We start from the raw sequence: 115,343 nt of genomic DNA on the forward strand, positions 1-115,343 counted from the left end.
TTTAAAGGCAGTATGGATGCCCGTGAGGTGGAGTCACTGCGCGAAGAGATCAGTGCGGTACTGGCTGTGGCTGGCAAAAAAGATGAAGTTTTGCTGCGACTGGAAAGTCCTGGTGGCGTGGTTCATGGATATGGACTGGCCGCTTCTCAATTGGTTCGTTTGCGGCAGAAAGGGATACGTCTGACAATTGCCGTGGATAAAGTCGCTGCAAGTGGTGGATATATGATGGCTTGTGTGGCTGATCGCATTATTGCTGCACCGTTTGCTATTATCGGTTCTATTGGCGTTGTGGCTCAATTACCCAATATTCATAGGCTATTGAAGAAAAATGATATTGATGTTGAATTGCATACTGCGGGTGAATATAAACGTACCCTGACTGTTCTGGGAGAAAATACTGAACAGGGACGCAAGAAATTTCAGGAAGATTTGAACGAAACGCATAAATTATTCAAATCATTTATCCATCAATATCGTCCCTCTTTGGATGTGGAAAACGTAGCCACTGGTGAGTATTGGTACGGTACACAAGCAAAAGAGAATGGGTTGATTGATGATGTGGGTGTCAGTGATGATTTTCTGATTGAAAAGATTGAACATTGTGACGTAATCGGCGTCAATTATTATCGCCGCAAACGTGCCATAGACCGTTTTATGGGGAGTGCGATGGAGAACGTTGACAAATTGTTTATGCGTTGGTGGCAAAGGGGAGAAAAGCCTTTATTGTAACATTGTAACGGAAAATCAGTTACCCAAAACTATCGCAGATATTATGCGGGTAAATAAAAGAGATTTATATATCCTTTATTTCCCGCATGATTATTAACCAACCGGGGATGATACTCCGTCCTCTTTGTTCCGCGCGCTCTGCTTACATACCTTGTATAAAATCTTCGTGTGTCTTAATGATTTAATTTACTTTTTTCAATAACTGTTCTTGCTTAATAGGCATGGTTTTAGTTTTCATTTATTGTGCTCCTTCAAAAAATAAGTTGTTGCGCATCGTTTTTTATCAGGTAGAGTGTGGGCTTTTCGTCATGCAGATGGAAGATTTTGTTTACAACTGTTAAAACATACAATTGCATGGTTTGTGTAGGTATATAAAATACCCTAAATATTTCAAAGGGTTTTGCGCTTAAGCAAAAGTACAAGATAAAAATTAGTTGATATCTTGCAGATCTATCGCAATATAAAAAGAGGTTTTATTTTATATATCGCAACATAACGCCGTGATTTTCGCCATCTGAAAAGAAGATAATTAGGTAAAGGTAACTATGGCTAAAGCTCTTGTTATAGTGGAGTCCCCGGCAAAAGCCAAAACAATCAATAAATATCTGGGGAATGACTACGTTGTAAAATCCAGTGTAGGTCATATTCGTGATTTGCCGACGAGTGGAACAGTGAGTCAAAAGAGCTCAAGCTCATCTACCGATAAGAATAAAAAGAAAGCAAAAAAAGATGAGAAAACGGCGCTGATAATCCGTATGGGCGTCGATCCTTATCATGGTTGGGAAGCGAACTATCAAATTTTGCCAGGTAAAGAAAAAGTTGTTTCAGAGCTGAAAACGCTGGCTGAAAAAGCTGATCATATCTATCTTGCAACAGACCTTGACCGCGAAGGGGAGGCTATTGCATGGCACTTGCGAGAAGTGATTGGTGGAGATGAATCCCGTTTCAGCCGGGTTGTATTCAATGAAATTACCAAAAATGCAATCACACAGGCTTTTGATAATCCCGGTGAATTGAATCTTGACCGTGTGAATGCCCAGCAAGCGCGCCGTTTCATGGATCGCGTTGTAGGTTACATGGTTTCACCGCTACTGTGGAAAAAAGTTGCCAGAGGGTTATCCGCTGGGCGGGTGCAATCTGTCGCAGTTCGTCTTGTGGTTGAGCGGGAACGTGAAATTAAGGCATTTGTGCCGGAAGAATATTGGCAACTGCACGCGGATTTAATGGCTAAGGGTAATATCTCTCTCCATATGGAAGTTACCCATGAGAAGGGAAAACCATTTAAACCCGTAAATGCGCAACAAACGCAATCAGCAGTATCTTTGCTTGAAAAAGCGAGATACAAAGTGATTGAGCGTGAAGATCGTCCAACATCGAGTAAGCCAGGTGCACCATTCATTACCTCAACCTTGCAACAGGCGGCAAGTACACGGCTTGGGTTTGGGGTTAAAAAAACTATGATGATGGCGCAACGCTTATATGAAGCTGGGTATATCACTTATATGCGTACCGATTCAACTAACTTGAGTCAGGATGCGTTGGAAATGGTTCGTGGTTATATCAGTAACCATTTTGGTGATAAATACTTGCCGAAAAGTGTCAATGTTTACAGCAGCAAGGAAAACTCTCAGGAAGCCCATGAAGCAATTCGACCTTCTGATGTTAATGTCATGGCAGAAGAATTGAAAGATATGGAAACTGATGCACAAAAATTGTATCAGCTGATCTGGCGTCAATTCATTGCTTGTCAGATGACGCCTGCGAAATATGATTCCACGACACTGACCGTTCAAGCTGGTGATTTTGAGTTACGTGCCAAAGGCCGTACCTTGCGTTTTGATGGTTGGACAAAAGTAATGCCGATTTTGCGCAAAGGAGATGAAGATAATACTTTGCCGATCGTGGAAGTGGGCACAGAGCTTGATTTGCAACAGTTGATACCAAGCCAGCACTTTACAAAACCACCCGCGCGTTTCAGTGAAGCGTCCTTGGTCAAGGAGTTGGAAAAACGCGGGATTGGTCGTCCATCGACTTATGCATCAATTATTTCAACCATTCAAGAGCGTGGTTATGTTTGCGTTGAAAATCGGCGGTTCTATGCAGAAAAAATGGGTGAAATTGTCAATGACCGTTTGGAAGAAAATTTCAACGAATTGATGAACTACGATTTTACGGCAAGAATGGAAGACCAGCTCGATCATGTAGCCAACAATGAAGCCAATTGGAAAGGCGTTTTGGACGAATTTTTCTCCAATTTCAGTGATCAGCTTGATGTTGCCAGTAAAGAACCAGATGAAGGTGGAATGCGCCCGAACCCGATGGTGATTACCTCGATTGAGTGCCCGACTTGTAGCCGTCCAATGGGAATTCGTACTGCGACAACAGGGGTATTTCTTGGCTGTTCTGGTTACGCGTTGTCACCTAAAGAGCGATGCAAGCAGACGATTAACCTTATCCCGGAAAATGAAATCCTAAATGTCCTGGAAGGGGATGATGCTGAAACCAATGCATTGCGTGCTCGTCGACGCTGTAAAAATTGTGGTACAGCAATGGACAGTTATTTGATTGATAACCAGCGTAAATTGCACGTATGCGGTAATAACCCGGAGTGTGATGGTTATGAAGTTGAGGAAGGTGAATTCCGCATTAAGGGTTATGACGGTCCGATAGTTGAGTGTGATAAGTGCGGTTCAGAAATGCACCTGAAAATGGGGCGTTTTGGTAAGTACATGGGTTGTACAAACGAAGGGTGTAAAAATACCCGTAAAATTTTGCGTAATGGGGAAGTGGCGCCACCGAAAGAAGATCCGGTTCCGTTACCTGAACTGACATGTGAAAAATCGGATGCCTACTTTGTTCTGCGTGATGGTGCAGCAGGGGTATTTTTAGCCGCCAACACCTTTCCTAAATCTCGCGAAACGCGAGCACCATTGGTTGAAGAGCTTGTTCGGTTCAAAGAGCGCTTGCCGGAAAAATTGTGTTATTTAGCGCAAGCGCCTGTAGCTGATCCTGAAGGGAATAAAACAGTTGTTCGTTTTAGCCGTAAAACTAAACAGCAGTACGTTTCTTCAGAGAAAAATGGCAAGGCAACCGGATGGACCGCATTTTTTGTTGAAGGGGCTTGGGTTGTGAAAGAAAAGTAATCGATCTTTAAGATAACTTTGTGCATTATATCTTCATTTATTGGGGTATAATTCATAGAAATATATTTAGAGAGATATTTCTTATTTTGTGGGAAATGTAACTTTTCTTTCTAAAAAGCCAGTTCTATGGACTGGCTTTTTTTGTATTTCAACAAAATTAAAACACAATATATCTGCAACAGGTGCTTGATAATAGTTACTCAACCTAATTATTTGTTATATAAATATATAGCAAGTGTTATAGTGGTTATATTTTCACAAATATATATTCTATATAGTTATAAATGAGTAACTATTAGCAATATAGAAATTGGTTAAACTACAAAACGTTCATACATTTGATTATTAGGGACAGTGCTGATATGAAATTACAGCAATTGCGTTATATTGTAGAGGTGGTTAACCACAATCTAAATGTATCTTCTACAGCAGAAGGGTTGTATACCTCTCAACCGGGGATCAGCAAACAAGTCAGGATGCTCGAAGATGAGCTGGGGATTCAGATATTTGCTCGTAGTGGTAAACATTTGACGCACGTGACTCCGGCTGGTGAAGAAATTGTCCGTATTTCACGTGAGGTTCTGTCAAAAATTGATTCAATTCGTTCTGTTGCCAGTGAACACACCTATCCCGATCGTGGTTCTTTATATATAGCGACCACCCATACACAAGCAAGATATGCTTTACCTCCTGTTATTAAGGGCTTTATTGAACGTTATCCCAATGTATCACTGCATATGCATCAAGGTTCTCCAACGCAAATAGCGGAAGAGGTATGCAAAGGAAATAGTGATTTTGCGATAGCAACAGAAGCGCTGCATCTCTATAGCGATCTGATTATGCTGCCTTGTTATCACTGGAACCGTTCTATTGTGGTGACGAAAGATCACCCTCTTGCGAGTAGACAGAATGTGACGATTGAAGAACTGGCTGCATATCCGATTGTAACCTATACGTTTGGTTTTACTGGGCGCTCTGAGTTGGATGTTGCTTTTGATCGGGTTGGTTTGAAACCTAAAATCGTATTTACAGCAACAGATGCTGATGTGATTAAGACTTATGTGCGGTTAGGGCTAGGAGTTGGTGTGATTGCCAGTATGGCCGTAGAACCCGTTAAGGACGGTGATTTAGTACGTATTGATATGCGTGATCAATTCGGTTACAGCACTACCAAGATCGGCTTTCGACGCAGTAGTTTTCTGCGCAGTTATATGTATGATTTTATTTGGCGTTTCGCGCCACATTTGACGCGTGATGTCGTGGATAAAGCCATTGCATTACGCTCCAATGAAGAAATCGAAGAAATGTTCAAAGATATCGAACTGCCGATAGTGTAAGAAGATATTTAATATCAGAAAAATAGATATAAAGAAGATAGATGTGTCAAGAAGATTAAACCACCTCCAAACAGCAGGCAGGTGGTTGATCTTTTATTTTATGTCCCTTTTGGGATCATGGTCTTAAATTCACCACTGAAAAAATTGTCAGAATTTTCGATTGAAGATTTTTGATTTTTGAGAATGAAATTATCGAAAGCTATTTTAACTCCGTGATTTTCTAATGCTTGGTAATTAAATAAGCAAATACAAGAGGAGTAAGTAAATTTAACATTGATATTCTCACTAGAAGCACAGTTTGACGTCACTTCTGAGTTGGTTCTGTCAAAATCTATTTTATAGAGTTTTATTTTAGGGACATACATGACCCGATCTTCAACGCCAATTGCTTCAATAACACTGGCTAATGTGAGGGTGGAATAATGATCTCCATTCCGTTTTAAGCCCAGCCTTATAGCATCACCTTGTTTTTGCAAAAAATCGGAAAAGCTTTTCAGGCTTGGAGAGTTTGCATTTAAAATAATATCTATGATGAGTTGGAGTAAATTTGTTGCAATAGAAACTCCTTTCATTTCATGCTGATAAGTTTGACTTTCGACATTCATGATACTCATCAATGGCAGTTTTGCCATGATATCTCCCCAAAATTGAATGTCAGTCTTATATTCTTTGCCATGAGTATTGGTATATTTGGCGATATAATCGGCGGCTATTGAAGAAAGGGCGATCTGTATTTTTTTGATTTTATTCATTTTCTGTATGATATTGCCTTTGTCAACAATATTTGCAGTAATAATAAATTGGACCAGGCCGTCTGTATCATTGAGCTGATAATCTGAGAAGGAAAATTTATCTCTAATGCCAGCCGAAAAAAACTGATCGGCTTGTTGTATGTGGCTTACGTAATGTTGGTATTCTTTATTTTTTTCTGTATCCATAATTTTACCTCCAATCTCTAATAAACGTATTGAGTACCCTGAATATACCTTTATTTTTCAAGTTGCAATTTAAATCTATTAGCCAGAAATGCGTAGAAACTTTAGAGTCAATTCAATCAAACTCTTACGGTGTGAATAAAACATATCCACTTTGGCGGTGTCATCATTAAAATTTATCAATAAATGAGAATTTACAGCTAGTTAGCAAAATGTGTGGTAACGGAATAACAAATAGTTGCTTATATGTTATGTTTAATGGTAACTGACCATCAATAATAAGAAAGGAGAGGAGTTATGTCGTTTAAATTGAAAACGGACTGTGCTTCAACGCTCTCGATTGGAAGCAAATCCACTGGCAGTAAAACCTATCACTATTACAGTTTACCTCTGTTATCTGAACAAATTGGCAATATATCCCGCCTGCCAAAGTCACTGAAAGTTCTGCTCGAAAATCTCTTGCGCAATGTTGATGGTGAATCAGTTGTGGAAGATGATTTGCAGGCGCTGGTGGAATGGCAAAAAACCGGTCATGCAGACCGCGAAATTGCTTATCGCCCCGCCCGCGTACTTATGCAGGATTTTACAGGTGTGCCAGCTGTCGTTGATCTTGCTGCAATGCGGGAAGCTGTGTTGAGACTTGGTGGAAATGTAGAGAAGGTTAATCCGCTATCCCCTGTTGATTTGGTTATCGATCACTCGGTGATGGTTGATAAATTTGGCACTGAACAGGCATTTTCAGAAAACGTTCAGATAGAGATGGCACGTAACTATGAACGTTATCTGTTCTTGCGTTGGGGACAGAAAGCTTTTAATCGTTTCCGCGTTGTCCCTCCCGGAACGGGGATTTGCCATCAGGTTAATCTTGAATATCTGGGTAAAGCCGTTTGGTATGAGAATCAGGATGGTAAGGATTTTGCTTATCCTGATACGCTGGTCGGAACGGATTCTCACACAACCATGATTAATGGATTGGGCGTTCTGGGATGGGGCGTAGGGGGAATTGAAGCCGAGGCGGCGATGCTGGGGCAGCCAGTTTCCATGCTGATCCCAGATGTTGTTGGCTTTAAACTGACCGGAAAATTGCAAGAAGGGATCACAGCAACTGACCTTGTACTGACTGTGACACAAATGCTGCGTAAACATGGTGTTGTGGGTAAATTTGTTGAATTTTATGGCGATGGATTATCTGATTTACCGCTGGCAGATCGGGCAACTATTGCCAATATGTCCCCTGAATATGGTGCGACTTGTGGTTTCTTTCCTGTTGATGACATTACATTAGACTATATGCGTTTAACGGGGCGCCATGAAGAAGAAATTGCTTTGGTTGAAGCTTATTGCAAAATTCAGGGCTTATGGCGTAATACGGGGGATGAGCCTATTTTTACCAGCACCCTAGCGTTGGACATGTCGACAGTTGAAGCAAGTTTAGCTGGGCCGAAACGTCCTCAAGATCGGGTTGCATTGGGAAATGTACCACAGGCTTTTCAGTCTGCCACTGAATTGGATATCCATAAAACACAAGAGCACTCATCAGCGGTATCAGTGACTTTAGGTAACCAAACTTTTGCATTACAAGATGGTGCCGTGGTGATTGCTGCCATTACCTCTTGCACAAACACCTCTAACCCCAGCGTATTGATGACGGCGGGATTACTTGCCAAAAAAGCAGTTGAGAAAGGCTTACAGTGTCAACCGTGGGTTAAAACTTCACTGGCACCTGGTTCGAAAGTCGTGACAAGTTATCTGGAATTAGCAGGTTTCATGCCATATCTGGAAAAATTGGGTTTTAACTTGGTGGGATATGGCTGTACTACCTGTATTGGCAATTCCGGGCCATTGCCTGATCCGATTGAAGCTGCAATCAAGCAATCTGATCTAACCGTTGGGGCGGTGCTTTCCGGTAACCGAAATTTTGAAGGGCGCATTCATCCCTTAGTGAAAACGAACTGGTTGGCGTCACCGCCGCTGGTGGTGGCTTATGCGCTTTCTGGCAGTATGAAAAAGGATCTGACGCGAGAACCTATCGGAAAAGATCAACAAGGCAATGATGTTTACTTGAAGGATATCTGGCCTGATAGTACAGAAGTTGCAGAAGCAATTGGAAAAGTCAGAACCGAAATGTTCCATAAAGAATACGATTCGGTGTTTGATGGTGATAAAAGTTGGCGATCCCTGAGTGTCGAAAGTTCAGTGACTTATGCTTGGCAGCCGGATTCCACCTATATACGACATCCTCCTTTCTTCAGTGATATGACGGCTGAACCTAAACCGATTACAGACATACATCAGGCTCACATTTTGGCGATTTTAGGGGATTCAGTTACGACGGATCACATTTCCCCCGCGGGCAACATTAAGGCTGACAGTCCTGCCGGACGTTATTTGCAAGAACATGGTGTTGCACCAAAAGATTTTAATTCGTATGGCTCAAGACGTGGCAATCATGAGGTTATGATGCGAGGAACGTTTGCTAACATTCGTATTCGTAATGAGATGGTATCAGGGGTTGAAGGAGGTTATACCCGGCATATTCCTTCACAATCCCAACTTGCCATTTATGATGCAGCTATGCGTTATCAGGAGGAAAAAATACCATTAGCCGTTATTGCGGGGAAAGAATATGGTTCAGGATCAAGCCGTGACTGGGCTGCAAAAGGGACAAGATTGCTAGGGGTCAGGGTTGTGATTGCAGAATCTTTCGAACGCATTCACCGCTCTAACTTGATTGGTATGGGTGTCTTGCCATTGGAATTTCCTCAAGGCGTTAGCCGCAAGAGCTTAAACCTGACGGGAGAGGAGCGGATTGATATTACAGGATTATCTAACATTCAACCTGGGCAGACAATTGCAGTGAAAGTTACCTATGCCAATGGACAGGAAATTGTGATTGATACCCGTTGCCGCATTGATACGGGAACAGAACTGTCTTACTTCTATCATGATGGTATTTTGCATTATGTGATTCGTAATATGCTGAAATGATAAAAAACTGAAAAATCACATTTAGAAATAAAAACTGCGCCCACACCGACGCAGTTTTTTATATTTTACAGAAAGTAATTAGAGAACTTTTAGCTTGATTTGGACAGCAAATGGCCCATTCGGTTGGCTTTGGTATCCAAATAGTGAGCATTTTGGGAATTACGTCCTACGATCAATGGAACACGTTCGGTGATATTAATACCGGCTTCTATCATGATTTCAACTTTTTTAGGGTTGTTAGTAAGAAGACGAATTGTATTAATATTTAAAATCTTATACATATCTGAACACAGGGTGAAATCTCTTTCATCGGCAGCAAAACCTAATTGATGGTTGGCTTCAACAGTATCAATACCTTGATCCTGTAAAGCATAGGCACGAATTTTATTCAGCAGGCCAATATTACGGCCTTCCTGGCGGTGATAGAGCAAAACACCTCGACCTTCCTGACTAATTTGCGAAAGTGCGGCTTCTAATTGAAAACCACAGTCGCATCTTAGGCTGAATAAAGCATCTCCAGTGAGGCATTCTGAGTGGATGCGCGATAATACAGGATCATCACCAGAAATATCGCCGAAAACAAGAGCGACATGATCGCGGCCTGTTTTGATTTCTTCAAATCCAATCATTAAAAACTCGCCCCATGGTGTAGGTAATTTTGCTTCAGCTACTCGTTTTAGCTGTATTTTTGTATTCATATGTTGATTTAACTCGTTATAAATATTGCGATATCAGAACAATACCGGTTGAGAAATCAGCTAACACTACGCAAAAATTTTCTCTGATTACAACGCATGCACGCCGGCGCATTGTAACAGAAATTATTAATACGCAAGAATATAAAGCGTCGGGTCCTTTAATGATAAATATATTAACATGCTAAACTATAGGCAGATTTTTGCAGATGTATTTATTACAAGAAGAGGGAAATCAGCGTTTATTGCAATAAATTGCTTCCTTTACGTAGACGTGTGTAGACGAGAAATGCTAATTTAACACGCCACTATGTCTGTTATTTGGCATAACCAATCAGCAACGAGAGATAACAGGAAGAAATGTGAAATATTTTCTGATCTTATTACTGGCACTGGTTGTTTTTGTTATCTCAGTGACGCTGGGAGCAAATAATAATCAGATAGTGACGTTTAATTATTTGATTGCTAAGGGTGATTACTCTGTATCCACATTGCTGGCTGCGTTGTTTGCTGTTGGCTTTATCCTAGGTTGGGGAGTTTGTGGTTTTTTTTACCTGCGCGCCTGTGTTTCTTTGCGACATGCGAAACGCAAAATCAAGCGACTGGAAACTCAAGTGGAACAACCCTCTGAATCATCCAAAAAAGTCGTCTCTACCGTAGCATTAAACAAGGAATAATTCTCTATGTTAGAGCTGTTGTTTCTGTTGCTTCCCATTGCTGCCGCTTATGGCTGGTATATGGGGCGCAGAAGTGCTCAACAAGATAAACAACAATCGGCTGACCGCCTTTCGCGTGAATATGTTGATGGTGTTAACTTTTTGCTCTCCAATCAGCAAGATAAGGCGGTAGATTTATTTCTTGATATGCTGAAAGAAGATAGCCCGGCATTTGAGGCTCACCTAACATTGGGAAATCTCTTCCGTTCCCGTGGTGAAGTTGAAAGAGCCATCCGTATTCACCAGTCCCTGATGGAAAGTGCTTCCCTGACATTTGAACAACGTTTGCTTGCGATCCAGCAACTTGGGCAAGATTATATGGCTGCTGGAGTCTATGATCGTGCAGAGAACATGTTCGTTCAGTTAGTTGACGAAACAGACTTCCGTGAAAATGCCTTTAATTCCTTGCTAACCATCTACCAGTCAACCAGTGATTGGAATAAAGCCATTGATATCGCTGAAAAACTCGTAAAATTGGGTAAACACCATTTTCGGGAAGAAATTGCCCATTTTTACTGTGAGTTGGCTCTGCAATGTATGGGCAGTGATGATTTTACTGCTGCGATCGGCTATTTGAATAAAGCGGCTCAAGCAGACAAAAATTGTGCCCGTACTTCTATTATGTTTGGTCGTATTTATATGGCGCAGGGAGAATATCTTAAAGCGACCAATGCGTTGAAACGCATTCTTGAGCAGGATAAACAATTAGTCAGTGAATCTTTGCCAATGCTGCAAGAATGTTACCAACATTTGTCTCAACCGGACGAGTGGCAAGCTTTTGTACAGCGCTGTGTAGAAGAAAATTGTGGTGCGGTCGCTGAACTTCATATGGCCGATATTCTTGAAAAGAAAGAAGGGCGTGAAGTTGCTCAAAATTTTATTAACCGTCAGTTAGAACGCCATCCAACAATGAGATTATTTTACCGTCTGATGGATTACCATATGACGGAAGCGGAAGAAGGGCGAGCGAAAGAAAGCCTGATTCTTTTGCGTAATATGGTCGGTGAGCAAATCCGCACAAAACCGGATTATCGATGCCATAAATGTGGCTTTACTTCCCGTTCGTTATATTGGCATTGTCCATCATGTCGTTCTTGGGACTCTATTAAACCGATCCGAGGGTTGGATGGTCAGTGACACTGTCACTATTATACTGCTACTCCTTAGTAATTAAAGTTTATAAAAATTCAATTTAATTAGTAAATCAAAGGGCCTAAAAATGATCTCCCACACAGTTCAAACTTTAGATAAACAGATTGACTCGCCTGTTATTGTTGCACTGGATTATGACAATCAGGATGCAGCGCTGGCATTTGTCGACAAGATTGATCCACAATCCTGTCGTCTGAAAGTAGGCAAGGAGATGTTTACACTGTATGGCCCGCAATTTGTTCAGGCGCTGCATCAGCGTGGTTTTGATGTGTTTTTGGATCTTAAATTTCACGACATCCCCAATACAACGGCAAGGGCGGTTGCTGCTGCCGCAGAATTAGGTGTGTGGATGGTTAATGTTCATGCAAGTGGTGGTGCGAGAATGATGACAGCAGCTAAAGAAGCGTTGCTGCCTTACGGTAAGGATGCGCCTTTGTTGATTGCGGTGACTGTGCTGACCAGTATGGAACAATCTGATTTATCGGGCACAGGTATTGATATGACTCCAGCGCAACATGCGGAGCGTTTGGCATTTTTGACAAAACAGTGTGGTTTAGATGGCGTAGTTTGTTCAGCCCATGAAGCACAGCAATTGAAATCTGTATGTGGACAAGCCTTCCAACTTGTTACTCCAGGTATTCGCCCTGAAGGTACAGAAGCGGGAGATCAGCGCCGGATTATGACACCTCCTCAGGCGGTTCAGGCTGGGGTGGATTATATGGTGATCGGGCGTCCAATTACCCGCGCAGAAAATCCGGCATTAGCACTCCAACAGATTAATCAATCTCTTGGAGTTGTTCATGGATAATAACTCTCGCCTGGTTTATTCGACAGATGGTGGCCGCATTCAGCAGGAGGAAAAAGTAAAGCCTTCTCGTCCGAAAGGTGATGGTATTGTACGGATCCAGCGCCAGAGTAGTGGCCGTAAAGGGAAAGGGGTTTGTGTGATTACGGGCATAGATACTGATGACCAAACTTTGGCTAAGCTGGCAGCTGAATTGAAGAAAAAATGTGGCTGCGGGGGTTCTGTCAAAGAGGGTGAAATTGAAATTCAGGGCGATAAACGCGACTTGCTGAAGCAATTGCTGGAAGCAAAAGGCATGAAAGTAAAACTGGCTGGAGGCTAAGCTTCTACAAGCTATGCAGCCAATAAACCGCATAGCTTGTTAATTGAACTAATTAATACGTGTCACGATACGGGCAGCCGCTGCTAATACATCAGGGCGGGCACTGGCTTCTTTGTTATTTGGCTGAGTAAAATAGGTAACCAAAACTAACGGTGCACGATTGGATACTGGCCAAATGACCGCGATATCATTTGTTGTACCATAATCGCAGCGACCGGTTTTATCTCCTACAACCCAATCCTTGGGTACTCCCGCACGAATGCTGGTACCGCCAGTTGTATTGCCTTTTATCCACTCAGTTAATTGTTCACGTTGTGTTGTGGCCAGGGCATTGCCCAACACTAAATTATATAAACTTTTTGCCATAGCTTGAGGTGTGGAAGTATCACGTTCATCACCTGGAATTACGGTATTTAATTCAGGTTCATAGCGTTCGAGGCGAAAAGAATTGTCACCGATAGTACGGGCAAAGCGTGTCACTTCATTAGGGCCATTCAATTGGTTAAGAAGCAAATTCATAGCCGTATTATCGCTATATTGCAGTGTTGCTGCGCTCAACTCTCCTAAGGTCATACCCTCTTTGAGATGTTTTTCCGTAATTGGGCTATATTCAACAAGATCTGCTTGTTGATAGCGAACTCGTTGATTTAATAGGTGAGCATTTGTTTCGCTTTTTTGCAGAATAGCGGATACCGCCATCAGCTTACTGGTACTGCATAGAGGAAAACGCTCGTTTGCACGGTAAGAGATGATGGAATAATCAGCCGTGTCTATTAATACCACGCCAAGCTGGCCATTAGCATTTTTTTCCAATATAGAAAGTTGGTGGATGATCTTATTTGTCTTTGGATTTATTGTAGATGGTGTTTCATTCGGGTAATAAATTTGATTGTTATGAGCAGTGGAACTAGCTGGAAAAGTGAATAATACACCAAGTAACGAAGCGAGGGCGGTTGCGAAACCTATTCGGTTTACCGAAGAAAATAGCATGTGGAAGTCCTCATAGGGATGATCTTATTGTTATTACAAAACTGCCGCCATAAATGGCGGCAGAGTTATTTTACAGGAATTACTTGTAAGATGTGTCTAGACAGGACGTGCCACAATATTGCGGGTTTCCATTCTGACCTCTTCAATACGGACATTGATGATGTCATTCAGGCGGTGAACCGTTTCACCCTTAATCAACACTGAGCCTGTTTCTTGACTGCATTGAAGTTCATCACGAACAGCATGCAAAAATGGCCCAGGAACGAAAGCGATAGCACCATTATCTGCCAGTCGCACCCGTAGGCCACCACGGGTGATATCGATAATTTCTGCTGGGAATATTTTATCTGTGCCAGCATGAGGCTGCAAGAAACGAGCATAGAGCCAATCACCAACATCACGCTCGGCCATGCGGTTAGCTCGGCGACGCTCTGTCAATCGCAGGCAAAAATCTTCAGTGGGTTTTTCTATCTCCACTTGTTGGATAATTGCTTTCAACAAACGGTGGTTGATAATATCGCTGTATTTACGGATAGGGGATGTCCAGGTCGCGTAAGCATCAAATCCTAAACCAAAGTGTGGGCCTGGTTCTGTTTTGATTTCTGCAAATGTTTGGAAACGGCGGATGCGACTGTCCAGGAATTGGGTGGGTTGTTTATCCAGTTCACGGCGCAATTCGCAGAACCCTTCCAGATTCAGTAATGCTTCGGCATTAGCTTCAATGCCGTTTTCCTTGAGAACTTCAACAACCTGCTCAATCTGGGTAGGTTCAAAGCCGGTGTGGACGTTATAAATCCCAAAGCCTAACTTATCACGCAGAATTTTAGCTGCACATAAGTTTGCTGCGATCATGGCTTCTTCAACAATACGGTTAGCTGTACGGCGCTGTTCAATTACGATATCAACAACATAGCCGTTTTCATCAAGGATAAATCGATAATCCGGACGTTCCTTGAAAACCAGGGCGTTTTGTAGACGCCAGTTATTGCGACGTTCACACATTTCTTTCAGAAGGGTAATCTGGCTCATGACGGCGTCTGAACTTGGTTTCCAACCTTCCTTGCCTTCTAAGTAGTCTGAAACTTCGTCATAAACCAGTTTAAATTTAGATTCAACCCATGCAGAGAAGAATTGAATATCATCGCCCAACTGACCATTTTCGAGAATAGAAACCTGACAAACCAGGGCAGGGCGGCGCACGTTAGGGCGCAGGGAACAGAGATCATCAGATAGCTCACGAGGGAGCATTGGAATATTGAAACCTGGCAGGTAATTGGTGAAACTGCGCTGGTAGGCAATTTTATCCAGTTCGCTACCCGCTTTGATATAAGCCGTGGGATCGGCAATTGCGATAGAAAGTTTCAGGCTGCCGTCATCATTTTTGGTGATGTGCAGGGCATCATCCATATCTTCGGTTGTTGCACTGTCAATAGTGACAAAATCAAGCACGGTCAGATCGATGCGTTCGATAGAACTATCATCCAACGGGCAATCCGTCATTGCTGGCGCTTCACGTTCCAGTTCGTGGCGAGTTAATGTTACCCACCATGGTGCGTAGTGGTCATCACCTTGCGTAATATAGCCAGTAATTTCGGCATGAAAACCGCGATCACCTTTCAGAGGATGCCGGCGCATTTCAGCTACGGCCCAATCGCCGTTTTCAAAGGTATGGTCAACGTGGTTTGCAGGGCGGCAAGGGATAGTGTCTTTTAATAATGGGTGATCAGGAATAATCCATAGTCGGTTGTCATTTTCTTTCTTATGGACCTTTCCTACAAAACGGGTCAGGAAGGGTTCAATCAGAGACTCCGGTTCGGCAATTTCTTTCTCTTTGTCTGTGTGGATAGCGGCGGTAATCCGATCTCCGTGCATGACTTTTTTCATGTGGGGAGGTGGAATGAAATAACTTTTTTGGCCGTCGACTTCTAAAAATCCAAAACCTTTCTCAGTTCCTTTGACTAAACCTTCTACACGCAGGGTCTGGGCGTGAAGTTGCTGTTTTAGCTGCGCAAGCAGCGGATTATTTTGAAACATAATATCTGGGAAATATAGAGTTATTATCGATAATTTTGGACAACAGTTTTACGCGAATCGAGAGTATGGAGCAAGTAACATCTTATCAAAACAGGAAAAACTGTGGTGTAAGACTAAAAATAGGCCATTTTACCGAAATGGGGAATGCCATTTTTTATTTCTCCGCTGATACGACAGTATTATTAGTCCTAATCCGTATTAGGTAATGTTTTAAACAGAAATACTTAGTTACAACATACTTATCTAAATCTCAACAACACAACCATAAAACTCAAATTACAAATCTCAATAGAGGAAAAAATAATAACGATAATGATATGATTTTCTCAGTCTGCCTCCTGTAAGAATTAAAGGAGACAGACTAATGAAGATTCAGGATTTTTAATTATTCGGTTTTATCCGTATATTCACAAAGATCCTCAATAATACAAGAACCACAGCGCGGCTTACGGGCAATGCAAGTATAGCGACCATGCAGAATCAGCCAATGATGACAATCAACCTTGAATTCTGCTGGCACAACTTTCAATAAGTGCTTCTCGACTTCATCGACATTCTTCCCTGGGGCAAATTGAGTTCGATTGCTGACGCGAAAAATATGCGTATCAACGGCAATAGTTGGCCAACCAAAAGCCGTATTTAACACAACGTTAGCCGTTTTTCGACCGACGCCTGGCAATGCTTCCAGTGCCGCACGATCTTCCGGTACTTCTCCCTGGTGTTTTTCCAACAATATCCGGCAAGTTTTAATCACGTTTTCAGCTTTAGTGTTATATAACCCAATAGTTTTTATATACGCCTTTAAACCATCAACGCCCAAATCAAGGATCGCCTGCGGTGTATTAGCAACGGGATATAGTTTTGCCGTTGCCTTATTCACGCTGACATCTGTAGCCTGTGCAGATAACAATACAGAAATGAGTAACTCAAATGGAGAGTTGAATACCAGCTCAGTAGTTGGGTGTGGATTGTTATCCCGTAAACGGGTAAGTATCTCAATCCGTTTTTGTTGATTCATATCTGGTTGCTCTCTTTAGCCTCTTGTGATATGGCTTCCACAGCCTTTTTCTACGTTATACTGCCGTTCTTTATGTTCTGCCCGATTTTTGATGCGTTCATCGATGATATATTTTCCTGCCAACATCAGACCTAATCCGATAAAAGCACCTGGTGGCAGGATGGCAAGCAAGAAAGGGGAGTCCAGATGGATGATTTCAATACGCAGTGATTTAGCCCAGTTACCCAGCAATAGATCGGCACCATCAAAAATAGTTCCGTTCCCCAAAATCTCTCGCATGGAACCCAATACAAATAAGGCGAAAGTTGCTCCCAGCCCCATTGAAAGGCCATCAATCGTTGAATGGTAGATCGAATTCTTTGATGCGTAGGCTTCAGCACGGCCTATCACAATACAGTTAGTCACAATCAGAGGAATAAAAATACCCAATGATTCGTAGAGTCCGAAAGCAAAAGCATTGATTAACATCTGGACGGTACTGACGACAGACGCGATGATCATCACATAAATTGGGATACGAATTTCATGGGGGACCCAGCGACGTAATGCTGACACGGCCATATTAGTACTCACTAAAACCAGTGTTGTCGCTAATCCTAATCCCAGAGCGTTGGTTGCCGTGGAGGAAACGGCTAATAAAGGACAAAGCCCTAAAAGCTGTACCAATGCGGAGTTATTTTTCCATAGTCCCTGAATAAATAGATTCTTAGTTTCATTCATGTTTATTTCTCTTCGCAAGTTGGCAGGGAAGAAAGTTGTGTCGGCACTGTTTTCAGATAAAGAGTGGTCCGTTTAACAGCATTGACAACAGCACGAGGAGTAATGGTTGCACCGGTAAATTGGTCAAACTCTCCACCGTCTTTTTTGACCGCCCAATTGTGATCATCCTTTGACATAATTTTTTTGCCGGAGAAAGCATAGATCCAATTGGAAATTCTGGTCTCAATTTTGTCTCCCAAGCCGGGTGTTTCATGGTGTTCAGTGACACGGACCCCCAGTACACTACCAGAAAAATCAGCGCCAACCAGTAATTGAATTGCACCTGAATAGCCATCAGGGGCCGTACTTTCTAACGCAGCGGCGACCGGAACGCCTTTTTTACGGGCAAGGTAAAGGCGGTGAGGCTGTTCATTACCTAATGCCTTGTTTGCCACTAGATAACATTCATTTTGCAGATCATTGTCATATAAAGCAGGGGGAACAACTTGATCCAGCAATATCTTATGCTGCAAAGCTGCCTGTTCGGCGATCCGATCCTTTGTTAATGAATAAACAATAGCTGTTAACCCTGTCGTACAAGCCGCGAAAATTGCGAGGGTAATACCGTGACGACGCATAGTTTCTAACATAGTATTCTCCCTTTTCCTATTTATGGCCGTAAGCACGAGGCTGGGTGTAATGGTCAATAAGTGGTACACATATGTTTGCCAGTAATACCGCAAATGCAACAGCATCAGGATAACCACCATAAACACGAATTATCCAAATAAGCCCACCAATAATGGCTCCGTAAATCAAGCGACCTTTTGGTGTTGTTGCTGCGCTAACGGGATCAGTCGCAATAAAAAATGCACCTAACATGGTGGCACCGGAAAAGAGTTGCAATAAAGGCGGTGAATAACGAGTAGGCTCAAAGCACCAACTAATCAATGCACAAATACCCAATGACAAAATAAATGCAGTTGGGATTTGCCAGTTAATGATTTTTCGGTTAAGCATAATCAGGCCGCCAACCAAATAAGCAACGTTAACCCATTGCCAGCCAATGCCTGCTAAAACGCCTTGTAATATAGGCTGTTGCAATACTTCATCAATATTGTGAGTCAACCTGCCAGTTTTGAAACTGTCCAGTGGTGTTGCTTGACTCAATCCATCAATACCTTGTTGCAGTTGTAACAAAGTCGAGCCATCTGGCGTATGTCCTGTGAAAATGACCACCAAGCTATCCCATGGCGTTAAAGTGAATGTCTGTAAAGATTCCGGGGGCATCCAACTGGTCATTTGTACAGGGAATGAGATCAACAGAACGACATAACCAATCATGGCAGGGTTAAACGGATTTTGCCCAAGTCCGCCATACAGATGTTTAGCAATAATGACAGCAAAAAATGTACCGAGCACGATTAGCCACCATGGTGCTAATGGAGGCAGGCTAATACCTAAAAGCAATCCTGTCACTAAAACAGAGTTATCTTTGAGATAAGGAAGTATTAGTTGTTTTTTCAATGCGATAGCAGCAGATTCAGCTAACAATGCGGTAATAACAGCTAACAAAATCTGGAACAATGTTCCAGAGCCAAAGAAATAGGTCTGGACAGCAATACCGGGTATGGCCGCTAAAACTACCCAAAGCATGATCTGACTAGTGCTTTTTTGGTTGTGTGTAAAAGGTGAACTTGCGACTTTTAGTTGGTTGTTGTCAGTTTTTACTGGCCTAAATTTCATCGATAAATTTCACTATTCGGTTGTAATTACTTGTTCTTCCTGAGCGGCTTTTTTAGCTTTGACACGAGCAATAGCCGCAGCAACGGCCGCCTTACGAGGATCGGCTTCTTCCGGTTCTGCGAACCCCGCTTGAGGGAGGATTGATTCCGGTTGGCTTTGCGCGGCTTTCTTAGCCTTAGCACGGGCAATAGCCGCAGCAACGGCCGCCTTACGAGGATCAGTTTCTTCCGGTTCTGCGGACCCCACTTGAGGGAGGATTGATTCCGGTTGGTTTTGCGCGGCTTTCTTAGCCTTAGCACGGGCAATAGCCGCAGCAACGGCCGCCTTGCGTGGATCTTGTTTATCATCCGCGCTATTTTGTTGAGGTGCCTCTGATGACGTTGTCACTTCCCCACTTTGTGCTGCCTTTTTCGCTTTTGCCCTGGCTATTGCAGCGGCGAGGGCGGCTTTACGAGGATCATTGTCTTCAACCGATGTTGATGTATTTTCTTCTATATCTAAGTTTGTAGTAATTTGTTTTTCTGCCTGACGAGCACGCAACTGTTCTTTTCTGGCCTTACGTGCTGCAATTGCGGCCGTATTGTCAGGTAATTGTCCTGCCTGCACAATGATAGATTCGCCAGTATTTCCCTGTTTTTCCTTCGCGCGGGCAAGTGCGGCTTGAACAGCACTTTTATCACTGCTATTTACTTGAACAGCCGCTTTCTTATGGCGTTCTTCACGTGCCAATTTTTCCCGTTCCAGACGTGCCTGTTTGGCTTCAAAACGTGCCTTAGCTTCGGTAGAGCGGCGTGCTTCTGCTTCTATCGCCCATATTTCCGCTTTTTCCTGTCGGTAGTATTGAACCAGGGGGATGTTACTTGGACATACATAAGCACAAGCGCCACACTCAATACAGTCGAATAAATGGTGATTTTTGGCCTTTTCATGTTCTTGTCCTTGACTGAACCAGTACAGTTGTTGCGGCAACAATCCGGCAGGGCATGCTTCAACACATAAGCCGCAGCGAATGCACGCTTCTTCAATGATTTTAGGTTCCATCTCTTGTACCGAAGGTGCAAGAATACAGTTACTGATTTTGACGATGGGGACATTCAAATCAGGCAAAGTGAATCCCATTAATGGTCCACCCATAATGACCATTTGTTCTGATCCTGGGTTAAATCCGGCTTGTTGTAACAGGAAGTGAACGGGGGTGCCGAGGAGAGTCCAAAAATTACCGGGAGAAGTGACAGCGTCCCCTGTTAGCGTAACTACACGTTCGATTAACGGCTCGCCATCAATAATGGCTCGCTTTATCGCCACAACTGTCCCCACGTTTTGCATAAGAACGCCGATGTCAGAAGAACGACCGCCAGAAGGTACTTCTTTTCCGGTCAAGATCTTGGTCAGTTGTTTGGCACCACCAGAAGGATATTTTGTTGGAATGACACGCACAATGATGGATTTATCACCACTAAGTGCTGCGTTTAAGGCATTAATCGCTTCGGGTTTGTTGTCTTCAATGCCGATCAATACCTGCTTTGGATTAAGCAAATGTATTAAGATGCGGATACCCGCAATAATTTCTTTTGCATGTTCTTGCATTAAACGATCATCAGCGGTGATATAAGGTTCACATTCGGCCGCATTGATGATTAGGGTGTTGAGATTGTGTCGTCCGCCTTTAAGTTTTGTTTCAGTAGGAAAGCCAGCGCCACCTAAGCCAGCAATACCGGCTTGTTGAATGCGTTGTAATATTTCATTGGCATTAAGTGCCGTATAATCAGCGGCTGGATTGCGTTCTCCCCATTGATCTTTACCATCAGGACGCAACCGGACACACAATTCTTTTAGCCCTGAAGGATGTGCCGTGACGCAAGGCTCAATTGCAATAATTGTTCCGGATGTGGAAGCATGAACAGGTACTGTTCTGCCCATTCCAAACGTTAAAGCCTGGCCTTTCAGCACATTATCGCCCACTTTAACCAGCAGTTCGCCTTCTGGTCCCAAATGTTGCTGTAAAGGGATGATTAATTCATTCGGCAATGGAGCATGGCGTAATGGGGTACGGCTAGATTGCAGCTTCATTTCTGGTGGATGGATGCCACCATCAAAATCCCAGATTTTATTTTTGTTAAGCAAGTTGAACAGATTAAACATGGGTTTCAACCTCAACAGGAATATTTTTTACTGGAATGGTGTTTAAATCCCATTTCCAATTTGAGGTAGTAGTAGCAACGGGGATCATCGTAATGCAATCTGTTGGGCAAGGTGCGACACATAGGTCACAGCCTGTGCAAAGATCTTCAACAACGGTGTGCATAGCACGGTTTGCACCGATAATGGCATCTACAGGGCAAGCCTGAATGCATTTTGTGCAGCCTATGCAATTTTCTTCATCAATGAAAGCTACTTTTCTGGCTGGATTTTGAACGCTATCGTCGCCATCCAACGGTTGTGGATCAACACCCAGCAATTCAGAGATTTTGATCATCACTTGCTCTCCACCGGGGGCGCATTTATTGATCATCTCGCCATTATTGGCAACCGCTTCCGCATAGGGGCGACAACCGGGGTAACCGCACTGCCCACATTGACTCTGGGGTAATAAGTTGTCGATATTTTCAACAGTCGGGTCTTCTTCTACTTTAAAACGACGAGCAGCAAAACCAAGGATTAAGCCAAAGGCTAATCCGAGTATGCTTAGTACGCCGATAGCAATCCATAATGACATCATTAGAATTTCACCAAACCACTAAATCCCATAAATGCCAGGGACATTAACCCAGCTGTAATAAGCCCTATTGATGAACCACGAAAAGGGACAGGAATATTGGCAACGGCCAGGCGTTCCCGAATGCCAGCAAACAGCACCATGACGAGAGAAAAACCTGCGGCAGCGCTGAAGCCATATACAGCAGATTGTAAAAAATCGTGGGATTGATTGACATTCAGTAATGCAACACCAAGTACAGCACAGTTAGTTGTAATCAGTGGCAAGAAAATTCCTAACAAGCGATAAAGCGTCGGGCTGGTTTTGCGGACGACCAATTCCGTAAACTGAACGACAACCGCAATAACGAGAATGAAGCTCAGAGTTCGCAAATAAACCAAATCAAGCGGGACAAGAATAAATGTGTTTACCAGCCATGCGCAGATAGAAGCGAGGGTAAGAACAAAAGTTGTCGCCAGCCCCATACCGATGGCGGTTTCGAGTTTTTTGGATACCCCCATAAATGGGCATAGACCCAAAAATTTTACTAAAACAAAGTTATTGACCAAGACTGTGCCAATAAATAACAAAAGGTATTCAGTCATTGCTATACCTGAAAATAAGATATTGGAAAAATGGAACACTACTTACATAGTTTGAGTAGAAATTCCCCACCCTGAATGTGGGGAAGCGGGGCAATGATAACAATCAATTGTGGGGCATGTTATCGATCTTGTGTGAAAGTCATTTTCACCCGATGGGAGCGTTTAATATAAGGAATGAAAACGGCAGCAGCCAGTAATGGCCATAATAGGGAACGAATTGCTATTTCATCAGAAATAGGAGAAAAGGCGAAAGTTTTTATCGCTATCAGCACGGAAACCATCAGCCAAATAATAAAAATACGTGGGAATCGTTTCGAACGAATAAAAAGTAGCTTCAATACCCATATAGTAAAACACCACATCATTGTCGTGGTTAATACTGAAGCATACCACAACGCGGTAAAACTCCCCCCTATTTGATGAATAGCTTCATTTTTATGGATAAATGTCATTATATATAACAGTAACATCAAACTGGCAGCAATTAATGTCATGATTAGATACGCGGCAGGCGCTAATAACCAGCCATTAATACGATAATAATCATTGGACTGATACATAAGAAGTTTTCACTCCATCATGAGTGTTTTTGATATTGAGAAAATGATTATAAGAAAAAGAGAGTAATACTGGAATCAGGATTATTTGCTAACGTGTGAGAGGTGGTGATACTTTCTGATGCCTGATTACGTGTTTACGATATTACGATCATTTTTTAGAGGCAGTTATGAGTGATTTTTTAAAAGTGGGTTTGGTAGGTTATGGTTATGCAAGTAAAACGTTCCATGCTCCATTGATTGCAGGAACACCTAATATTGAATTGGTGGCTATTTCCAGCAGTGATGCAGATAAAGTTAAAAAAGACTGGTCAACAATATCAGTCGTTTCCTCTCCAGAGGAACTCTTCCGTGATCCCAACATTGACCTTATTGTGATCCCAACACCAAATGATACTCACTACCCATTGGCACAACAGGCGTTGGCGGCAGGTAAACATGTCATCGTTGATAAGCCTTTTACCATTACGGTAGCACAGGCCCAATCACTGAAAAAGCAAGCGGAAGAAGCCAATTTGTTGCTATCTGTATTCCATAATCGTCGTTGGGATTCTGGTTTTCTGACAGTGAAATCAATTATTAAAGAAAATAAATTGGGAGCCCTGAAATATTATGAATCCCATTTTGATCGTTACCGTCCCGCTGTTCGTCAGCGCTGGCGTGAAGCTGCTGGAGCCGGTAGTGGCATTTGGTATGATTTAGCGCCTCATTTACTGGATCAGGCCGTGCAACTGTTTGGCAAACCACAAGCTATCACAACCGATTTGGGCATGATGCGCCCAGATGCAGAGACGGCGGATTATTTTCATGCCCAGCTCACCTATCCTGATTTGAAAGTGGTGTTGCATGCAACCATGCTTGCAGCAGCAGAATCACCTGTTTATACATTGCATGGTATGGATGGCAGTTATACCAAGTATGGTCTGGATCCTCAAGAAGAGCGTTTAAAGGTAGGGGAAAGGCCACCACGGGCTGACTGGGGATATGATGCACGGGATGGTTATGTGACGTTGTCACAAGATGATGACTTGGTTACGAAAGTTGTTCCTACTATACCTGGTAATTATGGCGCTTATTATGCGGCTATTCGTGATGCGATTTTGTTTGGAAAACCGAACCCAGTGACGGCCAGCGAAGCTATTTTGATTATGAAGCTTATTGAAGCAGGTGAAAAATCGGCAAAAGAACAGCGCACAATCTTCATTGACTAATTAAACGGTGGCAGGTGGGGCAAGGGGCTTATATTGATGAACGTATTGCAAAAATTAAGAATTGATCCTTTTTTAGTTATATTGATTGTAGTGGTCATCATTGCATCGTTTTTTCCTTGTGAAGGTGAAGCTAAAAAGTGGTTTCAGCACTTAACAACGGCCGCTATTGCGTTGTTATTTTTTATGCATGGCGCGAAGTTATCCCGTAATGCCATTTTGGCAGGGATAAGGCACTGGCGGTTGCACTTGGTGATTTTCACTAGCACGTTTATTTTGTTTCCCATACTGGGAATGGGATTAAGTTTCATCGTGCCAGAGTGGATGTCACCAACGGTTTATATGGGCTTTCTTTATCTTTGTGTTTTACCTGCCACGGTGCAATCGGCTATCGCTTTTACTTCCGTTGCCGGGGGGAATGTTGCTGCGGCGATATGCAGTGCTTCCGCTTCAAGCCTATTAGGTGTATTCCTGTCTCCATTATTGGTTGGTTTTTTGATCCAAACTCATGAAGGAGGCGTTCAAACTGATACCTGGAAAGCGATAAAAGATATTGTCTTGCAGTTGATGGTGCCTTTTATTGCTGGACACTTATCGCGTCCTCTGATTGCCAGTTGGGTGGAAAAACATAAAAAATGGGTCAACATGACAGATCGTTCTTCTATCTTGCTGGTGGTTTATGTTGCCTTTAGTGAGGCGGTGGTGGAAGGTATTTGGCATAAAATCGATGCCTATTCACTGCTTATGATTGGGATCGTCTGCTGTGTTTTATTAGCTATCGTACTACTAATTAACGTATATAGCTCGCGTTTGCTGGGATTTAGCAAAGATGACGAAATCACTATTGTGTTTTGTGGTTCGAAGAAGAGCCTGGCGAATGGCGTACCAATGGCGAATGTACTATTTCCCGCGCCAATGGTCGGTGTGATGTTGTTACCGTTGATGATTTTCCACCAGATCCAATTGATGGTTTGTGCTGTCCTTGCTCAGCGTTATGCGCAGCGTTTAAAAATAAAAAAGGCAGAGTAATTTTCTGCCTTTGGAACAACTTAGTTCTTAGCGGTTGGCGACTTTTTCTTTCAGTGCCTGTTTTTCTGCTTCACTAAGGAATGCAGTTGCCAAGCCATTAATCTGTGCCTGTCGGATCAACGCTGGAGACAGTCCCGCAGCTGGCGCTGCAACGTTATATTCATGGCGAATTTCGATGCCTTCTACTGCCGGATCATCTGTATTGATTGATGCCAGGATCCCGTGCTCAAGGAACTGTTTCAGGGGGTGAGCTTGTAAGGAACTGACGGTGCTGGTTTGCAAGTTTGATGTCAGGCAGGATTCAATACCGATGCCATGTTCAGCCAAATAATCCATTAGGGCTGGATCAGTGATTGCTTTGACACCATGACCAATACGAGTTGCACCCAATTCACGAATAGCGTGCCAGATGCTTTCCGCACCTGCGGCTTCACCTGCATGTACGCTAATATTCCAACCTGCGTCACGTGCTCGAATAAAATGCTGCTCAAAGAGATGGCCGGGGAAGCCTAATTCATCACCCGCCAGATCTAATGCGGTGATATGTTGTTTATGAGCAAGAAGTCCAGCGAGTTCTTCGGTGCACGCTTTTTCCCCAAATGTTCTGCTCAGAATACCAATTAAACGGATCTGAATATCATGTTGCTGGCTTGCTGAGTGGATACCATCGATTACTGCTTCCACGATGCCTTCAACGGGAAGTTGATGTTTCATGGCCATGTAATAAGGGGAGAAACGCAGTTCAGCGTAATCAAGACCCGCATTGACCGCATCTTCAACGTTTTCAACGGCGACTCTGCGGCAAGCTTCTAAATCGGCAAGTACAGTCACACCCCAATCCAATTTTTGCAGAAAGCTGACAAGGTTAGGTTCATTTTCAATGATTTGGACATGGGGGCGTAATGCTTCCAACTCATAAGCTGGGAGTGGGATATTATGTTGACGAGCAAGATCCAAAATGGTTTCCGGACGGATATTACCGTCAAGGTGACGGTGAAGATCGGTCAGTGGAAGCTGTATGTCAATCATTTTCTTATCCTTCTTATCAAATTTTATATGTACAAAAAAGCCAGCCAACGTGTTGACTGGCAAGAAAGTGAAAGCACTATTCTAGCACTATTCTGCAAGGCCATTATCAAGCAGGAATTGATGTAAGCTGGACTCTTTGTCGTTTAATTTGACTTTATCATTAGCATAGAGGAAGTTAAGGCCAATGATACCGTCTTTATCAGTCAGGATTTTGTATTTAATCCCTTGTTGAGTCATCATCTGAACTTGCTGTTCTGCCTGAGCTTCTGCGGCTGCTTTATCCTGACCATCTAACATCGCTGACTGCGCAATAGATTCTATCAACATGGCTTTCGGTACATTAATGTGCAAAGACAATTCTTGAACCAGAGTACGAACCATTTCTTCCGGTCCCATAAGTTGCAATGCACTTTTATCTTCTGGGACATTTTGTAAGGAAAGGTTGAAATCCACTGAACTTTCACCTTTGCTGTTTCTCCAACTAAAAGGAGAAATGCTGAATTGTGGATTGTTATTCAGGAGGAGATGTAAGTTACTGAGGATCGCTAGGGAAGTCGTATCATAAGATACTTGCTCCGTAGTCAAGGCTGCCTCTGCCGCATCATTATAGGCTTGGGTAAATTTACGTACAGACTGGCCATCGAGTTTTTCCATACCCAGAGCTAACTTACCAGAGCCAAACTCTATATCCTTAATTTTTACACCATCAATGCTATAAACGATTTTGATGTTCAGATTGTCTTTATCCTCACCTAAATTGGATGTCACTTTCATTCCTTTAAGAGCCATATTTGGCTCATTAGGAATTCCATTCATGCTGAATTCGCCAATACTGTAGCTTTGATCTCCGGTATAGATATCGAATTTACCTTTTTTATTATCCCCTTTAAAATCAATTTCTTTAAGTGAAATTGACTCTTTTTTGGCAGGATCACTGAAAGACAGTTCATCACTTTTGACTGTGAAGGAAAATTCACTTAGATCACGATTCACGTCAGCACTGATTTTTGCGCCTGAAAATGACAAAACCCGTTGGTCACCATTTTCAGTGGCTTCCGTATGATTAATAGGGATCAGCTCAATGTTAGCAGAGAGCGCACGGCTATAACTGACTTTAGCATTTAAGTTAAACAATGATTTTTCGTTTGTGATATTAAATAATTTTTTCAACGCATCATTTTTTTCTAGTTCTGCGTGGACAGAGGCCATTTGGGGTATCAAGTTGAATTTCTTCAAGTTAGAGAGGGGAAATGGCCCGTGATCAATTGTCGATTTGAAAATGATTTCTTCATTGGGTGGGATATCGGCATTTTTTACACCATTCTTGATGTTTAGGATCAAACGGACATCGGAGCTGAAAATACCTCGTTTGAAATCTTTTGCTTGCCATTCTATGCCACTTTCAGGAAACGATTTTACCAGTTCTGTGTTTGCCTGTTTTATAAAGCCATCTAAACGATCTTCAAGTTTCTTACCTGTATACCATGACGCTCCTGTCCATACAGCACCCAGAGCAACAACAACGCTTACTGCAACTAACGATTTTTTCATGTGGAAATCCCATCCTTTTAACGCGTATACATGGACGTATTATGCGTTTTGTATTTATGTCAAAATTCACTGAAAATATGATTAACAATCAATAAAAATAATCATAACCATATGAGTATAATAAAATTAATTAGATACTCTGGCTATTCTCCCCTTACCATAAACAGTTACGGCTTTTTCAATAGCAGGCAAGAAGATTGATTCACCTGAGAGTAATTTCAACTGCTGTTTATCAGTGCTGATCACTGCTTGTCCTTCAACACAAAATAGAACCGATGCTGAATCATTTTCCAATGAGATTGGTTGTTCTGAAACAGAATAAACAGAAAAACAAAAATCATTAACAGGAACAGGGTAATTCAGCGCATCTTTTTCCGGTCTTGGTATGGTTAGCAAAGTATCGGCAGCTTTTGGAATAAAATCCAGATTAGCCATTAATTCAGGGACATCAATATGTTTGCTGGTTAAGCCGGCACGCAACACATTGTCAGAATTGGCCATAACCTCCAAAGCGACGCCATCAAGATAGGCATGGGGAGTGCGGGCATATAGGAACATCGCCTGGCCGGGTTCGAGTTCAACGACATTGAGCAAGAGTGGTGCAAACAGTCCATTATCATCGGGATAGAATGAGGTCATTTTTTTGATGGTATCCCACGGTTCGCCCTGATGACAGTTTAATGCTGATTTTAAGACAGCCATCGCCAAATGTTTTTGTTCGCCTTGCATATTCAATAATTGTGAAAACAGAAACGCCAGATTTTGTTCAGTTGGTTGCTGGAGGAATGTTTGAATATCTGGATGTGCGGCAGAAACATAATCCAATAATTGCGCTATCTCAGATAAAGGTCTAAAAGCATTTATGGCCTTGAATGGCGTCAGCGCATAGACCAATTCAGGTTTGTGATTATCATCTTTGTAGTTGCGTTGTGCTGAGTCTAACGGTATCCCTTGTGCATTCTCTTTGGCAAAACCTATTTCTGCTGATGTTTTATCAGGGTGCACTTGAATAGACAGTGGTTGAGCTGCACATAATACTTTGAACAAGAAAGGCAAGCGCTGGAATTGCTTGGCTACTTTTTCCCCAAGGTATTTCTCTGGTTCTTTGTTGATCAAAGTATTCAAGGCGATAGTTTCACCCGTTTGAGGGTCTGTTACCAGTGAACTACATTTTGGATGTGCGCCCATCCATAGTTCTGCCATTGGCTGATTATCAGCGTTCTCGATACCATAAATATCCGTCAGAGCGGTTTTACTTCCCCAGTCATAACGTTGGATTTTGTTGGTCATTTTCAGCATGGCGGAATTTCCTATAATAAAAAGTAACTTATTTATATGACAACAATACAATAAACACGGTTAGGTCGCATTATCGATAATAAATTTATGGCATGATAAGAAAATGCCGACTAATTTATCTGCAAAGTTTATTCCGGCGTATTCAATTATTCTGTGTGCTAAGGAGATAGTAATGGCAGCCACTCGCATTGAAAAAGACTCAATGGGACCTATCGAAGTACCTGCTGACCAATTATGGGGGGCGCAAACTCAGCGCTCACTGGAGCATTTCCGCATTTCTCAGGAAAAAATGCCTGTTGCATTGATTCATGCCCTTGCATTGACTAAACAAGCAGCGGCCAGCGTTAATATGGATCTGGGCCTTTTGCCTAAAGAGCGTGGCGAAGCAGTTATCGCGGCGGCGAAAGAGGTGTTAGAAGGCAAACACTCAACAGAATTCCCTCTTGCTATCTGGCAGACCGGTTCGGGAACTCAAAGCAACATGAATATGAATGAAGTGTTGGCGAACCGTGGTAGTGAGATCCTTGGTGGTAAAAGGGGCAATGAACGTCTGATTCATCCTAATGATGATGTTAACAAGAGCCAAAGCTCTAATGACGTTTTCCCAACGGCCATGCATGTTGCAGCCGTTACTGCATTGCGTGAACACCTGTTACCAGAGTTAAAAGTACTCCAAAAAACTCTGGCAGATAAAGCGGAAGCATTTAAAGACATCGTAAAAATTGGCCGTACTCACTTACAAGATGCAACGCCATTGACTTTAGGCCAGGAAATTTCCGGCTGGGCAGCTATGTTGACGCATAACTTGAAACACATTGAAGAGAGTATTCCTCATGTGTGTGAACTGGCTCTGGGAGGAACTGCGGTAGGAACTGGTCTGAATACCCACCCTGAATATGCTGTTCGTGTTGCACAGAAAATTGCTGAATTATCGGGTCATCCTTTTGTCACTTCGCCAAATAAATTTGAAGCGTTGGCAACTTGTGACGCGCTGGTTCATTCACACGGTGCATTGAAAGGTTTGGCTGCATCATTGATGAAGATTGCTAACGATGTTCGTTGGTTGGCCTCTGGCCCTCGTTGTGGTATTGGTGAAATTTCCATTCCTGAAAATGAGCCAGGCAGCTCTATCATGCCAGGCAAAGTGAACCCAACTCAGTGTGAAGCGATGACCATGTTATGCGCTCAAGTGATGGGTAATGATGTGGCAATTAACATTGGTGGTTCGTCTGGTAACTTTGAACTGAACGTATTCCGCCCAATGGTTATTCATAACTTCCTGCAATCCGTTCGTGTGCTGGCGGATGGTATGCGTAGTTTCAATGAGCATTGTGCTATTGGTATTGAACCTAATCGTGATCGCATCACCCAATTGCTGAATGAATCACTGATGCTGGTAACGGCATTAAATACTCATATTGGTTACGACAAGGCTGCTGAAATTGCTAAAAAAGCGCATAAAGAAGGCCTGACGCTGAAACAGTCAGCACTCCAGTTAGGGTATTTAACTGAAACTGAATTTGATGCGTGGGTTCGTCCAGAAGATATGGTTGGCAGTATGAAGTAATGCTTACTCTATAAGCACATAAGCAAAAATGAAAAAACCGGAAAGCATTTACTCCGGTTTTTTATTTCTCAAATTTCTTTGTAGAGATGTAAGCGGGGAATGACCAACTCAAGTGGCTTCGCTTTGGGCTTATACTTATGTTTAATTGCGTTGGCATTGTAGTTAGACAAAGTGCCGAGTTTGGGTTTGATTTCACTTTCTTCTGTGTAGAAAACAATCACAGGAACCGGACAAGCATATTGGATTTGCTTTTGTATTTCTGAATACCATACACGAGTAATAGGTTGTACTTTTACTGGTCGTTTAATTTTCAATACCACATCATCGGGTAATTTTTTAATATCTGTAATCTCCAATGCCACCAATGCTGCCCATTGATCATAGGAGTAGGGTGGGACTGCTCTGCCCGCATTGTAGCTTTTCTCCAGCCTTTCCAAAATTTGTTGTTTGGTGACTTTATTAATGATGTTCTTATTAGCCCAGCCAAAATTAATGGAATCAGGGTTTAATAGAGGTGTGATAGAGCGATAGGCATTCAGGGTAATAAGGCCGCGCAAATGATCATGAACAAATTCAAATCGTTGTTCTTTACTGATACCTGATTCTTTGGTAACGATATTTTCTAACTCTATTTTTAATTGGTTTACTTCATTAATGACTTCCATGGCTTCTTTATATTGCTGGTGGTTAACAGCAAAACACAAGGCTCCAGGCAGGCGGCTCGCAGCTTTACTGCTGACATTAGGATTATTATGATGTATGAATAGCTTCTGATAGAAGTGTAAACCTACATTGAGCGCTTCATTTCCCTGTAGCTGATTGACCATAATTTCAGTTATTTGTTCATGTTCTTCACCTTTTTCAATTTTCGGTAATTCAAATACCCGTGCATCAATAAGCTGATAACTCATTAACAACTCAACCAGTGAAGATAGCTTTTCTTCTTGTTTTTTAAAGCAATTTGTAAGTAATTCTATTGAAAAATACTTATTCATGATAATTTTCAACCATCGACGATGTTACATCGACGATGTTACTGAGCTATATTTAGTTACAACATACTTTTAGTATAAAATCAACCCACAAAAAAATCCACAACTCACTACTCCAAAAACTAACTAAAAAAGAAAACACCTATTGCGAAATAATTTAGCATTGTGATAAAAAACAAATAACACATTAATTGAAAATTAGATGATTGATAGAGTGGGTCATACACCAAGGTTGTAAAATATGAAAAGATTAGTTAAACCAGTAAATTCCTTTAAGAAAGTGATCGATGCATTGTTACCACACTCCGAATTGATCACAGCTGATTTATCAACACAAGGAAAAGTAATTAAAATAGAAAATGAATTTGCTAAGTTTTTTTTATTAGAGAAAGGATATATCAATATGCGCAGAATCAACGACAATTTAATCATTGCTACACTTTTTTCACCCTACATTATCGGTTTATCTTTCTATTCTGGAGCGGAAATCTATTATTCCATTGAGCTAGGGGAAAATTGTAAACTTTATCAAATTCCTCGAGTTAGTGCATTGAATGCCATAAAAAAGCATGATCTCTATAGAGAGTGGATGAGAATAATTTCCTATAAAATATCTTTCTTATATGCCAGGGATATTAGTCTCTTCCGTCATGGAAATAGGGAAGTCGTGTGTAGTTTGTTATCTCGCCTGATGACCTTGCCGGCAGAATTCAGAGAAAACATTACGACAATTAAATATATAGAACAAAGATGCACACTTTCACGCAGTTGTATACAACGTGTTTTATTCGCTCTAAAAAAAGAAGGATGTATTGAAATTATTGATGGATATTTAACAAAAGTTTTAGTGCTACCGATTGAATCCTATTATTAAAAAATATTTCAGGTATCAGATAAGCAATGAATAATTCAGAATGTTTTAAATGTATTGCTTAAAGAAGCCGACATTGATTATTTAAATCAAATTGATGCCGGCCGCTATATTCTATTATTTTGGTAATTTATTGAGTCTTAAGCCTAAATAAATAGCAATTATCATTAATAATGAAATAAATGCAGCAACGCCGTTCCATGCAAAATAGGACCAGAATATTCCACCTAATGTCCCAGCAATACTGGAACCAGAGTAATAACAGAATAAATAGAGTGATGAAGCTTGTGCTTTGGCGCGCTTGGCTCTCTGTCCTATCCATCCACTAGCAACTGCATGAGCGGCAAAGAAGCCTGTTGTCAATATCATTACTCCCAATATTACTGCCCAGATAGGGGAGAATAGGGTGATTAAGCAACCTATTAGCATCATACTAATAGCTGCCAGCAATACTTTTCCTCTTCCATGCTTGCTTATTAATCTGCCGGCTTTAGTTGCACTGTAAGTTCCTGTTAAATAGACGACAGATAGCAAACCAACAATAGTCTGGCTTAAATGATAAGGTGCTTCTAATAATCGATAACCAATGTAATTAAACATAGTGACAAAACTTCCCATAAGCAGAAAAGCTTCGGCAAATAGCAGAGGAAGACCTTGATCACGGAGATGTAGCTTCAAATTGATGAGTAATGATTTAGGTCTTAATGAGCTGGATTTAAAGTGCCTGGATTCCGGTAACATTTTCCAAAACGCAATGGCGGAGATTAAAGCAAATGTACCAAGTAAGATAACGGCGATCCGCCATGAATAGTGATCAGCGATCACACCAGTAATTAAACGTCCGCTCATTCCCCCTATTGAATTACCGCTGATATAGAGGCCAATAGATAAGGTTACATAACTAGGATGGATCTCTTCACTTAAATAAGTCATCGCGACAGCGGCAACACCACTTAATGATAAACCCACTAGTGCGCGCATAAACAAAATCCCATGCCAACTTGTTACGACAGAGCTTAAGAGAGTAAAAATGGCGGTGGCAATAAGTGATACTACCATGACATGTTTACGACCAAGTGCATCGGATAAAGGACCAGTTATCAATAGACCGAGAGATAACATTCCGGTGGAAAGGGATAAAGCCAAACTACTATTGGCTGGCGAGATGTCAAATTCATCTGACAAAATTGGCAAAATGGGTTGAACAAAATAGAGTAACGCAAATGTTGCCAGCCCTACGGCAAAGAACGAGAAAGTGACTCGCAGGTATACAGCATCTTCACGTTGAATGTAAGGCTGTTTACTTTTATGTCCTTGATTAATCGTGTTTTCAACATCTCTTTCGACGCCAGAGACTGCTGATTTTTCACTGACGCTTTGGATTGTATTCACGCTACTTCCTTATCTAGGTAAAACAAACGTTAATTACTTGATGTAGATCAAGGATAGAAATTCATGAATATTTTGTCTAATATATTAATCATTAAAAATGATATCTTTAAAATATCAATAGGGTAATAAATAATGACTACTAATATTGAACTCAGACACTTGCGTTACTTCATTGCTGTAGCAGAAGAGCTGCATTTTGGACGAGCAGCAGAACGATTGAATATTTCACAACCACCATTAAGCCAGCAGATCCAAGCGCTGGAAGCGAATATAAATGCCCAATTACTGGTGCGTAATAACAGAAATGTTAATTTAACACCTGCCGGACATATGTTTCTTCAGGAAGCCTATCAAATCATTTCCCAAGTTGATGCTGCAGCAACCAAAGCTGCCAGAATGCAGCAAGGGGAGTTAGGGGAGATATCGATTGGCTTTACATCCACCACACCTTTTATGCAAAAAGTAACACTGAGTTTACGTCAATTCCGGGAACGTTATCCTGATGTCGCCATCCATATGCATCAAATGAATACTAAACAACAAATAGCGCCTTTGCAGACAGGCAGAATCGATATAGGGATTATGCGTAATACATCATTGCCCGATAACCTGGAACATCAGTTACTCTTCCGCGAGCGTTTTATGTTGGCTGTATATGATGATCATCCTCTGCTGAAGTACGCTAATGAAGGTGTTAATTTGGAAATCCTATCTGATTATCCACTGGTGTTTTTTGAGCGCGATGTAGGAACGGCACTGTATGATGAAATTATTTCCTTATTGGCTAATGTGGGAGTGGTTCCAACGATTTCTCAGGAAGCAGGGGAAGCCATGACGATATTAGGATTAGTCGCTGCGGGATTAGGGGTAAGTATTATTACGGAGTCGTTTACCCGAATGAAACTGGATGGAGTTCAATATCTGCCTTTAGCAAACAATCCTGCTTACTCCGAAGTTTGGCTGGTTAAACATAAAAATTACAATAACAGTGCTGCGGCAGATCGGTTAACTCATCTCCTGATTTCAAATATTGTGGATGAAGCTAATAGATGAAATTGTTCATCAAAAGTAATAATCACGATAAGTTCGTGTGAAAGATCACATTTCTACCTTAAACGGATATCTTCTCATTTAAACAGAGACATAATCGTTATTATTAATTTTTTAGCGACGTGAATTAAATGCAGGAGGCGAGGTGAGTGTTGATATTCAACCAAGTCATATTGATCAAATCAAACAGACCAACATTGGGTTGGTTTATCGATTAATTGATCAATATGGGCCTATCTCACGTATTGCTCTTTCCAAAAAAGCTCAATTGGCACCAGCCAGCATTACTAAAATCACGCGGGAACTCATTGATGCACATTTAGTGAAAGAAACTGAATTCCCTGACCTCGGTTTCAGAGGACGTCCTGCTGTTGGACTGAAAGTAGATAGTGAAGGGTGGCAATTTTTATGTATTCGCATTGACGAAGGGCATATTGTCATTGGGCTTCGTGACTTGAGCAGTAATCTCGTCGTTGAAAAGCAATCAGTATTCTCTGTGCCTCAGAATTGCTCTTTCTTAGATTGTGTCGTCAATGAGATTGATAACTTCTTTTTGTGTCATCAATTTTCCCTGGAACGCTTAACAGCAATCAGCATTACTATCAATGCGATAGTAGATCCGGTTAATGGGATTATCCATAGTTCACCATACTACGATATCCACGATCTTCCTCTGGGAAAATTTTTACACCAACGCACAGGACTGCCAATTTTTCTGCAACATGGCATAGCCGCATGGACAATTGCAGAGTCTTTATATGGGGCAGGGAAAAACTACCAGAATCTTATCCAGATTGTTATAGATGACAATGTTGGCGCAGGAATTATGACTGCGGGGCAAATGCTCCATGCAGGAAACCACAGTGTCGTAGAAATTGGGCACATTCAAATCGAATCCAATGGCGAACATTGTTACTGTGGTAATATCGGTTGTCTTGAAACGGTGGTGGGTATCAAAAAAATTTTGCAAAAATTTCACTCCCAGACGGAAAGACAATCTGGCACCTTGACAATTGATTCACTTTGTCAGGCAGCTATAGAGGGTGATCCACGGGCAACAGAAATCGTTTGTGATGCAGGAGAACGAATTGGGCGCATCATGGCGATTATGGTCAATATCTTTAACCCCGAAAGGATCTTGATTGGTTCGCCGCTGAACAGCATTAAACACATTCTCTATCCTGCTATTCAACAGCATATAGCACAACGTTCACTTCCTGGCTATAGCCAACAAGTTGATATTATGGCTACCCAATTTGACAATACAGGCACATTACCTGCGGCAGCCTTAATTAAACAAGCATTGTATAACGGTGAATTACTGCTCGAGCTCATGCAAGGATAATACTCATCACACAAAACATTGAGCTAACGCAACCCCTATCTTAAACACATCTCCTACACTCTAACCTTGCTCGTTAAAGAGAGTAAGTAACCGGTCAACCTATTCTGTTATTACGGAAAAATGAATTTATGTTAACGCGCTTATTTGTTACAGGCACGGATACCAACATCGGTAAAACAGTTGTTACCCGCGCATTATTGCAAGTCTTTAATCGTGAAGGAACAACCGCAGTAGGATATAAACCTATTGCGATAGAAAAACATGAAACTCCGGAGGGAATACGTAATCGTGATGCCTTAATCATACATAAATCTTCACCGGTACAAGTGGATTACGAAGAAATCAACCCTGTTATTTGGGAAAACAATTATGAAGAAGAAAATCGTGCTGATTTTACTCAAATGACAAAAGGCCTAAGAAATCTAGGCCATAAAGCAGATCGTGTCATCATTGAAGGTAACGGTGGTTGGCGTATGTTGCTGGAAGATGAAACGTTTTATTCTGATTGGGTAGTGCAAGAAAAACTTCCCGTCATTTTGGTAGTTGGTATTCAGGCAGGCTGTGTTAACCATGCTATTCTAACGGCGCAATCTATCATGAATGATGGTGTACCCCTGATTGGCTGGATTGCTAATCGCATCAATCCAGGACTAGCATACTACGCTAAGGTATTGGAAAGGTTACAGCGTCACATACCGGCTCCACAGTTGGGAGAAATACCTTATCTCTTAAGGCCAGAAGAACGCGACTTATCTTGCTATCTGGATATTTCTGCGATATTGGCAGTTGATGATTAAAAATAGAAGTAAAAAGGGAGCGAATTATGCTCCCTTTTCTGAAAGTCAGAAAGAATATTACTCTTGGCCTTTCTTATCATGGGAAAGACGGACATAGACTATTTTTTGTTTACCATAATCACAATACCCAACAACTTTTCCACTTGTCGGATTGCTTTCAGTAACTTGATCACTAGGAACCAAGTCAAGTCTAAAATCCGTTTTTGAAACACCATTTTTAATGATTTTCTGCGCAATCTCTTCTTTCAAGTTTTCACATGTTATCTTTTGTGAAGCTTGCACTGTAAAGGACGAAAGCGCAAAAAACAAAGCCCCGGTCAGTAGGATCTTTTTCACCATCTTCTCCTTATCTTGATGTCGGTGTTGATTTTATTAAGGTTTAATCGGGCGGCCTGTATTGATATCCAGACAACGTTTTGTGCTCAGTTCCCAATAAGCATTAATATCGACACTTTTTAAACAGGCTTCACGATTATCAGCTTCCACTTCATACTTATCAAACTCTTTTTCTTTACGTTTGTTCGCTTTATGGCGCAATCCTCTCTGTTCATTCCATTCTTCTTTGCTTTGACGAGCCATTTCTTTGCTCAAGGAAGTTTCTCCACCATTGATGGTTACACACGTACTTTCTGATGCACATGGCGTAGAGAATGCAGACGTCTGCCAAAAGAAAGAGAATACCAGAGCAATAGTAGAAACACTTTTAACAATCAAAGAACGAACATTCATTTTTGAACCTCTTTTACGATGTTACTTAAACACTCTTAAATACAATGTTACTTAAACTATAAGACTAAGCCATTTAACGAAACTGCTAAAAAACTATTAGTCCCTATATACACTTAAACCCGCGAATGACTGACAAACTGGCATCATTTCCAGTGTATTAATATTGACGCGAGAAGGCAGGTTAACAACCCAAAATACCGCTTCGGCAATATCGTCCGCCGTCAGTGCATCGGCGCTTGCATAAGTTTTATCAACTTTTTCCTGATTGCCTTTAAAACGAATATGAGAAAATTCGGTTCCTCCAACCAATCCAGGTTCAATATCGGTGACCCGAATATTCTTTCCATGTAAGTCAGCGCGCAACCCTAAACTGAATTGTTTGACAAAGGCTTTGGTAGCACCATATACGTTACCGCCAGCATAAGGCCAATTTGCTGCGGTAGAACCAATGTTAATAATGTGTCCGTGATTGGCTTGTACCATATTAGGCAACAAAGCTCGCGTCATGTTCACTAATCCTTTTGTATTGGTATCAATCATAGTTTCCCAGTCATCAGGATTAGCCAGGTGAGCGGGTTCTAACCCTAACGCCAGCCCTGCATTATTCACAAGAACGTCTATATTACGTAAGGTAGTTGGTAGATGTTGAATTGTCTGTTCGATCGCAAAGCGATCTCTCACATCGAGTTGAATGGGGTGGAAGTTTTCGCCCCATTCCTTTTTTAACTGATCTAATCTGTCCTTACGGCGCCCTGTTGCGATGACGATGGAGCCATGTTTGATAAATTTTCTTGCAATTGCTTCACCAAAACCCGAAGTTGCACCTGTCACAAAAATAATCATAACTATCCTCTTATCTGTGAATTATTATCGTAATATCCATATTATTAGAAAAATTTATTTATCATTAGTCAAGGTTAAATTGTTTTATTTGAATTTGATTTGTTTTTTTAATATATGATTATTTATTCATGACATGGGAGTAATTAGCTAAAAAAGTTCCATAAAAAATCAGTAACATTATTCAATGTGTTTATGTAAAATAATCCACATGAAAATAGAGAGTAGAGGATAATATGCCATTTTATCAACCATTTAAAATTTCTTTTAAATCAGGGGATCTTATATTTGGGTTAGATGACGAGAGAAAACAATATGCTAAAAAATGCCTAGAATTTCAGTTATTTCTTGATTCTAATAACATATCAACCCTTGATAGATATTCAATTACTCAAAATGAAATTGAGGTACGTAAGATGTACGGACAACAGATTCCTCATAATCAAGAAAGCTTTACAACGGCGGTAATGAAACACTGGAAATACAAAGATATACTCAATCAAGAAGATAACTATAATATTGATTACAATAATGGGAACGTTTACTACCCTAGAAGAATAACAAGCCGAAAATGTAAAGCTGGGTTATCTTGGTTTTCTCACTCACTAAACCATGCAAGTATCCATTTTATCTTAGATGGAATAGATATGGAGAATGCTATCAATAAAAAAAGCAACCCAAGAATCAACAAAGGAAAAGACTCATATACCAACAAAGAACTGAGATGGATATACCGAAATAGGAAAGATCCAAGGGTTCAATCCTGCATACAATTCTGGCTAGATGGTTCGCCAGTATCCCCACCTTGGATAGAAGGAAGATATGTCGATTTATGGAAAAATTACCATCCGAAATTTGAAAATTCTGAGATCGAACTAGGGGAATTTGCTGAAACCGTTTTGAATTTTGAATATAGAGACTATACGTAGGTTTGTGTAATTATGGATGAAACGCAGATGGCCCGCCAAATGCGGGCCTGAAAAAGTAAGCAAATTAGTTTGCTCTTGCTTGCTCCATATATTCTTGTAGGGAACCATCGAATGCAATTTTCCCTTTGTCGATTCGGATTACTCGCTCAGCCAGTCTAAATACACGCGGATCATGGCTTATCATAAGCACAGTTTTACCACGAACGATATTGTTCAATGACTCGGCAAAGCTATTTATTTTACTATTGTCCAGATAGGTCGTAGGTTCATCAAATAGCAGTATTTCTGGCGTCTTGAGGTACAAACGCGCTAACCCAATAACCTGCCTTTCACCGCCCGACAAGGAAGAACCTTTTTCGTCAATATATGAATCCAGGCCATCCTTCAGTTTACCTAACAGTTCATTACCACCGGCTTTAATCAACGCAGAAATCATCTCTTCCCTGGTTGATTCTGTATTGGCAATGTGCAGATTATCGTATAATGTGCCTTTTATAATCTGAGTCTGTTGTGACATCACACCAAATTTTTGCAACCAACGCTGAGAATCGGGATTATCCAGAACTTCACCAAAAATTGAAACATAACCTTCGTTTAATGGTGTTAAACCAGTCACAATGTCAAATATTGTACTTTTACCTTGACCATTATCACCGACGATAAGAACTCGTTCTCCTTTTTGTATAGAGATATTCATATCTTTGAACAAAGTATCTCTGTCGTTATAGGAGAATTTCTTGACATTGATATCAATAGCACTAGCACTAGCACTACAATTTTCCACTGATTGGCTCTGTTTGCGATTGTTTGGTTGATAAGCGCCCAACAATTCTAAGACCCTGTCCAACAACGATTTGAGTGAAGCAAATTTATTTAAATGATTACTGTATCTCTTAATGGAATCAGACATTAATTGTTCATAGGTAAATGCAGCCACAAAGTTACCAGGGTTGATCGTTCCATCCATCAATAACAAACCACCATACCACAGTACAGCAATTGTCGATGCTAACTGTGCAAAAAAGCCAAGAGGAATAGACAGGGACATAAACAGCCCGGTGATCCTCTCAATATTTTTCACTTTAGTATTAGCATCATTAATTCTCTTTTTCTCCGACTCTTCAGAATTGAAAATCTTGACAGATTTGATCCAAGAAAGAGATTCTTGGATGACACCGGTTAATCGTGAATTATAAATTTGCAGAATTCTTTCATAAACAGCCACTCGGTTAGTAATTGGCTTGCTGATTAAAGTAGTCAGACAAACCATCATAAACGCCAAAATAGCCAATTTAATATCAATCAGGGCCATAGCAATAAATGGGCCGATTATTGATAACGTATCATAGAGAAATTCGCTATATAAATCTCTAACTCTATCTGATACAAGGTAAGTATCATTTTTTATTCTAAATGCCAGATTTGCTGAATGAAATTTTCTAGTGATATGATAGGGAAAAGAGAGGAAAGAATCGACTAGCGATTTCCTCATGTTATAACTCAGTTCTGATGCATTAATTGTTTGCATCCAAATAATAATAGCGTGACTGATGACAATCAATAATGATACGGCGATTAGAGAAGCAATTAATTCATTAAATGAGAAAGAAAGAATTAGCTTATCCTTCAATAAAGTATTGACTAATTCCTGAACCAGAAATGGGAATAAAACCTCCGCTAAAGCTGCCACTACCGTAAAAACAATAGCCAGCACCAATGCTGTTTTTTGTTTACGTATAAAAGAATAAAGGAATATAATATATTTCATATACTGATCACTGTTAAGTTATCAATCTAACTAGTATAGACAACATGTTAAAACTTACCATCCTACCTAAAAGCGACTAATTCCATCCTTGGAATACATTTATCCTATGACAATAAAATACAATTTATATTGCAACTAATATCGCAATTTTTAGATTACTTGTATTTTATAAGAATATCTATTTAAATGCATAACCATGCAGGAAAGCAGGGCGCCGCTCTTCATATATTCAGATAAATTGAAAAGTTTTGGCGTTAATGCCAATTTAGAGCAAATTTTTTCCAGCTCATGATTTTTGTTCATTTCATAGATATACTCCTCTGTACCTGCTTTCAGGTCATTAATATTAGATGAACAGAGAATATGCTGATTGACTCTGACGGAGTTACAAATCCCACTGTATGCAATATCTTTACTGATACTGATAATGTTGGTTACTTTTTCCAGTTCTTTCAGCTCGTCGCTGTTGAATCCGCTGGTATAAACGAGCGTATTTTCTTTATCCAATGGGAATATGCAGCAATCCAAATGGTAAAGATAAGGATCTCTTTCTTCCACTTTCACGATCTTGAGGCCGAATTTTTCTTCCATCCAGTCATAGGTTTTAATATCACTTCTTATTCCATAACCACCGACCAGTACATTATCATGCAAATGTTTTAATTCAGCCTCACCTTCAAAATAGTAGGGGGCAACTTCCGTTTTATAGCCCAATGATTCAAAGAAACTTACCCCAATAGGTGTTTCTGATCTTCTGATTTCTGATGCAAAATTGGCAACTATTGCAGTTGGATCTTCATCTCCAATAATAATTCCCAAGTTAGCAACATATACTTGATCTTGTAGCTCCTGGTGAGTATCAGATGGTAGCAAATAGACCAACGATTGTGATGACATAAAGCTATATAGCTTATAGAACTGTCTTAAAGCCACTTTGCTGTTCACATTGATATCGGACTCATCCAGTTCCTCCATCCAAATATTATTTCTTACATTGGTATTTAATGAAAATGGAGGAGCTAATAAAAATACGGGCATTTTCAGATCAGAAATGATATTAGGAGAATTCTTTAACATCTTAAAACCTCGATTTTAGTTTATATTATTTGTTTATAGAGAGTTATCGTTGATTCTAACTAACTTAGTCATACCACCAGTCACATGTTCCTTTTCAGTTACCAATGAAATTAATTCATCATCAGTAACAGGGATCACTAAATCGACTTGTGAACCATACCGAATCATTGAAAACCTATCACCCTGATATACAGGAGTATCTTGTTGTATATGGAACGGTGTTATCGTATCAACGTCATAATCACCAACTTGAACCATATAGTATTCTCGATTAATGCCAGGCGAGTAGACTTTATTGACGACTCGTTGGTTCAGATATAAATAATCGTCATAAATTAATTCAATGTTCTCTTTATAAAAAATATTATTCTCTACATCAATCATTGGTAGATTGTTGGTTTCCAGAGGTTCATGTTCCGCGTAACTAAGGATACCATCGTAAGGGATTCTATTAATATGCACGTCATAGCATGTCATAAAGATACCAATGACAAGCGAACGTTTATCATAATGTTTATCTCTGATGATATCCTGAATGCTATATTTTTTTCCTTTTACTTCGGTGATCGCCTCATCTGGGTTTATTATTCCACTATAAATAACAAACCCATCCGCAGGAGATAAAAAATACCTATCATCTGTATTGATTGTTCTCGCTGGGTCCCTGAAAAAACCCTCCTGAAAATAAGTTTCAGGCGGAAGATCAGGGAGTCCATTAAATATCGATTTAATGGCTTCGTTCATTTTGTTACTCATTATTACCTCTAAAAATGTTCATCAACTAGAACATGAAAAAGAGAAAAAACAACATGATACAAACAGTTACAGCGAGATATGTTACAGACTAATATTAATGATTCAATTTTATTTTTTTTATGGGTATGTTTATTTTTTGTTTGTCAATAAACAAAATTTCACCTAAGTTAACCAGACTGATATATATAGCCAACTAAATATAAATATGTTGATGATATAAATTAGGTAGTAAGGTAGTATATTATATATATCTGTCAGTGACATTCATCACAAATATTGCAAAAAAAATCAATTAAAATTGAAATAAATGACGTACTCTGGTCGATTTTTAATCCAATTCAATACTTGGAGTGGGGGAGTTTTCATGAACTGATATAACGTTAAAGTCAATTAAAATAAATATGGAGTTGGATATTGTTATCCGTCATGCGATGAATTAGAAAAACAGGTTAAATAGATATGCAGAAATTATTTGCGTAAGAATTCAGATAATTCGCAAATATATGCATAAAACAAAAATAATATCGAAAAAATATGTGGTAACGAGCCTAAATTTTATAGTCAATTGAAATGACATGGGCCACAGTGAAATCCTAGAACCTTCTCACAGATTTGAATCTTTTTTCCTGATGGAAACCCTGAAAGTTACGTGCATGTGTCTAAATTTCCTCTTGTTTTTACATTTTTGCCACAAATTTGACTAAAATGCAACCATTAAATATATTAAATCATAGGTTATATTTTATCCATTTAATCCATGAGGAGAGGAAGTAACCATGCCGATACCAACGCTCAGGCATTTCATTAATGGTCAGTATATTGAGACTAAAGGCTCCGAATATTTTGATCTGGTAAGCCCGGTCACTGGTGAATTTTATGCACGTTCTCCTAACGCGACCGCGGAGGATGTTGATGATGCTTATGCATCGGCTAAAGAGGCATTTAAAATATGGGGACGTAGCACACCGTCGGCACGTCAGCGGGCGTTGTTAGCGCTGGCTGATACGATAGAAAAGAACGCTGAACGTCTGATTGAATTACAAAGCCGCAATACAGGGCAGCTTAAGCACCTGATTGCCTCCGAAGAGATTGCGACATCAGTGGATCATATCCGCTTCTTCGCCGGCGCAGCCCGTTTTTTGGAAGGCAAGGCTACAGCAGAATATCTCCCTGATATGACCACCAGCATTCGGCGTGAACCGCTGGGCGTGGTAGGGCAGGTTACTCCATGGAACTATCCGTTGATGATGGCGGTGTGGAAGATAGCACCTGCTCTGGCCGCAGGTAATACCGTGGTGCTTAAACCAAGTGATACCACACCGGAAAGTACTTTGTTACTGGCTGAACTGTCCGCCCCGTTTTTCCCAGCTGGCGCTTTCAACGTAGTATTGGGTAATGCGAGCGCGGGCACCCTGGTCGTTTCACACAAAACGCCTGCTATGGTTTCCATTACTGGTTCCACACGTGCAGGTTTTCAGGTTGCCTCTTCAGCGGCGGCTAATCTCACCAGAACGCATCTGGAGTTGGGAGGTAAAGCACCGGTAGTTGTTTTTGCTGATGCGGATATCGATAAAGCAGTGGATACCATCGTTACCGCAGGGTACTTCAACGCGGGTCAGGATTGCACTGCGGCTTCACGTGTGCTGGTGCATGAATCTGTTCACGATACTTTCGTCGCTAAATTGGTGGCGGCAGCTAAAGCCACCCGTTTTGGCGACCCAGAAGATAAAGAAGCGCTGTATGGGCCGCTTAATAATATTCGTCAGCTAGAGCAGGTCAAAGGATTCATTGCGCGTCTGCCCGCACATGCCCGTATCGAAACAGGAGGCCGTCAGGCCAATCGTTCGGGATATTATTTTGAACCTACCGTGATTACTGGTCTGGATCAATACGATGAAGTGATTCAGACTGAGATTTTTGGCCCTGTTATCACAGTGCAAAAGTTCCTAACAGAACAGGAAGCTATCGAGAAAGCTAACGATGTAAAATACGGATTGGCCTCCAGTGTCTGGACCCGCGACCATGGCCGTGCGTTACGCTTGTCTCGTGAGCTTGATTTTGGAACTGTCTGGATTAACACCCATATTCCTCTTACGGCAGAAGCACCACATGGTGGCTTCAAGAAATCTGGATACGGTAAAGATTTGTCGGCTTATGGCTTCGATGAATACACACGTATCAAACACGTGATGAGTTCCAATGATTGATACAGGGATATCCACAATGAATCAAAATAGATCTTTACGCGACTTGGTATCACGTGCGCACCACGAACTGTTTACTGACCGTGATGTGAGGGCGCTTGAGCGTTATTTTGCACCGAATTTCATTGAACATTCTCCACTAGTCAAAGACGGTCTTACCGGATTAAGTGAGTTAGTCCAGTCACATCCCGAACTGCATCATGAAACATTTCGCGTACTACAAGACGGTGATCTGGTTGCTATTCACGGCCGTTTCACGGGCTTAGACGATCAGCCATTGGTCGGTTTCGATCTTTACCGGGTTGTCGGTGGCTTAATCGTGGAACATTGGGATGGCTTGGTACCGCAGTCCGCGCCCAACGCCAGTGGCCGAACTCAGTTAGATGGCCCAACTGAAACAGGCCATAGTCGTGACAGAGAGAAAAATCGCGAACTGGTGGTTAACTTTTTCACGCGCTCCCTGATCGAAGGGCACTATGATGAGTTTGGAAATTACACCAATGGTAAGGCGTTTCGCCAGCACAGCCCCGATATTCCCGATGGTACGGCTGCGGTCATTGCGTTTCTTAAACAACTTAAAGATGAAGGGCGGGGCCTGCATTATGCAAAAATCCACCATACAGTAGCCGACGGGCAGTTTGTTCTGACTCACTCAGAGGGGAGTATTGCCGGAGCACGTCACAGTTATTTTGAGCTATGGCGCGTCGAGAACGGCAAAGTGGCTGAACTTTGGGATGCGATCACACCCGTACCGGAGGATGCGCAAGCGCTGCATCGCTACGGAATTTTTTAGCGTTGTTTGCAGACATGCTGAAATCCTGTGTCATTTCAATCAGGAGTTAGAGAATGACGGCATATTCCATCGTCTATGCACCACTCGATCAGGCCACCAGAACCGAACAGGTTGTGGAACGTTTAAGTAACGCGATCATCTCCGGGATATTACAAACTGATGAGCAGTTGCCTAACGAAAACGAGTTGTCGCGGCTGCTGGGCGTATCACCGGTAACTGTTCGTGATGCCCTGAACACGCTACGTGCCAGGCAGTTGATTGATACTCGGCGCGGACGTCATGGCGGTAGTTTTGTGTGTCAAGTTTCCGTTGAGACAATGCAGAAATATCACCCGTTGCGGCTGATGGCTTCGGGTGAGCTGGCGGATTTCAGCGAGTTTCACTGTGCAGTGATTGGTCACAGTGCGAGGCTTGCGGCTCAACGTTCAACGCTGGGTGAACTGAGAAAGCTTGGACAACTGATCGACAGTTTTGCAGCCGCGACACAGCCAGATGCCCGTATACAGGCAGATATGCGCAGTCTGTTAACTCTGGCATCTCAGGCACAGTCGGCCAGGCTTGCCAATCAAGAGTTGGAGATACAGGCTGAATGGGCTCCGTTGATGGTTCTTCTGTATCGAGAGACTGCTATTCACCGCGAGGTTGCTGCCGCCTGGCATACACTCTTGGCCACTTTGTATAAGGGTGATGGCTTCGCCTGTTACCAGCTGGCACAGAAGATGATTATCCGAATTACTGACCACCTGTTTGAATGCAAATTGCGTATGGAGACTGATGCGTCATTCTTGCAGCGATCTGATTTGAGATCTGACTAAAAGACAGGGAAAGGGGGGCATATGTACAACGACATATACGTAAAACGAGCCAGGGATATCCTGGACGATATCTTGGTCGCGGCGCAGCGGGCTGCGACAACTTTAGCGGATAAGACAGCGCGTATTTTATTAGAGCTGCCGTTATATCGTACGGAAGGTGTTCGTTTGGAGCAGGAACAGCGCGACGTATTGCAAAAACATATCCAAGATGTACTACGGCGTAATCACGCTTGGTGTAACGGGGCGGGGTTTGCCAGTTATGCGGTCCCGAAGACGGTTAAGGAGGAGAACGGTTACTGGACGCTGGAATGGTGGCGTCAGGAAGGGAATACCATTCAGTATGCGCAGCTGGAACACAATCAAGAACAACGAAGGCGTCTGGATTTCCGATTGTTTGAGTGGTTCCGGCAACCAGCCAGCCGTCATCTTCCCGTCATCGACGGCCCCTATGTGGATTATGTCTGCAATGGTGCCTACACGATTACGATAGCCCATCCGGTGCTTATCGGTGAGGAATTTGTCGGTGTCGCGGCGGTGGATATTCTGGTTTCGACGCTGGATCGGTTACTTCTGCCGATTCTGGGAGCTATCGGTAAGCCAGCACTAATTATTAATGACGATGCGCGGGTTGTGACTTCAACTGTGCCAGGGGTACGCTCTGGTTCATTATTAAAGAACCAAGACGTTAACCGATCGGCAAATGGTGACGTCCCTCCACTGCGCCTGGTGATCCTACCGTTATCACACACTGAATCACACAGGGCGTTTGTCAGCTGAAGCCCACTTGTTAAGATTACTCAGGAGTTTTTGCTTATGACTGAATCTATGTTAGCTAAAAGGCGTAGGGCGGCTATCGCAAAAGGTGTAGGCGTGACCACACAAATCTATGTTAAACGTGCGGAAAATGCTGAAATCTGGGATTCCCAAGGGCAACGCTATATTGATTTTGCTGCCGGTATTGCCGTAGTGAATACCGGCCATCGTCACCCACGCGTCATTGCCGCAGCCAGAGAGCAATTGGAACAGTTTACCCACACTTGTCATCAAGTCGTGCCTTATGAAAATTATGTAACGCTAGCCGAACGACTGAACCGGCTGGTGCCGGGTAATTTTGTGAAAAAGACCGTTTTTGTTACCACCGGGGCTGAGGCAGTAGAAAATGCCGTAAAGATCGCGCGTGCCGCTACCGGACGTAATGGTGTAGTCGCTTTCAGCGGTGCTTTTCATGGCCGTACCTTCCTCGGTATGGCATTAACCGGCAAAGTTGCACCGTACAAAATGGGGTTTGGCCCACTGGTTAGCGATGTTTACCGTGTCCCGTTTCCGGTAGGACTACACGGTACCAGTGTAGAACAGACACTGAACGCGCTGGAGAATCTCTTCAAAACCGATATTGAACCCACACGTGTCGCTGCCATTATTATCGAGCCAATACAGGGCGAAGGCGGATTTTATCCTGCGCCTCCAGAATTACTCAAATCCCTACGCGAAATTGCCGATCGCTACGGTATTGTGCTCATTGCTGATGAAATTCAGACTGGTTTCGCGCGTACAGGAAAACTGTTTGCTATGGAACATCATGAGGTTGCGGCCGATCTGACCACTATGGCAAAAGGTCTGGCGGGAGGATTTCCGCTGGCAGCTGTAACGGGACGATCAGAGTTGATGGACGCTGTAGTGCCAGGGGGATTGGGGGGAACCTATGGAGGTAATCCGGTAGCGATTGCTGCTAGCCATGCGGTACTGGATGTGATCGGAGAAGAAAAGTTGGCTGAGCGTGCAACGCAGCTGGGAGAGCGGCTAAAACAATATCTGCATAAACTGCGGCCGCATGTCCCACAGATCGCTGATGTGCGGGGGCTTGGGCTGATGATTGCGGTGGAGTTTAATTGTGCGGATAGTCAGGAACCTGATGCCGATTTTACCAATGCGGTGCGTCAGAAAGCGCTAGATCATGGCCTGATTCTGTTGACGTGTGGTGTACATGGCAACGTAATCCGTTTCCTGCCCCCGCTGACTATACAAGACGATGTTTTTGACGAGGCGCTCAATATCCTGAAATCTGTCTTGCTCGATCTGAATAATCGGAGATAACCAGGAGGCATAACAACAATGCACTGGTATTTAAATGTATTAAAGAATTATACCTGTTTCAGGGGGAGGGCTCAGCGTAAGGAGTTCTGGTATTTTTTTCTATTTCAGATCCTTGCTGTTCTCATCATTTCTTTTCTGGAACGGTTGTTTGCTGTTGCCAACCCCGAAATTTATATGGGGTGGTTTAGTGCTATCTATTTACTGAGCACATTTTTGCCAGCATTGGCGGTAAGTGCCCGCCGCCTACACGATATTAATTGTAGCGCCTGGTGGCTACTGTTACATCTGATCCCCTTTGTCGGCACTGTTATTTTACTGATTCTCGCCGCTCTGAAAGGACAGGTGAATCCCCAGGCCAGGCTAACGGATAATTTCCGATCATAAAGGAGAGCTGAAATGGCAATGAACAGAAGAGATTTTATCTCTACTGCCGCAACTTTTGCAGGGGCCGGAGTACTTTCATCCATACTTCCCGCTACATCTCTGCTCGCTCAGGCCTTAACTGCGGTTGATACTCCGTTCATCAATATTAACCAATTCCGGCCGACGCTATTGCAGGATGCACAGTATAGAACCAGCCGGTTAGGTTTGGATTCACGTATCTGGAATTGGCATAGAGACATGGCTACCAACGCCATGCCAGCCAACTACTATGAGGCCTCTCTGGCTGATTGGCCAGCTTTTGGAAGCTTTTCCAGAGATCAGAGCTGTGAGGTTGTCGTTATTGGCGGTGGGTTACTAGGCGCTTCCACTGCGCTGCATCTTGCTGAAGCGGGCGTAGATGTGATTCTGGTTGAAAAGGATAACATTGGTTCGGGAGCCTCTGGCCGTAATGGGGGGCAAATGACCCCCGGAATTGCCCGCTGGGAAGCAGAAACCATACTGGAAAAATTTTCGCCCGATGAAGCTAAACGCTTATGGCGCTTTGCATCAATTGAAGCAATGGATCTTGTGGATGAGCTCCGCGAGCGTTACGGTTTTGAATGTGATCGCAAATATGGTCATATTACTGCTGCGATACATCCAGGTCATATGGGGCCATTGGTTGCTAATGTTGATGCCCGGCGCCAACTGGGAGATAGGGCAGTGAAGGTTATTGGGCCACACGAATTGCAGGAAGAGTATGTGTGTTCGAGTATCTATTATGGTGCCAATATCGACAGCATCGGTGGACAGGTTCAACCGCTGGCGCTGCTACGAGGCTTGGTTTATGGCTTCGTCAGACTGGGTGGACGAGTCTATGACCGTACAAAAGTGAAAGGCATTAGACAGGATGCCAGCAACAGCACGGTTATAGAAACTGAGCGGGGAATTATCAGAGCGAGTAAAGCTGTGGTGCTGGGGGTACATGGCTCTACCGATGAGTTTATTTCCGGTCCTTCTACTACAGTGCCTTTTTTCACCTATGTAGCGGTAACTTCGCCGTTGCCGATGGATATCAAAGAGCTTATTCCGTCAGATCTGCCTGTCTACGATACACAGTTACAGATAGACTATTATCGCGCGGTGCGTGGCAACCGTCTGCTATTCGGTGGACAAGGCACTGGCAACTCCTGGTCACCGCGTGATGTGAACACCTACTTGCTTGATCGTGTCAGAACCGTATTCCCGCATCTGGAAAAACCTGAACTGGAATACTCCTGGGGTGGGATCAGCGATCTGACCCTGAACGGTGCCACCGATGCCCGCAAAAGCGGTGACAGCATCCCTGTGTATATGGTGCATGGCTGGAGCGGACATGGAGTGGCGCAGACAGTACGCGTTGGCAAAGCCATCAGCGACGATCTCATCGGACGCAACCACGACTTTGATATACTTACCAGCATTGATCATACGAGGATTCCACTAGGTTCCTACCTCTCTCCGGTAGCTATCCCATTGATTAAAGGCGCTCTGGGAGTAATAAGCACGCTTAATCCGGCAGATATGGTTTCGTTCTGAATGGCTAATTTCCATTAGCTGAAATGGTCATATCATGTAATTAAGTTGATCAGATAAACTATCTGCATCGGTGTTATAATCGTTAATCTGATGACTTTCCGACTATTCTTATGAAATTGAAATCGAATATCACGCTGGCTGAACCTGAACGTAATAGTCTGGAGGCAGGCTAAATACCACTGGCGACGTTTTATCACCTGGACTCAAGAAACCATGGAATATGAGCTAAAGACGTTATTGTCAGGTTATGGCGACAAATTTGCAATTAATTTCTCTTGAGGACTTAATGAAAAAAGGACGCCATGTGAACATCAATTAAATAACAATGTTTTTTAATTTTTAAATGGGTAACGAATAGAAGTTTATGATAATGTGATATGAAGCATGTGATATATTTACCATTGTAGTAATGGGTAGTGATTTGTATAAATTAGGATAAGCATTATTGAGGAAGTTAAATAAAAAAAGAAAATAACTAACCCCGGAGTATTAATCATGGCAATTGTATTTGCATCAATAAATCCACATAACAATCCCATACAAACATCAAGCACCAATTATGTTGATATACCTGGTTTGGAAATTGATGTTTCAAAGTATTCTAACTCACCAGGTTTAACAGCATTAATCACCTTAAATATACCAACTCCCTATGCCTCAGGTAACAATTTTCCTGGAGGGAATTTTATTATTATAACCGATCAAGGAGAACAGTTAGCTTTCGGTGCATTTACTTACAGTAATAAGAGTCCAGAATCTTATGGACGCACGCCATTCACACTAGTTGCCAGTTGTTCTCTTGCGTCTAACATTTCTATTATAAAGGCGCAGTGGAGTAATGTACGTGGTAGCACGGTCCATATTGATTCATATGCATCTATTTCTGCGATTATTCAGTGTAGTCTTGGTTAATTCCAGATTAAGTAATCTATTGATAGTAAAATGCCGCCTTCTTATTGAAGGCGGCATTAATATTGGTGCCATATCTTATGGTTCGCATAATGTATAGCGTTATGTTGAATTGCTAGGCTGCCAGAATAGTAGGGGCGGCCTAGCAATTTAGCATAACGTGGATTGTGCGAATCCTACGCCGATCTCTCCTGTTCTACCGGACAAAAAATGCCCATCTCTCGCCCCCTCGGACTAGTACAAGAGGGGATATGGGCGCTATTTATTCACATTCTGATCGCACTGAGTTGGGTATTCAGTTTTTGAATGCCTATAACGATTATTTTGATTCATTTCACCGCCAATATCAGCCCTTACAGTCCCAACCAGAATACCAAAAGCAAGTTGCCCGTTTCACTCAATCAAAACGCCATTATTTGTTTTCCCGGCAGCGTTATATCCAGATATTTGGGGAGCAGGAAGGGGCTTTTTTACCTTCTCTTGATTCTCGTGTTCATCAAATCATTTTTTTGTTTGAAGTCGATTCATTACCTGAATTTTCCCTTGATTGGCGTATGTATGTTGCTTATTTGGCGTCTGGATTTGGTTCTTTTTCTATCTCTGTAGCGCAAGCTGTTTGTAGTTTAGTTAAAGGGTTAGGTGTCGATAAAGCGGTAACAAGATTAGAAATGGCTTATTCTTTGGCGTTTGCAACTTCAGACGGTAAAGGAAAAGGCATTAATCTTTTCTGTTCAGATGAAGATCTGCAATTAATTGCTGGTGATTTTGTTCAATCACTATCTGATTCGTCTTTATGGTCTTGGACTCGGTTTGACTCATCTGATGATCGGAATGCTTTTTGTGATGCTTTTATTGAAACCATAAAGAACCGTGTTGAACAGGATTTCAATTTTTCTGCTGATACTGTGTCGAATTTGATTCGAACTCGATCTGGTAGTTCACTCCTGCATAGAAAATTCGGCGTTATTTTACGCTTCATGAATCCTTATTTTGTTCGTCGTTATTTAGACAGACAGCGCCTTGCCAGAGTGCTTGAGATTTCTCGCATTTTGATGATGCTTTCACCGTTAAAACCGTATTCCTCTGATTGGTTACTTTCACACTATAAGCATAAAGATGCAAAAACATTGCGTTTTCTTGAGGCAATGGGAATTTTTGATGCTGATGAAAAATTAGTGTGTAGTTTGAAAGAGGCGTTTGATTCTTCTGTTTCTAATCGTAAAAATAGAGTCGTCGAACTGATAGTTCGTGCAAAAGGAGTTTGCTCATTAGCCGAAAATATGGGTTTACAAGGTTATTTTATCGTGTTGACTTGTCCTTCTCGTTTTCATTCGGTCAGAACAGTGAAGAACAGTAAAACGGGTAAGGCTTTTCATCTTGAAAATCCACAATGGATTGAGAATGGAATGCCGACTGTTCGTGATTCTCATCAATGGTTATTGGACACTTTTACTCGTGTCCGTAAACGCTTGGACAAACTTGATATCACCATCCCAGGATTGAGAACGGTAGAACCTCATGCTGATGGCTGCGTTCACTGGAATATATTGTTTTACTCCCAGTCTGAGCATTTGGATACAGTCTTATCAATTTTTAAGGAAGAGGCATTTAGGGACTCACCAGACGAGAAAGGAGCAAAACAACATCGTATAAAAATGACAGCGGTTGATCCTGATAAGGGAGATGGATTCTCTTATATCATCAAATATATTACTAAGATGGCAGGATTTGAGGATTCTAAAGGCATTTCAGGGCTGAATGATAAATATTCAGGGGCATCATTTCAGAATGCTGTACAGCGCGTATCTGTTTGGTCTCGTGTCTCAGGAATTCGATTATTTCAGTTCTTCGGTTGTCCGAGCGTGACAGTGTATCGCCAGTTACGAACTTTACGCAATCCATTGAAAAGAGGTGATATTTCATTGGGGCATTTTACGGATGATGAAAAGTGTGAATTAGAAGAGTTGCGCCTTGCTGCTGATAGTGGTGATTTTCTACGTTATATCGAGTTAAGTGGTGGTTTTTTCTCTGATTTTGTAGCAAAGCCATATTATTTAACTCAGCTTATTGATGGTGAAGAAAAAAAGAACTGTTATGAAGAAACAGCTAGTAAAACTGTTTACGGTTTTACCTTTCATCACCATGTTTTTATAACTCGTTTCACAAATTGTGAGGTTAGACGAATGAATGAAGCAGATAGCCTTGCGCTGGCATTTTTACGCGCAGATGAAAGTACTCTAAATCAAGACTTTCTTGATTGCCTTGAGCAAGGTTCTGACGATTTTGAAGATGATTACGAGCCAGAAAATGGAAAGCGCTTACAGAGTTTACTGGAAGGAGCACGCTCATGATGAGCTTTTCTCTGTATTCGCTGTATACCCAAATGGATAATTTATTACGTTGTAGGGATGCTGCACCGTTATTGTCTGTCAGAATTGTTTGTTTTTTATTCCCAGAAGATGATCTTTTATGTTTTTCATTGTGTCTTTTGAAAACAAAGCGGCCACAAGGTGAGGTTACGAGCCTTGAGACTGTTTTGTTTTCCTTGGACTCGTGACAATAACTGTCGCTAAATAGAGAGAGAAAAAAATATGATTCAGAACTATGTAGATCGTTATCAGTATAAGCATGCTATGCCTGAGGGATTTAAAGCAATGGCCGTTCAAGGCGGGCACTTTTCTCATGTGCTTTCAGATATTGAAGAAAGAGAAATTTTGACTTCCGATGGCACGAAGGAGCTTAAGCAAAAAGAAAAATTTGGTTTTGTATTGGCCGTGCCGTTTGATGATCATAAGTTAAAGGTACGAACAACTGAGTTTCGTAAGTATGTTTGTTCCAAAGAAGATTATATTTTCCTCAAATCTGTTGAGGCAGATATTTCAGAGCAGCCCGTATATGTCTCATTTTTGCCGAGCGCATGGGCGACATCACGAGATAATAATGGTGTCTGGTATCAATATGTCACTGGTTCAATTCAGCGTTTTGATGGAAAGCCATTAATCAGTAATAAAAAATAACGTATTGAATAATACTATTTATGCAAAAAACCAGAGGGTATAAATAACGTATTTTGCAAGAATTTAATTTAACCGATATCTATAATAGTTATTTTATGGGTGTCTATACCAAAATGATAAAAATCAGGGAGGGTAAATAACGTATTTTGCAGGGTATGAATTTATCCGATATCTATGACTTGATATTTAATATTGGGTTAATGATGTGTTTCTCGCTGGGTGTGATTGCCGGAGGCCAGAGATGATGATGTCTTATTTCTTTGGCGCGTTTGTTTTGGGATTTTGTATTTCCCGTTCAATTTTATATTTTAAGCGTTTAGCTGAGGTTTCAACATGATTTTAAAAAAAATTACTGTAGGTGTTTCTTTGTTGGTGTTGTCTGCTGGATCTTTTGCTTCTGATGGCGGATCTTCAACACCTTCGGCGGCAAAGGCAGCCTTTGACCAGTTAACGAGTCAGGCAACCGAATTTTCGGCGTATGGTTGGGGGCTGGCTGTGGTGATAGTGGGGGCAACGGTCGGGATTAAGTTGTTTAAGAAGTTTGTGAATCGTGCTTCTTAATATTCTTTTTCCTGTTAAGGGGCTTAGGCCCCTTTTTTTGATCTAGAGGTTTATATGCGGCTTATTTTTTTGTCTCTCTTGATCGTTCCTTTTTTCTCTTATTCGTCTAATTTGACTGATGCACAATGTAAATCTAAGGCTGTCTTTAAGGGTGATATGACTAATGTCTGGAAGGAAGGCAACACACGCTACGTTAATTTTGAGGGCTGTCTCTATTCGCTTTCGGGTGTATCCATAGGCACTGCTGATGGCTCTTGGTATGGGGATTGGACACCTGTTGGCGCAATTGAAGAAGGAGGCTCCGGTGATGGAGCTGATGAATCAGGGGCAAAGGGTAACGGGGGTAATTTTGGGGGCGTTTCTGGTGTATCAGATGGGAACGCGGAATTAACTCCGTTGGAAGTGGGTCAATTTGTCGATGTTCCTGATCTGTCTAAGGTTGTCATGCCCTCTGGGGTTGTATTTACTGATGTTATTGATGATGCACATTCTATTTATACTCAAACGGAAGGTGGATATATTCTGGGGGATAATGCGGACACGGTTGCGCTGGCCGCCATACTTAATGTTATTAAATCGAATTATATTCCGATTGATTTATGGTTTAATGATACTGATGATTATGGTCATCGTGTTCGGTTAAATACTCTTAAGCAAAAAATATCGTATCGGTTTAATGAAAAAAAGATAGTCCCTTCATCGCCTGACTTTATTAATTATGAATATGAAATAAAGCTTCATCACACGCATTACGATCCGAGTAAGGTTTGTCTTTATGATAAGGATACCGACACAACACGTTGTGATGAGTCTCGTCTTTTTGTACAGTCATCAAACGAAAGTTCGAACTCTTATACCATACAAGTTAGGGCAAATATGAATGCCATTGGTAGGGGAAATAAGGGTTCTTCGAGTTCTGCTAATGGTGATAATCATTCTTCTGGTAACAGCGGTAATACCGCTTCTGGCAATAAAGATAATGGCTCCACTGGTCATGGTGGCAATGGGGTAAGTGGTTCAGTAGGGGATTTTGATTATGAACGGATGTCAAATGCGAACAAAAATGCCCTGACAGAAGAGTATGATGCGTTACGAATTAAATCGGATATGACATCGGAATTTGAATCTTCATCGTCTTCGTTGATGGCGGTATTTAATAATCATATTGACAGTGTGTCCGGTTTAATTAATGGCAACGGTCAGGTTGGGGAGGAATTCCAAGAATCAGCGGGCTATATGTCTCAAATAGGCAATGGGGATAAATCTTCTTTAATTGATAATTTTATGAAAGGAGGATTATTTCCTGCCTTGCCTTCTGCCACGGAATGCAGGCCGATTATTTTTGGTGAAGGTCAGCAATATGAATTTACGATTGACTGTAAGTACCTTGATATGTTTAAAAATATCTTTTCTTTTATTCTTTATTTTTGGACGTTTGTGACTATTTATGACACGTTCACGTCTATTCTGCGTAATAAGGGGTAATCATGCCTGCGTTACTAGGGATACCGGCATTAATTCGGTTTTTAGGATGGCTGCTGTCTTTTTTAATTGGCTATTTAGCCAAGTATTTTACGTTGGGCATTGCCCGCATTGCGTTGGCTATCGGTCTTTTTTTGGGGCTGATTGTTGGCCTGAATAGTTTATTAATTTCTTATCTTTCTGATTTGGTTGCCGTGTTGCCGCCTGAGATTAGCGGGGCAATTTCATCTATTTTGCCATCTAATGCGTTGCCTTGTTTATATGCGATATTTTCGTTGAAAGCGGCGGTGTTTATTTTTGACGTAAAAGACCGCGTGATTTCTTACCTTGACTGGAATAAATCCTGATGGCGGTTTACGTAGTGACAGGAAAATTAGGTGCCGGAAAAACGCTGGTCGCTGTGGGGAAGATCCAGGACAAGATAGTCTCAGGATGTAAAGTGGCTACCAACCTGGATTTACGGGTGTTTAATCTGCCTCGTGTAGGACGGTTTGCCCAATCACCGCGTGTGATGCGCATTCCTGATAAGCCCGCTCTGGCCGACCTTGAGTGCATTGGGCGGGGCAATGATTCGTATGATGAAAACAAAAACGGTTTACTGGTGTTGGATGAGTGCGGTACGTGGTTTAACTCGCGTTCGTGGTCGGACAAACAACGGCAGGCAGTGGTTGACTGGTTTCTTCATGCCCGCAAATTGGGCTGGGATATTATTTTCTTAATTCAGGATCTATCGATTATGGATAAGCAGGCGCGTTTAGCCCTTGCTGAACATGTCGTGTATTGCCGCCGTTTAGATAAGATAACGATCCCGTTTATTGGGTCGGTTTACAGCCTGATGACAGGAGATAAATTGCCGTTGCCGAAAATTCATGTCGGTATTGTGAAATATGGGGATTCGTCCCAGTCAATGACCGTTGAGCGCTGGACGTATACAGGCCGTGATTTATATTCTGCGTATGATACAAAACAGACGTTTTCTGATAATTGTGAAAAGGGCGTTTATTCTTATTTGACGCCGTATTTATCCCATGGTCGTTATGCTTGCTCCCGTGATTTTGGTTTTTATATGCGTCTGACAAAAATTTATTTCAAGCGTTTTTCACGTATTTTTATTTTTATTGTTGGTTTCTTAATGAGTATTGTGTTTCATTACTTTCATCAGGACAAGACTGTTAATCCCATTGCGGATTCTGAAATAAAAGAAACTAAAGAAAATAAAGTTTTTCCATTAAATGAATTTAAAATTATCTCCTCTTCACGTTATGAGTTTGAGATTAATTTAGTTTTTTCTGATGCGAAGGGTAATAAATTCACGTCTAAAGAATTAGTCCAGCATGGTTATAACGTTGAATTTATGGATGCGTGTCACGTTGTTATCTCTAAAGAGACTCAAAATGAAAAAATCGGTTGTTAATGTCTTCTTGTTTATTTCGGTCACCTTTTCTTGTTTTGCCTGGTCTGAGCGTATTGAATTAAATAATGCGTCATTGCGGGATTTTGTGGCATGGTATGCGAAAGCCTCGGCTCAGGCGATTGTGATCACACCGGAGGTTAAGGGAGAAATTACGGTTTACTCTGCTGATGTCACGAAAGATAACATGACCGATTTTTTTGTTTCTGTGTTGCGGGCTAATGGGTACGATCTTTTGCCGGGTGAGCCTGCCGTGATAGGTAAGTATCAGCCCGTTTCTGAGCAGGTTGAATCGGAGGCTCTCTATCATGAGGCTTTTCCTATGGCCATCGAGATGTTGCCTCATGAGGCAGTTGATCTGGTGACACGGACTTACAAGATTAATTATGTTCGGGCTAAGGATTTGGCACCGGTGATTGATATCTATTTGAAATCCGGGCGTGTATCGGGGGTGAAAGCGTTCCCGTTCGAGGGTTCCAATATTGTGGTTGTGACAGCGCCTGAATCACTGCATGACGAGTTAAAAAACGTTTTACCCGATATGGATGTGCCCCGCGATCAGGTTTTGATAGAGGGGCTGATGTTTGAAACCACGGAAGGTAAGGCCTTTGATTTTAGTTTTTCGGCAGGCTCCCAAACGGGAACGGTTGCCGGAGGGATGAATACGGATCGGCTGGCGTCGGTTCTCTCGGCAGCGGGGGGATCGTTCGGGATTTTTAACGGTAATGTGTTGGGACTTTCTCTTAAGGCGGTTCAGAAGGACAGTGCTTCATCTGTTCTTTCTGTGCCCCGTATCCTGACGATGTCCGGTCAGCGGGGCTATATCTCAGTGGGTCAGAATGTGCCATTTGTCACGGGTAAGGTGACAGGAGAAGCTGCCAGCGTGAATAACCCGTTTCAGACCATTGAACGGCATGATGTGGGAATCTCTTTAGAGGTCACGCCGATTGTCACGTCTTCTGATGTGGTGATCATGAACATTCATGTCAGGGCGGACAGTATCAGCAGCTTAACTGGTGCCAGTGATATCATTACGAATCAGCGCCAGATTGAGACGACAGTACATCTGAATAGCGGGCAGACGTTGTTATTGGGGGGACTTATTGACGATCGTTCTTCAAATGAAGAGAGTGCCGTTCCGTTTATGTCCCGTGTTCCGTTGATTGGTTGGCTATTTAGTTCTGAATCGGATGATGCCCAGAAGCGCGCGCTTTATATAATGCTTTAATCATGAGGTTAATTTTGGATGAATGACAGGTTTGTTTTATTTGATAGAGAACGAACCCAGGGCAATTTGATTAATGACGTCATTACGTTATTTTTATGACGTAAACCCGATAAAAAAACGAACATTGTTCGTTTGGTGTGTGAATTTATGCCCTTTAGGGAGGATATGGAAGGAGGCTCTTCGGCGTGACTGGAGACACCATTTGTCAATTCCGCCGATCTTGTAAAAAGATTTTTAGAATTACATATTTCGCAGGTTGGTGAAAGAGGGTAGTATATAGTATGAATAACATTTCTCGCAATGTTAACGTTTCTATTTTGCTATGAATCAATCCATTGATATACTTGGGATTAGAGAGTAGGGTATTGAACATTTTAGGACAGAAATATATGCAACAGATTAACGGGTATGAGCAACTTGATATTTTCTAAATAGTAAATTATTTAGGTGATATCTTATGTCTGTAAAGAGCCAAATTCGTGATCATCTTCCCAATGGAAGATTAAAGTCCTATCGTCGAGTAGGTAAACGATTTAGCCGCTGTAAAAAATGGTTTAATAAATCACCTTTTTGGTATCGTAATTTGGTGATGACCAGACCGGAACGGCGCGAAGTGAAGCGTCTTATTTCTAAGATACTGCATGGTTACGATCCTGAAGGTATTGTATTTCCTGTGCACAATAAGCCTGTTGAATGGTTTTATTGATTTTTCAAAAAATTAAACCTAGGTACCATTATTAAAATCGTCAAGTGTTAAATCGGGGGTCCCTTTAGGGTTCCGATTTAACACTTGTACGACACTTAGATAAAGACACTTGGTCAAGGTGGTTGTGAACACGTAGTGGGCACAATCACTTATTAGACGGATTGTTTTTTAAAATATTTATTCTTGAGATCTGCAATATGATTTCTCATTTTCTCTTTATTATCAGCTTCGGTTTGTAGTTTTTTCGAACTTTTAATTTTAAACTCATCTATATTTTTGTCTATAAATTCACTAGCAAATTTGATGTTACGCAATTGCTTCCAACTTGGTTGGATATTTAATTTCTCTGAGATAGATTGTATAAATTTAATTTGTTTTCTTGTTACAATTTGAGAGCCTTCAGGAATAAACTCTCTTATTGCATCATCTATGTATTCTGATGCCTTTGAGTCTATTGAGATTGTTTTATTTTCTCTTCCATATATTGATACAAGTTCATATATGCATTTATGGATTTCAACTTTTATTTTTGCATTACCTATGGTGAGTGTAGCAATAGAAATATTTTTATTAGACATAAATTTTTGGTTAATTAATAGTAATAATTGTTTATTTGATTTTAAAAGTGAGTATTACATGGTGCCATCGCCGAAGGCGACCCCCGTGCTGTACTACGGGGGTACTACGGGGGTAGTCTAAGGTTATCTTCTGGCTTTCAGCCACTCCGGTCTATATTTGCAGTTAGTTTTGAGTCTGTTGTTTAACAGCATGAATCAAGTCCTTAGCTGCGTCTTTTGCATAATTATCAATCAAGTGGTTAACAAGGTCCGTCCATGATATGGATTTTCCTGCCACATGACTGGCATCTATCGCTAATCGTTCAAGCCTCAATTTTCTGTCGGCAACAATAGCCATAGTTGTACGTTTAGGTGTTGTCATAATTGAGTTCGCCTTTCTATTAGTCAACCTATATTGGCTCATTATAGGTAAACATTCATGTAATTGTACCTTTGTACTTGTATAAGTGTTTACCATGTGATAAATTTTTTTCAGTGCATGATTGTATATGTGCATATTTCGCTAACTGGGGGCTTTGGAGGGTGAGTTTTTTAGTCGGCTAGTGAATGGAAGATCGGGTACTCAGGGTCAAACCTCAGTACTTTTTTAAAAGCTACGTTGGTTCGCATAATCTATATTATGTTAAATACAATTTAATTCCATCCATATCATCCAACTTCGTATTTGATAAATCTGGTACTTATTAATGATGAGTACGCCCCCGCTCTCAGCCCCAATTTTCTCGCGCAGAATATCGCTGGCGACTTCGGAGCATTTAGCAATATATCAGCAATCTTATAACTTAATTCTTGAGTATCAAGGTCCGCTTGATTACTTAGTACAGCAATAGTTAAACATGAGTTTGGCAAACGTATAAAATGAGCTCTGTAACCAGCCCATTCACCGGAGTGTTCCAGACTAGGCTCCGCTAAGTGGTTGTGATGTTCTAAGCCAAATGCATAAGTTTCATAGTTTTTTACCCTGTCTCCAGTAGATGTTATTTTTGGTAATGCCTGAGTCATGCGTTGGACTAATGATTCTCCACCAACCCTACCGTGAGATAAATTTTCACCCCATAACATGAGGTCTCCAACAGTTGAGTGTACCGCCCCATCACCTGTATGTGTCCATGGCGATTCAAAAAGTTGGTCTTTCTGGTTATATGCTCGTGCAAATTCGACAGCGATTGGATATTCATCAACAATGAATGTATTTTTCATCCCAAGGGGTTTGAAAATACGTTCTTGACTGAATTCACTCAGTTTTATCCCGCTGGCTTTTTCAGCTACTTGCGCTAATAAAAAGTATCCAGTATTGCTGTATTCAAATGCTGTCCCTGGCGCAAATACAGATTGAGATTGCGCATATAAGTGATGCAATGATTGTTCAATTGTCAACGGATCTTGTTCATTAATACCAATCGATTCAGCCAGCTCCATATAATCAACGAGTCCACCAGTATGATAGATTAAGTGGCGAAGAGTGACAGGATCTGCATAGCTACCTAAGTCAGGCAAGAATTTTGTGATTGAATCATCTAACGATAAATAACCGTCACTTTCTAATAATAAGAGCGTAAATGCAGTGAATTGTTTTGAAACTGAGGCGATATTAAAGACACTTCCTATTGAAAGTGGCTTATGTGATTCTAAACAAGCTAAGCCTATAGAGGCTTGATAAGTTAATCCGTTATCATATTTGGCCATGTAGACAACACCGGGAGCATGTTTATCAAATGGTGTTAAAAGTTCATCGAGTGCTTTAATGATTTCAGGATTTTTCTTCATAATCTACTCTTCGTCGGGTTTTATCTACAAAAAGGCAGGTAACATCGAGTCGTGAATAGTGCCCCACTGCACCTGCCACTGCTTCTGCTGAAATTATCCAGCTAAGCCGCCTATAAATTTAATAATTCGCCTTCAACCAGTCGGTATATCCTTTTGCTCCATTACCGTAATAAGCGTCATTATTGATATCAGCCAGTTCAATCCCGTAACGTAAACGCTCTACCAAATCAGGATTTGAAATAAACGGGCGGCCGAATGCAACTGCATCTACCTTATCTTCCGCACGACGGGAAATCGCCATTTCAAGATTATAATTGTTGTTACCAATATAAGCTCCGTCGAACAACGATCTTAGTTCATCCAAATCAACACCTTCAGGAATATCACGGCTTTTTCCTGTTGTTCCTTCAACAAAATGGAGATAAGCCAGCTTGAATTTATTGAGTTGCTGAATCAGATAGCTATATGTAGTCATCACATTACTATCAAGCGGAGTATTTCCTACTTCTGTTGTCACTGGAGACAATCTAATACCAACCCGTCCACCACCCCAAATATGGGTTACCGCGTCAACAACTTCGAGAATTAATCTGGCGCGGTTTTCAATTGAACCACCATACTGATCGGTGCGATGGTTAGTTGAATCACGCAGAAACTGCTCCAATAGATAATTGTTAGCAGCATGGATTTCTACGCCATCGAACCCTGCACGTTTAGCACATTCTGCCGCATGTCTGTATTGCTCAATAACATCAGGGATTTCGTCGGTTCTAAGTGCGCGCGGTATGGACGCTTTTTCTATGCCACGACGGGTAAAAACATTACCGTCTGTTTTAATAACAGATGGTGCTACTGGGGCTTCTTTATTTGGTTGAAGATCAACGTGTGAGAAACGACCGACATGCCACAATTGCATTACAATTTTACCACCAGCAGCATGAATAGCATCTGTGACTTTTTTCCATCCTGCCACCTGATCTTCTGTCCAGATACCAGGAGTCATAGCATAACCGCATCCCTGTGCTGAAATATTAGTTGCTTCTGAAATGATTAAACCAGCGCTCACACGCTGAGCATAATATGTAACATTAAGTTCGTTTGGGACACCTTCCTCATTCATACGAGCACGTGTTAAAGGTGCCATAACAATACGATTAGCAAGTTCCATTTCCCCTAATTTGGTAGGCGAGAAAAGATCGGTTCTAGTACTATTGTCAGTCATAACATTTCCTGTTTTTATATTAATCGAATCATTTACAAGATCCTATTATTATCCGTTAAATACAATACTGAATGGAATAATATTTAAAATTAATAAAAAATAAAAACAATTTCAAGATAAAATTATTAGTATTGCACATATGGATTCTACGAAAAATACACTTAATGTGAGCTAAATGTGCAAGCGATTATCAACCGATAACTTTTGGTTATCAGCTGATAATTATTTTTCATTATGCATATCAGGAAAAATTAAATTTAATGAATAAGAGTAAAATTACACGGTAAGTTAAATATATCACACATTATTCATTCCATATTAAATTATATATATCCATTAAGCTTATTAAAAATAGGATGTGTGTTATGAATGATAGAACATGTTTTAGATTTCTATCATTAATGTTTACAAGAGTGATTTATTTTTTCTTTATTTTAAATGCAATGGAGAATGGGTTACGGGAATATGGGTAGGAGAAAGTGCGGGCCTGACAATAGACAGAGGATTTCCATAATAATGGTATCTGCAAAAGCTGTTCTTCTTTGAATAGAATAGATGAGAACAGATAAATCCAGCGTTCCAGTGAAATCAAAAATATTTGGACAACCCCCACCCCAAATGCAGTAAGATTAGCTCTCAATCGTAGAAATTGATCCGGATCATTAGCTTGTTATCGCTTTTTCGCCTCTCACAAAGCCGAACACCCGTTATCATCGCCTTACTGGCGATTTTGATGTTGTTCATTGCACCGGTGGTATCAAAAACACTGGAGCATCACCGTGAAGGAATAAAAAGCGAAATAAATCACAGCATGTCTGTGTCTGATATGCCATCGAAACACACCATGAATCACCATGGTATGGATCATGTTCATATGGGATTAATGGATGATATTGCTTGTGGTTACTGCCAGCTTCTGATTAATCTGCCATTATTAGCAGGTGGTTTTGTTCCTTTCATTCTACTGACACTAATTGTATCCCGAACACCACCAGTATCGCGCTTCTTTGGCCCGGTTATTCGGCTGTTTTACGGCGAATCACAACCACGCGCCCCACCCTTTAATTAGTCTGTCTGCTTGAAATAAACCATTTTATTTTCCTTGCCTTATGCAGTTTGCATGGCAATGTTGCTAATTAAGGGATTTTTTATGTTTACTACACAACTATTTCGTATATCACCGCTGCCAGCAGCTTTAGCTATCGCACTCACAATGCCAAGTAGTGGCTGGGCTGACAATACCAAAGAAACAAAAGAAAAACACATTGCTCATGATCACGATAATGAAACTGTGATCACTGTAACTGCTCCAGCAGTTTCACCACTTGAGGTAACTTCTTCACTAAAAACACCTCGCCAACCAATACCTGCTAGTGATGGTTCTGATTACTTAAAAACCATTCCGGGTTTTTCGCAGATCCGTAACGGTGGCACTAACGGCGATCCAGTATTCCGTGGCATGTTTGGTTCTCGTCTGAGAATGTTAATTGATGACAGTGAAATACTAGGCTCTTGTGGTGGACGTATGGATGCACCAAGTTCTTATATTTCACCAGAAAGTTATGATGTTTTGAGTTTAGTCAAAGGCCCACAAACCGTACTTTGGGGGCCGGGTAATTCAGCGGGAACGATTCATTTCGAGCGTATTCGCCCTCAGTTTGAACAATTTGGCGCTCAAGGTAATGTCAGCACAGTGATGGGTTCTCATGGTCGTTGGGATGGTAATGCGGATCTCAGTATTGGCAATGAATTGGGTTATATCCGTTTAATTGGCAATAAATCTCGTTCCAATGATTATAAAGATGGTGATGGAAAACGCGTTCCTTCCCGTTGGGATAAATGGAATACCGATATCGCCTTGGGCTGGACACCTAATGAAAATACGTTACTGGAGTTAAGCGCTGGACAAGGTGATGGTGAAGCACGTTACGCTACGCGAGGTATGGATGGCTCCCAATTCAAGCGCAAAAGTTTTGGTGTGCGTTTTGAAAAATCCAACATTGGCGAAGTGTTTGACAAATTCGAATCCAATTTTTATTACAACGACACTGACCATGTGATGGATAACTATTCCATGCGCCATTCAAAAATGAAAATGGCCTCAGAACCCTCTCGCATGACAATGGGTGGCCGTATGATGGGAACTTGGATGTGGGAAGATTTCAAGTTACAGAGCGGTGTGGATATGCAAACTAATATTCACCGTACCAATACCGATCGTAAGATGGCTGAAGCTGAAAGAAATGGTTGGGTGAAAAATATCCGTTTCCGTGATTACGGTATTTTTGGTGAATTAACCTGGGATGCAACTGCACAGAGTAAAGTTGTCGGTGGTGCGCGATTAGATCGTGCAACAGCGTATAAATATACTACTCAACAAGAACGTAAAGAAACCCTGCCTGCTGGCTTTATTCGGCTTGAACATAACCTGAAAGAATCTCCGGTGATGCTCTATGCTGGCATTGGTTATACCGAACGTTTTCCTGATTACTGGGAGCTGGTTTCGGGTAAAGCGGGCACCAATGCTTTCATTAATATCAAACCCGAAAAAACGACCCAGTTGGATATTGGTGCACAATATAACGATAACCGCCTGAAAAGTTGGATATCAGCGTATGTGGGTAAAGTGAATGACTTTATCCTGTTCGATTATCGCAACAAAAATGCGGTGGCCGGTAATGTGGATGCCACCATTATGGGCGGAGAAACGGGTGTTGCTTATAAGTTTAACGAAAATTGGAAAACCGATGCTAGCCTGGCATATTCCTGGGCGCAAAATACCACTAATCATCGCCCACTACCGCAGATCCCACCTTTGGAAGCTCGTTTCGGCCTGACCTGGGAACATGGCGATTGGACTAGCAGTGGTTTGCTGCGCCTGGTAAATAGCCAGCATCGAGTGGCAATCAATGAAGGTAACGTTGTAGGCAAAGACTTTGATCGTAGTAAAGACTTCGCCATTCTATCTGCCAATGCAGCCTATAAGGTGACCAAAAACGTTCAAGTCAGTGCTGGTGTTGACAACATTTTTGATAAAACCTATAGCGAACACCTTAACTTAGCGGGGAATCAAGGCTTTGGTTATTCCGGTAATACGGCAGTCAACGAACCTGGACGTACTTATTGGGCAAGAGTTAATATTAAGTTCTAATATCTTCTCCTCGTTCTATCTCGCCCTGATTTATATCAGGGCGAATCACTCGCTGACTCACTATCCAGTAACCAATGTCGCAGCAGTGTTGCAAGTTGTTCTTGTTGCGTTGCCGTTAGTGGTTCGAGAATGGCTTTTTGGTTCTCTAAATGACTTTCCACTGCTTTGTCTATCAAGGCCCTTCCTTCTGGTGTCAGAAAAACCTTACAGCTACGTCGGTCTTCTTCGTTAGCAATACGCCCAATTAATCCTCGCTGTACCATATGCTCAATACGAGTGCTCATTGCTCCAGAAGTTAACATAACGGATTGATATAACTCAGTAGGTGTAATTGGTATGTTGTTACGTCGTAGTGTCGCAAGGATATCAAACTCTATGCCACTTAGGCCATGTTCTTTGAAAGCATGTTGCAAGCGTTGTTCAATAATTTTGTTTATGCGACATAACCGCCCAATGACGCCCATTGACGACGGATCAAGGTCTGGACGCTGCTGTTCCCACTGTATCAGTAATCGGTCAACGTGATCGTACTTCATGCTTTTTCCCTATTCATTTATTTTGACGAAAAGATACTTGATAAAAATCAATTAGGCCATTATTTTAATTTATCTTTACACAAAGATACTTTTAATAAATATACCTTTGCATTGACAGAGAGAGACATAGGGTAAAAAATGAAAAAACTAGAAGGACAGCAACATGTCAGAAATTAGATCTATCCAGAATATGTTACTGACTGCATTGGCTCCAATTGTTTGGGGAAGCACTTACATTATTACGACAGAAGTATTGCCACCCAACATGCCTTTGCTAGCGTCTACCATCAGAGCGTTACCTGCCGGGATATTATTACTGTTGATTTGTCGTACCATGCCTAAAGGCATTTGGTGGTTACGTATTATGATATTGAGCTTACTTAATATCGGTGCCTTCTTTTATTTTCTCTTTGTTGCAGCGGAATATCTCCCAGGTGGAACGGCATCATTAATCGTGGCTTGCCAACCCATAATTGTTATCTTGTTAAGCACTTGCATATTAAAAACCTACCTCACAATAAAAAACATTATTTCAGCCATATTAGGTGTTATCGGAATTAGTTTATTGGTATTAAATTCAACCACCAGCCTAAATTGGCAAGGCGTTATTGCGGGCTTCGCGGGATGCAGTTGTATGGCTTTAGGCGTTGTGCTGACTAAATATTGGAACCGCCCTACCAATTTGTCATTACTCAGTTTTACTGGCTGGCAATTAACGCTTGGAGGATTAATGTTATTGCCTGTCGCTATTTCCATAGAAGGTTTACCACAACATCTTACCGTAACCAATATTCTCGGCTACAGCTATTTATGCATGGTTGGTGCAGTACTTTCTTATATCATTTGGTTTCGAGGGATTGAAAAACTACCTGTTGTGACAATCTCTTTTTTGGGGTTTATTAGTGCTCTATCTGCTTGTATTTTAGGGTATATATTTCTAAAGCAAACTTTTTCCTTGCTCCAAATGCTAGGGGCATGCACCATCATTATTGCTGTTTGGCTTTCGATTCCACGGGATCAGACAAAAAATCCGATAATTCTACAACCTAATGAATAACAGGAAAATCAATGAAACTTACTATAATTTCAGGTAGTCAACGCCCAGATTCTCGCAGCCAACGTGTAGCTCGTTATTTGCAAAAATTAAGTAGCGAATATGGATTTACTGAGATAAAGCTTCTGGAGCTCTCCAATGTAGAATTGCCACTACATGATGGTTATACAACAGATATATCAGCGGAATCTCATCCCTGGCAGCCAATTGCACAACATTTAAGAGAGAGTAAAGCATTTATCTTTGTGACTCCAGAATGGCATGGAATGTCAACTCCAGCATTGAAGAACCTTTTATTGTATTGTTCTATAGCAGAACTAGGCCATAAACCAGCATTATTGGCGGGTGTATCAAGTGGAATTAACGGTGTTTATCCTCTTTGCGAATTAAGGATGACAGGTTTTAAAAATAACCATGTCTGTTTCTTGCCTGACCATTTAGTCTTTCGTCAAGGTGAAAGTTTGATTTCAAAAGATCTGATTTGTAGCGATGAGGAATTTGAAAGCCGCGTTAACTATACGCTGAAACTGCTGAAATCTTATGCTAAAGCGCTGAAGCAAGTTCGTGAAGATGTTGGCGAAGAAAGCAAAAATTATCTGTATGGTATGTAAATAAACCCTATTCAAGTTTATTACACTAAATCTCGACTCAAAAATTTGAGTCGAGAATGTTAGCGCTATTATATAAATCCATTCTTAAATGACCCATTATCATTTATGTCTGTATAAAAATACAGTATACCGTATTTTTGGCACTTTTGTTTAAAAATAAAACACAATACGCCTTTATTTTATACGCATAGTTTGAATAACAATCATCAAGAGAAGAGCTGGATTTCATTGCCGTGCCTAAATCTATCTTTTTAAGCACATAAAATACTCTTGGCATCCGGTGTGTTCATCGACTTCTTCGCTGACAACATAAAACCCTTGCGATAAGTAGAATGAATAACTTGTTTGGTTTTGTTGATAAACAGATAATGTGAGTTCAGTCCTTCTATTTTTGGCATCATTCACTAATGCCTTGCCAATTCCCTGCCCTTGTTTATCTGGTGATACAAAAATTGCAGCCAAACTATTTTCTTGAAGCGCATAAAAGCCGACAACGTTAGAATTTTGTACATAGACATAAGTTTCTGAAGCAGGAATATAGATACTTCTCATGTTTTCTACTTGTGATTGCCAAAATTCAGCTGCTACAAAATTGTGAGCTTTGATAGAAGCTTCCACCCAAATAGATAGAACCGCATCCATATCTGCTTTTGTAAATGATCTGATCACTTTTGATATCCTCGTGATTTACTCTACTTTCGATGTAATCTTTTCAATAAGTAATTTAGAAAGGCATTTGCGTTTGATTGTTTATGTAAAAAGATAATATACCAGTCCAACTTCAAGTTACAGCTTGCAAATCAATGTGATTGTTTATATCTCTCCGCTTTGCGGGGGAGATATAAAACGCATCTTGAATCACAAAAAAATTCTAATAATAATGTTTATATTAACATTTAATAAGGCACCACAAAAAATAACACATAAATAACAATTTGCATTCAATTAATTCACATCATGCCAGAATCATGCCACTTAAACGGGATGTTAAACAAAAGTGTGTTATTTATATGATCTCTCCATTGTTATAAAATAGTTATAAAAAAGTTAATTATTATTCTTGCATTTTTGGTTTAATTATTATGCTATAGCACCTCGTGAGCAGAAAATAATATGGTCTGCATCGTTCTATAGCTGTTCTAAAAATATAGTTCGATCCCACCATGGCCTACTTATTTAAGTTCAATAATTGGTTTTATTAATAAAAACTTTTCAATGAGCAATGCACCAAATAGCGAATTGAAAATTGCCACTTTTTTTGGAAAATGGAACCTCTTTTATGAAAAAAAACAATTCGGCACGACCGATATTTTTGTGGGTGACGTTATTTTTTGGATTATTACCTGTCAGTGCTTCAATGGCGACTGAATATCAGGAACAGGGTAAAAAAAACTCACCAGATAGTTGGTTATCAGATGAATTTAATCATCAGTGGGGATTAGCTGCTATTGGTGCTCATTATGCCTATGCTCGTGGTTACACGGGAAAAGGTATTAATGTTGGTGTATTGGATGAAGCCGTTACCAACCATCCTGAATTTGCAGGCAAACTGAAAATTCTAAGCCCAGATGACACCTGGAATTACGATGAAAACCTCTACACTGGGATTATCAGTTTTGGGGCTCACGGTAACCATGTTTCTGGGATCATTGCAGCAAATCGGGATGGCAAGGAAATGCATGGTGTAGCATTTGATGCTGGTTTGATTACTGGGAAATATTTACAAACTCCCTATAACCGCACAGAAGCCCTGATCCAAAGTAATGCACGTGTCATTAATAACAGTTGGGGGGTGCGCCCTTCTTATGAAACCGATGAGTATGGCCGGCCAAAACGATGGGAAAATGGGACGATCAAGTATGACAAAGTGACGTTGCAAGAGCTTATTAACTATGTCACACCGATTAAAGATGATTTGGATCGGTTAAGCCGCTCCCCAATTCCAGAACTCGATGACTATACAACGAGAACCGCAGGCCTATTGCGTGCAGCGCGTCATGGAAAATTAGTTGTTTTTGCAGCGGGGAATGCAAATAACTATAACATCACCTGGTTACATGCAGGTATGCCCTATTTCTTCCCTGATACCTTGAAAAACTACCTCAGCGTTGCCAACCTGACCAGGGAAAACGAAATTAACGTTTCATCAACGAGTTGTGGTTATACTACCAGTTACTGTTTGTCGGCACCAGGCACAAAAATTTACAGTAGTACGGGAGAATTCGTTTCTAAAGTTGATGGAGAGATCGACGAAGATGCTTTCGAAAATGGTGAGTTGACGATTGATCCCGCCTATGATGCTTACACAGGGACATCAATGGCATCACCACATGTGGCTGGCGCCGCTGCCGTCTTGATGCAACGCTTCCCTTATATGACTGCCGGACAAATCGCAGATGTCCTTAAAACCACAGCAACCGATTTAGGTAAGCCTGGTTTGGATGACATGTATGGTTGGGGAATGCTGAACCTGAAAGATGCTATTGATGGTCCTAAGATGTTCATCACTGAAAAGGATATTCCGAAGAAATACTATATTCCAGGTTCTTATTCTGAAACTCAGTTTATCGCCAATATTCCAGGTATTGGTGGCATCGTTGAGCAAGGTACTACCGTTGAACGAGTCTGTAATAGTATTGAATGTGCTTATGACAGTTGGGGTAATAATATCTCCGGTCATGGTGGATTGACGAAAATCGGTAACGGTATACTTGAACTGGCCGGCAAAAATAGTACCTATAAAGGCCCAACTTTGGTCGAACAAGGTCGCTTATTGGTTAGTGGTTCTATAACTTCGGATGTTACTGTGCAAGATAAAGCCATTCTTGGAGGGGATGGTACTGTCGGTTCAATCATGGTCAACTCTGGGGCCAGTATTGCTCCAGGCAGCTTAAGCTTAGGTTCTGACTCTGTCAGTTCTAGTAGCACGCTGAACGTTGCTCATGATGTTACTTTCCAAGCGGGTTCACGTTATCTGGTAAAAGTTGCACCAAATAGCCAAGGGTATAGTGATCGCATTATCAGTAATGGCTTGGCTACGCTGAAAGGCGGTGAAGTGCAAGTCTCTCTGGAAAATAGTAATAACCTGTTATCGAAGCAAGAAGTCCGTAGTTTGCTTGGGCAACAATATAATATTCTGCAAGCAAATCGGGGGATCAACGGCCAATTTACTACCGTAGCGCCAAACTATTTGTTTATTGGTACTGAACTTAGTTACCAATCTCATTCTCAATCTAGTTCTCGCCCTAATCAGGTCATGTTGGATATAAAACGTAATTCCACCACATTTGCCAGTTTAGGAATGACCGCTAATGAGCGTGCGGTGGCTAATGCTGCTGATAAGCTGAGTTTGGGACATCCGGTTTATGAGAGTATCTTGATGTTTGATACAGCGGTGCAAGCCAGCCAAGCATTCCAGCAACTCTCTTCCGGCCAGATCCATGCTGATATTGCTGCAACACAAATCAATAATAGCCGCCATCTGCGTGATACGCTGAATACCCGTTTGCGTCAGGCTAATGGTGGAACCATTGAGCAGGATATCAAAGTTGATAGAAATGGTGCTTGGGGACAAGTTATAGGTAACTGGCAACGTGCTAATGGTAACAGTGAAGCCAACGGTTATCGTGTATCCAACTATGGTGTGTTATTAGGGGCAGATAAAGAGTTAGGGGATGATTGGCGGCTTGGTGTTGCTACCGGATATACCCGCTCTTCTTTGAATGGTGGATATAACACTTCAGCACGCAGTAACAATTTCCATTTGGCACTATACGGTAGCAAACAGATTGATGCTTTAGCATTACGTGCTGGTGTTACTTACAGTTGGCACCGTTTTGATACCAAACGTTCGGTTGATTTTGGCCGTCAATCCGACCGTCTGAAAGCGAAATATGGTGCTCAAACAGGTCAATTGTTTACTGAAGCCGCCTATGGAATAAATACTTCCTGGCTGAATCTGGAACCATTCGCCAACCTGTCTTATGTTAATTTCCGTAATGAAGGTATTAGTGAACATGGCGGTGCTGCTGCATTGAACGGCAGGAAACAATCGAAAAATGCCACCTTCTCCACATTAGGTTTACGTGTCGATCAAAAATGGCAGACTGAAAATGAAATCACTGTAGGAGCATATGGTGAATTGGGTTGGCAACATCAGTTTGGCAATATAGATCGGGGCACTCAATTAAGTTTTAACAATAGCGATGCCACGTTTACTGTCAATAGTGTTGCAGCCGCACGTGATGCTGCTGTAATTAAGGCAGGCACAGAATTGGAAATTAATAAAAATACTAAACTGTCACTGGGATATAACGGTGTTTTATCAGGCAGTCATAAGGATAATGGTATATTCCTGAATGCCAACTGGAAATTCTAGCCAGTAAAAATTACATATGTTCTTGATAACAGAAACTCACTGCTGGCAATGGCTGACAGTGAGTTTTTTATGCCTTGAGATTTTTAGATTTTTGTATCTGCTTTGGTACAAACCACCTTGGTAGCATTGATTAATGATTAAATTAGATAATGAATTTAAGTCATTAAACCAATCCAAAGGAGGAATATTGTGACTTATCGTAAAATCCTATTAATCAGTTTATTTTCTGTTTCAACAAGTTCTTTAGCTGCAAGTAATAATGGTGCTCCGTTGATGAAATCAACCGATCCTGGCGCTGAAAAATTTAGAACTGTTGGTAAATTAAATGGAACCTCGCCCTGTACAGCAACCTTGATTTCTGGTGAAAATGCACCGACTAAGGACACACCAGCACTGATACTTACCGCAGGGCATTGTGTAGATAGCAATGTAGGCACAAATGATGTCATCGTTGATCAACCAGCACCTGAATATTGGCGATATACACCGAATTATTTCATTGATAAGAAAGATGAATTATCACCAATAAAAGTCAAACGTATTTTATATTCAACGATGAAATACGAAGATATTGCGGTATTACAATTGGATGCAACTTATGGTGACTTAGCGAAAAAAGGCTATCATCCTTTCAAGTTGAAGAAAAACCTTGATATGAAACATCAACCTATTGTGTTGACTCATATTCCTGTCGATAACGTTGATTACAATTACGCTTATCTCAGAAAATCTGAGTGTAATATCACCGGAAAATCACCCGTTTTATATGAGGGTGGCGCTCCATGGATTTGGGCTCCGGTTTTCTCCGTAAATTGTGATGGTGTCGCTGGTGGAACGTCTGGTTCCCCTGTTTTTGAAAAAGACAAAACAGACGTGATTGGTGTGCTGAATACAACAGTAACACCTGGAATGACCGGCTGTGGACTTGGCAGGCCTTGTACTATCGAAAACAATAAAGGCGTTCCAACAGAAGGTGCTAGCTATTTTATCCCTGTCGATAGTATTGCCAATGCGTTGACAAGGGATAGCAAATTAGATCTGTCTAAACTGGAAAATAACCGTGGTAATATTCTGGAAAGAAGTCCACTTTGGTCACGTTGGATAACTCAGAGCGTTAATCCTGTGGACGGCGAGAAAGCAAAATGGGACATCGTTATCAAGGAAAATGCTAACGTTAAGAATATTCGATATAAAACAGGATTAATCAGTGATGCCGATTGTTCTGCGGAAGCAGGATACAGTGTTTCTATTCCTGCAAGCCAAAGCCCGCTGAAAAACATGCTACTTCCTAATCAAGAAGGCATCTATAAACTCTGTGTTATTCACCAGAATAATGATGGCCAATGGCAAAAGACAAAAGATGCTTCTGTCATGTTGCGAGAAATTGATAATACTCCACCGTCAATTAAGCCCGAGTTAAATAAGGATGATTATGGGGATGTTTGGCGTATAACTGCTAACGCTCGTCCGTATGATATCTCAAGTGTACAAATTAAATATGGGCCTAAAGCAACAACGAATTGTGACGACAAAACAGGTTATAGCTATCCCTGGAGGTTAACAATGTTGGCAAAATCTGAAGCACCATGGCGTGTTTGCGCATATGGTGAAGATATGGCAGGAAATGCTGGCCCGATTAATGTACTTGATATTGAAGCAACTACGACTAAGTAAAAAGTCAATGAACTCACTGTTGACAAAAGCTGGCAGTGAGTTTTCCTTTATAGTCTCATTTATTTTTGCTTACGATAAAAATCATTTCTTCTGATTGATCATGATAAGTTTCTCCTTGCCAGTTACCAAATACGTTTGTCGCAATTAAATTCGCGTCAGCGAGTGCTTGCTGGATCTCAGCAAAACTGGCAAATGTAATTGCTGAAAATGCCTGGTATTCCTGTTTGTTGTTTAAAATTTGATAGTAAGTGCCGTAAGTCACAGTAGTATTGTGAACTCGAAAATCATTCCATGCCAAGACAGAGCCGAATGTTGGATGGATAAACTCACGTTTAGAATCTGCTATTGTCCAAGTCAACCACTCTTTTGCTAAAGGATTACGGCTGTCAAAGATACATTGTCCCCCTTCTGCCAAATGCTCATAAATCCGTTTAAGCACTGCAACTCGATCTTGATGAGTTAAGAACACTTGAAAAACGTGGCCAGATAAAATGATTAAGTCGAATTTCTGAAATAATGCCAACTGCTTAGCATCGGATTGCACCCAAGTGATTCGTGATCCCGCCAATTTTGATTTAGCGATATCCAGCATGGCGCTGGCAATATCACAGCCAAATACCACTTTATCGGGATAAGTGAGGGCAATTTTATTAGTGAGCGTTCCAGTGCCACAGTCCAGATCTAAAATAGCATGTGCGTTTTTAGCAAGTCCAACATAATAGTCGTCATCGGGTGCCCATTCGTTATCGAAATCATAAAACTGAGCTAAGTTACTGTTTTGGTAGAGTTGATCAATTGCCATATTTAATAATCCCTAGTATCTTATTTAATATCATCGTACTGCTTTCCCCCTGTTTCTCGTCCTTTTTTCATCAAATAATTCTACTGGTTACCAACCCTGTTTCTTATACCTAAGGAGGCTTAAATATGCCGCCACGTACTGTTCTATCTATGATGCTACTTATATTTTCACTTATTGTATTTTTCATTGGTGCGATGGAATTTATGTTATTACCTATGCTCAATCCTTTAGCTGATGCATTTAGGACAACAACAGACAAAGCCACTTGGCTGGTATCTGGTTATGCCCTCGCCTACGCACTTGCGGCACCAATTTTCGGTTGGCTATCTGATCGAATCAATCGACGCAAATTATTGCTGGTATCTTTGCTGTTTCTGTTCCTTGATGGATTAGCATTAACGATAGCTCCCAACTTGGAGATTGCAATTGGGTTACGTATTTTTGGTGGCATGGCTTCTGCCGCTTTGATTCCGACCATATTTGCGCTGGTTGCAGAACTTTTTCCACCTCATAAACAGGCATCAGCGATGGGCATTGTCATGTTTGGAATGACAGCCGGGATTGCAGGAGGCCCTATTTTTGCCGGTGTTTTGACAGAGTTATTTCACTGGCAAGTGCCATTTTTAGTGAGTGCATCAGGTTGTTTTTTGCTCTATTTTTTAAGTAAAAAAGCTTTGAGAAAAAATTACATTCCAAACCAGATTGATACCCTAAAAACTGTTCATCAAACGGTGACGTTTCAATCACTATTTCAATCACTATTTCAATCACTATTTCAATCACTATTTCAATTTGGATGCCAAGGAAACTTAATTCGCCCTCTTATTGCGAAAGGATTTTGGAATGGTACAGCAATATCTGCTTTTATATTAGCCGGAGAGGTTTTAAGGCATCATTACGCTATGGGAACAGGAGCTGTCGGTATCTCTGTTTCTGTATTTGGTATTGGGCTTGGTTTGGGTAACCTATCCGTAAGTATCGTGAAGCACCTGGATATCAGAGATGAATGTGCACTTTTGTTGGCAATAGTTTTACTTTTCATCACCAGTTCTGTATTTATGTTATTGCCTCTGTCTTTGTTTTTTAGTTTGGCTTGTCTGATGTTATGGGGATATACACTCGGCCTTGCTGCTCCGATAAGCACTTCGATTTTGGCAAATCGGGCAAAGCAGGATAAAGGTCAAATATTGGCTATCTCAGAAAGCCTGAATAATCTAACCATTCTGTTTTTACTTCCAGTAGCGACTATGTCGTTGTCACAACACGGTACTACGGTGACGATGATGATACTGGGAAGCTGTTTTATCGTGGCAATTGTGCTAACACTGAAAGATTTATTGGTGACACTGTCACTTAATTGAAACCACTAACAATTCCTTCGAACTAACATTATCTCTTCTTTAGCCCTGTTTCACCGGAGTAATAATACATAATCTATTTCAAACTCCGGTTATGGAAGATTTTCTAAATTAGATTCGCCTACACAGTATATTTAGCCAAATCTTTAGGGGTTATTTTCTTAGACACATTGTCTTTATTAATAGATAAAACTATCTTGCCGTGTAATCCATCCAAAGGATTATCACCTATTTTTTTCATTGTCAAAATTGCAGCCCTTTTAACTCCCGAAAAGATGGAATCATCTTCATTTTTAAGCCTGTTAACATCTCTTGGAGAATACATATCATTACTCATGACTTCTTTAGATATATCCTCAGGGAAATATAGTTGACCTACAAAATAGAATTTATCTTCCTGTCTTTTTTGTACATTCGCATTTCTTGCTGATAAATGAATATGTATAGCTCTTCCAGCATAAAAACCGGGGAAAATGGTGGTGAATCTGACTATGCCTTCTTCGTCTGTTCTTTGTGCCCCACGAAGAAATGTGCTTTCATCAGTTCTCGAAATCGTTCCTATATTGCTAGATGGAGCCTCAAGGTCTGGGTTGATGTATTTCCAACCTGAATATTTTCCCATTGCATTACAATGCCATATGTCAATAAGGATATCATGTAGAGGTTTACAGGTTACAGAATCAATGACTTTCATTGTCAATAAAAGAGGTATTCCTGGTTCATCCTCTGTTATATTCCTTCTCAGCAATTTGTTATTTATAAAATATGGTCCTGACATTTCCTCTGGGGTCATCTCGCAAACGCCTATATCAATACCTTCTTCTTTCTTTGATTGATTATGTGAAGAGGCAAAAGCACCTGCTGGAACCAGAGGTAATAATGAAAATACTGCACCAGTAATACTCGCCTGTTTCAGAAAAAGTCTTCTTTCACTTTTCATAAGGTGGCTCCTTATATGCCATTTAATTATTGTCTAGTAAATTGGTAAGCTATAGATTCAGATAGTAAGACGATATCTAAATATAAATAATTTCCTCTTTTTTTAATAGAGTTAAATTATGTATCATATTGATATTAAATGATAATGATAAAAAATCAGCAATAAGAGGTAACGATTATGCCAATCAACTTTAATGCACCAGAAAATAGACATACTTATCTTGGCCGTGCAGCTCAACAAGAATGGTTCGATTTAATGCAGAAGCTGGTGGAGCCACGCGATAAGGAGATCGCGGATATTGGTTGTGGTGGAGGTATTTATTCTCTGGCATGGCGAAAAATGGGAGCTAAAAAAGTCACTTGCGTTGATTTTTCCCAGCAGATGTTAGCTGATGTAGCGGAAAATACCCAAGGTTTACCAAATATCGTTGTCAAACAAGGTGATGCTCTTTGCACTGGCTTACCTGATAGTAGCCAGGATATTGTCTTTGAAAGAGCGCTTATCCACCATATCAGTCAAGAAAATAGGAACTCTTGTTTTGCTGAAGCTCATCGATTATTGCGTTCTGGGGGAGTATATATCTTGCAGGATAGGACATTGCAAGATATCCAACTTCCTGGGTCACCTGAACATATTCGTGGTTATATTCTTGATGTTTACCCTTATCTACGAAATTTTGAAAATCAACGCAGGCCAGACAAGGCAGAAGTCATTGATGGCTTACAAGCCATTGGTTTTAAAAAAGTTAAGGCATTTTCTCTTTTGGAAAAACGCACTGTCTATAAAAATTTTTCACAGTTAACCGAAGATTTTCAAGCGCGCAAAGGCCGCTCTATTTTGCATGAATTAAGCGATGAAGAAATATCCTACTTAATCAAGCATATTGAAAAATCGCTGGGTACTGAGATAGATATTGTTGAGAAAGATTTTTGGACTGTATGGATGGGCATAAAATAAAGGATAAGAAAAGACTAACTTATTGAGATTTTGAAAAATATGACTTTCTCAATTACGAATAGCAGAGAAGTTGAAATAAAAAAGAGCTTATATTTACCTAAGCTCTTTTTTCATTTTCAATTAGTTAAACAATTCTGATGGACATCTAGGTTTATTAACCAATAAATGGCACATCTAGTTCTAATCTTAACCGATATTTTTTCTCTTCTTCATCAACAACCTGGCTCAATTTTTTAACAAAGATCGCTTGAAGTTGCTGCCAAAACTCTTCAAAGTGTTCTTCATCGCGTAAGCAATAAGTCATTACCGCTGCCCGTAGTACATAGATATTGCGTACTTTCTCCCATTCACTACGGCTAAAACCACATTTCTCTGCATAGTGCCACGGTGTATCACCATATTCTTTATAATCTAATATGGTTGATGATGTGAGAAAATCATTGGCATAAGCACGCCCTGTAGCGTATGAGCAAAGCTCGTATAGACGCTTGTTAAGTGCATTATGATTACCTAGGCTTTCGCTCCCGATTTCTTTAAAGGTAAAGTTGATCATGTGGAAATCAGGAGATGGAAAGATATGCACTTCAAATCGATGTTTACCGATTTCTATTGGCGATAATTTTTCCAATTTATTCAACAACCTTTGTGCTGTGACGATACCAGCAGCAATTACTTTTCCATATCCATTAATATTCAAAGGTAACAGACGATGAGCTGCCCAAAGTGCCGCTGCTGTTGCTCCCGATTTTGAACCTTCCATGATGGATGAACCAAGAATTCCACGATTAATGGTATTTGTTTTATCATCATGATCTTCAAACACATAGGCTGCATGTGAAGAGATTAATTCGAGAATGCGCTTGTCTTTCATGCAGACAGCGCCAGCTGCATATTGAATGAAGCCAACTTTATGCGGATCCACAGTAATCGAGTCTACTTCTTTCAATGCCTTGAAGCTTTGGTAAACTTCCGGTTTTGGCCAACTGATATTTTCCGGCATGATCCCCACCGAACGGTGATAACTGGCCAGCTCATCATATTCTACAAATTCACCTTGCTCATTCAGAAGCATGGAACACGCATATCCTGCATAGGCAGCATCAACGTGAATATAGAATGATTCGCCATAACGTTCCTCACACTCTTCCCTCAACGCAATAACTTCATCAATCCGATCAATGGCGCCAACTTCAGTCGTTCCCACCACGGCAATCATTGCCAAGATTGGTTCACCTTGTTCAATTAATTCAAAGGTGATTTTCCGCATTTGGGCAATGTCAGTTTGATAGTTCTCATTTACAGGTAATGGAATAATGTTTTCTTGACCAATACCAAAAATATCTGCAGCTTTCATCCAAGAATAGTGCTTGGATTGTGGAACCAGTAATTTGCCTAGAATTTCTGCTTTAACTCCCGTACCACGGCATGTCATATCGCGAATTTCTTCAAACAGTCCACGTTCTTGCAGTTCGGTAATGAGATCCAAAAGTTCAGCGGTTGGCATATTTTTTAATTGCCGGGACGTTTTATGTTCGATGAGATCTTTTGCCTTAGGATGTTGAGATATCGCATAAGGCAATGTTTTTAAATTCCTGGCGACCCACAACCCTTCATAATTAGCTACTGTGCCACCAGAAGTAATATGCCCCCAGGATTTCTGCGGGTCATAACCAAACATACGGCAGAGATCTAATCCTGATTCAAGCTCTAATTCTGTTGTTGTCGGGGATGCTTCATAACTACAGTTATTCGGGTTATACATCATGGCCATAACGTAGGCAAGATTAGAAACCATTAAGGTATCACTACTGATATGACCAAGGTAACGAGGAGAAAAGAAAGGAATAGATGTGTTTTTCAGTTTTGCTGACAGCTGATTTAAGATCCCTTCTGTACGATAAAGCGTTTCTCTATAGTGATGCTCATAGCGAGCAACGGATGTGACTAAAGTTGAATCTTCGGGATGAAAACCTGAACGCCAATGCAAATGTTCGCTCACTGCATAATCCATCATCTCTCTAAAAAAAACAGCGTTCTCTGATTTTGGTCCCAAAAACAATGCATCTACACTTAAATTAGGATGAAATGGTTTAGTCATGATCATGTAACCTTTTAATTGATTCTTTTTGTCTTGTCTTAAATTAAATATTTATAAAATTATTAATAGATTCGTTTTTATTTTCTGTTTTAACGACAAATGTCTTGCGGAGGTGATAAACCCCCACAATAACTCACCGAAAATAATTGTTTGATTTTCGATCACTGCAATTGCATAAAAAGCATTCTGCAATATTATGTCGAATAAATCTATTTTATATAGATATAAAACATAATTCTTATTATATTAATAATAAGTTAATAGTTAACTTTAATTTTGTGCGCTACCACAAAAAAATGAAAATAATACCTCATAGTATCTCAATAAGAATATTTCTATTGAAATTATAAAGCGGGTTACTTTCAAACATAACGTAAACTGTGACAATGTCACGGTTTACGTTATGTCGAGAGAAGAGTGAAAAGAATTAGGATAATCAATTGAGACAGTATGAATTATCTAACATACGTTTCACATAATAAAAAATGTATATTGATTGATCACTTCAGCAACAAACATGATTGCGGCTCCGATGATAATATAATAGTTATTATTAATCAATGAGTTAACCCTTGTTCTCCATAGGGAATAAGTCCAGATTACCATTGCAATAATATACAAACACCATGAAAGCATTCTTAATCCAAAGGCGCTTTTGATATTGAATTCAGCTCGATGTGGAAAAATAACATTATCATCAACGATTGTGATTTCCGATAGCCACTCCATATAAGCTGGTTGCTCAATCAGTCGCATGGTAACGCTAATAAAAACAACCAGTAAAGCGGCCATCACTAATTTTATCGGCAATATTCCTCGAAGATATTTTCCTAATGGATGGGAAATAAGTGACAGCGCCAATGCAGGCCCTAACGTAAATACTGCGCTATAAAATAAAAAATAGGTGTTAATATTTGCCCAAGTAATCATAGCGCTATTAACATAAATAATTGCCATATAATAAAGATCAATTAAACCAATAACCCCAATTACCAGTATAATATAAACATATGCGCGTTTTGTAATCACAAAAAAAAGCGTGTATAAGATAAGCAAACCAAAATAGATGACAGCAAAAATTGTTTCTATGTTTACCCATTCATGTATTATGTTCTGCAAAGTGTGATAAACACTAAATGGGTATTCTATAATGTTCAAAGAAGCAGCCAACCCTATCCCTGCCAATGCGCCACTGACTAGTAATGTTCTTAGTAATATTTTTTGCACAAAAATGGTCACGGAATGTTGCCATGTGTTTAACTCATGCTTAATCCAGTAAGTATAAAGCCCGCTCATCAATACAAGTCCCACCGAGCTCTGTACTATCATTGTAAATGCAATTAATAACCATTCACTCATGTCACAACCCTATTCCATCTATCTGTAACCAAATAACATCATCGACGCGTATTATATCCATATATTATTAATTCAATTTCAGTTTGATTGAGATATTATATTGAATGGCTAGAGTTTTACGCAAGTTCAGCGTTAATACAAAAAGATTTTATTTTTCCCGCTAGTGATGATAAATACCGCGATTAATGGCAGTATCTTGCTCTTATCAGAGCAACCTAAATATGTTAAATTTACACATATCAATCACTTCTAATGAGTATTCCCTATGATCCCGGAAAAACGTATTATTCGTCGGATTCAATCTGGTGGTTGTGCAATCCACTGTCAGGATTGTAGCATTAGCCAGCTGTGCATTCCTTTCACCTTAAATGAACATGAACTTGATCAGCTTGATAACATCATTGAGCGTAAGAAACCTATCCAGAAAGGGCAAACGTTATTTAAGGCCGGTGATGCACTAAAATCACTCTACGCCATCCGTTCTGGGACCATCAAAAGCTATACTATTACCGAAGAAGGTGATGAACAAATTACAGGTTTCCACCTTGCTGGTGATTTAGTTGGATTTGACGCCATTATTAATACTGAACATCCAAGCTTTGCCCAGGCATTGGAAACTTCAATGGTATGTGAAATCCCATTTGAAACGCTGGATGACCTTTCTGGAAAAATGCCTAATCTCCGTCAGCAAATGATGCGTTTGATGAGTGGAGAAATCAAAGGTGACCAGGAAATGATCCTGCTGCTTTCCAAAAAGAACGCAGAAGAGAGATTGGCGGCTTTTATTTACAACTTGTCACGCCGCTTTTCACAACGCGGCTTCTCACCTCGTGAATTCCGCCTTACCATGACACGCGGTGATATTGGTAATTACTTAGGCCTGACTGTTGAAACAATTAGTCGTCTGCTTGGCCGCTTCCAGAAAAATGGAATTTTAGCTGTCAAAGGTAAGTATATTGCAATCGAAGATATGAATAAATTGACAGCGTTGGCTGGCAAGTCCCCTGCTAATGCGCCATAACGTTAGTTAAATTTTAGGCCAGATCACTTATTTTGCTGATCTGGCTTATTCTTATCCTGTTATAGTTGTTTATATTGGTTTATCTTCTGTACGAAAGAGGCATTCAGACTCTGCGAGGAACTCAATATGGCAAACTACCAAAACCTCTTGGTTGCAATTGACCCTAATCAGGATGATCAGCCCGCATTAAGGCGCGCAGTCTATATCGTGCAACGCAGTGGTGGGCAGATTAAAGCGTTTTTACCTATTTATGATTTTTCATATGAAATGACCACCTTACTTTCTCCAGAAGAAAGAAATGCTATGCGAAAAGGTGTCATAGGCCAGCGAGTCGCTTGGATCAAACAGCAAGCCCATTACTATCTTGAATCAGGCATTGATATTGAGATCAAAGTGGTTTGGCATAATCGCTCTTATGAAGCCATCATTCAAGAAGTTATTACTGGAAACCACGACTTATTATTGAAAATGGCACATCAACATTCCCGATTGGAATCGATGATTTTTACACCACTTGACTGGCATCTGCTACGTAAGTGCCCTTGCCCAGTCTGGATGGTAAAAGATCAAGTATGGCCAGAAAATGGTTCTGCTGTTGTTGCTGTTAATTTATCTAATGAAGAACCTTACCATAATGAATTGAATCTGAAATTGGTGCGTGAGACACAAGAACTTGCCAATCGAATTGTAAAAGACCCTCTGATCCATCTCGTTAGCGCTTATCCAGTCGCACCTTTAAATATTGCAACTGAATTACCTGACTTTGACCCTAATGTGTATAACCAGGCGTTGCGCGGACAACATTTGATCGCCATGAAAGAGTTAAGACAGAAATTCTATATTGATGAACAGCAAACTCACGTTCATGAAGGAATACCAGAGAAAGTCATCCCTGAAATATGTGATGAACTCAATGCTGGTGTGGTTGTTTTAGGTATTCTTGGTCGAACTGGGTTATCAGCCGCGTTTCTTGGCAATACTGCCGAACATGTCATCGATCGATTAAGATGTGATTTGTTGACTATAAAGCCTGATGGTTTTGTTTGCCCAATCAAGATAGATGTAGAGTGACGTGCTTAGCCGTTGATAGACTGCCCGAATTTCATTTCGGGCGGTCTCACGTTATCTTTTGAACATGCAGAGAGCTAACAAAAATAGAGCAGGATAACAGCCATCTTTCCTGTCAAAAATTCAGATTTCTGGCGGCATTTCTTAGACGTTCATCTCCACGTCGATCATACTTTTGGGTTGTCGTGATGCTTGAATGCCCCATCGCATCTTTGACAGTCACGATATCTTCACCATTGTCCAGCATGGCTGACGCAAAAGTCCTGCGCAGATCATGGGGAGCAAATTTTTCCAATCCGCTTTCTATTCTGCGTATTTCAAGAATGTGATAGATGGCTTGATCTGATAAACGGTTATCAGTGACATCATCATGACGACGAATTCGGGTAAAAAGCGGGCCAGGATGATCTCCACGCACTTCATCTACCCAACGATTTAAACGTTCCCAGGTTCCTTCCGGCATATAGGACAACCGCTCTTTATTACCTTTTCCCATCACTCTTAATGCTTGCTCGCGACGAATAATGTGTTTTATATCGAGAGAAACAATTTCTGAACGACGAAGCCCACACCCCACAAGCACACCAATGATAGCTGCATCACGTAACCCTTTTGTGCTGATATCATTTTCGCAGGTAAAGAATAAAGTTTTTATTTCATAACGCTCAAGTGCTCTGCCTTTCGGCAACCGATTTCCTCTGACAGATCGCACCTGTTTTATATGTTGAAAATTGTCGGTGTCGAGTTGTTTCATTGACCATGCTTCCAACGCAACCCCTTTCAAGGCAGAAAGATAAGTATTAATTGTTGCGGGAGCTTTACCCGAATCTGAAAGCATTTCCATAATGGCTTGAACATGGTGACGACGAAGTGCATGCCAGGTACAGTCCTGCACATTTTGATATCCCAACATTTTTGCCACGATATCCAGAAATGACTTCATAGTTTGGCGGCTGCGTTTTGATCCCAGACTGACAAGATAGGCAATTGCGGGATTGTTATGAATCTGTTTTCCCGCTGCTGATAGCGACATCAGCATCCCCGGTTCTTGTTGAGAATCGTTCGGCGCAATCAGTGATTTTTCATCATTGCTATTTTCGTGGTTGAACGGAACAGGCATTCCCATTTTCCTTATGGCTTATTTTTGTTCAATTTGGAGAGGGGTTATTGGTTGCACTCCGTAAAAATTACGGCTGATTACCCAGCCCATCTTATGCAATAAATCTTACTTTTTCAAATGTCTATTTTAATAAGTAGAGGTATTTTGAAGAAAGAACGCTAAATCTTATTAATAGTAACATGCTGAATTTAATGAAAATTAATTACAAAAGGTTAAAAATTGCGCTGTAAATTATTTTGTTGAGGTACAACGATGTTGTGGTTGTAATATAGCCGTCTAAACAACTGCATACCGTTGTTTTCCACGGCATGGTGTTGCCTATAAGTGGATGATCGTCTCCTTTCTGGCAATTGCCTTTCGATGAGATTTTCTCTGAGATCATTGGCCATATTGTTTGGATGTGGACAATTGAAGTGTTTAGACGCGATATCCGTAACCGAATGATCCCAAAATCTGAGTGATTATTTTTAACGCGGCAGAGCGATAAATCCCTCTTCCAGCCCATGGACTTCTATACCTTCCGGCATAGCCTCACCAACAGTTACCTGACGAGTTACTACAGCCTGATGTTTTAAATTCGGGCGCCAATTTATTGTTAATTGTCCATTGCTAGCGCGAGTTAGCGCTGCTTCTGGTACAACAATTCCTTGTTCATTGCGATAAATAACAATATTGACTTTGGCACTCATTCCAGGTCTGATGGGATGACTTTGATTCATAGATGAAATCACTTTAATCACAATATCATAATAAATTGCTGATCCTGGTTTATCCGTACTCACGCTTTGCATCGCAATGGTTTCAATTTCTCCATCCAGAGGGTGGTCAGAAAACCCTTCACCACTGATTTTTACTGCCTGCCCTTCTTTAAGTTTGGCGAGATCGGTTTCTTCTACTTGCGCCAATACCTGATATTGGGTTGTGTCCATAATTTCCAGTAATGGCATTCCTTCGGTCACTCTCACGCCTGTCTGAATCGTTAAGAGCTTCTTACTTTCTCCCTGTGTTGCCCTAAGTACGACACCCGAAAATGGCGCTTTAATTTCTTTATGCAAGTATTGTTCTTGTAGCGCCTGATAACGGCTTGTTGCATTCTGAAGCTCCATTTCTGCAACGCGCACGTTATTCATGCTTCCTTTTTGTCGAATGGATGCAAGATCGTCCTGTACTGAAGCAAGTTCCATTAATTGTCGGCGAAGTTGCTGCTGGAGGTTTTCCACTTCCATTTTTGGCACGATACCCCGTGAAAACAGAGCCTGAGTTTTGGCAAGATTGTTTTTCAGCTCCATAACCATGTGGTTGGCGCTTTCAACGTTTCTTCTGGCGCGGATAACTTCCTGGCTGTTTTCCCAGTCATGCAATTGGTCAACGACTGATGAGGCTTTGATCATCTCAACTTGCGCTTGCCGAAGATCAATATCAATCTTTCGGGTATCAAGCGTCACCAATGTTTGGCCAGCTTTCACCCACTGCCCTTCTTTGGCCGAAACTTGTTTGATAATCGCATCAAATGGAGCAGGTATAGTTTCAAGACGTGCAGATTGTAGATGGCCGACCAAGCCAAGTTGTTTTTCTATAACAGCTTGTTTTACTTCAATCCATTGTACTGACTCCTGAGCTGGTGATTGCTTTAAGGATAAAAAGACTAAAAAACAAGCGGCCACAATAAATATGCTAGCGATGGCCCATCGATAACGTTTAATCATTGAGTGTTATCTCCCAGCTTTCCAGTGTAGTACCAAGAATTTGATCCAGTTCAGCCTGAGCATTGAGATACTGAATAAGTGTGTTCAGGCGCGCATTTTCAGCATTTCTTAGGTCAGTTTCAAAACTCAGAACCTGAAAGTTGCTGGATAAGCCAGCCTGTAATTTTTCCTGTTCAATGTCGAGTTTCTTTTGAGAAAGTGAACTGGCTTTTATCGCTAATTGATATTCCTGCCAGCGTGATTCTGTATCGCGGATGGCATTGATTATCTTTTGTTCCAGATTCGTTTTTGCCTCTTCCAAGTGTAAGGCTTGCTTCTGAACATTGACTTTCGCCTGAACTTCTGCTTGTTTCTGAGTCATATCTCCGATTGGAATATCCAATCGTATACCCACAAAATTTTCCCAGTTTCGGGTTTCAGAAGAAGATGAACGATTTTGAGATGCGCCACCAACCAGTGATAAATCCCAGAGTCGGTCATTTCGGGCCTGCAATAATTGAATATCGGCTGTTTTTGCAGAAAGTAATTGAATAAGGTAATCAGGTTGCTGGGCCTGTGCCTTGGCAATTGATTGTTCAATATTCAGATTAACATGCGTTCCTTTTAGCGTATCTGTCGCATAGATGGGAGTTTTATGGTTTAGGGCAAGTAACTTGAGTAATGCCAGCCTGGTGGAATGCACATTATTTTCCGCCTCTTTTGCCGAAAGTTCCTGCATCGCTAAATCAGCCTGTGTTTGTATGATATCTGTCTGGGCCATTCTGCCCGCATCAATCAACTCCTTGTTAATCTCGACTAATTTCCGCATCCGCTTAAGGGAAGCGACAGATAATGATTGTTGCTCCTGAGTACGGAGTAATGCATGGTATGCAAGAATAATTTGCGTGATGGAATCGGAAATAGTCGCTTTTAAATTCAACCTATTGGTTTGCTCCTGGAGTTTAGCCAATAAGATCGGAGCATTATTAACATCGGTTCCTGCTCCTCGTAAGAGAGGCTGTACTACAGTAATACTTGCGCCATCATTATGAAAATTGTTAATCCCAGATCTCGTGTTTTCACGGGTCCAGGAAAGAATGAAACTCGTTCCCAACGGAGTAAGCAGTGTGGCATTCGGAGAAAGGTTAGTTTTCCTGAAATTTGCATCCTGATTTTTACCCGCAATGTAACGTCCACTTAGCTGTAGCTTTGGTGTAAATCGATCTTCTGCTACCCGTAAATCAAATTTTTGGGCGATACGATCCAGATAAACACTACGTATTGCGTAGTTATTTCTTAAACCAAGTGATATTGCATCACTCAACGATAAGCCTATAGCCTCTTCTGAGGCTTTCTGATGCAGACTGTAATCAGGTTCTCGTTCCTGTTCAGATACAGAGAGCACTGTTTGAGGAAAAAGGAAAAACAAGGTCAGAGCGCCATAAAGAAAATATTTTTTAATCATCACGTAATGCCTGTACGGGTTCCATTTGAGAGGCTTTATGTGCGGGATAAAAACCGGAGATAAGTCCCGCCATGATTGAACTACCTATGCCTAAAGGAATAGATAAAGGGGCTAAAGAAAATGACCAGCCAGAATAAAGGACAAAAAGAAAGGCGACGATAACACCTGTCAGTGTCCCAAGAATTGCGCCGGCTAAAGTCAAGGCTGCTGCTTCATACAAAAAAAGTCGCCGGATATCCTGAGTTCTTGCACCTAAAGCCATACGTAACCCGATCTCTTTTCGTCGGGCGGAAACGTTCATCAGCATCACATTGGAAATGGCAATACCGCCGGTGAGCAGCGAAATACCCGCCAGCCCGATCAACATAAAAGAAAAGGTTTTACTTTGTTCTGTCTGCCCTTTTAGTAGTTGTTGGGCTACCCGAACATTAATATCAACCGTCGGAAACTTGCGCTTGAGCAACATCAATAAATCCTTCGCATCACTTTCTGTGGTTGCGGTCGTTATCGTGCGAGCGATGATGCCGTTCAAATCGGTATTGGGTGAAATTTTACGCATAGCATTGATGGGCGCAATCACCACCGAATCCAGCGAAAAAGGAAAGATAGGGTTTTGCCCTTTTATAGCGAAAATACCAATGACGGTATATAAATAGTTGCCAAGCTGAATCTGTTTGCCAAGTATACGGGATGCGTCCCCTTCACCCAGAGTAACAGCGACTTCATTGCCAATGACCACATAAGGAGAGTGTTGATCATAATCTGTGATAAATCGGCCATAACGAAGTCGCAATTGCATGACCTCTTCAAGTTCCGCAGAGGAGCCTATCATGGTAAAGGTTTCTGTTTTTCCGTTATAGCGACCGGGCGAAGGATAATAAATCCAAGGGGCTGCGGAAGATAGCCCCGGAATCGCGGTTGTCAGATCGGCCATTGTAACTGACTCACTACCAATCCCATGATTATAGGAGTTCAGATCTGCTGTAATGACATTGATATCCAGCCCGCTGAACATTTTCAACGCAGCCAGTGTCGCGTTATGTCCGGTATTCACAAATGCCACAACAGAAGCGCAACCAATAGCAATACCCGATAAAGCCAGCAGAGTGCTTCTCCCCGTTGCCATTAAGTTACGCCAGGCTTCTCTCCAGATCATTAATATCGACATGCCATAGTTGCTATCATGCATGTATTGTCATCCCTCTGGTTTCATGCAACTGACCGTCAATGATGCGTAATTCACGTTGCATGTGGTTCGCAACCATAGCATCATGGGTTATTACGACTAACGTCATCGCCTTATCTGTATGAAGAGAAGAAAGTAGCAATAAAATTTCTTCTGCGGTTTGGCGATCCAGATTGCCGGTAGGTTCATCAGCCAGCAATAATGAGGGTTCTCCGGCCAATGCTCTGGCGAGTGCAACGCGTTGTCGCTGCCCGCCAGATAAGTCTGCCGGATAGTGAGTAGCACGATGTGAGAGACCAACCAAATGCAGTTTTTCTTTGGCAATTTTATGAGCTTGTGAGGCAGGAATACCGCGGTAAAGAAGTGGCAAAGCGACGTTCTCTGTGGCTGTTATTCCGGCTAATAAATGAAAGCTTTGAAAAACAAAACCAATTTCTTTATTGCGCATTCTGGCTCTGAGGTCAGTATCTGCTGTTGACATATCAACACCGCAAAGAAAATACTCACCGGCGGTGGGTTTATCCAGCAAACCAAGGATATTCAACAAAGTACTTTTACCTGAACCCGATGTTCCGACAATAGCGCAACTCTGACCGGCATAAATTTGTGCCGTTATATTTTTTAGAACGGGTATTGGGTTCTCTCCACCCTGTTGATAAACACGGGTTAACTGCTGCATATTGATAACAGGTGATATCGGTATTGTGGGATGAATCGAATTTATAGTATCCATTGTTTTTATAATATCCCCTTTTTTTAATATCTATCTTTATCAAATATTTCCAACTTAATTAATAAGTGGATAATTAGATTGCATTAAATCAATATTGTTATTATGCATTATATTGCAATTTCCAATAATTTATTTTCTTTGTGAAAATAATAGTTAATTAATTATTGATTACAAATGATGATAATGGAGATTATATTTCCAATCCAGAATATAAAAATATAACCAGCTTTTAAATTTTGAAATTGCAATGTCGTTAGGGGGTGATTTAGATTTAGTGTGCATTATAAAATAAGACTTTATAAGCAATATATTTAAACAGCAAATTCTAAAATATTACAGGAGAATGTTTATGTTTAAGAAATTATTGGCGGTTGGGGCGTTGGCAGCAGCATTAATCGGAGGGATAGGGACTGCATCGGCAGAAGGAAGATCGTATTATTGTGAGGGGACGTGGATTCAAGATCAGAATCCTATTGGGAATAGTATGTGGGTTGTTAATCCTTATAGGGATTTTGCTAACTCATTTGAAAAATACGGGAAAAAATGGTATTTCCATGGGCCAATTTATTCTTGTGATAATGGGAAATGGGCCGGACATTATAGAAGTAGTAATTAAATAAGGTATAAAAGATAAAACTTTACCAAAACGTCTCATCGTATGTATTAATTCAGATTAAGTTTAATGCTTAAATTTTAAAAAAGAGAGTTACCTACTTTGATTACAGGTACTAGATACATAATCAAAAGAAATAAAAGGTAACTCTCATTCTTATGTTTTGCACTATAAATTATATAATCAAATATCAGTGTTAGAAATCCCCATTTTCGATTTAGTCGATTAGTCCGATGAGATATCATCACCCAACTAAATCCCTGAAACGATAGTATCTAAAGCTGCCACGATATCGGAGTGAATACCAGGCATAATACAAACGATATCCGCAGCTTTTAACTTGCTCTTCGCTACCGTTGTCACTGATTTTGTAATAACGATATACCGATTACCTTTAATCTCAATCACTGGTGTTAATGTTTTTACGAGAGAATTTTTATCTGATATTGGAGCAATCGGCATTATTACTCGTGAGTCATAGTCATCTAATAGGTCATTCTGAATGTCAATGATGAATGGGTATTGCTCCCTCGATTTAGAGGATCTGTTGCGGTAAATAGCATATTGAGTCATCAAATAACCCCATATTCATCATCATCGGTAAATAGCCCTGCATCACGTTCAAATTCATTGAAAGCGCCGATACCGACTTTGTTGTCAACTTTCCATTGCTGTTTTCTTTTCTCACGAACAACATCGGACAACATTTTGTCTAGTGTTGCTGATAAGTTGATCCCTAAATCACGGGCTTCATCTACCACTTCAGCGGTCAGATAAACATTTGTACCACGTTTACCGGATCGTTTTCGTTCTACGGCTGAGACGCATTGTATTTTCATCTGACACCTCATCTATGAGCATAAATTATGCACATGAGTCTATCGCATATAGTGAATATCATCAAATCATGAAAAAGCGTCGCATTATAACACGACGCTCTCAGCTTACTGACAAAGTGCTGGTTTTTTATCCGGCACTTTGGATGCCCAAACGATTTTGATGGCTGAACAGAGCTAATATTTTTTGGACACACCAATTTTTTTGAACTGGGTCTAAGTAAAAGTTACACACCTATGACATTCTAGTTAATATTTTTGATCGTTTGGATGAAAAACCTTAAATATCAAACAATAAAAGAAAATTTCGATCCACCCAGAATTGGGTTAGTTAAGGAGACACATATGCTACGTCCTACTGTTTTGAAATTATCATTGCAACCACACGAACCGCACGAGAATGAAATTCATCATCAAGAAAACTTCAGGATGAAGTGGTTTTATAATAATCAAGGTGTTTCTTTTGTTAGCTATAATAGTGAACAAATGAAGTGGCTTAATGAGGCAATGGAAGAAATAAAATCATCGTTGACAGGCCGTCAATTGCTTCAGCGTATCGACGCAGCATTAAGAAGTAAACAACTCAAGTTATCTATTCATCTCAGTACCCAGGATACAGGCGTTAAAGCACATAAAGATCGTTACGCTGGCAATTATCTGGGAACGGGATCTGATTTTTATTGCAATCTTAGACAAAATAGTCAAATGCGGGAGGACGAGAGGAAAAAAGAAAATGCATGTATTGTATTTCATGAGCTGCTCCATGTTCTCCATAATCTAGAAGGAAAACGTCTCATGAACAGCGAGTTAAACCAAGGTTTTCACCCTCTCCTGCTTGAGGAAGCAAAAACAGTTGGCTTAGGGAAATACTCTGCTGGAAACCTTTCAGAAAACGCATTCAGATATGAAAAGGGATATCCCCGCAGAACCTTTTATCAACATTATAATGATATTACTGTAAATGACGATGATACGGTAAGAAAAGGACCAGGCAATCATATATCCAAATTCCCACCCCTTTACTTTAAAAAGTAGATATTTAATCTTTGAAAGGACTCATCAATGTTAGCAGACAAAAAACCTATCTCCCTCCCTTTTTTTAAGAAAAGAGCTTCGGGTTATAAATCCGAAGCTCTTTGGAACCTGATCCCATTTCAGTTATAAAGCTCGAAGGATGGCTTCGACACTCTCTTTCGCATCACCAAACAACATTTGTGTATTGTCTTTAAAGAATAATGGATTTTGCACTCCGGCATATCCCGTATTCATCGAACGTTTAAATACGATAACATTTTGTGCTTTCCAGACTTCTAAAACCGGCATGCCAGCAATAGGACTTGAAGGATCTTCCTGAGCAGCTGGGTTTACGGTGTCATTGGCTCCTATAACTAAAACCGTATCCGTTTCAGCAAAATCGTCATTAATTTCATCCATTTCTAAGACAATATCGTAAGGAACTTTAGCTTCGGCAAGTAATACGTTCATATGACCTGGTAACCGTCCAGCAACAGGGTGAATGCCAAAGCGAACATTTATGCCCTTCTCTCGTAATTTGGCGGTAATGTCATGAACAGGATACTGCGCTTGGGCAACTGCCATACCGTAGCCTGGGGTAATGATGACTGAGGTGGAATTTTTCAACAGTTCAGCGACGTCTTCCGCAGTTGTTTCCCTGTACTCTCCTAGCTCTTGATCATCACCTGAAGAACTGCCATCTGTACCGAAACCACCCGCGATGACACTGATAAAGGAACGGTTCATCGCCTTACACATAATATAAGAAAGAATTGCCCCCGAAGAACCCACTAAGGCACCCGTGACGATCAGCAAGTCATTACTTAACATAAAACCGGCTGCCGCAGCCGCCCAGCCTGAATATGAGTTCAGCATGGAAATAACGACTGGCATATCTGCCCCGCCAATCGAGGCCACTAAATGCCAGCCAAAAGCGAGCGCGATAACTGTCATCACCAGCAAGGTGAAAACTTGTAAGCCAACCGTTTCTGTTTTGATAAAGGTGAACATTAAGAGCAAGGAGACGATCAATGCCGCCAAATTAAGTTTGTGCCGATGTGGCAACATCAATGGCTTGGAAGAAATTTTTCCACGTAATTTACCAAATGCGACAACTGAGCCAGTAAAGGTTACAGCACCAATAAATACCCCAAGGAAAACTTCTGTCAGATGAATGTTTTCCATAATAGCGCTGGCAAAATTATCATGAGTGATAAAACTATTGAACCCAACCAGAACCGCCGCTAAACCGACAAAACTGTGCAGGATAGCCACCAATTCTGGCATTTCAGTCATCTCCACTTTTTTGGCAAGACGAATACCAATAACCGCACCGATGACCATCGCTAAAATAATCCAGCCAATTTTGCCAGTATCAGGCCCTAATATCGTGGCAATCAGGGCAATTGCCATACCAACGATACCCAAAATGTTACCGCGTCTGGAACTTTCGTGACGGGAAAGTCCGGCAAGACTGAAAATAAACAAAATGGCGGCAACAATATAGGCAGCTGTAACTATTCCGTTCGACATAAGTTACCCCCTATCCTTTACGAAACATTTTCAGCATACGTTGAGTGACTGTAAAGCCACCGAAAATATTGATGCTGGCAATTAACACGGCAATGAATGAGAAGAAACTTACCCATCCCCCTTCCCCAATTTGCAGTACGGCGCCAACCACAATGATCCCGGAAATCGCGTTGGTGACGGACATTAATGGTGTATGCAATGAGTGACTGACATTCCAGACAACGTAATAACCGACCACACAGGACAAGGCAAAAACCGTAAAATGAGATAAAAATTCTTTTGGCGCAATGTGTGCTAACCAACCATACAAAATTATCGCTAGTGCGAGTGCTCCATATTTCAGCCACGGAGATTTAGGCTTTTCTGCTGGTTTCTCTTCTTTTTTTACTGATGTCGGTTTGGTCGTTGCTGGTTGGGCTGAAACTTGGATAGGTGGAGCTGGCCAGGTGATTTCACCTTCTTTAATGACAGTAACACCACGAACAACAACATCATCAAAATCAATGGTGATTTCGCCATTTTTTTCTTTGCACAGGAGTTTCAGCAAATTGACCAGATTTGATCCATAAAGTTGTGATGATTGAGTCGGCAATCGGCTGGGTAAATCTGTATAACCGATAATTTTTACCCCATTTGCTGTCACAACCAGTTGATTGGCTTGCGTGTATTCACAGTTGCCGCCATTTTGAGCAGCCAGATCGACAATCACGCTACCCGGTTTCATGGAATCAACCATTTCTTTTGTGATAAGCCGTGGTGCCGGTTTCCCCGGAATTAATGCAGTTGTCACGATAATATCGACTTCTTTTGCTTGTGCAGCAAACAATTCCATTTCTGCTTTGATAAAAGCTTCTGACATCACTTTTGCATAACCATCACCACTACCCGCTTCTTCTTTGAAATTGAATTCCAAGAATTCAGCCCCCATGCTTTGTACTTGCTCCTTTACTTCCGGTCGTGTATCAAAAGCACGGACAATCGCACCAAGGCTACCGGCTGCACCAATTGCTGCTAATCCGGCAACGCCTGCGCCAATAATCATGACCTTAGCTGGTGGTATTTTGCCTGCCGCTGTAATTTGTCCCGTGAAAAAACGGCCAAATTCATGGGCGGATTCAACAATGGCACGATAACCCGCAATATTTGCCATTGAGCTGAGGGCATCTAAAGATTGTGCACGGGAAATTCGTGGAACGGCGTCCATAGCAAAAACAGTGACCTTACGTTCTGCTAATTTTGCCATTAATGCCGGATTTTGCGCTGGCCAAATAAAACTAATCAGCGCCGCACCTTCTTTCATTAAGGCAATTTCATCATCTTCAGGGGCGTTTACTTTTAAAATAATATCTGATTGCCAAACTTGATGGATTTCCGCTATATCAGCGCCTGCTTTTTGGTAAGCAATATCACTAAAACTCGCAAGTTGCCCTGCTCCTGTCTCAACTGTGACGTTAAACCCCAATTTCTGCAATTGCTCCACGGTTGATGGTGTGGCAGCAACGCGTGCCTCATTGGAAAGTCGCTCTTTTGGTACACCAATACGCATAATGTTTCCTTCTTTAAGAATGAAATATTGCTGATTATTACCTTGTTGATGCTTATTTAACGATTAGATTGACTTTATTGCTGCTATCAGCAAAACCTATCAATAGAATACCAAATAGTAACTTAATGAAAATAATGTCAACGCATTATCATAAAAACAAAGTGACCTTTTAATGTAAACAATTATTTAGTTCGTATAACTTACTATATTTATTAAAATTCTTAGTGTCATATACTAAAAGCTAGCAATCGTTTCTTTAGAAGGCATAATTTCTTGCGACAATTGGCATTATTACATGTAATAATTGCGTTCTATGTGATGCATAACAATGTTCAGCACGTTATAAATATTTTAATGCGCAAGGCGAAAGGATTTTTTATGAAGCTGAAGACAACGATCATCGCGATTGCGGTGTTCTCACTAACCACGATGACCGCTGCACATGCGGCTAAAGAATTAACTCCAGAACAAGCGGCAGAGCTTAAACCTTTTGAGCGGATCTCAGTTACTGGTCGTTTTAATGCAATTTATGAAGCTGCGGATGCGGTTTCCCGTCAGGCCGATAAAAAAGGCGCTGACAGTTTTTATATTCAAAGTCTTGATGATCTTAATGGTCGAGGTAATTTGCGTGTTGTCGCCGATTTGTACCACAAAGATGCGGAAAAAGCAGATAAAACACCTAACTATCGTGTCTATCGTGGCATCAAAGAGTTACCTAAAGCTGAAGCTATCACTTTAGAGCCTTTCGATACTGTGACAGTAAATGGTTATTTCCCGACCGATCCTGATCTGAAAGAAGCTCTCGCTAAGGCAGCTAAAAAGAAAGATGCAGCCTCTTTCTTTATCGTCCGTGATATTGCACCGAATAATGGCGGAAACCAAGTCGTCACAGCCTATGTTTATAAAGAAGACGCACCAAAACGTAAGGTTCAGTCTAGTGAAGCGGTGATCCCAGCCGATTCTGAGGCAGGACGCCAGGCTCTGGCTCAAGGCGGAGAGGAAGCCAAGAAAGTTGAGATTCCAGGCGTTGCTTCTTCAACGTCAACAAGCAATGTAGTTGGTCGCTTTTTTGAAACCCAGTCATCAAAAGGTGGCCGTTACACTGTAACTTTACCTGATGGTACAAAAATTCAAGAGTTGAATAAAGCCTCCGCCGCTTTGATGGCACCATTCGATTCCGTTACTTTTTCTGGTTATTACACTACCGCTCCTGAAGTTTCTTATCAGGTTGCTAAGCGTGCAGCAGAGAAAGGCGCAAAATATTACCATATCACACGAGAATGGCAGTCTAATGGTGGTAACGTTACCATCAGTGCAGATTTATTCAAATAATCATACATATAGTTCAGCCATTCTTGTAAAAAGGCACAAGTATTATTTGTGCCTTTTTTTGTTGTATTTCTTTGGTAATTCATGATTTATTTTCTTCAATAACCCCTTGAAAATTAACAATTCAATAACGTTATAATGCGGCATGATTTGCTGGTTATCCTATTCATCCTTCCTTTTTATTAATACTATTTACATAATTGTTTGTTATTTGTTTCAATAGAGTAAAATATATAACTAATATTATCCAAAGTGTTTATCTTGTGGTCATCTCCATGTTTATTCAGGCAATAACACACATTATAAAAATTATCCGTAATTTGTTTTCTTACTCCTCTGCATAATTTTATGCATAAAATTTATATTTTTTTGCATAGTAAACCATTGCATACATTCCTTTCACTCCGTAGAATCGCCCTGTTTTTAGCTTTATCGACTAAATCCATTCTGCAATCCATCGCATGGATGCAATAAATGTCCAATATGTGTTCGATATTCAGAACAAATGTTCTGGCTAATCGTGTCGGTTATATTTTTTTAGGAACGTATCTTTGGAAAAGAAATTAGGCCTTACGTCTCTGACCGCACTGGTATTCAGTTCAATGGTCGGTGCCGGCGTATTCAGTTTGCCGCAAAATATGGCGCAAGCAGGCAGTCCTGCTGCATTGATGATTGGTTGGGGAATAACGGGCATTGGTATTCTCTTTTTGGCCACTTCCTTACTTTTACTCTCACGACTGCGCCCTGATTTGGATAGCGGGATTTTTACTTATGCAAGAGAAGGTTTTGGGGAGTTAGTTGGATTCTGTTCTGCATGGGGATATTGGTTCTGCGCCATTATTGCCAATGTTTCTTATTTAGTTATTGTCTTTGCCGCGTTAAGTTTTTTCACCGATACCGAACACGCAGTAATTTTTGGTGATGGCAATACCTGGCAATCGTTAATCGGTGAATCTATTTTACTTTGGTTCGTGCATTGGCTGGTATTGCGCGGTGTACAAACAGCTGCGGGGGTTAACCTGCTGGCGACAATGGCAAAATTATTACCATTAACCCTATTTATTATCTTAGCTGTCATCGCGTTCAAAATGGATGTGTTTTCTTTTGATTTCAGTGGCGTTGAGATGGGGGTTCCTGTTTGGCAGCAAGTTAAAGATACGATGCTAATTACACTATGGGTTTTCATCGGTGTAGAAGGTGCAGTTGTTGTTTCAGCCAGAGCCAGAAGACGCCAGGATATTGGTATCGCAACTATGCTGGCTGTTATTTCAGCACTAGGGGTATATGTGCTAGTTACCTTGCTTTCACTAGGATTGGTCACCAGGCCTGAATTAGCAGCTATGCGTAACCCTTCTATGGCAAATTTAATGGTCAGGCTAATGGGGTCGGCGGGTGAAATTGTGATTGTGGCTGGCTTGATCATCTCTGTTTGTGGTGCTTACTTAAGCTGGACAATCATGGCAGCAGAAGTCCCCTTTATTGCTTCCTTACACGGTTCATTCCCTAAAGTATTCAAAAAACAAAACAGCAAGAAAGCACCTGAATCATCACTTTGGATCACAAATGGCGCTGTTCAACTCTCTTTGATTTTAATTTGGTTAAGCGGCAGTAATTACAACACATTACTCTCTATTGCTTCTGAGATGATCCTTGTTCCTTACTTTCTTGTCGGTGCATTTTTAGTGAAAGTTTCCTTTCAACGTGGTAGCCGTGCTTTACTCTTTATTGCTTTGGGTTCTTGTACTTATGGGTTATGGTTACTTTACGCTTCGGGGCTAATGCACCTCTTACTTTCGGTAGTATTATACGCTCCTGGATTGCTGGTTTTTCTGTACGCACGTAGACAAAATCAGGAAAAAGTACCGTTAACTGTTACAGAAAAATCGGCTATTGTGGTTTTGTTTTTGATAGCGTTCCCGTCTACATGGCAATTAATGCACTAATCATCATTTACTACAATACAGCGTATCTTCAAAATTCAAAAATTAACCACTCCAAAGAATCCGGCCTTTGTGCCGGTTTTTTAATATCCCATTGTTGACCTTTGGCTTGGCACAAGGTAATTGAGGACAAACTTACCCCCCTACTGCTCGATGGACACTGGTTCAAAAAAATAGGGGCTGACCATGGCCGAAAAAAGTATTGATCTGATGCTTTAATTTTTGGATGATAGAATTGCTAGGCGCAGCTTAGCTACAATCCCAGTTTATACTCAATAAACTGTTAATAAAAAAATTTGCGACAAGCACCCTTTACTCTACAAGCCATTAACTCAACTACATTTGTGACAAGCTCCCTATTGTCCGTTACCGATTTATAAAAACAGGCAATTTGAGAGAAAATTTATATTCCTTTAGAAGGATAATATTATGAAAAAAATAGTCTTAGCTTTATCAATAACTTTCGCTATCTTTTCTAATTTCGGCGTAGGTATTGCGAGTGCACACGAAGCAAACACTGGGCTTCTAAAGCCCAATGTTCTTTTCGCTTGTGAAGGTAACACAAAATGCATGAAAAATTGTGCAGCTAAATTATGGTGGTCCCCCATACTGCTAGCCGCATGTCTTTAATAAAATATTTTGTTTAAAATTTTCCATATCCATAAAGATGGGTTGGATTTCAACAAAGTTAAAAAGCGTATAATTCGTTCAGAGGCCCCACACGGTTATGGTTTTTTGTGTCGATGTGGGGTCTTATTTGAAGTGGTTTGTGTGATACTGTCATTTTTTCTTGGTGGACTTGTATTTTTTTGTTGTAGTTTGGTTGTTTTTTTTGTTCTTAACAGTATGTTGTAACTAAAATAATATAAGGAAGGTCATTTTATAATCAACCCATAAGAATTAATTCTGTTTTCTTATCTATATATTCTTCAAATATATAGAACTTGAACTATGGCAGGTAGTTATCATAAAGACTTTGTCAATAAAAAGTTAACTTTAAGCAGATTCAATTCATTATCATTTAGCCTAAAAATAGATTTAACATCTTACATTATTAAAATAATCAGATACAAAAATTAAAAGATAGGAAATACGTTACAAACAAATAATAAATTTATAATATTTAGTTAAAATTTTAACAAAAAAGTAAAATTTAAATATATTATGTGTTTTGCAGCATTTTTATTTTTACAGAATGTCTGCAATTAATAATTAATCTTATAAAACAGAATAAAAATTCATTGATGCTCAGAAAAAAATCTATGTTATGCATAACAATTCTATTAATTTTCACACAATAGCTTAAAACTTCAAATTATGAGATTAGTCAAGTTATTATTTTGATCTTTGTTAATTACTCGCTACTATATTTTTACCTCATCTGTTGATGAGAAAACTCTTTGTTATTTTTCAGAAGTAAACCTAAGCGATCCGTTGCTGTATTCATATACGGAACAAACATTAACTCAATAATCTGTTTCTCTGTCGAATAAGTTCTTCAGAGGTGGGATGTATTAAAAAATGAAAACCAAGTTAATTATTTCATCTTTATTTGTTTCATCTGTATTTATGTCCGCGGCCCATGCTGCTGATGGGCAAATTAAATTTACGGGAAAAATTACCGCCACTGCCTGTAAAGTTGATTCAAATTCGGCTAATCAAACCGTAAATATGGGAACTATCAGCTCAAATTCATTTGCTGGGGCTTATAGTACTTCATCCCCTACCCGTTTTAGTATTAAATTGTCCGACTGCCCACAAAATTACCAACACGCACAGGTCAAATTTGACGGCCAGTCGGACAGAGCTAGTAGCCGATTTTTAGCGTTAACCGCCGGTAATGGCGGAGAGAATCCAGCTCAAGGTGTCGCAATTGCACTTTATGAAGATGACAGTAATACCATGATCAATCTGGCAGAAAATTCACGCCCCCAGTATTCCTCACAGAGAAAAACAGAAGAATTGAGATTCGTTGCCAAATACATAGCAACAGCTAAAAACGTGACTCCAGGTGCGGGTGACGCAGTTGCTAACTTCACTATTATCTATAACTAACTACCTATAACCAAAGGAAGTTATGGCAGGGAAGCCAAAACAATATCACTCTGGTCTAAATATTGTTTGGAGCGACCACTTTGAAATACTTTCGCATTTTAATTTTTATTCTCATCTGCATTTTCAATACGAATATCTCTTTTGCTGGGGTCGTCATTGGCGGCACACGTGTTGTCTATATTAGTGACCAGAAAGAAGCCTCTATTTCTATTAACAATCCAGAAACTGACATCTCTTATCTCATTCAATCATGGGTTGAAAGCGAGGATGATAAAACTAAAGCCCCTTTTATTATCACTCCCCCACTTTTTAAATTAACAGCTGAGAATGAGAATATTTTACGAATTGTTAAAATTGGCAATGGACTACCTGATGACAAAGAATCTTTGTTCTGGCTCAATATTAAGTCTATTCCTGCCACAACCAAATCAGAACAGAATCAATTGCAAATCACGGTTAAATCTCGATTTAAGTTATTCTATCGCCCTGCCAACTTAGCTGGCAATGCCGGTATTGCTTATAAGGCTCTGAAGTTCAAAACCGATGGACACAAACTCATTGCAGAAAACCCAACGCCCTACTATATCTCTTTTTCTGATCTGACCATCGGCAATAATATAGAAAATTACGAGATTAAATCTGCGGGAATGATTCCACCTTTTCAACAAGAGAATTGGGATATTCCTATTAAAAATATCAATCGAGTGACCTGGAAAACGATTAATGATTTTGGTGGCGTAACACCCGAAGAAAAACGTGAGTTGTAGGATAGTAGGTATATCAAAATTAAAAATTTATTATGAATAACTATCGTCATTATCTTCAACAAAATAGTCCCGATAATTGGACGTTACTTATCAAGCTAAGATTGCATTGTCTATATTGTAAGGTGCCTCTTTGTGCATTGTTAGCCACATCTCTTTGGATGTATAACAATAAGTCTTACGCAGAAGAGTATTTCAACATCAATGCACTGGAAAACCATTCAGGTTTTGAAGATATTGATCTCTCTATCTTTACACAAGATGATCAGCAACCTCCCGGACGTTATTGGGTAGATATCTACCTTAATCGGGAAAAAGTAGATACGGGAAATGTCGATTTTATTATCGTCAATAACAAGCTATCCCCCAATCTTAAGATACAACAACTCAGAGAAATGGGGGTGAATATTGAGTCATCTCCCACGCTGCTCACTTTGCCGCCAGAAACGGAGATTGCTGATCTTGGTCGATATATTCCATCTGCATCGACGTCTTTCGATTTCAAACATCAGCGGCTGGATATTAGTATCCCCCAAGCAGCCTTAAAAAGTCAGGCAAGAGACTATGTGCCACCTCATTTGTGGGATCAGGGATTAACGTCCCTGTTAGTCAACTATAGCTATAGTGGCTCGATGACTTGGCAGGATGATCAAGTAGGTTCAACAAAAAACCATTTTCTCAACCTTAGAACGGGCGTTAATTGGGAAGCGTGGCGTTTGCGCAACTATTCCACTTACAGTAGTCAAAATAAAAAATGGCAGAATATTAATATATATCTGCAACGAGATATCCATGCATTGAAAAGCCAATTAATATTTGGAGACAGTTACACACCTTCACTTATATTTGATAGCGTTCAGTTTCGCGGTATGCAATTGTCTTCCGATGACAATATGTTGCCCGATAGTCTAAAAGGATTTGCACCAATAATTAGAGGAATTGCCCAGAGCAATGCTCAAGTCACCATCAAACAAGATGGTTACATTATCTATGAATCCTACGTTTCACCCGGTCCTTTTGTTATCAATGACCTCTATCCAACAACTTCAACCGGAGATATAGAGGTTATTGTTAAAGAAGCTGATGGGAAAGAACATCGTTCTGTGCAAAATTTTTCCACTGTGCCGATTATGTTACGGGAAAATAGCCTGCGACATTCGCTGACTTTGGGGAAATACCAATCTAATTCTCACCGTGGAAAAACACCCTATTTCATGCAAGGTACGGTGATTTATGGTATTTCCAATCATGTCACTGCCTATGGAGGGACCACAATGGCAAAAGATTATCAATCTGTTGCTTTGGGTACAGGCTATAGTCTGTCTGACTGGGGTTCCCTCTCCCTTGATGTGACTTACGCCAAAACCAATTTAATGTCGAACTCCAACAATCATGGCCAATCTTATCGTTTCCAATATGCCAAAGATCTATCCCAGACAGGCACTAACCTCACTCTTGCAGGTTATCGTTACTCGACACAAAATTTCTACGCTTTTAAAGAAGCGAATGAGTTGAATACTGCAATTGATGGAAAGAGCAGTAATAAACGCAGTAAATTGCAATTACATATTAATCAACCCCTTGGAGATTGGGGAACCATTTATTTATCTGCTTTTCAACAAGATTATTGGCATCAAAAAGGCTACGAAAGGAATATCAGTGCGGGTTATAACACAAGTTATAATTCGTTTAATTATAGCTTGAATTATTCTCACAGTGCTTTCCCCGGTTCAAATCGCAGTGAGCAAATCGTTTCGTTCAGTGTGCAGGTTCCCTTTGATCGTTGGCTGAAAAATAGTTGGGTAAGCTATAATATGACCAGCAACAAAAGCAGTGATACGTCTCATCAAGTCAGCTTAAATGGTACAGCTTTTGAAGATAACAATCTGATTTATAGCATTCAGCAAAGTTATACTGGCCGTAATCAAAGCGTTGGCGGAAATATCAACGCTGAATATAAAGGAACATATGGCCAGGTCAGCGCTGGTTACAATTATGACAAATATACCAGGCAACTTACTTATGGTTTAAATGGCGGGATTGTTGCCCATCCTTATGGTATCACCCTTTCCCAACCTTTAGGGGATACATCGGTATTAGTACGCGCCAATGGTGCTTCAGAAGTCAAAGTGCAAAACCATATCGGTATCAAAACTGACTGGAAAGGCTATGCCATTGTGCCTTATGCCAGTAGTTATCGGAAAAACCGCATTGCCCTGGATACGCATTCAATGGGTAACAATGTTGATATTGATATCAATACGCAAACTATTATTCCAACCCAAGGCTCATTGACACTGGCCAATTTCCAGACTCGTATTGGTTATCGTGCTTTACTGATACTTTCTCATCAAGGTAAAGCAATCCCATTTGGTGCAACTGCGACACTGGAAAAACAGCATGATATTGATGCTTCCAACAGCGCAATTGTCAGTAATGATGGGCAAGTTTATCTCAGTGGTATACCTAAATCGGGTCGGATATGGGTTAAATGGGGATATAAAGAAATACAAGAGTGTTATGCCAACTATCGACTCTCTGATGAAGAACCTGCTTCAGGTTTGTATATGGTTGAAGCTTCTTGCGAATAATCTCTTGCAAATGGCAATGTCGGTATAGTTATTTGATATATAACAAAAATAGTGGAAATTATTCTATGGCTAACAAATTAAAGTTATTATTGGCAAGTACATTTCTCATCGGCACGATGAGTAGTTTTTCTAGCTTAGCGAACCATTATTGCCAATATTCTGCGGGTTTTGTGCCTGGTATGACTCCAGTTTCTTTTGGAATAATTACAATTCCCAGGGAGCATCCTATCGGGACAACTATCAAAGAGATACGTCTGGATCAAGTGGATGAAAAAGGCAATATTGCCCTCTGTAATACTTCCTTACCTACAATATGGGAACAACCCGATCTTACACCTGCAAGCTATAATCAGGATGCCATTTATGAATCCGGTGTTCCGGGAGTGGGTATCCGCATTAATACCTGGGAACCAGGTTATGGTATTGATTGGCTACCCAGAACAGCGACCTATCCATTCACTTGCCCTTCACCGCTGCAATTTAGATGGAAAAAACAATATTGCGGTAAATCATGGGGTTATTTGACGGTACAGTTAATCAAAATTGCACCAACAACCGGTTCAGGAGCCGTTAAGTCGGCGAAACTAACTCGTGCTACATTAGGTCACAACATTCCCGTTCATACTTTCAATTTATCGAATACCTACATCATGACCAAAGGCTGTTCTCTCAATCAAAAAATGATTTCAGTCAACATGGGAGATATTAAAAAAAGTGATTTTCGGGGGATTTACAGTACAGCGGGAATGAAACGTTTTGATCTCAATATAAATTGTGATGCTAATGTCAATGTTGGACTGACGCTGGATGGAAAGCCTGCAAACTGGAATACCCAAGATATCTGGGCATTGGACTATAGTGACAACGTCACGGCAAAAGGGGTTGGTTTACAGATATTATATCAAAACCGCCTCGTAACGATGCGTACTCCCGTTGTATTTGGCTCCACTCAGTCTGGTGGAAATATAACCATCCCATTAATCGCCCGTTATATCCAAACGGAAGCAGAAATTAAGCCGGGCAAAGCAGATTCAACAGCAACAATCACTTTTACATATCAGTAAATGAAGGTTATTCCCTGCTTGGTAATAGTGTTATTAAGTGGAGAATTTGGTTTTTTAAATTAGTATGTTGTAACTAAGATAATTCTAGAATTCTTTAAAGCGTTTTTGGGCAGCTGTAAGCCACAACTGCCCCTATTTATCACGACGCGATATTTTCCATCGCCTGTAAAATACGCTTATCCGATATTGGATACGCAGTACCCAATTGTTGGGCAAACAGACTGATCCGAAGTTCTTCAATCATCCAACGAATTTCTTTTACTTCCGTTAACTGCTTCTGCTGAACAGACAATTTTGCCAACCATTGTTGCCATTGACGCTGGATATGCTCAACCCTGCTCAGATGTGCCCTATCCTTGTTAGGATCTACCACCAATCGACGTTCGATACCATTCAAATAGCGCAAGACATCTGTCAGTCGTTTCCAACCGTGGGAAGTCACAAATCCATTAAACACCAAACCAGAAATCTGTTCTTTAATATCGGATAACGCCAGTGCGAGGGATATATCCACCCGCCCTTTCAGGCGCTTGTTGATATTAAAGACCGCAGTCAGGATTTGCTCAACTTGTTTGGCAATATCAACCACGGCGTCATTCAAATTAGCACGAACTTTATCATGCAAACTGGAAAATGCCTGTTCATCCCAAGCTGGCCCACCATTTTCTGCGATCAATCTATCAACACCACAGGAAATACAATCATCGATCAAATCCAATACTTTTCCATATGGATTGAAATACAGCCCCAGTTTAGATTTGTTTGGTAATTTTTCATGCAAGTATTTAATCGGCGATGGAATATTCAGCAATAACAGGCGGCGCGTTCCTTCCCACATAGCATTCTGTTGTTCTGATTCGGTTTCGAACAATTTAATACCGATGCTGTCCTTTTCGTCCACCAATGCCGGAAATGCTTTAACAGAATAGCCCCCGCGCTTCTGCTCATAACATTCAGGCAATGTTCCAAAGCTCCAGATATGTAACCCATTTTGTTCTATACCATCATCTGCAACTGCGGAAAGCGTTTCCTGAACTTTTTCTTTCAATTTCAGTTTCAATGCTGACAGATCTTTGCCTTCCGCTAACGGTTTATTTTTTTCCCCTGTTTTCTTCTCTCCAATAATGCGGAATGTGATCTTTAAATGATCAGGCACTTGTTCTAACTGCCAGTCATCGCGTGACACTGTCACCCCTGTCATGCGGCGCAACTCTTTCTCAAGGCTATCCAGTAAAGAGGCTTGGGGTTGTGTCACACGCTCCAGAAATGCCTGCGCATAGTTAGGTGCCGGAACAAAATTACGACGTATTGGTTTTGGCAATGATTTAATCAAGGCAACAACCAATTCATAGCGAATGCCCGGAATTTGCCAATCAAATCCTTCATCTTTGACTTGGTTCAATACCGGCAAAGGAATATGTACTGTTACGCCATCAGCATCGGTTCCCGGTTCAAATTGATAACTCAAACGGAATTTCAAGTTATCTTGGTGCCAGTAATTTGGATAATCCAACGCACTGACTTTGTTTGCATCTCCCTTGATTAACATACTCTTTTCAAAGTTGAGAAATTCAGGCTGATCTTTGCTGGCGACTTTCCACCAGCGATCAAAATGGCGCGACGAAACAACGTCTTTGCCAATGCGCTGATCATAGAAACTGAACAAGGTTTCATCATCCACCAGAATATCCCGTCGGCGAGATTTATGTTCCAGTTCTTCTACTTCTTCACGTAATTTCAAATTAACGCGGAAAAATGAATGACGAGTTTGCCAATCACCTTCTACCAGTGCATGGCGGATAAATAATTCGCGGCACAACATGGGATCGATTCTGCTGTAATTGACCAAACGACCCGTCACAATTGGCAAACCATATAAGGTGACTTTTTCCATTGCCATTACCGCCCCCTGGGACTTCTGCCAGTGCGGTTCACTATAGTGTTTTTTGATTAAATGGGCCGCCAATGGCTCTACCCATTCTGGCTCTATGCGGGCGACAATGCGTCCCCACAAGCGGCTGGTTTCCACCAATTCAGCCACCATCGCCCATTTTGGTGGTTTTTTAAATAGTCCAGAGCCAGGAAAAACAGAAAAACGGGCATTGCGCGCACCGGTATATTCCTGTTTATCCGTATCTTTCTGCCCAATATGGGATAACAACCCTGCCAGCAAGGCAACATGGATACTGCGATAATCTGCTTCCTGACTGTTAATTGGCAACCCGATTTCTTTCACAACCTGCCGTAGCTGAGTATAAATATCCTGCCATTCCCTCACACGAAGATAATTCAGATAATCCTGCCGACAAAGTTTGCGGAATTGGGAACTGGAAAGTGCGTTCTGCTGTTCCACCAGAAAATCCCATAGCTTCAGAAAAGCGATGAAATCTGAATCCTTATCTGCAAAACGTCGGTGTTTTTCATCAGAAGCCTGCTGTTTTTCTAACGGTCGTTCCCGTGGATCTTGAATTGACAATGCAGAAGCAATCACCATCACCTCGCGAACGCAACCATGTACCTTCGCTTCCAGTACCATCCGTGCCAAGCGGGGATCGATAGGCAACTGAGCCAATTGTCGCCCCATTGAAGTCAGTCGATAACTCCCTTCTGACAATGACTCCGGATCAATAGCCCCCAACTCTTCCAGCAGACGAACACCATCCTGGATATTGCGTTTATCCGGTGCTTCAACAAATGGGAAGGCGCTGACATCCCCCAACCCAATGGAAGTCATTTGCAAAATAACGGAGGCCAGATTAGTGCGCAAGATTTCCGGATCGGTGAATTCTGGACGTGATAAAAAATCCTCTTCCGAATAAAGGCGAATACAAACCCCGTCCGAAACACGGCCACAACGCCCTTTCCGCTGATTGGCAGAAGCCTGCGATATCGGTTCTATCGGCAAGCGCTGCACTTTGGTGCGATAACTGTATCGGCTAATACGCGCAAAACCGGTATCAATCACGTATTTGATACCAGGTACAGTCAAGGAGGTCTCCGCCACGTTGGTTGCCAAAATAATACGGCGGCCAACATGGGGTTGAAAGATTCTGTTCTGCTCGCTGTTAGATAACCGTGCAAAAAGTGGCAAGATTTCGGTATGTGGGAAATTTTGCTTATTGAGGGCATCCGCCGTATCACGAATTTCTCGTTCACCGCTCATAAATACCAGTATATCGCCTGAGCTTTCACGCCCTAATTCATCCACCGCATCAATAATAGCTTCAAGCTGGTCACGATCACTGTCATGCTCATCACCCGCGACAGAACGATAACGCACCTCTACCGGATAAGTACGTCCAGATACTTCAATAATCGGTGCATTGTTAAAATGACGGGAAAAGCGTTCAGGATCGATAGTTGCAGAGGTAATGATGACTTTTAGATCTGGGCGTTTCGGCAGTAATTGGCGCAAATAACCGAGGATAAAATCGATATTCAAGCTGCGTTCATGGGCTTCATCGATAATTAACGTATCATATTGCAATAACAAACGATCTTGCTGCAATTCTGCCAATAGAATACCGTCAGTCATCAATTTGACCAGCGTATTTTCACTGACCTGATCATTAAAACGGACTTTATAACCGACCGTCGAGCCAAGCGGCGTTTCCAATTCATCCGCAATACGGTTAGCAACCGAACGTGCTGCCAAACGACGGGGTTGGGTATGGCCGATCAACCCCTTAACTCCCCTTCCCAATTCAAGGCAGATTTTTGGGATCTGAGTTGTTTTACCTGAACCGGTTTCCCCGGCAATGATAACAACCTGATTATCCCGAATAGCCTTATAGATATCGTCTTTCTTCTGGCTAACCGGCAGGTTTTCAGGATATTGAATCGAAGGACACGCAGCCTGGCGATTCATAATTTTCTGTTTTGCCGTCGCTATATCCGCGGCAATGGATTGTGCTACAGCCTGCAAGGAGACTTGATTCTTAATTTTTGCTGCTCCATGCAGACGTTTTTTTAAACGGAACTGATCGCGCAGCGGTGTGTGATCAAGTTCAACGAATAATTCAGCGAATGGTGCTGTCAAAGGTGATTTCACGTGATAAATCCTTGTGACGTTTTTTAACTGAGTAGCGCTGTCTTTGCAGGCCCAGAGGATTGTTTTTTTATGGCATAACGATATTAGAAGTGTAACATATCTTGAGTGATCTCACGTACTCCCCTCACCAATTCATCGCTTGATTCAATAAATTTGAATGAATATCTCAAAATATTAAGCTATTGACTGAACAATTCCCTATATAAAATATGATTTACAAGCAATATTATCAATGAAGTTATTAGTATCTTAGGTAACTTGGGTTGTAGATAACTGAGGAAGTAGAGAATGAGTAACGTACTGGTTCTGAAATCCAGCATCCTGGCGCAATATTCCCAAAGCAATAAACTGGCTAACTACTTTGTTGAAAAATGGTTAGCTGATCATTCAGAGAGCAACATTACCACACGTGATCTGGCTGAAAACCCAGTTCCAGTACTAGACGGAGAGTTAGTCAGTGCCTTGCGTCCAAGCGATGCAGAATTGACAGAACGCCAAAAAACAGTATTGGCCCTGTCAGATCAGTTAATTGCAGAGTTAAAAACACATGATGTTATTGTCATCACCGCACCAATGTATAATTTCACAATCCCTGTTCAACTAAAAGCCTATTTTGATCTGATTGCCCGTGCTGGTGTGACTTTCCAGTACACTGAAAAAGGCCCGCAAGGGTTACTACAAGGCAAGCGCGCAGTTATTTTGACCAGCCGGGGCGGCATTCACAAAAACAGTCCAACAGATTTGGTGACACCCTACTTACGCACTTTCTTTGGATTTATCGGCATTACAGATGTGGAATTTATATTTGCTGAAGGCTTAGCTAAGGGAGCCGAATCCGCTAACCAGACACATCAAGATGCCCGTGACGCGATAGATGATATCATAGCGAAAATGGGACAGAAGCAATCTGAAAAAATCGTTGCTTAACATTGTTCGATAACATATCACGAAATTAAGATCAGTTGGCGCGCCCAATGGCGCGCTCAAATCTATGGTCATCCCCTCCCTTCTGACCTTACAGGTTTATTTTAAATTTCCCCTATTCATCTGTCATTGATTGTACCGTATCGAGATTTGGAGCAATTTCCCGTTGAAATTATCATCGATGCGAAATATTTATCTAACTTTCTGAGTAAACACCATCCACCAGAGGAATATATTTTGTGTATGTAAACTCAAGATGGTCTGAAACTAATTTATCCGCATTCTCTTTAATAACGCTATAGTAAAAATTAACTTTTTCGTTATTTTCAACGAAAACACTATACGGTAACGTTATAAAAGGTGTTCCAAGGTGGACGGGATCTAACAAACGGTGAGGATTATCAATCATTTTTCCATTAATAAAGAAAAATATCGTATCACTCCCCGACGCATTATCATATGGTAGTATACTAACAGAGAAGGTCGAAGAACTACCATCATTATGTAAGACGCCATTATTGACTTCAACAATAACCGGAGCCGATATCAAATCCATTGAATTGATATCCGTTTGATCACTATCCAGAATGTATAACGTTTTATCGGCTGAAATTTCGCCTGTAGCACCAAATATCTGTGAATAAAGAGTCAGAACAACAGGACTTTCCTGTTTGGCATAAATATAAAAATTTAATTTACCGAGAGGATCTGTGTTAATGGTGAAACCTCTTTTACTGCCAATCTTCCTGATAGGGATTTTCGTTTTTTTATCATCCTGATAAAAATCCACTTTATCAAAATTCCTGTCAGGCGTATCAAGTATATTCACAGGTGTGCCGGATAATTTGGCTGTATTATCCTTATTTGTGATTGCGGTTTTTACTGTACCCACCTTCACAAAATATCGTCCACTAGGTGGGTCATTAACTTCAGTCGGCATCTTTAAATAATCAGCACCAACAGCCAATTGCACTGACGAAAAGTCAACCGTTTTGGCATAATAGAATACACTGGTTTTTTCAAACCCTATTGCTGCTGAATTTGGCTGAATATCTAATATAATTTCATTATTTTCAACAATATTATTGTCAACACGTAATTCAACAGAAATCGTTCCCTTTTTATTATTATCAGACAGTAAGATTGGAGGTATATGTCTACGTAACCCTATGCCGCCATAAGGTATCAATTCAACACTTGCATCACTCAAAATAGGTGTATCAGATGTTAAAAAGATATCGAGAATAAATTCTTCTCCTATGACTAAATCTGAACCTGATTCTACAGAAGTCGTGATTTTATTAGATATCATTACTCTTCACTCCATAAAATATTACAATAATTATTGTCACCGATAGTATCTATCTAGCTAGAAAAAATGACTGTATTACCTCACATTTTTATTATCAATATAATATTAAATTTCCATATGATAATATCTAACAGGCATACTATTTTCATGGCCAGATACTACAAGATTAATTTCCGGTGGGGTTATTGTTATACCAACGATTGTTACAATAACATTAATAAAGAATTCTAGTAGTAAATTACCAGCGCCAGACGTTACTGATAATTGATAGAATTCCGATTTTAAATTGCTTTTTTGCTTATGACATAATACACACTCACAGTGTTAATATATAAAACCATCTATGAGTTCTACTATATTAAGCCAAATCTCAAATTAAACGTATAATGAAAATTAGTTATCAGATGATAACTAAAAGATATAACCTGAATTTATTTTCACTATATAGTATTTTGGAAGATGGTTTCTGTTCTAACTTATTTATAATATTAATGAAGTCATGATACCGAAGAATAGATAAACCTATACAGCTCAATGGTGTCACTGTTATTGACATCTGTTCCGATTTGAAATCGACCGCCCGCTTTGCCTGAAACGATCATTCCCCCCTATTTCTGCACCCAATTACCATTAATGCCAAGGACATATTCGCCTGAAGCTGCACGGTTTACCAACTTCTCTCCTGCCATCCTGGCAACTTGCTCTGTCGTCATGTTGTTTTGAGCCGCGATTTCAGCATATTTCTTTTGCCGTTCATCATTAACTCTTTTCACTACTGATTGGGCATCTTGGTTATTTTTTACCGGTGCCAGATAACCGCTAAATGTCTCTCCTACCAGCCCCTGTTTTTTTGCCTCATTTAGCGTCATGCTCATGGCAAAAGAACTGAATAACAGGCTTAACAGAAATATCATTCCTATTTTTTTCATGTGTCAGCCCTTAGAATAAGTTAGCGTTGTTTTTAAGCATATCTTCAATTTGCCTGTCAACTTTAATATGAATTTCATGCTCAATTTTGACATTCATATTGATGTTGATGGGCTTATCCGGTGTCGCCACTTCCAGCCTGAGACAGCCCATCAATGCCATACTGAATAAGGCTACGCTGATCCACATTACACCCATTCTTACTGTTGGCAACTTGAATCCAATATTTGTTATCATTTATCACTCCCACCCATCACAGATATATTTTTCTGCAACCATTCTTCCAGATTACTGCCAAAACGCAGGCTACGCCATAATTGAAAAATATTCTCCTCATGATGATAGTTAAGCCTGACTTCACGTTTCCTATCTACCACGGGATTTACTCCACTAATCTCTGAATGCAATGTTAAGATCCCCAAATTATCGAGCGTAACATAAGCTTTTGAACGGTCGATTTCTAAATAACGCAGCCAATCCATTGCCATACCTGCCGATAAGTCATTTTTTCCTATAGAATCAACTGTGTCCTTATCCAACCTTAATGTCAGATAATCTTCATTGGATACCCATCCTCGTTGAATGATCCAACGTTTATCGTTTAATAATACGGGTAATTCACCATAAATTTTTCCTGACATCGCCATTTGTTTGACTTTCAATACGCCAAATAATTTGCTCAAATTCAGTTTGTTAAACCGCAATACCGCGGCTTCTTTTTGTGGGATCTGTAATTGGTCCATCGCCAATTTTCCATCCAGCATATCCACATTCACATTGGTCAACGTCAATGGCCGTTCGTCCGTTGCCGGATAGTAACCCAGCAGATCGGCTGTTACATTTTGCATATCAAACAGACCCTTAATCGCCTTGATCCGCAACTGGACGGGCGATCTCAGCCCTAATTGCCACGTGTCCTCCTGTAAACGCCACGGCAAAACAAAATCCAGGTCATTAATTTCCCCATTTTTCAGCCACATACCCGCATTTTTGACCACCCAATGACCACCAGCCAGCAATCCTTGCCCCTTTGCTGCGGAAAAATCAGCCTGAGCATAGAGAGTTCCACCAAGCACGGTAATCCCCAAATCTGGCGGAATTAAAGATTGAAAGGCTAATAATGATTGCTTCGGCCAGCGGGCTTCTCCCCTTAATCGCTTTCCATCCCAACGACTATAAAAGGGAATGGGGCCAATACCGTTAGAATATAGCTTACCATTCAACAGAAAGTTATCTGGGGATTCTCCTGCAAGCATGGCTTTAAAATCAAAGGCAGGCAAAAAACCACCAGAACGAAATTCTGTTTTCTGGGCAGACAATTGTAAATCTCCCGTTAAATTGGGACGATCTGCTGCACGCTCCCAAATTAACGCATTTGTCAGTTTTAAGCGTGGTGCTTGCATCTTCACAAGACCATATTGGATAAAGTCAAAGCCGGTATTTAATGTATCTACTGTTATCTTTGATTGATTCCAACTTCCCCTGCCCGCGATATCCCATTTGGCTTGTAACGGTGGTAAATGCC

99 protein-coding genes (2 of these 99 cut by a window edge) are annotated in these 115,343 nt (G+C 40.9%); 52 read left to right on the forward strand and 47 right to left on the reverse strand.

Annotated features, from left to right (window positions below):
- From sohB to cysB, 3 genes are all read left to right on the forward strand, one after another.
- Positions 1–729, forward strand: the 3' portion of a protein-coding gene (gene sohB / locus IQ209_RS00260) for a protease SohB (protein WP_193847889.1). Its footprint begins 318 nt before the window's first position; the window shows 729 of its 1,047 coding nt (coding positions 319–1,047); the start codon falls outside the window, past its left edge; its stop codon occupies positions 727–729.
- A 545-nt stretch (positions 730–1,274) separates the two neighbouring features.
- Positions 1,275–3,872, forward strand: coding sequence for a type I DNA topoisomerase (gene topA, locus IQ209_RS00265; RefSeq protein ID WP_193847891.1), 2,598 nt, complete (start codon positions 1,275–1,277; stop codon positions 3,870–3,872).
- A gap of 362 nt (positions 3,873–4,234) precedes the next feature.
- Positions 4,235–5,209, forward strand: a complete 975-nt coding sequence (gene cysB / locus IQ209_RS00270) for an HTH-type transcriptional regulator CysB (protein WP_193847893.1) — start codon at positions 4,235–4,237, stop codon at positions 5,207–5,209.
- A 98-nt stretch (positions 5,210–5,307) separates the two neighbouring features.
- Here the strand turns inward: cysB and IQ209_RS00275 are convergent, their stop codons facing one another.
- Entirely contained in the window at positions 5,308–6,147 is an 840-nt protein-coding gene (locus tag IQ209_RS00275; RefSeq protein ID WP_193847895.1) for a hypothetical protein, read from the reverse strand.
- A gap of 294 nt (positions 6,148–6,441) precedes the next feature.
- On the opposite strand from IQ209_RS00275, the gene acnA reads away from it, so the two are divergent.
- Positions 6,442–9,132 carry an aconitate hydratase AcnA gene (gene acnA / locus IQ209_RS00280; protein ID WP_228005632.1) on the forward strand — a complete coding sequence of 897 codons (2,691 nt, stop codon included), beginning with the start codon at positions 6,442–6,444 and terminating at the stop codon, positions 9,130–9,132.
- A gap of 89 nt (positions 9,133–9,221) precedes the next feature.
- On the opposite strand, the gene ribA is transcribed toward acnA, so the two are convergent.
- Positions 9,222–9,818 (reverse strand): GTP cyclohydrolase II, encoded by a 597-nt coding sequence (ribA, locus tag IQ209_RS00285; protein WP_193848481.1) that lies wholly within the window; start codon positions 9,816–9,818, stop codon positions 9,222–9,224.
- A gap of 371 nt (positions 9,819–10,189) precedes the next feature.
- Here ribA and IQ209_RS00290 point away from each other — a divergent pair, with 371 nt between their 5' ends.
- The 4 genes from IQ209_RS00290 (at position 10,190) to yciH (ending at position 12,822) form a co-directional block, all read left to right on the forward strand.
- Entirely contained in the window at positions 10,190–10,504 is a 315-nt protein-coding gene (locus IQ209_RS00290; protein WP_099132399.1) for a LapA family protein, read from the forward strand.
- Positions 10,505–10,510: 6 nt separating this feature from the next.
- Positions 10,511–11,680, forward strand: coding sequence for a lipopolysaccharide assembly protein LapB (gene lapB, locus IQ209_RS00295; protein WP_193847897.1), 1,170 nt, complete (start codon positions 10,511–10,513; stop codon positions 11,678–11,680).
- 82 nt (positions 11,681–11,762) lie between these two features.
- A complete protein-coding gene (gene pyrF, locus IQ209_RS00300) occupies positions 11,763–12,503 on the forward strand; it encodes an orotidine-5'-phosphate decarboxylase (protein WP_193847899.1) in 741 nt (246 codons plus the stop codon).
- Positions 12,496–12,822, forward strand: coding sequence for a stress response translation initiation inhibitor YciH (gene yciH / locus IQ209_RS00305; RefSeq protein ID WP_193847901.1), 327 nt, complete (start codon positions 12,496–12,498; stop codon positions 12,820–12,822). The genes pyrF and yciH overlap by 8 nt, the downstream gene beginning before the upstream one ends.
- Positions 12,823–12,870: 48 nt before the next feature.
- Here the strand turns inward: yciH and bla are convergent, their stop codons facing one another.
- The 10 genes from bla to IQ209_RS00355 all read right to left on the reverse strand — a co-directional run bounded on the left by bla (position 12,871) and on the right by IQ209_RS00355 (position 23,169).
- Positions 12,871–13,812, reverse strand: a complete 942-nt coding sequence (gene bla, locus IQ209_RS00310) for a class A beta-lactamase (RefSeq protein WP_193847903.1) — start codon at positions 13,810–13,812, stop codon at positions 12,871–12,873.
- 96 nt (positions 13,813–13,908) lie between these two features.
- Positions 13,909–15,846 carry an exoribonuclease II gene (locus IQ209_RS00315; protein WP_193847905.1) on the reverse strand — a complete coding sequence of 646 codons (1,938 nt, stop codon included), beginning with the start codon at positions 15,844–15,846 and terminating at the stop codon, positions 13,909–13,911.
- Between the two features lie 385 nt (positions 15,847–16,231).
- Positions 16,232–16,864 carry an endonuclease III gene (nth, locus tag IQ209_RS00320; protein ID WP_193847907.1) on the reverse strand — a complete coding sequence of 211 codons (633 nt, stop codon included), beginning with the start codon at positions 16,862–16,864 and terminating at the stop codon, positions 16,232–16,234.
- Positions 16,865–16,879: 15 nt separating this feature from the next.
- Positions 16,880–17,584 (reverse strand): electron transport complex subunit E, encoded by a 705-nt coding sequence (locus IQ209_RS00325; RefSeq protein ID WP_193847909.1) that lies wholly within the window; start codon positions 17,582–17,584, stop codon positions 16,880–16,882.
- A gap of 2 nt (positions 17,585–17,586) precedes the next feature.
- The gene (gene rsxG, locus IQ209_RS00330) at positions 17,587–18,213 is read right to left on the reverse strand and encodes an electron transport complex subunit RsxG (protein ID WP_193847911.1); all 627 of its coding nucleotides are present in this window, start codon (positions 18,211–18,213) and stop codon (positions 17,587–17,589) included.
- Between the two features lie 16 nt (positions 18,214–18,229).
- A complete protein-coding gene (gene rsxD / locus IQ209_RS00335) occupies positions 18,230–19,309 on the reverse strand; it encodes an electron transport complex subunit RsxD (protein WP_193847913.1) in 1,080 nt (359 codons plus the stop codon).
- 12 nt (positions 19,310–19,321) lie between these two features.
- Complete coding sequence (gene rsxC, locus IQ209_RS00340; RefSeq protein WP_193847915.1) at positions 19,322–21,451, reverse strand: electron transport complex subunit RsxC; 2,130 nt, start codon at positions 21,449–21,451, stop codon at positions 19,322–19,324.
- A complete protein-coding gene (gene rsxB, locus IQ209_RS00345; RefSeq protein ID WP_193847917.1) occupies positions 21,444–22,028 on the reverse strand; it encodes an electron transport complex subunit RsxB in 585 nt (194 codons plus the stop codon). The genes rsxC and rsxB overlap by 8 nt, the downstream gene beginning before the upstream one ends.
- On the reverse strand, positions 22,028–22,609 hold the full coding sequence (gene rsxA / locus IQ209_RS00350; protein ID WP_189760139.1) for an electron transport complex subunit RsxA: 582 nt from the start codon (positions 22,607–22,609) through the stop codon (positions 22,028–22,030). The genes rsxB and rsxA overlap by 1 nt, the downstream gene beginning before the upstream one ends.
- Positions 22,610–22,728: 119 nt before the next feature.
- Complete coding sequence (locus IQ209_RS00355) at positions 22,729–23,169, reverse strand: DUF2569 domain-containing protein (protein ID WP_193847919.1); 441 nt, start codon at positions 23,167–23,169, stop codon at positions 22,729–22,731.
- A 167-nt stretch (positions 23,170–23,336) separates the two neighbouring features.
- Between IQ209_RS00355 and IQ209_RS00360 the strand changes: the two genes are divergently transcribed.
- Together IQ209_RS00360 and IQ209_RS00365 are read left to right on the forward strand one after the other, a co-directional pair.
- The gene (locus IQ209_RS00360) at positions 23,337–24,377 is read left to right on the forward strand and encodes an oxidoreductase (RefSeq protein WP_193847921.1); all 1,041 of its coding nucleotides are present in this window, start codon (positions 23,337–23,339) and stop codon (positions 24,375–24,377) included.
- 36 nt (positions 24,378–24,413) lie between these two features.
- Positions 24,414–25,403, forward strand: coding sequence for a bile acid:sodium symporter family protein (locus IQ209_RS00365; RefSeq protein WP_193847923.1), 990 nt, complete (start codon positions 24,414–24,416; stop codon positions 25,401–25,403).
- A 27-nt stretch (positions 25,404–25,430) separates the two neighbouring features.
- On the opposite strand, the gene add is transcribed toward IQ209_RS00365, so the two are convergent.
- The 3 genes from add to manA form a co-directional block, all read right to left on the reverse strand.
- The gene (add, locus tag IQ209_RS00370; RefSeq protein ID WP_193847925.1) at positions 25,431–26,432 is read right to left on the reverse strand and encodes an adenosine deaminase; all 1,002 of its coding nucleotides are present in this window, start codon (positions 26,430–26,432) and stop codon (positions 25,431–25,433) included.
- Positions 26,433–26,519: 87 nt separating this feature from the next.
- On the reverse strand, positions 26,520–27,983 hold the full coding sequence (locus IQ209_RS00375; protein ID WP_193847927.1) for a YdgA family protein: 1,464 nt from the start codon (positions 27,981–27,983) through the stop codon (positions 26,520–26,522).
- Positions 27,984–28,109: 126 nt separating this feature from the next.
- Entirely contained in the window at positions 28,110–29,282 is a 1,173-nt protein-coding gene (gene manA / locus IQ209_RS00380; RefSeq protein ID WP_193847929.1) for a mannose-6-phosphate isomerase, read from the reverse strand.
- Between the two features lie 172 nt (positions 29,283–29,454).
- On the opposite strand from manA, the gene fumC reads away from it, so the two are divergent.
- Positions 29,455–30,849 (forward strand): class II fumarate hydratase, encoded by a 1,395-nt coding sequence (fumC, locus tag IQ209_RS00385; RefSeq protein ID WP_193847931.1) that lies wholly within the window; start codon positions 29,455–29,457, stop codon positions 30,847–30,849.
- A gap of 68 nt (positions 30,850–30,917) precedes the next feature.
- Here fumC and tus read toward each other — a convergent pair whose 3' ends face one another.
- Positions 30,918–31,844: a DNA replication terminus site-binding protein gene (gene tus, locus IQ209_RS00390; protein ID WP_193847933.1), complete on the reverse strand. Its 927-nt coding sequence runs from the start codon at positions 31,842–31,844 to the stop codon at positions 30,918–30,920.
- Positions 31,845–32,082: 238 nt separating this feature from the next.
- On the opposite strand from tus, the gene IQ209_RS00395 reads away from it, so the two are divergent.
- Positions 32,083–32,715, forward strand: a complete 633-nt coding sequence (locus tag IQ209_RS00395) for a helix-turn-helix domain-containing protein (RefSeq protein ID WP_193847934.1) — start codon at positions 32,083–32,085, stop codon at positions 32,713–32,715.
- Positions 32,716–32,829: 114 nt separating this feature from the next.
- Here the strand turns inward: IQ209_RS00395 and IQ209_RS00400 are convergent, their stop codons facing one another.
- On the reverse strand, positions 32,830–34,104 hold the full coding sequence (locus IQ209_RS00400; protein ID WP_193847937.1) for an MFS transporter: 1,275 nt from the start codon (positions 34,102–34,104) through the stop codon (positions 32,830–32,832).
- Between the two features lie 132 nt (positions 34,105–34,236).
- Between IQ209_RS00400 and IQ209_RS00405 the strand changes: the two genes are divergently transcribed.
- From IQ209_RS00405 to bioD, 3 genes are all read left to right on the forward strand, one after another.
- A complete protein-coding gene (locus IQ209_RS00405) occupies positions 34,237–35,157 on the forward strand; it encodes a LysR family transcriptional regulator (RefSeq protein WP_193847939.1) in 921 nt (306 codons plus the stop codon).
- Positions 35,158–35,299: 142 nt separating this feature from the next.
- A complete protein-coding gene (locus IQ209_RS00410; protein ID WP_193847941.1) occupies positions 35,300–36,499 on the forward strand; it encodes an ROK family protein in 1,200 nt (399 codons plus the stop codon).
- A 128-nt stretch (positions 36,500–36,627) separates the two neighbouring features.
- Positions 36,628–37,296 carry a dethiobiotin synthase gene (bioD, locus tag IQ209_RS00415; protein ID WP_193847943.1) on the forward strand — a complete coding sequence of 223 codons (669 nt, stop codon included), beginning with the start codon at positions 36,628–36,630 and terminating at the stop codon, positions 37,294–37,296.
- A gap of 57 nt (positions 37,297–37,353) precedes the next feature.
- Here the strand turns inward: bioD and IQ209_RS00420 are convergent, their stop codons facing one another.
- The 3 genes from IQ209_RS00420 to ydfG all read right to left on the reverse strand — a co-directional run bounded on the left by IQ209_RS00420 (position 37,354) and on the right by ydfG (position 38,868).
- The gene (locus IQ209_RS00420; RefSeq protein ID WP_193847946.1) at positions 37,354–37,635 is read right to left on the reverse strand and encodes a DUF1161 domain-containing protein; all 282 of its coding nucleotides are present in this window, start codon (positions 37,633–37,635) and stop codon (positions 37,354–37,356) included.
- Between the two features lie 33 nt (positions 37,636–37,668).
- On the reverse strand, positions 37,669–38,025 hold the full coding sequence (locus IQ209_RS00425) for a DUF1283 family protein (protein WP_193847947.1): 357 nt from the start codon (positions 38,023–38,025) through the stop codon (positions 37,669–37,671).
- Positions 38,026–38,121: 96 nt separating this feature from the next.
- Positions 38,122–38,868, reverse strand: a complete 747-nt coding sequence (gene ydfG / locus IQ209_RS00430; protein WP_193847949.1) for a bifunctional NADP-dependent 3-hydroxy acid dehydrogenase/3-hydroxypropionate dehydrogenase YdfG — start codon at positions 38,866–38,868, stop codon at positions 38,122–38,124.
- Positions 38,869–39,101: 233 nt separating this feature from the next.
- Between ydfG and IQ209_RS00435 the strand changes: the two genes are divergently transcribed.
- The gene (locus tag IQ209_RS00435) at positions 39,102–39,794 is read left to right on the forward strand and encodes a hypothetical protein (RefSeq protein WP_193847951.1); all 693 of its coding nucleotides are present in this window, start codon (positions 39,102–39,104) and stop codon (positions 39,792–39,794) included.
- A 64-nt stretch (positions 39,795–39,858) separates the two neighbouring features.
- On the opposite strand, the gene IQ209_RS00440 is transcribed toward IQ209_RS00435, so the two are convergent.
- The 3 genes from IQ209_RS00440 to IQ209_RS00450 form a co-directional block, all read right to left on the reverse strand.
- Positions 39,859–41,562, reverse strand: coding sequence for an ABC transporter ATP-binding protein (locus IQ209_RS00440; protein ID WP_193847953.1), 1,704 nt, complete (start codon positions 41,560–41,562; stop codon positions 39,859–39,861).
- 150 nt (positions 41,563–41,712) lie between these two features.
- The gene (locus IQ209_RS00445) at positions 41,713–42,639 is read right to left on the reverse strand and encodes a dimethylarginine dimethylaminohydrolase family protein (RefSeq protein WP_193847955.1); all 927 of its coding nucleotides are present in this window, start codon (positions 42,637–42,639) and stop codon (positions 41,713–41,715) included.
- Between the two features lie 33 nt (positions 42,640–42,672).
- Positions 42,673–43,383: a phosphatidylserine decarboxylase gene (locus IQ209_RS00450; RefSeq protein ID WP_193847957.1), complete on the reverse strand. Its 711-nt coding sequence runs from the start codon at positions 43,381–43,383 to the stop codon at positions 42,673–42,675.
- 788 nt (positions 43,384–44,171) lie between these two features.
- Between IQ209_RS00450 and IQ209_RS00455 the strand changes: the two genes are divergently transcribed.
- The 17 genes from IQ209_RS00455 to IQ209_RS00530 all read left to right on the forward strand — a co-directional run bounded on the left by IQ209_RS00455 (position 44,172) and on the right by IQ209_RS00530 (position 60,556).
- On the forward strand, positions 44,172–45,602 hold the full coding sequence (locus IQ209_RS00455) for a gamma-aminobutyraldehyde dehydrogenase (RefSeq protein WP_193847959.1): 1,431 nt from the start codon (positions 44,172–44,174) through the stop codon (positions 45,600–45,602).
- Positions 45,603–45,618: 16 nt separating this feature from the next.
- Complete coding sequence (locus IQ209_RS00460) at positions 45,619–46,392, forward strand: nuclear transport factor 2 family protein (RefSeq protein ID WP_193847961.1); 774 nt, start codon at positions 45,619–45,621, stop codon at positions 46,390–46,392.
- Positions 46,393–46,445: 53 nt separating this feature from the next.
- A complete protein-coding gene (locus IQ209_RS00465) occupies positions 46,446–47,207 on the forward strand; it encodes a FadR/GntR family transcriptional regulator (RefSeq protein ID WP_193847963.1) in 762 nt (253 codons plus the stop codon).
- A gap of 21 nt (positions 47,208–47,228) precedes the next feature.
- Complete coding sequence (locus tag IQ209_RS00470; RefSeq protein ID WP_193847965.1) at positions 47,229–47,984, forward strand: cache domain-containing protein; 756 nt, start codon at positions 47,229–47,231, stop codon at positions 47,982–47,984.
- A gap of 36 nt (positions 47,985–48,020) precedes the next feature.
- Complete coding sequence (locus IQ209_RS00475; protein WP_193847967.1) at positions 48,021–49,301, forward strand: 4-aminobutyrate--2-oxoglutarate transaminase; 1,281 nt, start codon at positions 48,021–48,023, stop codon at positions 49,299–49,301.
- A gap of 18 nt (positions 49,302–49,319) precedes the next feature.
- Complete coding sequence (locus IQ209_RS00480; RefSeq protein WP_193847969.1) at positions 49,320–49,685, forward strand: DUF805 domain-containing protein; 366 nt, start codon at positions 49,320–49,322, stop codon at positions 49,683–49,685.
- A gap of 12 nt (positions 49,686–49,697) precedes the next feature.
- Positions 49,698–51,242 carry an FAD-binding oxidoreductase gene (locus IQ209_RS00485; protein ID WP_193847971.1) on the forward strand — a complete coding sequence of 515 codons (1,545 nt, stop codon included), beginning with the start codon at positions 49,698–49,700 and terminating at the stop codon, positions 51,240–51,242.
- Positions 51,243–51,737: 495 nt separating this feature from the next.
- Positions 51,738–52,154, forward strand: a complete 417-nt coding sequence (locus tag IQ209_RS00490; protein WP_193847973.1) for a hypothetical protein — start codon at positions 51,738–51,740, stop codon at positions 52,152–52,154.
- 248 nt (positions 52,155–52,402) lie between these two features.
- Positions 52,403–54,502: a replication endonuclease gene (locus IQ209_RS00495; RefSeq protein WP_193847975.1), complete on the forward strand. Its 2,100-nt coding sequence runs from the start codon at positions 52,403–52,405 to the stop codon at positions 54,500–54,502.
- Between the two features lie 240 nt (positions 54,503–54,742).
- The gene (locus IQ209_RS00500; RefSeq protein ID WP_193848502.1) at positions 54,743–55,168 is read left to right on the forward strand and encodes a hypothetical protein; all 426 of its coding nucleotides are present in this window, start codon (positions 54,743–54,745) and stop codon (positions 55,166–55,168) included.
- A gap of 155 nt (positions 55,169–55,323) precedes the next feature.
- On the forward strand, positions 55,324–55,413 hold the full coding sequence (locus tag IQ209_RS18145; RefSeq protein WP_228005634.1) for a tail virion protein G7P-2: 90 nt from the start codon (positions 55,324–55,326) through the stop codon (positions 55,411–55,413).
- 88 nt (positions 55,414–55,501) lie between these two features.
- Positions 55,502–55,729: a major coat protein gene (locus IQ209_RS00505; RefSeq protein ID WP_193847977.1), complete on the forward strand. Its 228-nt coding sequence runs from the start codon at positions 55,502–55,504 to the stop codon at positions 55,727–55,729.
- A gap of 54 nt (positions 55,730–55,783) precedes the next feature.
- Positions 55,784–57,214 carry a hypothetical protein gene (locus IQ209_RS00510; protein ID WP_193847979.1) on the forward strand — a complete coding sequence of 477 codons (1,431 nt, stop codon included), beginning with the start codon at positions 55,784–55,786 and terminating at the stop codon, positions 57,212–57,214.
- Positions 57,215–57,216: 2 nt separating this feature from the next.
- Complete coding sequence (locus tag IQ209_RS00515; protein WP_193847981.1) at positions 57,217–57,558, forward strand: minor coat protein; 342 nt, start codon at positions 57,217–57,219, stop codon at positions 57,556–57,558.
- A complete protein-coding gene (locus tag IQ209_RS00520; RefSeq protein ID WP_193847983.1) occupies positions 57,558–58,625 on the forward strand; it encodes a zonular occludens toxin domain-containing protein in 1,068 nt (355 codons plus the stop codon). Before IQ209_RS00515 ends, IQ209_RS00520 begins: the two co-directional genes overlap by 1 nt.
- Positions 58,606–59,850: a secretin N-terminal domain-containing protein gene (locus tag IQ209_RS00525; protein WP_193847985.1), complete on the forward strand. Its 1,245-nt coding sequence runs from the start codon at positions 58,606–58,608 to the stop codon at positions 59,848–59,850. Before IQ209_RS00520 ends, IQ209_RS00525 begins: the two co-directional genes overlap by 20 nt.
- Before the next feature lie 457 nt (positions 59,851–60,307).
- Positions 60,308–60,556, forward strand: a complete 249-nt coding sequence (locus IQ209_RS00530) for a hypothetical protein (RefSeq protein ID WP_193847987.1) — start codon at positions 60,308–60,310, stop codon at positions 60,554–60,556.
- Between the two features lie 152 nt (positions 60,557–60,708).
- Here the strand turns inward: IQ209_RS00530 and IQ209_RS00535 are convergent, their stop codons facing one another.
- From IQ209_RS00535 to IQ209_RS00550, 4 genes are all read right to left on the reverse strand, one after another.
- On the reverse strand, positions 60,709–61,134 hold the full coding sequence (locus IQ209_RS00535) for a hypothetical protein (RefSeq protein ID WP_193847989.1): 426 nt from the start codon (positions 61,132–61,134) through the stop codon (positions 60,709–60,711).
- 163 nt (positions 61,135–61,297) lie between these two features.
- On the reverse strand, positions 61,298–61,495 hold the full coding sequence (locus IQ209_RS00540) for a hypothetical protein (RefSeq protein WP_193847991.1): 198 nt from the start codon (positions 61,493–61,495) through the stop codon (positions 61,298–61,300).
- A 287-nt stretch (positions 61,496–61,782) separates the two neighbouring features.
- Positions 61,783–62,901 (reverse strand): serine hydrolase, encoded by a 1,119-nt coding sequence (locus tag IQ209_RS00545; RefSeq protein WP_193847993.1) that lies wholly within the window; start codon positions 62,899–62,901, stop codon positions 61,783–61,785.
- Between the two features lie 118 nt (positions 62,902–63,019).
- Positions 63,020–64,123 carry an alkene reductase gene (locus tag IQ209_RS00550; RefSeq protein WP_193847995.1) on the reverse strand — a complete coding sequence of 368 codons (1,104 nt, stop codon included), beginning with the start codon at positions 64,121–64,123 and terminating at the stop codon, positions 63,020–63,022.
- A 667-nt stretch (positions 64,124–64,790) separates the two neighbouring features.
- Here IQ209_RS00550 and IQ209_RS00555 point away from each other — a divergent pair.
- Both IQ209_RS00555 and IQ209_RS00560 read left to right on the forward strand, forming a co-directional pair.
- Entirely contained in the window at positions 64,791–65,192 is a 402-nt protein-coding gene (locus tag IQ209_RS00555) for a DUF2946 domain-containing protein (protein ID WP_228005635.1), read from the forward strand.
- Between the two features lie 81 nt (positions 65,193–65,273).
- Complete coding sequence (locus IQ209_RS00560; RefSeq protein WP_193847997.1) at positions 65,274–67,274, forward strand: TonB-dependent copper receptor; 2,001 nt, start codon at positions 65,274–65,276, stop codon at positions 67,272–67,274.
- Between the two features lie 35 nt (positions 67,275–67,309).
- Here the strand turns inward: IQ209_RS00560 and IQ209_RS00565 are convergent, their stop codons facing one another.
- On the reverse strand, positions 67,310–67,810 hold the full coding sequence (locus tag IQ209_RS00565) for a MarR family winged helix-turn-helix transcriptional regulator (protein ID WP_193847999.1): 501 nt from the start codon (positions 67,808–67,810) through the stop codon (positions 67,310–67,312).
- Between the two features lie 163 nt (positions 67,811–67,973).
- On the opposite strand from IQ209_RS00565, the gene IQ209_RS00570 reads away from it, so the two are divergent.
- Together IQ209_RS00570 and IQ209_RS00575 are read left to right on the forward strand one after the other, a co-directional pair.
- Positions 67,974–68,867, forward strand: coding sequence for an EamA family transporter (locus IQ209_RS00570; protein WP_193848001.1), 894 nt, complete (start codon positions 67,974–67,976; stop codon positions 68,865–68,867).
- Positions 68,868–68,878: 11 nt separating this feature from the next.
- Positions 68,879–69,475: an NADPH-dependent FMN reductase gene (locus IQ209_RS00575; protein WP_193848003.1), complete on the forward strand. Its 597-nt coding sequence runs from the start codon at positions 68,879–68,881 to the stop codon at positions 69,473–69,475.
- Between the two features lie 243 nt (positions 69,476–69,718).
- Here the strand turns inward: IQ209_RS00575 and IQ209_RS00580 are convergent, their stop codons facing one another.
- Entirely contained in the window at positions 69,719–70,144 is a 426-nt protein-coding gene (locus IQ209_RS00580) for an N-acetyltransferase (protein WP_193848005.1), read from the reverse strand.
- A gap of 610 nt (positions 70,145–70,754) precedes the next feature.
- On the opposite strand from IQ209_RS00580, the gene IQ209_RS00585 reads away from it, so the two are divergent.
- Positions 70,755–73,853, forward strand: a complete 3,099-nt coding sequence (locus IQ209_RS00585) for an autotransporter serine protease (protein ID WP_193848007.1) — start codon at positions 70,755–70,757, stop codon at positions 73,851–73,853.
- A gap of 189 nt (positions 73,854–74,042) precedes the next feature.
- Positions 74,043–75,527 carry a trypsin-like peptidase domain-containing protein gene (locus IQ209_RS00590; protein WP_193848009.1) on the forward strand — a complete coding sequence of 495 codons (1,485 nt, stop codon included), beginning with the start codon at positions 74,043–74,045 and terminating at the stop codon, positions 75,525–75,527.
- 55 nt (positions 75,528–75,582) lie between these two features.
- Here IQ209_RS00590 and IQ209_RS00595 read toward each other — a convergent pair whose 3' ends face one another.
- On the reverse strand, positions 75,583–76,329 hold the full coding sequence (locus tag IQ209_RS00595; protein ID WP_193848029.1) for a trans-aconitate 2-methyltransferase: 747 nt from the start codon (positions 76,327–76,329) through the stop codon (positions 75,583–75,585).
- 125 nt (positions 76,330–76,454) lie between these two features.
- Here IQ209_RS00595 and IQ209_RS00600 point away from each other — a divergent pair, with 125 nt between their 5' ends.
- Positions 76,455–77,690, forward strand: coding sequence for an MFS transporter (locus IQ209_RS00600; protein ID WP_193848031.1), 1,236 nt, complete (start codon positions 76,455–76,457; stop codon positions 77,688–77,690).
- A gap of 118 nt (positions 77,691–77,808) precedes the next feature.
- On the opposite strand, the gene IQ209_RS00605 is transcribed toward IQ209_RS00600, so the two are convergent.
- Entirely contained in the window at positions 77,809–78,627 is an 819-nt protein-coding gene (locus IQ209_RS00605; RefSeq protein WP_193848033.1) for an intradiol ring-cleavage dioxygenase, read from the reverse strand.
- A gap of 177 nt (positions 78,628–78,804) precedes the next feature.
- Between IQ209_RS00605 and IQ209_RS00610 the strand changes: the two genes are divergently transcribed.
- Positions 78,805–79,584, forward strand: coding sequence for a class I SAM-dependent methyltransferase (locus tag IQ209_RS00610; RefSeq protein WP_193848035.1), 780 nt, complete (start codon positions 78,805–78,807; stop codon positions 79,582–79,584).
- Positions 79,585–79,738: 154 nt separating this feature from the next.
- Here IQ209_RS00610 and IQ209_RS00615 read toward each other — a convergent pair whose 3' ends face one another.
- Both IQ209_RS00615 and IQ209_RS00620 read right to left on the reverse strand, forming a co-directional pair.
- Positions 79,739–81,682, reverse strand: a complete 1,944-nt coding sequence (locus IQ209_RS00615; RefSeq protein WP_193848037.1) for a pyridoxal-dependent decarboxylase — start codon at positions 81,680–81,682, stop codon at positions 79,739–79,741.
- 471 nt (positions 81,683–82,153) lie between these two features.
- The gene (locus tag IQ209_RS00620; RefSeq protein WP_193848039.1) at positions 82,154–83,041 is read right to left on the reverse strand and encodes a DmsC/YnfH family molybdoenzyme membrane anchor subunit; all 888 of its coding nucleotides are present in this window, start codon (positions 83,039–83,041) and stop codon (positions 82,154–82,156) included.
- A 265-nt stretch (positions 83,042–83,306) separates the two neighbouring features.
- Here IQ209_RS00620 and IQ209_RS00625 point away from each other — a divergent pair, with 265 nt between their 5' ends.
- A complete protein-coding gene (locus IQ209_RS00625; RefSeq protein ID WP_193848041.1) occupies positions 83,307–84,062 on the forward strand; it encodes an FNR family transcription factor in 756 nt (251 codons plus the stop codon).
- A 126-nt stretch (positions 84,063–84,188) separates the two neighbouring features.
- Positions 84,189–85,133 (forward strand): universal stress protein UspE, encoded by a 945-nt coding sequence (uspE, locus tag IQ209_RS00630; RefSeq protein WP_193848043.1) that lies wholly within the window; start codon positions 84,189–84,191, stop codon positions 85,131–85,133.
- Positions 85,134–85,245: 112 nt separating this feature from the next.
- Here the strand turns inward: uspE and IQ209_RS00635 are convergent, their stop codons facing one another.
- The 5 genes from IQ209_RS00635 to IQ209_RS00655 form a co-directional block, all read right to left on the reverse strand.
- A complete protein-coding gene (locus IQ209_RS00635; protein ID WP_193848483.1) occupies positions 85,246–86,163 on the reverse strand; it encodes a tyrosine-type recombinase/integrase in 918 nt (305 codons plus the stop codon).
- A gap of 554 nt (positions 86,164–86,717) precedes the next feature.
- Positions 86,718–87,956, reverse strand: coding sequence for an HlyD family secretion protein (locus IQ209_RS00640; RefSeq protein WP_193848045.1), 1,239 nt, complete (start codon positions 87,954–87,956; stop codon positions 86,718–86,720).
- Positions 87,949–89,400 (reverse strand): TolC family protein, encoded by a 1,452-nt coding sequence (locus IQ209_RS00645; RefSeq protein ID WP_193848047.1) that lies wholly within the window; start codon positions 89,398–89,400, stop codon positions 87,949–87,951. Before IQ209_RS00645 ends, IQ209_RS00640 begins: the two co-directional genes overlap by 8 nt.
- Positions 89,393–90,589: an ABC transporter permease gene (locus IQ209_RS00650; protein WP_193848049.1), complete on the reverse strand. Its 1,197-nt coding sequence runs from the start codon at positions 90,587–90,589 to the stop codon at positions 89,393–89,395. Before IQ209_RS00650 ends, IQ209_RS00645 begins: the two co-directional genes overlap by 8 nt.
- On the reverse strand, positions 90,582–91,319 hold the full coding sequence (locus IQ209_RS00655) for an ABC transporter ATP-binding protein (protein WP_193848051.1): 738 nt from the start codon (positions 91,317–91,319) through the stop codon (positions 90,582–90,584). The genes IQ209_RS00650 and IQ209_RS00655 overlap by 8 nt, the downstream gene beginning before the upstream one ends.
- Positions 91,320–91,668: 349 nt before the next feature.
- Between IQ209_RS00655 and IQ209_RS00660 the strand changes: the two genes are divergently transcribed.
- Positions 91,669–91,935 (forward strand): LCI fold-containing protein, encoded by a 267-nt coding sequence (locus IQ209_RS00660; RefSeq protein ID WP_193848053.1) that lies wholly within the window; start codon positions 91,669–91,671, stop codon positions 91,933–91,935.
- Between the two features lie 249 nt (positions 91,936–92,184).
- Here the strand turns inward: IQ209_RS00660 and IQ209_RS00665 are convergent, their stop codons facing one another.
- Together IQ209_RS00665 and IQ209_RS00670 are read right to left on the reverse strand one after the other, a co-directional pair.
- Positions 92,185–92,505, reverse strand: coding sequence for a CcdB family protein (locus IQ209_RS00665; RefSeq protein WP_193848055.1), 321 nt, complete (start codon positions 92,503–92,505; stop codon positions 92,185–92,187).
- Positions 92,505–92,771 carry a type II toxin-antitoxin system CcdA family antitoxin gene (locus tag IQ209_RS00670; RefSeq protein ID WP_193848057.1) on the reverse strand — a complete coding sequence of 89 codons (267 nt, stop codon included), beginning with the start codon at positions 92,769–92,771 and terminating at the stop codon, positions 92,505–92,507. The genes IQ209_RS00665 and IQ209_RS00670 overlap by 1 nt, the downstream gene beginning before the upstream one ends.
- A 342-nt stretch (positions 92,772–93,113) precedes the next feature.
- On the opposite strand from IQ209_RS00670, the gene IQ209_RS00675 reads away from it, so the two are divergent.
- Positions 93,114–93,803, forward strand: a complete 690-nt coding sequence (locus IQ209_RS00675) for a M91 family zinc metallopeptidase (protein WP_193848059.1) — start codon at positions 93,114–93,116, stop codon at positions 93,801–93,803.
- 123 nt (positions 93,804–93,926) lie between these two features.
- Here IQ209_RS00675 and pntB read toward each other — a convergent pair whose 3' ends face one another.
- Together pntB and pntA are read right to left on the reverse strand one after the other, a co-directional pair.
- On the reverse strand, positions 93,927–95,315 hold the full coding sequence (gene pntB / locus IQ209_RS00680; RefSeq protein ID WP_193848061.1) for a Re/Si-specific NAD(P)(+) transhydrogenase subunit beta: 1,389 nt from the start codon (positions 95,313–95,315) through the stop codon (positions 93,927–93,929).
- A gap of 10 nt (positions 95,316–95,325) precedes the next feature.
- Positions 95,326–96,861 carry a Re/Si-specific NAD(P)(+) transhydrogenase subunit alpha gene (gene pntA / locus IQ209_RS00685; protein WP_193848064.1) on the reverse strand — a complete coding sequence of 512 codons (1,536 nt, stop codon included), beginning with the start codon at positions 96,859–96,861 and terminating at the stop codon, positions 95,326–95,328.
- A 378-nt stretch (positions 96,862–97,239) separates the two neighbouring features.
- On the opposite strand from pntA, the gene ydgH reads away from it, so the two are divergent.
- The 6 genes from ydgH to IQ209_RS00715 all read left to right on the forward strand — a co-directional run bounded on the left by ydgH (position 97,240) and on the right by IQ209_RS00715 (position 106,604).
- Entirely contained in the window at positions 97,240–98,193 is a 954-nt protein-coding gene (gene ydgH / locus IQ209_RS00690) for a DUF1471 family protein YdgH (protein ID WP_193848066.1), read from the forward strand.
- Positions 98,194–98,741: 548 nt separating this feature from the next.
- Positions 98,742–100,133 carry a basic amino acid/polyamine antiporter gene (locus IQ209_RS00695; protein ID WP_193848068.1) on the forward strand — a complete coding sequence of 464 codons (1,392 nt, stop codon included), beginning with the start codon at positions 98,742–98,744 and terminating at the stop codon, positions 100,131–100,133.
- Positions 100,134–101,651: 1,518 nt separating this feature from the next.
- Entirely contained in the window at positions 101,652–102,185 is a 534-nt protein-coding gene (locus IQ209_RS00700) for a fimbrial protein (protein WP_193848070.1), read from the forward strand.
- 80 nt (positions 102,186–102,265) lie between these two features.
- On the forward strand, positions 102,266–102,952 hold the full coding sequence (locus IQ209_RS00705; protein ID WP_193848072.1) for a molecular chaperone: 687 nt from the start codon (positions 102,266–102,268) through the stop codon (positions 102,950–102,952).
- A 137-nt stretch (positions 102,953–103,089) separates the two neighbouring features.
- A complete protein-coding gene (locus tag IQ209_RS00710; RefSeq protein WP_228005636.1) occupies positions 103,090–105,540 on the forward strand; it encodes a fimbria/pilus outer membrane usher protein in 2,451 nt (816 codons plus the stop codon).
- 65 nt (positions 105,541–105,605) lie between these two features.
- Positions 105,606–106,604: a fimbrial protein gene (locus IQ209_RS00715; RefSeq protein ID WP_193848076.1), complete on the forward strand. Its 999-nt coding sequence runs from the start codon at positions 105,606–105,608 to the stop codon at positions 106,602–106,604.
- A gap of 139 nt (positions 106,605–106,743) precedes the next feature.
- Here the strand turns inward: IQ209_RS00715 and hrpA are convergent, their stop codons facing one another.
- On the reverse strand, positions 106,744–110,655 hold the full coding sequence (gene hrpA, locus IQ209_RS00720; RefSeq protein ID WP_193848078.1) for an ATP-dependent RNA helicase HrpA: 3,912 nt from the start codon (positions 110,653–110,655) through the stop codon (positions 106,744–106,746).
- 288 nt (positions 110,656–110,943) lie between these two features.
- On the opposite strand from hrpA, the gene IQ209_RS00725 reads away from it, so the two are divergent.
- Positions 110,944–111,582, forward strand: a complete 639-nt coding sequence (locus IQ209_RS00725) for an FMN-dependent NADH-azoreductase (protein ID WP_193848080.1) — start codon at positions 110,944–110,946, stop codon at positions 111,580–111,582.
- A gap of 193 nt (positions 111,583–111,775) precedes the next feature.
- Here the strand turns inward: IQ209_RS00725 and IQ209_RS00730 are convergent, their stop codons facing one another.
- The 4 genes from IQ209_RS00730 to IQ209_RS00745 form a co-directional block, all read right to left on the reverse strand.
- Entirely contained in the window at positions 111,776–112,891 is a 1,116-nt protein-coding gene (locus tag IQ209_RS00730) for a hypothetical protein (protein ID WP_193848082.1), read from the reverse strand.
- 608 nt (positions 112,892–113,499) lie between these two features.
- Complete coding sequence (locus IQ209_RS00735) at positions 113,500–113,820, reverse strand: YdbL family protein (RefSeq protein WP_193848084.1); 321 nt, start codon at positions 113,818–113,820, stop codon at positions 113,500–113,502.
- A gap of 10 nt (positions 113,821–113,830) precedes the next feature.
- Positions 113,831–114,016, reverse strand: coding sequence for a YnbE family lipoprotein (locus tag IQ209_RS00740; protein ID WP_228005654.1), 186 nt, complete (start codon positions 114,014–114,016; stop codon positions 113,831–113,833).
- A gap of 35 nt (positions 114,017–114,051) precedes the next feature.
- On the reverse strand, positions 114,052–115,343 hold the final stretch of the coding sequence (locus tag IQ209_RS00745; RefSeq protein ID WP_193848088.1) for a YdbH family protein. 1,333 nt of this gene lie beyond the right edge of the window; 1,292 of the gene's 2,625 nt are visible here — the last part of the coding sequence; its start codon lies beyond the right edge, outside the window; its stop codon occupies positions 114,052–114,054.

This window comes from Xenorhabdus sp. BG5 (assembly GCF_015163665.1).
Lineage (GTDB): Bacteria > Pseudomonadota > Gammaproteobacteria > Enterobacterales > Enterobacteriaceae > Xenorhabdus.

What these genes read in the sequence shown, in the direction of transcription:
- topA (WP_193847891.1), top strand. Translation starts at nt 1,275, where the DNA reads ATGGCTAAAGCTCTTGTTATAGTGGAGTCCCCGGCAAAAGCCAAAACA.
- cysB (WP_193847893.1), top strand. Translation starts at nt 4,235, where the DNA reads ATGAAATTACAGCAATTGCGTTATATTGTAGAGGTGGTTAACCACAAT.
- IQ209_RS00275 (WP_193847895.1), bottom strand. Translation starts at nt 6,147, where the DNA reads ATGGATACAGAAAAAAATAAAGAATACCAACATTACGTAAGCCACATA.
- acnA (WP_228005632.1), top strand. Translation starts at nt 6,442, where the DNA reads ATGTCGTTTAAATTGAAAACGGACTGTGCTTCAACGCTCTCGATTGGA.
- lapB (WP_193847897.1), top strand. Translation starts at nt 10,511, where the DNA reads ATGTTAGAGCTGTTGTTTCTGTTGCTTCCCATTGCTGCCGCTTATGGC.
- pyrF (WP_193847899.1), top strand. Translation starts at nt 11,763, where the DNA reads ATGATCTCCCACACAGTTCAAACTTTAGATAAACAGATTGACTCGCCT.
- yciH (WP_193847901.1), top strand. Translation starts at nt 12,496, where the DNA reads ATGGATAATAACTCTCGCCTGGTTTATTCGACAGATGGTGGCCGCATT.
- bla (WP_193847903.1), bottom strand. Translation starts at nt 13,812, where the DNA reads ATGCTATTTTCTTCGGTAAACCGAATAGGTTTCGCAACCGCCCTCGCT.
- IQ209_RS00315 (WP_193847905.1), bottom strand. Translation starts at nt 15,846, where the DNA reads ATGTTTCAAAATAATCCGCTGCTTGCGCAGCTAAAACAGCAACTTCAC.
- nth (WP_193847907.1), bottom strand. Translation starts at nt 16,864, where the DNA reads ATGAATCAACAAAAACGGATTGAGATACTTACCCGTTTACGGGATAAC.
- IQ209_RS00325 (WP_193847909.1), bottom strand. Translation starts at nt 17,584, where the DNA reads ATGAATGAAACTAAGAATCTATTTATTCAGGGACTATGGAAAAATAAC.
- rsxG (WP_193847911.1), bottom strand. Translation starts at nt 18,213, where the DNA reads ATGTTAGAAACTATGCGTCGTCACGGTATTACCCTCGCAATTTTCGCG.
- rsxD (WP_193847913.1), bottom strand. Translation starts at nt 19,309, where the DNA reads ATGAAATTTAGGCCAGTAAAAACTGACAACAACCAACTAAAAGTCGCA.
- rsxC (WP_193847915.1), bottom strand. Translation starts at nt 21,451, where the DNA reads ATGTTTAATCTGTTCAACTTGCTTAACAAAAATAAAATCTGGGATTTT.
- rsxB (WP_193847917.1), bottom strand. Translation starts at nt 22,028, where the DNA reads ATGATGTCATTATGGATTGCTATCGGCGTACTAAGCATACTCGGATTA.
- rsxA (WP_189760139.1), bottom strand. Translation starts at nt 22,609, where the DNA reads ATGACTGAATACCTTTTGTTATTTATTGGCACAGTCTTGGTCAATAAC.
- IQ209_RS00355 (WP_193847919.1), bottom strand. Translation starts at nt 23,169, where the DNA reads ATGTATCAGTCCAATGATTATTATCGTATTAATGGCTGGTTATTAGCG.
- IQ209_RS00360 (WP_193847921.1), top strand. Translation starts at nt 23,337, where the DNA reads ATGAGTGATTTTTTAAAAGTGGGTTTGGTAGGTTATGGTTATGCAAGT.
- IQ209_RS00365 (WP_193847923.1), top strand. Translation starts at nt 24,414, where the DNA reads ATGAACGTATTGCAAAAATTAAGAATTGATCCTTTTTTAGTTATATTG.
- add (WP_193847925.1), bottom strand. Translation starts at nt 26,432, where the DNA reads ATGATTGACATACAGCTTCCACTGACCGATCTTCACCGTCACCTTGAC.
- IQ209_RS00375 (WP_193847927.1), bottom strand. Translation starts at nt 27,983, where the DNA reads ATGAAAAAATCGTTAGTTGCAGTAAGCGTTGTTGTTGCTCTGGGTGCT.
- manA (WP_193847929.1), bottom strand. Translation starts at nt 29,282, where the DNA reads ATGCTGAAAATGACCAACAAAATCCAACGTTATGACTGGGGAAGTAAA.
- fumC (WP_193847931.1), top strand. Translation starts at nt 29,455, where the DNA reads ATGGCAGCCACTCGCATTGAAAAAGACTCAATGGGACCTATCGAAGTA.
- tus (WP_193847933.1), bottom strand. Translation starts at nt 31,844, where the DNA reads ATGAATAAGTATTTTTCAATAGAATTACTTACAAATTGCTTTAAAAAA.
- IQ209_RS00395 (WP_193847934.1), top strand. Translation starts at nt 32,083, where the DNA reads ATGAAAAGATTAGTTAAACCAGTAAATTCCTTTAAGAAAGTGATCGAT.
- IQ209_RS00405 (WP_193847939.1), top strand. Translation starts at nt 34,237, where the DNA reads ATGACTACTAATATTGAACTCAGACACTTGCGTTACTTCATTGCTGTA.
- bioD (WP_193847943.1), top strand. Translation starts at nt 36,628, where the DNA reads ATGTTAACGCGCTTATTTGTTACAGGCACGGATACCAACATCGGTAAA.
- IQ209_RS00420 (WP_193847946.1), bottom strand. Translation starts at nt 37,635, where the DNA reads ATGGTGAAAAAGATCCTACTGACCGGGGCTTTGTTTTTTGCGCTTTCG.
- IQ209_RS00425 (WP_193847947.1), bottom strand. Translation starts at nt 38,025, where the DNA reads ATGAATGTTCGTTCTTTGATTGTTAAAAGTGTTTCTACTATTGCTCTG.
- ydfG (WP_193847949.1), bottom strand. Translation starts at nt 38,868, where the DNA reads ATGATTATTTTTGTGACAGGTGCAACTTCGGGTTTTGGTGAAGCAATT.
- IQ209_RS00435 (WP_193847951.1), top strand. Translation starts at nt 39,102, where the DNA reads ATGCCATTTTATCAACCATTTAAAATTTCTTTTAAATCAGGGGATCTT.
- IQ209_RS00440 (WP_193847953.1), bottom strand. Translation starts at nt 41,562, where the DNA reads ATGAAATATATTATATTCCTTTATTCTTTTATACGTAAACAAAAAACA.
- IQ209_RS00445 (WP_193847955.1), bottom strand. Translation starts at nt 42,639, where the DNA reads ATGTTAAAGAATTCTCCTAATATCATTTCTGATCTGAAAATGCCCGTA.
- IQ209_RS00450 (WP_193847957.1), bottom strand. Translation starts at nt 43,383, where the DNA reads ATGAACGAAGCCATTAAATCGATATTTAATGGACTCCCTGATCTTCCG.
- IQ209_RS00455 (WP_193847959.1), top strand. Translation starts at nt 44,172, where the DNA reads ATGCCGATACCAACGCTCAGGCATTTCATTAATGGTCAGTATATTGAG.
- IQ209_RS00460 (WP_193847961.1), top strand. Translation starts at nt 45,619, where the DNA reads ATGAATCAAAATAGATCTTTACGCGACTTGGTATCACGTGCGCACCAC.
- IQ209_RS00465 (WP_193847963.1), top strand. Translation starts at nt 46,446, where the DNA reads ATGACGGCATATTCCATCGTCTATGCACCACTCGATCAGGCCACCAGA.
- IQ209_RS00470 (WP_193847965.1), top strand. Translation starts at nt 47,229, where the DNA reads ATGTACAACGACATATACGTAAAACGAGCCAGGGATATCCTGGACGAT.
- IQ209_RS00475 (WP_193847967.1), top strand. Translation starts at nt 48,021, where the DNA reads ATGACTGAATCTATGTTAGCTAAAAGGCGTAGGGCGGCTATCGCAAAA.
- IQ209_RS00480 (WP_193847969.1), top strand. Translation starts at nt 49,320, where the DNA reads ATGCACTGGTATTTAAATGTATTAAAGAATTATACCTGTTTCAGGGGG.
- IQ209_RS00485 (WP_193847971.1), top strand. Translation starts at nt 49,698, where the DNA reads ATGGCAATGAACAGAAGAGATTTTATCTCTACTGCCGCAACTTTTGCA.
- IQ209_RS00490 (WP_193847973.1), top strand. Translation starts at nt 51,738, where the DNA reads ATGGCAATTGTATTTGCATCAATAAATCCACATAACAATCCCATACAA.
- IQ209_RS00495 (WP_193847975.1), top strand. Translation starts at nt 52,403, where the DNA reads ATGGGCGCTATTTATTCACATTCTGATCGCACTGAGTTGGGTATTCAG.
- IQ209_RS00500 (WP_193848502.1), top strand. Translation starts at nt 54,743, where the DNA reads ATGATTCAGAACTATGTAGATCGTTATCAGTATAAGCATGCTATGCCT.
- IQ209_RS18145 (WP_228005634.1), top strand. Translation starts at nt 55,324, where the DNA reads ATGAATTTATCCGATATCTATGACTTGATATTTAATATTGGGTTAATG.
- IQ209_RS00505 (WP_193847977.1), top strand. Translation starts at nt 55,502, where the DNA reads ATGATTTTAAAAAAAATTACTGTAGGTGTTTCTTTGTTGGTGTTGTCT.
- IQ209_RS00510 (WP_193847979.1), top strand. Translation starts at nt 55,784, where the DNA reads ATGCGGCTTATTTTTTTGTCTCTCTTGATCGTTCCTTTTTTCTCTTAT.
- IQ209_RS00515 (WP_193847981.1), top strand. Translation starts at nt 57,217, where the DNA reads ATGCCTGCGTTACTAGGGATACCGGCATTAATTCGGTTTTTAGGATGG.
- IQ209_RS00520 (WP_193847983.1), top strand. Translation starts at nt 57,558, where the DNA reads ATGGCGGTTTACGTAGTGACAGGAAAATTAGGTGCCGGAAAAACGCTG.
- IQ209_RS00525 (WP_193847985.1), top strand. Translation starts at nt 58,606, where the DNA reads ATGAAAAAATCGGTTGTTAATGTCTTCTTGTTTATTTCGGTCACCTTT.
- IQ209_RS00530 (WP_193847987.1), top strand. Translation starts at nt 60,308, where the DNA reads ATGTCTGTAAAGAGCCAAATTCGTGATCATCTTCCCAATGGAAGATTA.
- IQ209_RS00535 (WP_193847989.1), bottom strand. Translation starts at nt 61,134, where the DNA reads ATGTCTAATAAAAATATTTCTATTGCTACACTCACCATAGGTAATGCA.
- IQ209_RS00540 (WP_193847991.1), bottom strand. Translation starts at nt 61,495, where the DNA reads ATGACAACACCTAAACGTACAACTATGGCTATTGTTGCCGACAGAAAA.
- IQ209_RS00545 (WP_193847993.1), bottom strand. Translation starts at nt 62,901, where the DNA reads ATGAAGAAAAATCCTGAAATCATTAAAGCACTCGATGAACTTTTAACA.
- IQ209_RS00550 (WP_193847995.1), bottom strand. Translation starts at nt 64,123, where the DNA reads ATGACTGACAATAGTACTAGAACCGATCTTTTCTCGCCTACCAAATTA.
- IQ209_RS00560 (WP_193847997.1), top strand. Translation starts at nt 65,274, where the DNA reads ATGTTTACTACACAACTATTTCGTATATCACCGCTGCCAGCAGCTTTA.
- IQ209_RS00565 (WP_193847999.1), bottom strand. Translation starts at nt 67,810, where the DNA reads ATGAAGTACGATCACGTTGACCGATTACTGATACAGTGGGAACAGCAG.
- IQ209_RS00570 (WP_193848001.1), top strand. Translation starts at nt 67,974, where the DNA reads ATGTCAGAAATTAGATCTATCCAGAATATGTTACTGACTGCATTGGCT.
- IQ209_RS00575 (WP_193848003.1), top strand. Translation starts at nt 68,879, where the DNA reads ATGAAACTTACTATAATTTCAGGTAGTCAACGCCCAGATTCTCGCAGC.
- IQ209_RS00585 (WP_193848007.1), top strand. Translation starts at nt 70,755, where the DNA reads ATGAAAAAAAACAATTCGGCACGACCGATATTTTTGTGGGTGACGTTA.
- IQ209_RS00595 (WP_193848029.1), bottom strand. Translation starts at nt 76,329, where the DNA reads ATGGCAATTGATCAACTCTACCAAAACAGTAACTTAGCTCAGTTTTAT.
- IQ209_RS00600 (WP_193848031.1), top strand. Translation starts at nt 76,455, where the DNA reads ATGCCGCCACGTACTGTTCTATCTATGATGCTACTTATATTTTCACTT.
- IQ209_RS00605 (WP_193848033.1), bottom strand. Translation starts at nt 78,627, where the DNA reads ATGAAAAGTGAAAGAAGACTTTTTCTGAAACAGGCGAGTATTACTGGT.
- IQ209_RS00610 (WP_193848035.1), top strand. Translation starts at nt 78,805, where the DNA reads ATGCCAATCAACTTTAATGCACCAGAAAATAGACATACTTATCTTGGC.
- IQ209_RS00615 (WP_193848037.1), bottom strand. Translation starts at nt 81,682, where the DNA reads ATGACTAAACCATTTCATCCTAATTTAAGTGTAGATGCATTGTTTTTG.
- IQ209_RS00620 (WP_193848039.1), bottom strand. Translation starts at nt 83,041, where the DNA reads ATGAGTGAATGGTTATTAATTGCATTTACAATGATAGTACAGAGCTCG.
- IQ209_RS00625 (WP_193848041.1), top strand. Translation starts at nt 83,307, where the DNA reads ATGATCCCGGAAAAACGTATTATTCGTCGGATTCAATCTGGTGGTTGT.
- uspE (WP_193848043.1), top strand. Translation starts at nt 84,189, where the DNA reads ATGGCAAACTACCAAAACCTCTTGGTTGCAATTGACCCTAATCAGGAT.
- IQ209_RS00635 (WP_193848483.1), bottom strand. Translation starts at nt 86,163, where the DNA reads ATGTCGCTATCAGCAGCGGGAAAACAGATTCATAACAATCCCGCAATT.
- IQ209_RS00640 (WP_193848045.1), bottom strand. Translation starts at nt 87,956, where the DNA reads ATGATTAAACGTTATCGATGGGCCATCGCTAGCATATTTATTGTGGCC.
- IQ209_RS00645 (WP_193848047.1), bottom strand. Translation starts at nt 89,400, where the DNA reads ATGATTAAAAAATATTTTCTTTATGGCGCTCTGACCTTGTTTTTCCTT.
- IQ209_RS00650 (WP_193848049.1), bottom strand. Translation starts at nt 90,589, where the DNA reads ATGCATGATAGCAACTATGGCATGTCGATATTAATGATCTGGAGAGAA.
- IQ209_RS00655 (WP_193848051.1), bottom strand. Translation starts at nt 91,319, where the DNA reads ATGGATACTATAAATTCGATTCATCCCACAATACCGATATCACCTGTT.
- IQ209_RS00660 (WP_193848053.1), top strand. Translation starts at nt 91,669, where the DNA reads ATGTTTAAGAAATTATTGGCGGTTGGGGCGTTGGCAGCAGCATTAATC.
- IQ209_RS00665 (WP_193848055.1), bottom strand. Translation starts at nt 92,505, where the DNA reads ATGACTCAATATGCTATTTACCGCAACAGATCCTCTAAATCGAGGGAG.
- IQ209_RS00670 (WP_193848057.1), bottom strand. Translation starts at nt 92,771, where the DNA reads ATGAAAATACAATGCGTCTCAGCCGTAGAACGAAAACGATCCGGTAAA.
- IQ209_RS00675 (WP_193848059.1), top strand. Translation starts at nt 93,114, where the DNA reads ATGCTACGTCCTACTGTTTTGAAATTATCATTGCAACCACACGAACCG.
- pntB (WP_193848061.1), bottom strand. Translation starts at nt 95,315, where the DNA reads ATGTCGAACGGAATAGTTACAGCTGCCTATATTGTTGCCGCCATTTTG.
- pntA (WP_193848064.1), bottom strand. Translation starts at nt 96,861, where the DNA reads ATGCGTATTGGTGTACCAAAAGAGCGACTTTCCAATGAGGCACGCGTT.
- ydgH (WP_193848066.1), top strand. Translation starts at nt 97,240, where the DNA reads ATGAAGCTGAAGACAACGATCATCGCGATTGCGGTGTTCTCACTAACC.
- IQ209_RS00700 (WP_193848070.1), top strand. Translation starts at nt 101,652, where the DNA reads ATGAAAACCAAGTTAATTATTTCATCTTTATTTGTTTCATCTGTATTT.
- IQ209_RS00715 (WP_193848076.1), top strand. Translation starts at nt 105,606, where the DNA reads ATGGCTAACAAATTAAAGTTATTATTGGCAAGTACATTTCTCATCGGC.
- IQ209_RS00725 (WP_193848080.1), top strand. Translation starts at nt 110,944, where the DNA reads ATGAGTAACGTACTGGTTCTGAAATCCAGCATCCTGGCGCAATATTCC.
- IQ209_RS00730 (WP_193848082.1), bottom strand. Translation starts at nt 112,891, where the DNA reads ATGATATCTAATAAAATCACGACTTCTGTAGAATCAGGTTCAGATTTA.
- IQ209_RS00735 (WP_193848084.1), bottom strand. Translation starts at nt 113,820, where the DNA reads ATGAAAAAAATAGGAATGATATTTCTGTTAAGCCTGTTATTCAGTTCT.
- IQ209_RS00740 (WP_228005654.1), bottom strand. Translation starts at nt 114,016, where the DNA reads ATGGGTGTAATGTGGATCAGCGTAGCCTTATTCAGTATGGCATTGATG.